Annotated in this window: 75 protein-coding genes and 1 riboswitch (1 of these 76 only partly in view); of the genes, 41 read left to right on the forward strand and 34 right to left on the reverse strand. The window is 60.4% G+C overall.

Annotated features, from left to right (window positions below):
• On the forward strand, positions 1-277 hold the 3' end of the coding sequence (locus C5L12_RS16960) for a protein-disulfide reductase DsbD domain-containing protein (protein WP_105373233.1). Its footprint begins 569 nt before the window's first position; only the last 277 of its 846 coding nucleotides appear in the window; its start codon lies off the left edge, out of view; the stop codon is at positions 275-277.
• Between the two features lie 93 nt (positions 278-370).
• The gene (locus C5L12_RS16965) at positions 371-856 is read left to right on the forward strand and encodes a peroxiredoxin (protein WP_105373234.1); all 486 of its coding nucleotides are present in this window, start codon (positions 371-373) and stop codon (positions 854-856) included.
• A 66-nt stretch (positions 857-922) separates the two neighbouring features.
• Here C5L12_RS16965 and C5L12_RS16970 read toward each other — a convergent pair whose 3' ends face one another.
• From C5L12_RS16970 to coxB, 14 genes are all read right to left on the reverse strand, one after another.
• Entirely contained in the window at positions 923-1,231 is a 309-nt protein-coding gene (locus tag C5L12_RS16970; protein ID WP_105373235.1) for a Dabb family protein, read from the reverse strand.
• Between the two features lie 67 nt (positions 1,232-1,298).
• The gene (locus tag C5L12_RS16975; RefSeq protein ID WP_105373236.1) at positions 1,299-2,108 is read right to left on the reverse strand and encodes an endonuclease/exonuclease/phosphatase family protein; all 810 of its coding nucleotides are present in this window, start codon (positions 2,106-2,108) and stop codon (positions 1,299-1,301) included.
• Between the two features lie 3 nt (positions 2,109-2,111).
• Positions 2,112-2,840: a class I SAM-dependent methyltransferase gene (locus C5L12_RS16980; protein ID WP_105373237.1), complete on the reverse strand. Its 729-nt coding sequence runs from the start codon at positions 2,838-2,840 to the stop codon at positions 2,112-2,114.
• A gap of 21 nt (positions 2,841-2,861) precedes the next feature.
• Positions 2,862-3,302 carry a ribonuclease HI gene (rnhA, locus tag C5L12_RS16985; protein ID WP_105373238.1) on the reverse strand — a complete coding sequence of 147 codons (441 nt, stop codon included), beginning with the start codon at positions 3,300-3,302 and terminating at the stop codon, positions 2,862-2,864.
• A complete protein-coding gene (locus C5L12_RS16990; RefSeq protein WP_105373305.1) occupies positions 3,299-4,279 on the reverse strand; it encodes a homoserine kinase in 981 nt (326 codons plus the stop codon). Before C5L12_RS16990 ends, rnhA begins: the two co-directional genes overlap by 4 nt.
• 128 nt (positions 4,280-4,407) lie before the next feature.
• Positions 4,408-5,436, reverse strand: a complete 1,029-nt coding sequence (ispH, locus tag C5L12_RS16995) for a 4-hydroxy-3-methylbut-2-enyl diphosphate reductase (RefSeq protein ID WP_105373239.1) — start codon at positions 5,434-5,436, stop codon at positions 4,408-4,410.
• 4 nt (positions 5,437-5,440) lie between these two features.
• A complete protein-coding gene (locus C5L12_RS17000) occupies positions 5,441-5,806 on the reverse strand; it encodes a DUF1304 domain-containing protein (RefSeq protein ID WP_105373240.1) in 366 nt (121 codons plus the stop codon).
• A gap of 60 nt (positions 5,807-5,866) precedes the next feature.
• Positions 5,867-6,634: an SURF1 family protein gene (locus C5L12_RS17005; RefSeq protein WP_105373241.1), complete on the reverse strand. Its 768-nt coding sequence runs from the start codon at positions 6,632-6,634 to the stop codon at positions 5,867-5,869.
• Positions 6,635-6,700: 66 nt separating this feature from the next.
• Positions 6,701-7,579, reverse strand: a complete 879-nt coding sequence (locus tag C5L12_RS17010) for a cytochrome c oxidase subunit 3 (RefSeq protein ID WP_105373242.1) — start codon at positions 7,577-7,579, stop codon at positions 6,701-6,703.
• Positions 7,580-7,628: 49 nt separating this feature from the next.
• Positions 7,629-8,234 (reverse strand): cytochrome c oxidase assembly protein, encoded by a 606-nt coding sequence (locus tag C5L12_RS17015; RefSeq protein ID WP_105373243.1) that lies wholly within the window; start codon positions 8,232-8,234, stop codon positions 7,629-7,631.
• A 9-nt stretch (positions 8,235-8,243) separates the two neighbouring features.
• Entirely contained in the window at positions 8,244-8,384 is a 141-nt protein-coding gene (locus C5L12_RS17020) for a hypothetical protein (protein ID WP_162712486.1), read from the reverse strand.
• Positions 8,381-9,337: a heme o synthase gene (cyoE, locus tag C5L12_RS17025; protein WP_105373244.1), complete on the reverse strand. Its 957-nt coding sequence runs from the start codon at positions 9,335-9,337 to the stop codon at positions 8,381-8,383. The genes C5L12_RS17020 and cyoE overlap by 4 nt, the downstream gene beginning before the upstream one ends.
• A gap of 68 nt (positions 9,338-9,405) precedes the next feature.
• Positions 9,406-11,109, reverse strand: coding sequence for a cytochrome c oxidase subunit I (gene ctaD, locus C5L12_RS17030; protein ID WP_105373245.1), 1,704 nt, complete (start codon positions 11,107-11,109; stop codon positions 9,406-9,408).
• Between the two features lie 17 nt (positions 11,110-11,126).
• A complete protein-coding gene (coxB, locus tag C5L12_RS17035) occupies positions 11,127-12,011 on the reverse strand; it encodes a cytochrome c oxidase subunit II (protein ID WP_105373246.1) in 885 nt (294 codons plus the stop codon).
• 408 nt (positions 12,012-12,419) lie between these two features.
• Here coxB and C5L12_RS17040 point away from each other — a divergent pair, with 408 nt between their 5' ends.
• The 3 genes from C5L12_RS17040 (at position 12,420) to C5L12_RS17050 (ending at position 14,992) form a co-directional block, all read left to right on the forward strand.
• Entirely contained in the window at positions 12,420-13,058 is a 639-nt protein-coding gene (locus tag C5L12_RS17040) for an invasion associated locus B family protein (protein WP_245422951.1), read from the forward strand.
• 75 nt (positions 13,059-13,133) lie between these two features.
• A complete protein-coding gene (gene tldD / locus C5L12_RS17045) occupies positions 13,134-14,549 on the forward strand; it encodes a metalloprotease TldD (RefSeq protein ID WP_105373247.1) in 1,416 nt (471 codons plus the stop codon).
• A complete protein-coding gene (locus C5L12_RS17050) occupies positions 14,546-14,992 on the forward strand; it encodes a bleomycin resistance protein (RefSeq protein ID WP_105373248.1) in 447 nt (148 codons plus the stop codon). Before tldD ends, C5L12_RS17050 begins: the two co-directional genes overlap by 4 nt.
• Here C5L12_RS17050 and C5L12_RS17055 read toward each other — a convergent pair.
• The gene (locus C5L12_RS17055; protein WP_105373249.1) at positions 14,973-15,281 is read right to left on the reverse strand and encodes a nucleoside triphosphate pyrophosphohydrolase family protein; all 309 of its coding nucleotides are present in this window, start codon (positions 15,279-15,281) and stop codon (positions 14,973-14,975) included. The genes C5L12_RS17050 and C5L12_RS17055 overlap by 20 nt on opposite strands.
• Before the next feature lie 124 nt (positions 15,282-15,405).
• Here C5L12_RS17055 and C5L12_RS17060 point away from each other — a divergent pair, with 124 nt between their 5' ends.
• Positions 15,406-16,197 carry a sulfite exporter TauE/SafE family protein gene (locus C5L12_RS17060; RefSeq protein WP_105373250.1) on the forward strand — a complete coding sequence of 264 codons (792 nt, stop codon included), beginning with the start codon at positions 15,406-15,408 and terminating at the stop codon, positions 16,195-16,197.
• 72 nt (positions 16,198-16,269) lie between these two features.
• A complete protein-coding gene (locus C5L12_RS17065; protein WP_105373251.1) occupies positions 16,270-17,346 on the forward strand; it encodes a polysaccharide deacetylase family protein in 1,077 nt (358 codons plus the stop codon).
• A 9-nt stretch (positions 17,347-17,355) separates the two neighbouring features.
• On the opposite strand, the gene pdxH is transcribed toward C5L12_RS17065, so the two are convergent.
• On the reverse strand, positions 17,356-17,976 hold the full coding sequence (gene pdxH, locus C5L12_RS17070; RefSeq protein WP_105373252.1) for a pyridoxamine 5'-phosphate oxidase: 621 nt from the start codon (positions 17,974-17,976) through the stop codon (positions 17,356-17,358).
• Between the two features lie 55 nt (positions 17,977-18,031).
• Between pdxH and C5L12_RS17075 the strand changes: the two genes are divergently transcribed.
• The 4 genes from C5L12_RS17075 to C5L12_RS17090 all read left to right on the forward strand — a co-directional run bounded on the left by C5L12_RS17075 (position 18,032) and on the right by C5L12_RS17090 (position 21,382).
• A complete protein-coding gene (locus C5L12_RS17075; RefSeq protein ID WP_105373253.1) occupies positions 18,032-18,490 on the forward strand; it encodes an RT0821/Lpp0805 family surface protein in 459 nt (152 codons plus the stop codon).
• A 237-nt stretch (positions 18,491-18,727) separates the two neighbouring features.
• Positions 18,728-19,807 carry a DnaJ C-terminal domain-containing protein gene (locus C5L12_RS17080; RefSeq protein ID WP_105373254.1) on the forward strand — a complete coding sequence of 360 codons (1,080 nt, stop codon included), beginning with the start codon at positions 18,728-18,730 and terminating at the stop codon, positions 19,805-19,807.
• Positions 19,808-19,953: 146 nt separating this feature from the next.
• On the forward strand, positions 19,954-20,772 hold the full coding sequence (gene fabI / locus C5L12_RS17085; protein ID WP_105373255.1) for an enoyl-ACP reductase FabI: 819 nt from the start codon (positions 19,954-19,956) through the stop codon (positions 20,770-20,772).
• Between the two features lie 22 nt (positions 20,773-20,794).
• Positions 20,795-21,382, forward strand: coding sequence for a histidine phosphatase family protein (locus C5L12_RS17090; RefSeq protein WP_105373256.1), 588 nt, complete (start codon positions 20,795-20,797; stop codon positions 21,380-21,382).
• A gap of 47 nt (positions 21,383-21,429) precedes the next feature.
• On the opposite strand, the gene C5L12_RS17095 is transcribed toward C5L12_RS17090, so the two are convergent.
• Positions 21,430-21,690 carry a DUF1344 domain-containing protein gene (locus C5L12_RS17095; protein WP_105373257.1) on the reverse strand — a complete coding sequence of 87 codons (261 nt, stop codon included), beginning with the start codon at positions 21,688-21,690 and terminating at the stop codon, positions 21,430-21,432.
• A gap of 302 nt (positions 21,691-21,992) precedes the next feature.
• Here C5L12_RS17095 and C5L12_RS17100 point away from each other — a divergent pair, with 302 nt between their 5' ends.
• From C5L12_RS17100 to ribB, 3 genes are all read left to right on the forward strand, one after another.
• Positions 21,993-24,794: a putative bifunctional diguanylate cyclase/phosphodiesterase gene (locus C5L12_RS17100; RefSeq protein WP_425350803.1), complete on the forward strand. Its 2,802-nt coding sequence runs from the start codon at positions 21,993-21,995 to the stop codon at positions 24,792-24,794.
• Between the two features lie 128 nt (positions 24,795-24,922).
• Positions 24,923-26,020 carry a chorismate synthase gene (gene aroC, locus C5L12_RS17105; RefSeq protein WP_105373259.1) on the forward strand — a complete coding sequence of 366 codons (1,098 nt, stop codon included), beginning with the start codon at positions 24,923-24,925 and terminating at the stop codon, positions 26,018-26,020.
• Positions 26,021-26,032: 12 nt separating this feature from the next.
• A complete protein-coding gene (gene ribB / locus C5L12_RS17110) occupies positions 26,033-27,133 on the forward strand; it encodes a 3,4-dihydroxy-2-butanone-4-phosphate synthase (protein ID WP_105373260.1) in 1,101 nt (366 codons plus the stop codon).
• 15 nt (positions 27,134-27,148) lie between these two features.
• Here ribB and C5L12_RS17115 read toward each other — a convergent pair whose 3' ends face one another.
• The gene (locus C5L12_RS17115; RefSeq protein ID WP_105373261.1) at positions 27,149-28,150 is read right to left on the reverse strand and encodes a Gfo/Idh/MocA family protein; all 1,002 of its coding nucleotides are present in this window, start codon (positions 28,148-28,150) and stop codon (positions 27,149-27,151) included.
• A 221-nt stretch (positions 28,151-28,371) separates the two neighbouring features.
• Here C5L12_RS17115 and C5L12_RS17120 point away from each other — a divergent pair, with 221 nt between their 5' ends.
• From C5L12_RS17120 to glgB, 3 genes are read left to right on the forward strand one after another with little or no spacing between them, the layout of a single operon-like run.
• Entirely contained in the window at positions 28,372-31,626 is a 3,255-nt protein-coding gene (locus tag C5L12_RS17120) for a maltotransferase domain-containing protein (protein WP_105373262.1), read from the forward strand.
• A gap of 15 nt (positions 31,627-31,641) precedes the next feature.
• Positions 31,642-34,947, forward strand: a complete 3,306-nt coding sequence (gene treS, locus C5L12_RS17125) for a maltose alpha-D-glucosyltransferase (RefSeq protein ID WP_105373263.1) — start codon at positions 31,642-31,644, stop codon at positions 34,945-34,947.
• Entirely contained in the window at positions 34,947-37,154 is a 2,208-nt protein-coding gene (glgB, locus tag C5L12_RS17130; protein WP_105373264.1) for a 1,4-alpha-glucan branching protein GlgB, read from the forward strand. Before treS ends, glgB begins: the two co-directional genes overlap by 1 nt.
• Before the next feature lie 16 nt (positions 37,155-37,170).
• Here the strand turns inward: glgB and C5L12_RS17135 are convergent, their stop codons facing one another.
• A complete protein-coding gene (locus C5L12_RS17135) occupies positions 37,171-38,361 on the reverse strand; it encodes a winged helix-turn-helix domain-containing protein (RefSeq protein ID WP_105373265.1) in 1,191 nt (396 codons plus the stop codon).
• A gap of 107 nt (positions 38,362-38,468) precedes the next feature.
• Here C5L12_RS17135 and C5L12_RS17140 point away from each other — a divergent pair, with 107 nt between their 5' ends.
• The 3 genes from C5L12_RS17140 to C5L12_RS17150 are packed head-to-tail and all read left to right on the forward strand — an operon-like array spanning position 38,469 to position 40,343.
• Positions 38,469-39,146 carry an energy-coupling factor ABC transporter ATP-binding protein gene (locus C5L12_RS17140; RefSeq protein WP_105373266.1) on the forward strand — a complete coding sequence of 226 codons (678 nt, stop codon included), beginning with the start codon at positions 38,469-38,471 and terminating at the stop codon, positions 39,144-39,146.
• Positions 39,143-39,748 carry an energy-coupling factor transporter transmembrane component T family protein gene (locus C5L12_RS17145; RefSeq protein ID WP_105373267.1) on the forward strand — a complete coding sequence of 202 codons (606 nt, stop codon included), beginning with the start codon at positions 39,143-39,145 and terminating at the stop codon, positions 39,746-39,748. The genes C5L12_RS17140 and C5L12_RS17145 overlap by 4 nt, the downstream gene beginning before the upstream one ends.
• A 31-nt stretch (positions 39,749-39,779) precedes the next feature.
• Entirely contained in the window at positions 39,780-40,343 is a 564-nt protein-coding gene (locus C5L12_RS17150) for a biotin transporter BioY (protein WP_105373268.1), read from the forward strand.
• Here the strand turns inward: C5L12_RS17150 and C5L12_RS17155 are convergent, their stop codons facing one another.
• On the reverse strand, positions 40,344-40,742 hold the full coding sequence (locus C5L12_RS17155) for an acyl-CoA thioesterase (protein ID WP_105373269.1): 399 nt from the start codon (positions 40,740-40,742) through the stop codon (positions 40,344-40,346). It lies immediately after the preceding gene.
• Positions 40,743-40,873: 131 nt separating this feature from the next.
• Between C5L12_RS17155 and C5L12_RS17160 the strand changes: the two genes are divergently transcribed.
• The 9 genes from C5L12_RS17160 (at position 40,874) to dxs (ending at position 50,715) form a co-directional block, all read left to right on the forward strand.
• Positions 40,874-41,806, forward strand: a complete 933-nt coding sequence (locus C5L12_RS17160; RefSeq protein WP_105373270.1) for a histone deacetylase family protein — start codon at positions 40,874-40,876, stop codon at positions 41,804-41,806.
• Positions 41,807-41,808: 2 nt separating this feature from the next.
• Positions 41,809-42,063, forward strand: coding sequence for an exodeoxyribonuclease VII small subunit (locus C5L12_RS17165; protein ID WP_105373271.1), 255 nt, complete (start codon positions 41,809-41,811; stop codon positions 42,061-42,063).
• Between the two features lie 15 nt (positions 42,064-42,078).
• Complete coding sequence (locus tag C5L12_RS17170) at positions 42,079-42,618, forward strand: GrpB family protein (RefSeq protein ID WP_105373272.1); 540 nt, start codon at positions 42,079-42,081, stop codon at positions 42,616-42,618.
• Positions 42,619-42,802: 184 nt separating this feature from the next.
• Complete coding sequence (locus C5L12_RS17175; protein ID WP_105373308.1) at positions 42,803-43,738, forward strand: TAXI family TRAP transporter solute-binding subunit; 936 nt, start codon at positions 42,803-42,805, stop codon at positions 43,736-43,738.
• 175 nt (positions 43,739-43,913) lie between these two features.
• Entirely contained in the window at positions 43,914-46,022 is a 2,109-nt protein-coding gene (locus C5L12_RS17180; RefSeq protein WP_105373273.1) for a TRAP transporter permease, read from the forward strand.
• Positions 46,019-46,378, forward strand: a complete 360-nt coding sequence (locus C5L12_RS17185; RefSeq protein WP_105373274.1) for a DUF1850 domain-containing protein — start codon at positions 46,019-46,021, stop codon at positions 46,376-46,378. Before C5L12_RS17180 ends, C5L12_RS17185 begins: the two co-directional genes overlap by 4 nt.
• A 175-nt stretch (positions 46,379-46,553) precedes the next feature.
• Positions 46,554-47,669, forward strand: a complete 1,116-nt coding sequence (locus C5L12_RS17190) for a GNAT family protein (protein ID WP_105373275.1) — start codon at positions 46,554-46,556, stop codon at positions 47,667-47,669.
• 101 nt (positions 47,670-47,770) lie between these two features.
• Entirely contained in the window at positions 47,771-48,694 is a 924-nt protein-coding gene (locus tag C5L12_RS17195) for a pirin family protein (protein ID WP_105373276.1), read from the forward strand.
• Positions 48,695-48,795: 101 nt separating this feature from the next.
• Positions 48,796-50,715 (forward strand): 1-deoxy-D-xylulose-5-phosphate synthase, encoded by a 1,920-nt coding sequence (dxs, locus tag C5L12_RS17200; protein WP_105373277.1) that lies wholly within the window; start codon positions 48,796-48,798, stop codon positions 50,713-50,715.
• A gap of 9 nt (positions 50,716-50,724) precedes the next feature.
• Here dxs and C5L12_RS17205 read toward each other — a convergent pair whose 3' ends face one another.
• Positions 50,725-51,720, reverse strand: a complete 996-nt coding sequence (locus C5L12_RS17205; protein WP_105373278.1) for a DUF4424 domain-containing protein — start codon at positions 51,718-51,720, stop codon at positions 50,725-50,727.
• Between the two features lie 107 nt (positions 51,721-51,827).
• The gene (locus C5L12_RS17210; RefSeq protein WP_105373279.1) at positions 51,828-53,768 is read right to left on the reverse strand and encodes a methyl-accepting chemotaxis protein; all 1,941 of its coding nucleotides are present in this window, start codon (positions 53,766-53,768) and stop codon (positions 51,828-51,830) included.
• 153 nt (positions 53,769-53,921) lie between these two features.
• Here C5L12_RS17210 and C5L12_RS17215 point away from each other — a divergent pair, with 153 nt between their 5' ends.
• Positions 53,922-54,677, forward strand: coding sequence for a TlyA family RNA methyltransferase (locus tag C5L12_RS17215; RefSeq protein WP_105373280.1), 756 nt, complete (start codon positions 53,922-53,924; stop codon positions 54,675-54,677).
• Positions 54,674-55,918, forward strand: a complete 1,245-nt coding sequence (locus C5L12_RS17220; RefSeq protein WP_105373281.1) for a class I SAM-dependent RNA methyltransferase — start codon at positions 54,674-54,676, stop codon at positions 55,916-55,918. The genes C5L12_RS17215 and C5L12_RS17220 overlap by 4 nt, the downstream gene beginning before the upstream one ends.
• A gap of 44 nt (positions 55,919-55,962) precedes the next feature.
• Here C5L12_RS17220 and mcpU read toward each other — a convergent pair whose 3' ends face one another.
• The 4 genes from mcpU to C5L12_RS17240 form a co-directional block, all read right to left on the reverse strand.
• Positions 55,963-58,053 (reverse strand): methyl-accepting chemotaxis protein McpU, encoded by a 2,091-nt coding sequence (gene mcpU / locus C5L12_RS17225; RefSeq protein ID WP_105373282.1) that lies wholly within the window; start codon positions 58,051-58,053, stop codon positions 55,963-55,965.
• Between the two features lie 82 nt (positions 58,054-58,135).
• The gene (locus tag C5L12_RS28175) at positions 58,136-58,435 is read right to left on the reverse strand and encodes a hypothetical protein (RefSeq protein WP_132408760.1); all 300 of its coding nucleotides are present in this window, start codon (positions 58,433-58,435) and stop codon (positions 58,136-58,138) included.
• Between the two features lie 80 nt (positions 58,436-58,515).
• Complete coding sequence (locus C5L12_RS17235; protein WP_105373284.1) at positions 58,516-59,274, reverse strand: crotonase/enoyl-CoA hydratase family protein; 759 nt, start codon at positions 59,272-59,274, stop codon at positions 58,516-58,518.
• A gap of 12 nt (positions 59,275-59,286) precedes the next feature.
• Positions 59,287-61,068 (reverse strand): acyl-CoA dehydrogenase, encoded by a 1,782-nt coding sequence (locus C5L12_RS17240; RefSeq protein ID WP_105373285.1) that lies wholly within the window; start codon positions 61,066-61,068, stop codon positions 59,287-59,289.
• Between the two features lie 209 nt (positions 61,069-61,277).
• Here C5L12_RS17240 and C5L12_RS17245 point away from each other — a divergent pair, with 209 nt between their 5' ends.
• The gene (locus tag C5L12_RS17245; RefSeq protein WP_105373309.1) at positions 61,278-62,270 is read left to right on the forward strand and encodes a transporter; all 993 of its coding nucleotides are present in this window, start codon (positions 61,278-61,280) and stop codon (positions 62,268-62,270) included.
• A gap of 23 nt (positions 62,271-62,293) precedes the next feature.
• On the opposite strand, the gene C5L12_RS17250 is transcribed toward C5L12_RS17245, so the two are convergent.
• From C5L12_RS17250 to C5L12_RS17260, 3 genes are all read right to left on the reverse strand, one after another.
• Positions 62,294-62,788, reverse strand: coding sequence for a BA14K family protein (locus C5L12_RS17250; RefSeq protein ID WP_105373286.1), 495 nt, complete (start codon positions 62,786-62,788; stop codon positions 62,294-62,296).
• 197 nt (positions 62,789-62,985) lie between these two features.
• Positions 62,986-63,408 (reverse strand): BA14K family protein, encoded by a 423-nt coding sequence (locus tag C5L12_RS17255; protein ID WP_105373310.1) that lies wholly within the window; start codon positions 63,406-63,408, stop codon positions 62,986-62,988.
• Positions 63,409-63,525: 117 nt separating this feature from the next.
• On the reverse strand, positions 63,526-64,770 hold the full coding sequence (locus C5L12_RS17260; RefSeq protein ID WP_105373287.1) for an aromatic ring-hydroxylating oxygenase subunit alpha: 1,245 nt from the start codon (positions 64,768-64,770) through the stop codon (positions 63,526-63,528).
• Positions 64,771-64,866: 96 nt separating this feature from the next.
• Positions 64,867-65,081, reverse strand: a riboswitch (cobalamin riboswitch).
• Positions 65,082-65,231: 150 nt separating this feature from the next.
• Between C5L12_RS17260 and C5L12_RS17265 the strand changes: the two genes are divergently transcribed.
• From C5L12_RS17265 to C5L12_RS17280, 4 genes are read left to right on the forward strand one after another with little or no spacing between them, the layout of a single operon-like run.
• The gene (locus tag C5L12_RS17265) at positions 65,232-65,846 is read left to right on the forward strand and encodes a DUF6656 family protein (protein ID WP_425350804.1); all 615 of its coding nucleotides are present in this window, start codon (positions 65,232-65,234) and stop codon (positions 65,844-65,846) included.
• Between the two features lie 34 nt (positions 65,847-65,880).
• Entirely contained in the window at positions 65,881-66,858 is a 978-nt protein-coding gene (locus C5L12_RS17270) for an L-threonylcarbamoyladenylate synthase (RefSeq protein ID WP_105373288.1), read from the forward strand.
• A gap of 15 nt (positions 66,859-66,873) precedes the next feature.
• Positions 66,874-68,319, forward strand: a complete 1,446-nt coding sequence (locus C5L12_RS17275; protein ID WP_105373289.1) for an FAD-binding oxidoreductase — start codon at positions 66,874-66,876, stop codon at positions 68,317-68,319.
• Positions 68,316-68,720: a winged helix-turn-helix domain-containing protein gene (locus tag C5L12_RS17280; protein WP_105373290.1), complete on the forward strand. Its 405-nt coding sequence runs from the start codon at positions 68,316-68,318 to the stop codon at positions 68,718-68,720. The genes C5L12_RS17275 and C5L12_RS17280 overlap by 4 nt, the downstream gene beginning before the upstream one ends.
• Here C5L12_RS17280 and C5L12_RS17285 read toward each other — a convergent pair.
• Positions 68,717-71,305: a DUF1217 domain-containing protein gene (locus C5L12_RS17285; protein WP_157949073.1), complete on the reverse strand. Its 2,589-nt coding sequence runs from the start codon at positions 71,303-71,305 to the stop codon at positions 68,717-68,719. The genes C5L12_RS17280 and C5L12_RS17285 overlap by 4 nt on opposite strands.
• A 292-nt stretch (positions 71,306-71,597) precedes the next feature.
• Here C5L12_RS17285 and C5L12_RS17290 point away from each other — a divergent pair, with 292 nt between their 5' ends.
• Positions 71,598-72,164 (forward strand): DUF6101 family protein, encoded by a 567-nt coding sequence (locus C5L12_RS17290; protein WP_105373292.1) that lies wholly within the window; start codon positions 71,598-71,600, stop codon positions 72,162-72,164.
• Between the two features lie 84 nt (positions 72,165-72,248).
• Here C5L12_RS17290 and ubiA read toward each other — a convergent pair whose 3' ends face one another.
• The 3 genes from ubiA to C5L12_RS17305 all read right to left on the reverse strand — a co-directional run bounded on the left by ubiA (position 72,249) and on the right by C5L12_RS17305 (position 76,979).
• On the reverse strand, positions 72,249-73,199 hold the full coding sequence (gene ubiA, locus C5L12_RS17295) for a 4-hydroxybenzoate octaprenyltransferase (protein WP_105373293.1): 951 nt from the start codon (positions 73,197-73,199) through the stop codon (positions 72,249-72,251).
• A 68-nt stretch (positions 73,200-73,267) separates the two neighbouring features.
• Positions 73,268-74,521 carry a cyclopropane fatty acid synthase gene (locus tag C5L12_RS17300; protein ID WP_105373294.1) on the reverse strand — a complete coding sequence of 418 codons (1,254 nt, stop codon included), beginning with the start codon at positions 74,519-74,521 and terminating at the stop codon, positions 73,268-73,270.
• Positions 74,522-74,681: 160 nt separating this feature from the next.
• The gene (locus tag C5L12_RS17305; protein ID WP_105373295.1) at positions 74,682-76,979 is read right to left on the reverse strand and encodes a Tex family protein; all 2,298 of its coding nucleotides are present in this window, start codon (positions 76,977-76,979) and stop codon (positions 74,682-74,684) included.
• Between the two features lie 224 nt (positions 76,980-77,203).
• Between C5L12_RS17305 and C5L12_RS17310 the strand changes: the two genes are divergently transcribed.
• The 4 genes from C5L12_RS17310 to C5L12_RS17325 all read left to right on the forward strand — a co-directional run bounded on the left by C5L12_RS17310 (position 77,204) and on the right by C5L12_RS17325 (position 81,454).
• Positions 77,204-77,413, forward strand: a complete 210-nt coding sequence (locus C5L12_RS17310) for a hypothetical protein (protein ID WP_105373296.1) — start codon at positions 77,204-77,206, stop codon at positions 77,411-77,413.
• A gap of 114 nt (positions 77,414-77,527) precedes the next feature.
• A complete protein-coding gene (gene purD / locus C5L12_RS17315; RefSeq protein ID WP_105373297.1) occupies positions 77,528-78,799 on the forward strand; it encodes a phosphoribosylamine--glycine ligase in 1,272 nt (423 codons plus the stop codon).
• A 102-nt stretch (positions 78,800-78,901) separates the two neighbouring features.
• A complete protein-coding gene (locus C5L12_RS29080; protein WP_105373298.1) occupies positions 78,902-79,405 on the forward strand; it encodes a plant virulence effector HPE1-like domain-containing protein in 504 nt (167 codons plus the stop codon).
• Between the two features lie 213 nt (positions 79,406-79,618).
• Positions 79,619-81,454, forward strand: a complete 1,836-nt coding sequence (locus tag C5L12_RS17325; protein ID WP_105373299.1) for a methyl-accepting chemotaxis protein — start codon at positions 79,619-79,621, stop codon at positions 81,452-81,454.
• Positions 81,455-81,511: 57 nt separating this feature from the next.
• On the opposite strand, the gene glyS is transcribed toward C5L12_RS17325, so the two are convergent.
• Positions 81,512-83,839, reverse strand: a complete 2,328-nt coding sequence (gene glyS / locus C5L12_RS17330) for a glycine--tRNA ligase subunit beta (RefSeq protein WP_105373300.1) — start codon at positions 83,837-83,839, stop codon at positions 81,512-81,514.
• Between the last annotated feature and the right edge of the window lie 116 nt (positions 83,840-83,955).

Consider the following 83,955-nt stretch of genomic DNA (forward strand, 5'->3'; position numbering starts at 1 on the left):
GAACGATTTCGCGGTTACCCAATATGTGATGACCCGCGACAGGCTGAGCCTCAAACTGAAACTGCCCGCCGGAACAACCGAACCGCAGGTGATCGTTACCGGTCCCCAGGGGCATGTACTTTTTGAGAGCGTAAACGGGCGGCGGGACGAAGACAGCTATCAACTCGACATGCCGATCGGCAAGCTGCCAAAGGGCTATGACATCAAGGGCAAGCGCTGGGGCATCCTCGTGATTGCCGGCAGCCGGGCCATGGAAACCTCCCTTGCCTTCGAGTAGACCAGCTCCTCACTTGTCTTGTGTCAAGTCGCCATTATAGTGCGCGGCAAATGGCGGGCTGAGGCAGCCCGATCCCAACCGAGGAGAGCTCCCGTGACCATTACCGTCGGCGATAAGCTGCCAGAAGCGACATTCAAGGAAAAGACCGCGGACGGTGCAGTGGAAATCACCACCCAGCAGCTTTTCAAAGGCAAGAAGGTCGTCCTGTTTGCCGTCCCCGGCGCCTTCACGCCCACCTGCTCGCTGAACCATCTCCCAGGGTATATCGAGAACCGCGATGCGATCCTTTCCAAGGGCGTGGATGACATTGCCGTCGTTGCAGTCAACGACTGGCATGTGATGGGCGCGTGGGCGCAGCAGTCCGGCGGCATGGGCAAGATCCACTTTCTTGCCGACTGGGATGGCGCGTTCACCAAATCGCTGGGACTGGAAGCCGACCTCTCCGCCGGAGGTCTCGGCGTGCGGTCCAAGCGCTATTCCATGCTTGTCGAGGATGGCGTGGTAAAGTCGCTCAACCTCGAGGAAACACCCGGCCAGGCGACAGTCTCCGGAGCCGCCGCAATGCTGGAGCAGCTCTGAACCTTTTGAATTGGGCCAGCAAGGGGGCGCCGCGCTTATCGCGCCCCTTCTGCTTTGCCGGCGGGCTCACACGGCGAGATCGAAAACCATCAGGCCCGACAATCCTCCGTCGGTAGATGCGACGATCCGCTCACCGACAGCCACGTGTTCCGGATGGACGAGATAGGCATCCCGCGCCTCAGGGTTTTCGAAGGTTACGACGAAGCCATCGAGAAATCCGCCGTTCAGCCCTTCGGGCGAGACGTTGGGACCGTATTTCAAGTCGAGGATGCCGGGGATGACGTTCTTCAAGTCGGCAATTGCATCATAGATGGCCTGCTTCTCGGCATGCTGGAGCGCCGCCTTGAAGCGAAGGAATACGCAGTGCAGGATCATTGGCCGGCCCTCCCGGATTTTCTTGTTTGCGGCAGAATAGTGGCTAAGGCGGCAAGCGCAACGGGGCTCAGGCGATTTCCAGCAGAAGTGCGCGGTGATCCGATACTTCGGGGTCGGCGACCACGTCGAAATTTTCGACTTTCACATCCGGCGTCACCAGCAGATAGTCCGCGTAACGTCCTTCCTTCGGATACCAGGAGGTGCGCGTATCGGTGAAGCCGCGCGTCGTGACGAGGTCGATGAGACCGAAGCTCCGCAGGATTGCGAAGGTCTCGCTGTCCGGCAGCAGGTTCAGGTCGCCGCAGAGGACGAGCGGTTCGCCGGGCTGCCAGACCTTTTCGATCAATGCGGAGAGAGCCTCAGCTTGCGCCAATCGGGCCGGAGTATCTCCCTTACCGGCGAGATCGCGAAGTCCGTGCATCTGGACGATCGTCACTGCAGAACCCGCATCGTAGCGGAACATGCGGATGCCATGCGCATTTCGCGAGCGCGGATGAGGCCCCCAACCATCGGCAGAGAATTGCGCATGCACGAAGCCGAGCCCTTGGCCGATGATCGGCAACGTGTTGCGGACGAAAGTGCCGAGACCGAATTCCGACGTCACCTCCCGCTCTCCTTCGAAAAGCGTGCCTCGCGCCACCGGCGCGAACATCGTCTCGTGACGAGGCAGGATCGCCTTCACATCCTCATAGAGGTTGGCGCGCTGCGGCAGTTCGAACGTGCCGTCGCGATAGATGAGCCAGTCCGATGCCGCATCCGGCGAACGGGTAACCTCCTGCAGGCAGAGTACGTCCGGATCGGCCTGCTGCAGATACCGCATCAAGGGCTCGTGTACCCGGCCACCCCAGGCATTGAGAGAAATCACCCTGAGCGACACCGATCAGCGCTCCGCCGAAATCATCAGGATCATCGGACGGTCCATTTCCTCTTGAAGATCGGAATTGGCCGCGATCTGGTCTGGTGTCGGGTGCCACTCAAGCAAACGGCGGATGACAAAGCCTTCGTCCATCAAGGTATTTACGGTCGTGCCAAGCGTCCGATGGTACTTAACAACGCCTTTGGCCAGCCAGTCGGTCATGCGCCGACCCTCGACGGAATAGTTGTCCACTGGCCAAAACCGATTGCCGTTCCCGTCCGTTCGCCACCCGGGACTGGAGGAGGCCATATAGATTGGATGCTCTATGGTGAAGACGAACTTGCCGCCCGGCACCAAAGTCCTGTGCACTTGCCGCACCAATCGGCCGAAATCTTCAAGGTAGTGAAAGGCAAGAGAGCTGTAAGCAAGGCCGAACCGTGCTTGCGGCAGTTCGACCTGCTCCAGATCAGCGCGATCATAGCTGATGACAGGATGGGCGTTTTCCGCCGTTGCGCGGGCAATCATGTTTTCGGAAAGATCGAGGCCCAGCACGGCAGCCGCGCCTTCATCCGCCGCAAAACGCGTAAACCAGCCGAAACCGCAGCCGAGATCGATAATCCGCAAGCCTTTCAATGGTGGAAGAAGAGCGCGTATGGCAGGCCATTCGGCGGCTCCGGCAAGACCATGCACCGAGCGGCCGAGCTGGCTGTAACCGGCAAAAAACTCGGACCTATCGTAGATGTTCTGAGCCACGGCCCCCTCCTGGGTCAGTCGCTATCTCTTCTTGAATGGCGCCATGCCGAGGCGGGCGAGTTCATCAGCCCGCTCGTTTTCCGGATGACCCGCATGGCCCTTGATCCAATGAAGGGTTACCTTGTGCTTGCTGCGTGCTTCCTCCAGCTGCTGCCAGAGTTCAGCGTTCTTGACCGGTTTTTTGTCAGCGGTCTTCCAGCCGTTTTTTTTCCAGCCGAAGATCCACTTGGAAATGCCATCCTTCACATAGGCGCTGTCGGTGTAGAGATCGACCTCGCACGGGGTTTTCAAGGCGTTCAGCGCCTGGATCGCCGCCATCAGCTCCATTCGGTTGTTGGTCGTGTCGGCCTCGCCGCCGAACATTTCCTTTTCCGTTTCGCCGTAACGCAGGATGGCGCCCCAACCGCCGGGTCCGGGATTTCCGGAGCACGCGCCGTCGGTGAAAATATCGACATGCTTCATGACAGTGCCGCTTCCGGTGCCAGCCCGTATTCAGCAGCCGAGCCGATCTGCCGGTGGAACCGCAGCTTGCGCAGGTATTCCAGCGGATCCTTTTTCACCACGAGCGCGCCGGCGGGCGTTGTCAGCCAGTCATAAAGCCTGGTCAGGAAGAAGCGCAGGGCGGAGCCGCGTGCCAGAACCGGCAGAGCCGCGATCTCGTCCTTCGACAGCGGACGGACGCTCTGATAACCCTCCAAAAGCGCCTTCCCTTTTGTGAGATTATAGGAATGATCCTTCTCGAAACACCAGGCGTTCAGGCAGATCGAGACGTCGTAGCAAAGCAGGTCGTTGCAGGCGAAATAGAAATCGATCAGACCGGAAAGCTCGTCGCCCAGGAAAAAGACGTTGTCCTGGAAAAGGTCGGCATGGATGACGCCGGCCGGCAGATCCTTCGGCCAATGGCCCGCCAGAAATTCAAGCTCCGAAGAAATCTCATCCTGCAGGCCCGTCTCCACCTCGTCGGCGCGGTCTGCGGATTTCGCCCAAAGGGTCTCCCAGCCTTCGAGCGACAGTGCATTCGGACGCGTCAGCGAAAAGCCAGCCGCCGCGAGATGCATCTGGGCAAGCGCCTTGCCGACTTCACGGCAATGCCTGGCTTCCGGCTTCCTCAGCCACATGCCCTCGAGAAAGGAGATCAGCGCGGCGGGACGGCCTGAGAGTTCGCCGAGCAACTGGCCGTCCCGCCGCGGCAGCGGAAGCGGGCAGGACAGACCACGTGCCGCAAGATGCTGCATCAGCCCCAGGAAAAACGGCAGGTCTGATTTTTCCACGCGCTTCTCATAAAGCGTCAGGATCAACGGATCGCGTGTCGTATGCAGCAGGAAGTTCGAGTTCTCGACGCCCTCGGCAATGCCCTTATAGGAGGTCAATTCACCGACATCATACTCGGTCAGGAAATGTTTCAGGTCGTCTTCGGTGATGTCGGTGTAAACGGCCAAGGGTCCATCCCGCGATGATTCTGCCGCTTCAATGCGGCGCATAGCCTCTTCCTAGCGTCTCACTTCGCCTACCGCTAGACCTCCGGTCGGCCCGAGCGAAAATCGATTCACAGATCTATTCCAGGCCGTTACGCCGGCACGCTTCTCGCGCCGTTCACCCAGGCCATATCCTCGACGGTCAGCGGCACGCCGCGAAGCTCGCGGTTGACAAGGAAGTTTTCCGTTTCCTCTGCGGTGATGGCGAGCTCGATTTTCGCGTCGAAACGCTCCTTGAAGGCTGCAATGATCTCATCGACGATCACTTCCGGAGCCGAGGCGCCGGCGGAAAGCCCGAGCGTGCGGATATCGCCGATCTCGTTCCAGTCCAGTTCGGAGGCCCGCTGCACCAGCAGAGAACGTTGGGCACCGGCACGCAGGGCGACTTCCACCAGACGCTTGGAATTGGAAGAATTCGGCGCTCCGACGACGAGGAAAAGATCGCAGCCGGGTGCGGCCTGTTTTACCGCCTCCTGGCGATTGGTCGTGGCATAACAGATGGAATCGGCGGCCGGTGCCGTGAGGCTTGGAAAGCGCTCCATCAGCCGCGCGATGACGCCCGCCGTGTCGTCGACCGAAAGCGTCGTCTGGGTGACGTAACCGAGGTTTTCGGTGTCGGCCGGTTCATAGCGGTCGGCATCTTCTATCGTCTCGATCAGGGAAACCGTGCCTGGCGGAAGCTGGCCCATCGTGCCGATCACTTCCGGGTGGCCGGCATGGCCAATCAGCACCACATGGCGGCCAAGCCGCTGGTGGCGCATGGCCTGTTTGTGGACCTTCGAAACGAGCGGGCAGGTCGCATCAAGATAGAACAGATTGCGCGCTTGCGCATCCTCCGGCACCGATTTGGGAACCCCATGGGCGGAAAAGACAACCGGCTGCTCCCTATGCTCGACCGGAATCTCTTCCAGTTCCTCGACAAAAACCGCGCCCTTTGCTTCCAGCCCTTCCACAACGTAGCGGTTATGGACGATCTCGTGGCGGACATAGACGGGTGCGCCATAGGCCTTCAGCGCCAGCACGACGATCTGGATGGCGCGGTCGACGCCGGCACAAAAACCGCGCGGGCCGCAGAGGCGGATCGAAAGCGGACTTTTTTTTGCGGGGAGTGAGGATGCCATCAAATCAGGACGCCAGGAATGTCAGCAACAGAGCGATAAGGGCCGGACCGCCCTGAACCAGCAGGATCCGCGGCTTGACCGACCACGCGCCATATATAGCGGCAATGACGACGCACACAAGGAAGAAGAGCTTTAGCTGGAACGCGAAAGCCGGATCCGGATGGAGCAATGACCAGAACAGCCCGGCCGCAAGGAAGCCGTTGTAGAGCCCTTGGTTGGCGGCCAGCACCTTCGTTGCCTGCGCCCGTTCCTCCGACATGCGGAACACCCTTCTTCCCGTCGGACCAGTCCAAAGGAACATCTCCAGGACCAGAAACCCCACATGCAGCAGCGCCGCCAGCGCGACGAAGAGATTTGCCAGCAGACTCATCCCAACCCCCGTTCAACCCGGTTGTAACATAATGCGGTTCAAGCACCGGAGCCAACCGCCTCAAGCATGCTTGCGCCGAAACCACATCCCGATCACGACCGCAACAAGCGCTGCAGCCAAGCCGTACCACGTCACCGCGTATTGCAGGTGGCTGTTCGGCAGGTCGAATTGCGTCACCCCACCTTTCGGCCAGCCGCCTGGATTGGCGACCGATGCATCGGCATCCACGAAGAACGGTACGGCCTTGGACGGGTCGAGGCCCGCAGTTGCGACCATGGCGTCGAGATCCTTCCAGTAGAAGATGTTCTTCGCGGTGTCGTTGTCCGGAACGATGGCTGACGGCTTTACGGGAAGTCGGCTGCGGGCATAACCCGTGACCGTCTGCTCCCCCGTCACCTCTCCGGCCGGTCGCGTTGCCGGTTCCTTCATCTCATAGGGCACGAAACCGCGATTGACGAAAAGGATGCGGCCATCGGTCAGCGTCATCGGCGTATAGACGTAGAAGCCGGTGCGGCCTTGGAATGTCGCGAAGAAATGCCGCTCCTTCCGGTGATCGAAGGTACCGGTTACCGAGATGCGGCGATATTCAATATCGCCGCCAGACCTCATGAGCGTCTCGATCTCGGAGAGTGCCACGGGTGACGCAGCCCGGCGCGCGGCGATATCGGCAAGCAGCCCCTCTTTCCATTGCAGCCGTCCCACCTGCCAGGTGCCGAGCGAGAGAAGCGTGGCGAGTGCTAGAAGAACGATGACGGCGCTGCCAATTCTCCAGCCGCGACTGCGCCGCGTAGGGGTAGGCGTGATCTCGGAAGAAGCCTTCATCGCCATGGAATTCCGATCCTTAAAAACAGAAGGGCGGCTTTCGCCGCCCTTACCAAGCCTATGTCCCGAGGATCAACCGTGGGAAAGCGGTGCGCCCCAGCCGCCCCAGATGTAGATCGAGAAGAACAGAAACAGCCAGACGACGTCGACGAAATGCCAATACCAGGCAGCAGCCTCGAAGCCGAAATGCTTCTGGGGTGTAAAGCCGCCGCGCATGGCGCGGACCAGGCAGACCAGCAGGAAGATCGTGCCGATCAGAACGTGGAAGCCATGGAAGCCGGTCGCCATGAAGAAGGTCGCGCCGTAGATCGAGTTGGAGAACGCGAACGGAGCGTGCATGTATTCGTAGGCCTGGACGAAGGAAAACAGGATGCCGAGCGCGACTGTCAGCGACAGGCCTGAGATAAGGCCCTTGCGATCATTGTGCAGCAGCGCATGGTGCGCCCAGGTCACGCAGGTCCCCGACAAGAGCAGGATGATCGTGTTGTAGAGCGGCAGGTGCCAGGGATCGAGAACCTCGATGCCCTTCGGCGGCCACTGGCCGCCCACGGCCTCGACGCGGCTCGCCTGGATAGCTTCGTTGGCAAACAGGCTGGCATCGAAAAAGGCCCAGAACCAGGCAACGAAGAACATCACTTCGGAGGCGATGAACATGATCATGCCGTAGCGCAGATGCAGCGACACGACGCGCGTATGGGCGCCCTCGCGGCCTTCCTTGATGGTGTCCGACCACCAGCCGATCATCGTGTAGACGACGATGGCGAGGCCGATGAAGAAGAGCCAGGGCGTCGCGAAATTCAGGCCGAAAAGCTTGAACTCGCCGCCATGCAGATAGCGCATGTAACCTACGCCGCCAAAGGTCAGGACGAAGGCGCCGAGCGAAGCCAGAATAGGCCACGGGCTCGGATCGATAATGTGGTAGTCGTGCTGTTTCTGATGCGCATCGGCCATGTCAGAATCCCCGGATGAATGCCTGCTTCGCCGAAACCGGCGAACCCTCTTAAAGTTTCTTGTCCACTGTCTTGCCGCCTTCCGGCAGAGCCGCGACCGGTTTGCCGGGCGCACTCGGATAGAAGGTGTAGGACAGTGTGATCGTCTTGATATTCTTGGTCTCTTCCGCCTTGGCAATCTCCGGATCGACGAAGAATACCACAGGCATCGTGACCGACTGGCCGGGCTGCAGCGTCTGCTCGGTGAAGCAGAAGCACTCGACCTTGTTGAAGTAGGCGCCAGCTTCCATCGGCGTGACATTGAAGACGGCGGTGCCGGTCGTCGCACTCGAGGAGCGATTGGTCGCCGTATATTCGATCTGCAGCGTCTCGCCGATCTTTGGATCCACCGCCTTGGCGGGCTTGAAGTCCCAGTTGAGGCCGGGCGAGATATTGGCGTCGAAGGTGACCTTGATCGTCTTGTCCAAGACCTTGTCGGAATACTGCTCGACCCGTTGCGTCGTGCCGTTGTAGCCTGTCACCTGGCAGAACAAGCGGTAAAGCGGCACCGACGCATAGGCCATGCCGACCATGCCGGCGACGAAAACGGCGCAGCCGGCGAAGATCGCGCCGTTGCTTACCCGTTTTGCCTGTGCATTCCGACCGGCTTCCGTCATCGCCCGCTCCTAGTTCCCAAGCCCGCCGATTTTGACCAGCGTGATGATGTAGAAGAGAATGACAAGACCGGCCAGCAGCACACCAAGCGCGATGTTGCGGTTGCGGCGTGACTTCTTCTGCGCCTCATTGAGCTTGACGGTCTCGATCACAGCAGGCCTCCAAGGATGGTGGGCAGCCCTTCGAACATCCGATCGGCCAACAGGGCCGAAAAGATAGCGAAAAGATAGAGGATCGAATAGGCGAACATCTTCTTCGCCGGGATCATCTTCTGGTCGCCGTCCGGCATCCGCCAGACGGCGATGGAACAGTAGACGAAAACCGCGCCGAGCAGCGATGAGAAGATGCCGTAACCGAAGCCGGCGAGGCCCGTAAAGGTCGGCGCAACGGCGATCGCTGCGGTCAACGCTGCGTAGACGACGATCTGTGTCTTCGTGGAAGCTTCTCCCGCCACATTCGGCATCATCGGTATGCCGACCGCGCCGTAGTCGCGCATCTTGAACAGAGCCAGCGCCCAGAAATGCGCCGGCGTCCACAGGAAGATGATGAGGAACAGAAGGATGCTGTCGAGCGACACGCCCCCGGTGACACAGGCCCAGCCGATCATCGGCGGGAAAGCGCCCGAGGCGCCGCCGATGACGATGTTCTGCGGCGTCGAACGCTTCAGCCACATCGTGTAGACGACGGCGTAAAAGAAAATGGTGAAGGCGAGCAGGCTGGCGGCAAACCAGTTGACCGCAAGCCCCAGGATGGCGACGGAAAAGACCGACATCGTCAGCCCGAATGCGAGAGCCTCCTGAGGCAGGACGCGGCCCGCCGGGATCGGTCGCTTCGCTGTGCGTGTCATGACGGCGTCGATGTCGGCGTCATACCACATGTTCAACGCACCCGAGGCGCCGGCACCGACAGCTATGCAGAGAATTGCGATCACGCCGAGCACGGGATTGATGTGGCCGGGCGCGAGGATCAGACCGGCAAATGCCGTGAACACCACGAGCGACATGACCCGCGGCTTCATGAGTTCGAAGAAATCGCGCGCACCCGCTTCCGAGAGGCGAACGCCTCCATCGGAGCCGAGAACATCGTGATTGCTCATAACCGTCATTGAACCGTCCTGCTTAACATCTCAGGGCATCGCGGGTGCCGCGATGCCCCATCTCATTCCTTGGCCGCTCAGCGAATGCGTGGCAGCTGCTCCCACTGGTGGTAGGGCGGCGGCGAGGAAAGCTGCCATTCGAGCGTGCTCGCGCCTTCACCCCAGGGATTGTCGCCGGCAACGCGCTTCTTGGCGAAAGCTTCCCAGACGCCGAAGAGGAAGATGATCACGCCGGCGAAGGAGATGTAGGAGCCGATCGAGGACACGTAGTTCCAGCCGGCAAAAGCATCCGGATAATCGATATAGCGACGCGGCATGCCGGCGAGACCCAGGAAGTGCTGCGGGAAGAATACCAGGTTCACGCCGATGAACATGACCCAGAAATGCAGCTTGCCGATGAACTCGTTGTACATGTAGCCGAACATCTTCGGGAACCAGTAATACCACGCCGCGAAGATCGCGAAAACGGCGCCGAGCGACAGAACGTAGTGGAAGTGAGCCACGACGTAATAAGTGTCATGCAGCGAGCGGTCGAGACCGGCATTGGCAAGCTGGACGCCGGTGACGCCACCGACGGTGAACAGGAAGATGAAGCCGATCGCCCAGACCATCGGCGTCGTGAAGGTGAGAGATCCACCCCACATCGTGGCGATCCAGGAGAAGATCTTGATGCCGGTCGGAATTGCGATGACCATTGTTGCGAAGACGAAGTAACGCTGCGCATCGAGCGACAGGCCGACCGTATACATGTGGTGGGCCCAGACGATGAAGCCGACGGCGCCGATCGCGACCATGGCATAGGCCATGCCGAGGTAACCGAAGACCGGCTTCCTGGAGAAGGTCGATACGATGTGGCTGACGATGCCGAAGCCGGGCAGGATCAGAATGTAGACTTCCGGGTGACCGAAGAACCAGAAGAGGTGCTGGTAGAGGATCGGATCACCGCCGCCTTCCGGCGCAAAGAAGGTCGTGCCGAAGTTGCGATCGGTCAGAAGCATGGTGATGCCACCTGCCAGAACCGGCAGAGAAAGCAGTAGCAGGAAAGCAGTGATCAAAACGGCCCAGGCAAAGAGCGGCATCTTGTGCAGCGTCATGCCGGGAGCGCGCATATTAAGAATGGTGGTGATGAAGTTGATCGCACCGAGGATCGAAGAGGCGCCGGCGACATGCAGCGAGAAGATCGCAAGATCGACGGCAGGACCCGGGTGACCCATGGTCGCGAGCGGCGGATAAAGCGTCCAGCCACCGCCAACGCCGAACGCGCCGGCAGGACCTTCGACGAACATCGACAGAACCAGCAGGAGGAAGGCCGGGACGATCAACCAGAAGGAAATGTTGTTCAGGCGCGGAAAGGCCATATCCGGCGCACCGATCATGATCGGCACCATCCAGTTGGCGAAACCGCCGATCATGGCCGGCATGACCATGAAGAAGATCATGATCAGCGCGTGGCCGGTGGTGAACACGTTGAACATGTGCTTGCCGCCGTCGATGGCCGCGTCACCCTGGAAACCATAGACCATGGAAGCCAGACCATGGAAGATCTGGATCCCGGGCTCCTGCAGCTCCATGCGCATGGCGACGGAGAGAAGACCGCCGACGATGCCTGCCATGATCGCAAAGATCAGGTAGAGCGTGCCGATGTCCTTATGGTTGGTCGAAAACAGCCAACGCTGAGCGAAAGTCGGCGTGTGCGAATGATCGTGATGATGGTCGTGACCATGCGCATCGTGAGAGGTGCGGGTATGGGCGTGATCGTCGTGAGCGGAATGTCCAGCCATTATCCTCACTCCTCTAATTACTTGGATAGGTTTTCGGCGACGGCAAAATTGCCGACCGGCTTGTCGACCGCAGCGACGAGCGCCTTGTAGGCGCCCGGCAGGTCCGAAGCCGCCTGCGCAAGCCAGGCCTGGTATTTGTCTTCCGAGACGACGCGGATGGCGATCGGCATATAGGCGTGATCCTTGCCGCAAAGCTCGGAGCACTGACCGTAATAGAGGCCTTCGCGCTCGGCCTTGAACCAGGTTTCGTTGAGGCGACCGGGCACCGCATCGATCTTCAGGCCGAAAGCCGGCATCGCAAAGGCGTGAATGACATCCGACGGAGCAGCCGTCACGAGCATACGGACGGTCTTGTTGACGGGGACGACCATTTCGTTATCGACCGCCAGCAGGCGCGGATAGGCGCCGATATCGGTCTTGCCGGCAGCTTCGCGGTCCTGTTCCTTCAGCATGAAGCTGTCGAAGGCGACAGGAGCCTGCCCGCCTTCATATTCGTAATTCCACTGCCACTGCGTTGCAGTCGCCTTCACCGTCATGTCCGACTGCGGAATCTGCAGCTGGGCATTCAGGAGATTGAAGGAGGGAATGGCGAGGAAAAACAGAATGAGAACAGGGCCAAGCGTCCAGATGATTTCGATCATCGTGTTGTGGCTGGTGCGCGACGGCACCGGATTGGCGCTCGCGCGGAACTTCACGACCACGATGACAAGGAGCACCAGGACCAGAAGTGTGACCGGCACGATGAACCAGAGCGTATAATGCTCGAACCACCGGATCTGGTGCATGATCGGCGTGGCGGGCGCCTGAAGGTCAAGCTGCCAGGGACGCGGCTGATCCGCAAAACCGGCAGAAGCAAAGAGCAGACAGATGAGCGCCGTCATCACTGCAAAAGCTCTGTTCATCACTAATTTCTCCCCATGCGTTTGATCCAGAACAAACCCAACGCAGAATCCAAGCTATATGGTGTGCTTCAATCACAGTTTGCCTGCCGCCGCAATATCTGGCAGGAAAAGCCCATGCGGCATTTTTGCGCCTCGCGGGGAGCGCTGAATCATGTCACGATTGCAGGCTCGTGCGACTGAAACTCCCCCATCGAACGGCGATCGAGCCGGCCTCCCGCCCCTTTTTTATGCATCATAGCTTATATTCCGCGCAACGCCGCAGATTAATGAAGCTGTGAATCAATATGGGGAGGGCATCGCACGCGGAGTCCCATTTTCGCCGTACTCCACTGGAAAGAGGGCGGGGCTTTTCATTTGGTTCGGCCAGCGACAAGAATAGCCGCACTGATTCGTCTTACCGAGGTTTCCATGGGCCGTCCCTCCCTGATCCGCGCCAGTTTTGCAGCAATGCTCGCGACGGCCGTATCTCTTCCGGCATTCGCGCAGCAGCAACCTGGCCCGCGCCCGACGCCCCAACCAAGCCAAGGCACGACCTCGCCAGCGGCTCCCCAGCCCCCCGGACCGGCCCAGTCGGTGCCGGGAGTTCAGCCGCAACCGGCCCAGAAGCCGCAGCCGCCCGGCAATGTCCGCGAAAATCACGGCGCCTGGTCGATCATCTGCGACAGGCCGGCGGGCGCTTCTGCCGAACAATGTGCGCTGATGCAGAACGTGATTGCCGAAGACCGGCCGGAAGTGGGACTGTCGGTCGTCGTCCTGAAAACCGCCGACCGCAAGGCGAAGATCCTGCGCATCCTCGCGCCGCTCGGTGTTCTCCTGAAGGACGGCATGGAGCTCTACGTCGATAACAACAATATCGGCCGCGCTTATTTCACCCGCTGCTTCTCCGAAGGCTGTTATGTGGAGGTGGAGATCGACGACGAGCTGATGCGCATCCTTCGTGCCGGCAAAAACGCCGTCTTTGCACTGCGCGAATCGGCCGACCAGGATCGCGTCGGCATTCCGATCGAGCTTTCCGGCTTCGCTCCGGGTTACGACGCCCTCCCCTGACACTTGCCTCCGGCGTCCCGGGGACCTACATCGGACCGAACAAAGTTCGGGCCCGACCCGGCGAAGGAGCCTGCCATGAATACCGATCTTCTCAACCTTTTCGACTGCGACGAGGTCAAGTTGCGTTCGATCCTGTCCGAGACGCTGGCCGGGGCCGACGACGGCGAGTTGTTCGTGGAGCATGCCCAGGCGGAATCGCTGACCTTCGACAACGGACGGCTGAAGGGCGGCTCCTTTAATACAGATCAAGGATTCGGGCTGCGCGCGGTGGCCGGCGAAGCGGTCGGTTATGCGCATGCGGGGGAGCTTTCCGCCGCAGCACTATCGCGCGCCGCCGATGCCGTGCGGGCCGTCACGGCCGGCTATTCCGGCTCCTATGCGGCCGCTCCGCAGCGCACCAACAAGAAATATTACGGAGACGAAAACCCGATCGGATCCCCGAGCTTCGAGGAAAAGGTCAAGCTCTTGACCGACATCGACGCCTACCTGCGCAACAAGGACGATAAGGTCCGACAGGTGACGGCCACCGTTTCGGCAAGCTGGCAGGTGGTCGATATCCTGCGTGCCGACGGCCACCGGGTGCAGGACATCCGGCCGATGACCCGCATCAACATCTCCGTCGTCGTCGGCGAAGGCGACCGGCAGGAATCAGGTTCCTTCGGCACCGGCGGCCGCATCGGGTTCGGTGATTTCGTAACGGAAGGCAATTGGCAGACCGGCGCCGACGAGGCGCTTCGCCAGGCGCTGGTCAACCTGGCCGCCATCGACGCGCCGGCCGGTACCATGGACGTCGTACTCGGCTCAGGCTGGCCGGGCGTGATGCTGCATGAAGCCGTCGGTCACGGGCTCGAGGGTGATTTCAACCGCAAAAAGACATCCGCCTTTGCCGGACTTCTGGGAGAAATGGTTGCAGCTCCGGGTGTTACGGTTGTCGACGACGGCACGATCGACAACCGCCGCGGCTCGATCACCATCGACGATGAAGGCACGCCGTCCAGCTACAATGTGCTCATCGAGAACGGCAAACTGGTCGGCTACATGCAGGACCGGCAGAATGCTCGGCTGATGGGCGTTCAGCCGACCGGCAACGGTCGCCGTCAAGGTTATGCCTATACCCCGATGCCGCGCATGACCAATACCTACATGCTCGGCGGCGACAAGAGCCCGGACGAGATCATCGCCTCGGTCAAGAAGGGCATTTATGCCGTTTCCTTCGGCGGCGGCCAGGTCGACATCACCTCCGGCAAGTTCGTGTTCGGTTGCACGGAAGCCTACATGATCGAAAACGGCAAGATCGGACCTGCCATCAAGGGCGCCATGCTAATCGGCAACGGTCCCGACGCGATGCGAAGGGTGACCATGGTCGGCAACGACATGAAGCTCGACACCGGCATCGGCAATTGCGGCAAGGGCGGCCAATGGGTGCCGGTCGGCGTCGGCCAGCCGCATCTGAGAATGGACCAGATCACCGTCGGTGGCACCAAGGCTTGAATCTACATCGCTTCAATGCGCTGATTCCCGAGCTCTCCGTCAGTGATTGGCGGAAAAGCCGAGATTTCTACTGTGACTTGATCGGTTTTTCGGTCGTCTACGATCGGCGGGAAGAAGGTTTCGCCTTCTTGGCGCTCGGGGAGGCGCAACTGATGATCGACCAGATTGGCCTTGGCCGCGATTTTGACCTTCCCGAAGCTCCACGCGAACATCCGTTCGGGCGAGGCATCAACCTCCAGATCGAAGTGCCGGCGCTCCGACCGGTTCTCGTCCGGCTCGCTGCGGCGAATATCCCACTCTATTTGGCGCCGGAAGAGAAATGGTATCGCCGGGACGATAAGGAAGTCGGTAATCGACAGTTCATCGTCGCCGATCCCGATGGTTACCTTCTACGATTCTTCGAGGATCTTGGCGAGCGGCCGCTCAATGGGCATCCGGCCTAAAAAGCCACTTCCGTTCGATCGCCGCAGCGAGATCGATCTGATTCTTGCGGGCGAAAAGCAGGACATGACCCAAAAGATCAGCGGTTTCGTCCGCCAGGTCGCGGCTTAACTCTTCTCTGCTCCGTCCCTTCGTGCGCCCACGGCCGGTCAATCGGTTCCAGGCCTGGGTCAGTTCGCCCATCTCCTCCTGAAGCTTCAGGAGGAACCAATCGGAATCGCGCTTGATGGCATGGGTTTCGGCATAGCCGGCAGAGGCGGCTTCGAACTGACCGGCGAGTTTGTCCAGCATGACGTTCTCCATTTGTACCGATAAGTGACACTGATTCTACCTTCAGGTCCAGGCCATTGCTTGACACCCGGGCGCCAATTCCGGCAGGTGCGGCCATCGTTCAAATCCCTGTCACGGCCTCCCCATGGAATCTCGAGATCTGTTTGCCGCCTTTCTGGAATCATGGCTTCCGGGTCATTCGTCTTGTCAACTCGCCTTTGTTTTCCTGGCGGCGATGGTCGCGGGGCTGGCGCGCGGTTTTTCCGGCTTCGGCGGGGCCCTGATTTTCGTGCCGCTGGCCGGCGCGGCGATGGGGCCGAAGATCGCCTCCGGACTGCTCCTCGTGATCGACGGCATCATGACGCTCGGCATGGTGCCGGACAGCTGGCGGCGGGCCAACCGGCGAGAAGTGGCAACCATGCTTGCAGGTGCCGTGGTAGGCGTGCCGACAGGCACAGCCTTGCTTGCCCTTCTACCTTCTGTCACGCTGCGCTGGATCATCTCGATCGTCGTGCTCTGCCTGCTGGCCTTCCTGATCTCCGGTTGGCGCTACCATGGTCGGCCGAAGACCTACCTGACAATCGGAGTGGGAGGCCTCGCCGGCCTTTTCGGCGGCGCAGCGCAGATGTCGGGACCGCCGGTCGTCGCCTATTGGCTCGGCGGCGCAATTCCCCCGACAATCGTGCGGGCCAACCTTGTCCTCTATTTCGCGCTCTCGACCATCATCTCGGCCACATCCTATTTGATCGGCGGGATTCTCACTGTCGAGGTGCTTCTGATCGCACTTTTCGCCGGTCCCGGTTACGGCCTCGGTCTGTTTATGGGCTCCAGGCTTTTCGGCATCGCCAGCGAAGCGACGTTCCGGCGGATATGCTTCGTCCTGATTGCGACCGCCGCCCTCATCGGCCTTCCGCTCTTCGACACCTTGCGCCCCTGACGGGATTCTTGCCTGCCTTTCTTCAGCAAGGTTTAACCCGGAACACAGTAGGGTCACGCTTTCAGAAGTGACGTGAGCGTGATCACCGTGCGGAATACGAGGGAGAGGCTGAAGGCGCTCTGGCGCCGGGACGTCAAGCGGCGCCTTGTGGCCGGAGGCCTCGACATGGCCGCTGCCCTTGCGCGGGCCGGAATGTTTCCCAATGCACGGGGCCGCGGCGCCATCTTCACCCTCCATCATGTCCGGCCGAAAAAAAACCGCCCGCTCCAACCGAGCGGCCATCTGGAAGTGACCCCCGATTTCCTCAGCGAGGCTATCGAAAGGCTCTCGGCGGAAGGTTATGAATTCATACCGCTCGCGGACGTGCCGGGCCGCCTTACCGCGCCGGCGAAGCAACCCTTTGCGGCCTTCACACTCGATGACGGCTACAAGAACAACGCTGAATATGCCCTTCCCGTCTTTGCCCGCCACGGTGTGCCGTTCACCGTCTTCGTCACGCGAGGCTTTGCGGAACGTACGCATTCCATGTGGTGGGAAACGCTTGCCGAACTGCTGGGCAGGGAGCGGGAAGTCACATTCGATTTCGGGGAAGGAGCGGAGGCGATGGACCTTACCTCCGAAGCGCGCAAATTCGATGCCTTCGATCGCTTTTCAGCTTATGTCGCTGGTGTCGACGAGGCGGCGGCCGTTGCGAGGATCGATGCGCTGGCGAGGAAACATGGCATCGATCCGCTGGAGATCACCAGCGACTTGACGATGGAGCCCAAGGAATTACGCTTGCTTGGCGCGCATCCGCTGGCGTCGCTTGGAGCACATACGATCAGCCACCGGGCAGTCGGCCGCCTTTCCCCGCAGGATGCTCGCGACGAAATGCGGCAATCGGCGGACTATGTGGAGCAACTGACCGGCAGGCGGCCCGACACGATCGCTTATCCCTACGGCACACGGCATGCCGTTTCCGAGCGCGATCACCTGATTGCAAGCGAACTGGGCTTCTCGGTTGCGGTGACCACACAGCCCGGCACGCTGTGCGATAAAAGCAGGCATCGCCTCACGGGGCTACCGCGCATTTCGCTCAACGGCTATTATCAGGAGCCGCGCTACGTTTCCGCGCTGGCTTCGGGAATCCCGTTCGCCTTGGCACGCTGACCGTCCGGGTCAGGGATACATTCGCACCTTCTCCCAGGGACCGTCCGCCACCCCACGCCGAAACTCGACCCGGTCGTGAAGGCGGAACTGCCGGTCGTGCCAGAATTCGATCGAGACGGGCTTGATTCGGAAACCGGACCAATAAGGCGGTCGCGGGATGTCGCCTATGGCATATCTGGCCGTATATTCGGCAACAGCCTTTTCCAGGGCGAAACGGCCCTCCAGCGGTCGAGACTGTTTCGATGCCCAAGCGCCGATCCGGCTGCCGCGCGCCCGCGTCGCATAATAGGCATCGGCCTCGGCGTCGCTCACCACGTCCACCTCCCCCCGCAGCCGGACCTGGCGACGCAACGACTTCCAATGAAAGCACATCGCCGCCTTCTTCTGAGCGAGGATTTCACGTCCCTTCTGGCTCTCGAAATTGGTGTAGAAGACGAAGCCGTCCTCGTCGAAACCCTTGAGAAGCACCATGCGGACATTCGGCATGCCGTGTTCGTCGACGGTGGCAAGGGCGACGGCATTCGGATCATTGGGTTCCGATTTTTCCGCATCCTTCAGCCAGGAGCCGAAGAGTGCAAAAGGTTCGTTCTCCTCGGTGAAGTCACCGGTTGTTAACCCGCTTTCAGACATATTGAATAAAATACTCCCTAAAGTGCCCCGAGTTTTTGGCCGTACAGGACGCAAGGTGGTAGTGATAGCAAAGTCGAAGAGCCGCACAAAGAGGTCCATCGCGCTTGGTCGAGGTGCAGCCGTCATCTGTCTCGCCGGATTGTCTCTTACCGGATGCACCAGCAGCCTGGACCTCTTCGGCAGTTCCTCCAAGGTAGACCGCAGCATCTCAACCGGAACCGTTCCCGGTCCGAAGCAGGAATCCGGCGAGAACCTTTCCGACGAGGCGACTGTCCGCAATGCCGTCACGTCTGCCGATCTTGCAAAACTCGGCGCTGCCTCGGTCCCGTGGGCGAATGCCGTAACCGGCAGCGCAGGCGTCGTTTCGAAAATCCGCGAGGCTCGCAACGAAGGCCATCTCTGCCGCGACTTCACGACCACGAGACATTCCTACGAAGGAATTGCCATGTTTTCCGGCCAGGCCTGCATGACCGGCAGCGGTGACTGGATGCTGACCGCCTTCGACCGACAGTAAGGCCCTCTTCAGCACATCACCTACCCTACGACCGGGCAGAAACGATTCGTTTACCTTAACGAATACGAATTTTGGCCTGTAACCTCTGATTCATGAGTTCCGACCTAAATTTCCTCGAACAGGCACGCCGTACGCAGTGACGCGAGGAACTGACGAAAGCTGTCGGAGTTGTGACGAGTATCGGGGGGTCCAAGGATTTTGGCGGGCCCGCCGCTTCAGGTAACCGGTGGTCCCACAATGCGTGATCCCTATTCTCTGCTTGGTGTGAAGCGCAGCGCCGACGCTGACGAAATCAAGGCAGCATGGCGCGCCAAGGCAAAGACCGTCCATCCCGACGCCAACCAGGACGATCCGTCCGCCGCCAGCCGTTTTGCCGAAATCGGCCAGGCTTATGAGGTGTTGAAGGATCCCGACCGCCGCAAACGCTACGATCGAGCAGCCGAGATGCACCAGACCATCATGCAACAACGTCAGGCCGCGCGCGAAGCAGCCGAGCGGGCCAAGGCGGCCAAGGCCAATGCCGAAAAGGTCATGGAAGAGCTTGCCCGCGCCAATGCCCAGCGCACGCAGAGCCAGGCGGAAAATCCTCAAGGCGCGACGGGCGAGACCCCCGAAGACATGATCGAGCGCATATTCGGCGCGGCGGCTGCCGAGCAGGTGAAGGCGCAGAACCAGGCTCGAACCTCAGAGGATGCATCCGAGGGTGTGAAGGCCGAGCAGTCCGGTGAAAGAGCCCCCCTGCCCGTCATGGCGGTCGATCTTATCGCCTCGCTCGTCCGGCGCTTTCGCGGGACTGCCCCTTTACCTGAAAAAGCTCCGGATCTTTCCGTCGATGCCGCTGTTACCGTTGCCGATCTGCTGAAGCAGGCCTCGGTCACCGTAAAGCTCGCGGACGAACGAGAGGTCCGGTTTACACTCGAAAGAGGTATGACAGACGGGCATGTGGTGCGGCTGAAAGGCCAGGGCCTGAAAGTGGCCGGGATGAAACAGGGCGATCTCCTCGTCGCGCTCAAGGTCGCGCGCGACCCGCATTTCCACATCGAAGGTTTCGACCTCCATACCACCCTGCCGATCTCGCTCGAGGATGCGGTTTTGGGTACTGAGGCTACGGTGGAAACGCTCGAGGGCAGCCGCAGTCTTTCCGTTCCGGCCTGGTCAGGCTCGGACCAGACGATACGGATGAGCGGGCTTGGGCTGTATGACGGCGCCGGCGGACGCGGCGACCTCGTGGTCGAATTGCGGATCATGCTGTGGGAAAAGCCGAACGAGAAGGTCACCGACCTGATGCGGCACATGCGCCACGGGCTATACGTCTAATTGCGTCCAGTATGACAGTTTTGCGTCGGTTTTCACCGGTGCGCACCCTTGATTACGACCTTTAACATGAGATGATCCAAGTCAGCTTGAACCCTTGGGCTGCCTATGTCATAGGCAGCATTCGTCAAAGTTTCAGGGGACTATGTATGGTTCAGGCTTCCGGCCTCATGGCAGGCAAACGTGGCATCATCATGGGTGTTGCCAACAATCGTTCCATCGCTTGGGGCATTGCCAAAGCCATTCACAGCCAAGGCGGCGAGGTGGCATTCACCTACCAGGGTGATGCGCTGAAGAAGCGCGTCGAGCCGCTTGCGGCAGAACTCGGCGCCTTCATGGCCGGCCACTGCGATGTCAGCGACGAGGCCTCCGTCGATGAGGTTTTCGCCAATCTCGAAAAACATTGGGGCAAGATCGACTTCCTCGTGCATGCAATCGGCTTTTCCGACAAGGACGAGCTGACGGGCCGCTATGTCGACACGACGCCAGAGAATTTCGCCAAGACCATGCAGATCTCGGTCTATTCTTTCACCTCGGTGGCACGCCGGGCGGAAAAACTGATGACCGACGGCGGCTCCATGCTGACGCTCACCTATTACGGTGCAGAGAAGGTCATGCCGAACTACAATGTCATGGGTGTCGCCAAGGCTGCGCTCGAAGCGAGCGTAAAATATCTTGCGGTCGACCTCGGCCCGAAGAATATCCGTGTGAATGCGATTTCTGCTGGCCCGATCAAGACGCTGGCGGCCTCCGGCATCGGCGATTTCCGCTACATCCTCAAATGGAACGAATACAACGCGCCGTTGCGCCGCACCGTCACCATTGAGGAAGTCGGCGATGTCGGGCTCTACATGCTTTCGGACCTGTCGCGCTCGGTGACCGGCGAAACCCATCATGCAGACAGCGGTTATCATGTCGTCGGCATGAAGGCCGTCGATGCCCCGGACATCTCGGTCATCAAGGACTGATCGACACCAGGAAACGTCTGCCGTGCTTATCTACATGATCCGCCACGGGCAGACGGACTGGAACGCCGAAGGGCGTCTGCAGGGACAGCGGGATATTCCGCTCAACGCGCTTGGCCGGGCGCAAGCCAGCCGGAATGGCGAAAAGCTTCGGGAACTGATCGGGAGAGCGGAAGATTTCGCTTTCATCGCCAGCCCTTTGTCGCGAACACGCGAAACCATGGAGCGGCTTCGCGCCGCCATGGGCCTTGATCCGAACGCTTATCTGATCGACGAGCGGCTGAAGGAACTCTCCTTCGGCGATTGGGAGGGCCATACGCTGGCGGAAATCAGCCTGATGTCGCCGGACCGCCTGATGGCCCGGGCACAGGAAAAGTGGAGCTTTATTCCGCCGGGGGAATTCGCCGAAAGCTACGAAATCCTCTGCTGGCGCATCGGCGCCTGGCTGCAGGCGGTTGAAAGACCGACGGTATGCATTAGCCATGGCGGCGTCATCCGCTCGCTCTTCCGCCTGATCGGCAATCTTTCCGAAGACGACGCGGCAGCCGCGCCGACGCCGCAGGATCGCATTCTCAGGATCGACAGGGATTGCGGCCGCCTGGAATGGCTTTGACCAGCAAGCGGCGGCATGGGCTCAGATCACCCGAAAGGGTTTAGGAACTACTGGACGATCTCAAGATCGTCCACGATCCGGTGACCGTCGACTTCGGTAAAGAAGACAAGGACTTTGACGCCGGCTTTGAGACCTTCGAAATTGAATTCCTCGGGCACCTTGTAGGTCTTTCCATCATCCAACGTGAGGCTCAGCGCCTTCACATCCACCGTCTTGATCGTCGCCTCGACATCAGCGCTCTGCGCCCAGCCATTCAGGGGCGAAAAGATGCTTGCAGTGGCAAGCAGAGCAGCAATCAGGATACGCATGGGCTTAGGCCTTGATGGGGTCGACGTTGTTTCGTTACGACGCACAGATAGCCTCCCGATTGTGGCGAAAATCGCCCGCTACCATGACATTTTCGGTATAAGTAATGACTTGATTGTTAACGCTTTTCAAGAGCTCCAGGCCGCTTGAAGGCGGCGCAGCCGTATCGCCCGGATTTGGCCCGCGTGCTCAACCTGGCCAATAGCTTCCAAATTTGTGGGCAGCCGGGGGCAATCGGAAATTAACTCCCATCCGTTAGGCTTTTCCCGCAAGTCATAAAAGTTAACGAAAAGGGTTCGGGCGATTGAAATTCCGGCGTTCCTCCGCTTCTCAAACTCTACACCTTTTTCGGCATCCGAAGGCTCCCGCTGCAATCGCACTTGTCATTGCCCTGATGGTGATTGCGATCGCAATCATCATAGATGGGCGCCATACCGAAAGTTACCGCACCGAACTGCGAGGGACGACCGAAAGGACAGCGGCGCTGCTGGCCCAGCGTTTTTCATCCCAGGCCGAGACCGACATCCTGGCCGCCGATCACCTGGTCCATGTCCTGCAAGAGGATGCGCAAGGCTCGATCGAACGGTTCCAGCACTACATCGACAACGCTTTCAAAAAGGGGCAGCACTTTTTTGCGGTCGCGGTCGCGCCTAATTTCGAACTGACCCAGGTCATTACCCGCGACGGGATCGTCAACGGCGCATCGGGAAAAATCGGTAGCGTCGATCTTTCGCGTCTTGCAAGCAGCCTGAAATCGGTGGACGGCCGCGGCCGTCTGTCTTTCCTGAGCGGAACACAGGACGACCACCTGACGCTGGTCATGCCTGTGCCGAAAAGCGAAGACGGAGGGGGATTGTGGGGCGCAATTGCCATTTTGATAGAGGAAAGAGGCTTCATCGAAGCCTCCGGCGTGACCTTTTCACCAAATCCGATTGCTAGAACGAACCTCCTCAATCTGGATTGGCTGAACGTCGTTCTTCGCGATGCCGACAGGCCCGAATATTTCGCCTTCTACGGCGACGATTCCATCGAGGGTCAATCCCCGATGGAATGGGCGATCCCCCTCAAGGGTGCCAATTGGACCATGCTTGCCAGCCCGCATTCCGGCTGGGACATAACACCGCCGAACCAGTCGCGCTTCCGCCTTGGGATTGCTCTGGCGGTAGGCATGGTCATCGTGCCGATATTCATCGCTGCGTCGCTCATTTCGGAGCGCAATCGCCACATCGCCATACTGAAAGCGCGCGAACTCAACCTCACGGAGCTGTCGCAGCGCTTGAGGAGCGCCAAGGAAAATACTGACATCAAGAATGCGGAGCTGGAACTCGCGCTCGATGAACTTTCGAACCGCGAGCAGGAGCTCGAGGAGCTCTCCACCAGGTTCGATCTCGCCCTCGCCTCCTACAACTGCGGCATCTGGGAGTCCGATCCGGTCACGCAAACGGAAATATGGGATGCCCGTATGTGTCAGTTGCACAGCATTCCCTATACCGACGGGATCATCCATCGCGATCAATGGATCAACCTCCTCCACCCGGACGATCGGGAACTTGCCAAACAGGAATCGCATCATTTGAGCGAGGGGTTGCAGCCCCCGCCGCTCGTCGCCCGCGTTCTGCAGCCCGACGGATCCTCTCGCTACATCCGGTCCATCGGGAAATTGCATGTCACCCGCGACGGGGCGCGGAAGATGGTCGGCATCGCCTTCGACGTAACCCAGGACGCGATCCTCACCCAGCAGCTCAAAGCCGCCAAGGATGAAGCCGACGCCAAGAACGCCGAACTCGAGCTTGCCAAGAGCCGTATCGAGCACAATTCGCTGCACGATCCGCTGACGCTGCTTGCAAACCGCCGCAAGCTTGACATGGAGCTGGACCGGCTCTCCCGTGCGAGCCAGACCGAGCGGCAGAAATTCTCGCTCCTGCATCTCGATCTCGACCGTTTCAAGCAGATCAACGATACGCTCGGCCATGCGGCAGGAGACGCCATGCTCGTGCATGCTTCACGCGTCCTGTCGCGCAACGTCCGCGGCACCGATATCGTCGCTCGCATCGGCGGCGACGAATTCGTCATCCTGGCGGTCGACAATGCGAGCGCCGAGGAGATGGCACAGCTTGCACAGCGGATCATTGTCGAATTTCATCAGCCAATCGATTTCGAGGGCTTTTCCTGCCGCTGCGGCGTTTCGATCGGCATTGCGCAGGCAAACGGCATGAATGTCGACGCCCGCCGCACTCTCGTAAACGCAGACCTCGCGCTCTATCGGGCGAAGGGCCTGGGCCGCAACCGGTACGAATTCTTCACTCAGAACCTTCAGGCCGAGATCGTCAGCCACAAGCGCACCGCCGACGAGGTTCTTGCCGGTATCGACAACGACGAGTTCACAAGCTGGTATCAGCCGCAGTTCGACGCGCAAACCAACGAGCTTGTCGGCGTCGAGGCGCTGATCCGGTGGAACCATCCCCATCACGGGGTCCTTGCTCCGGACAAATTCTTAAAGATCGCAGAGGATCTGAACGTCTCGGCAACGCTCGACCAGATCGTGCTCGAGACCGCCATGAGGGACAAGCTGCGCTGGATTGCCCGCGGCCTCAAGATTCCCAAGGTCTCGGTGAACGTCTCTTCCAAGCGCCTGCACGACGAGAGGTTGATCGACAGATTGAAGCCGTTGGAGATCATTCCCGGCGAGATTTCCTTCGAACTGGTGGAATCGATCTTCCTCGACGAAAGCGAGGACGTCGTCATCGACAACCTGAAGCGCATCAAGGAGCTCGGGATCGACATTGAAATCGATGATTTCGGAACCGGTCATACGTCCATCGTCAGCCTTTTGAAGCTGAAGCCGAAGCGCCTGAAGATCGACCGGCAGCTCGTCATGCCGATCCTCGATTCCCCGCAGGAACGCGCGCTCGTCCGTTCGATCATCGATATCGCACGGTCGCTCGGGGTCGAGACGGTGGCGGAAGGCATCGAAACGATGCAGCACGCCGCGCTGCTGCGCGAGCTGGGCTGCGATCTCCTGCAGGGTTATGCCTTCTCGCGACCGCTCTCCTTTAACGATTTCACTCAGGCAGCGCTCACGAATTGGCGCAAAGCGGCGGCATAAACCTCGCCCAGCCCGGCTGGCTAACCGTTTAAACAAGAAAGGCTTGTCGCCTGACGCCCTTTTCCATATGACAACCGCGTCAGAAGTCGGCGGGAGGCCTACTCCGCCACAAACGGTTCCGCATTGCCATGTCGCACAATACGTTCGGTCACCTCTTCCGCGTCACCACCTGGGGCGAAAGCCACGGCCCGGCGCTCGGTTGCGTCGTGGACGGCTGCCCGCCCGGTCTCCGCTTCACCCATGCCGAAATCCAGGCCTGGATGGACAAGCGCAAGCCCGGCCAGTCGCGTTTCGTCACACAGCGACGCGAAGATGACATCGTCAAAGTGCTCTCCGGTGTGATGATGGATGCCGACGGCGAGACCATGATCTCGACCGGCACACCGATCTCCATGCTGATCGAGAACACCGACCAACGCTCCAAGGATTATGGCGAGATCGCCCAGCGCTATCGCCCCGGGCACGCAGACTATACCTATGACGTCAAATACGGCATCCGCGACTATCGTGGCGGCGGCCGCTCCTCCGCCCGCGAAACTGCGGCTCGCGTTGCCGCGGGCGCACTGGCGCGCAAGGTGGTGCCGGGCGCCAACGTCCGCGCCGCGCTCGTCCAGATCGGCAAGCACAAGATCAACCGGGCGAACTGGGATTGGGACCAGGTCGGCCGCAATCCCTTCTTTTCTCCGGACGCGGAGATCGTGCCCGTATGGGAAGAATATCTCGATGCGGTTCGCAAGGCCGGCTCATCGATCGGTGCCGTTGTGGAAGTCGTCGCCGAAGGCGTCCCAGCTGGTCTCGGTGCCCCGGTCTACGGCAAGCTCGACCAGGACATTGCAAGCTACCTGATGTCCATCAACGCCGTGAAGGGCGTCGAAATCGGCGAGGGTTTCGCTTCGGCCGAACTCTCCGGCGAAGAAAATGCCGACGAAATGCGCATGGGCAACGACGGAAACCCGATATTTCTCTCCAACCATGCGGGCGGAATTTTAGGGGGAATCTCGACCGGACAGCCCCTGATCGCCCGGTTTGCCATCAAGCCAACTTCCTCGATCCTCACCGAAAGACGATCAATCGATGCCGACGGCAACAATGTCGAAGTACGCACCAAGGGACGGCACGATCCGTGTGTCGGCATTCGTGCAGTACCGATCGGCGAAGCGATGGTTGCCTGCGCGATCGCCGATCATTACCTCCGCCATCGGGCCCAGACCGGGCAGACCCTTTAGGAACAATCACCCATGGCCTATGACCAGAAACGCGTTGTTGATGCCATCCGAGCCTTCGAGGCTGGGGAAATCGTCGTGGTTACGGATGACGACGATCGCGAGAACGAAGGCGACCTGATCGTCGCGGCCGTGCATTGCACGCCGGAGAAAATGGCCTTCATCGTGCGCCACACCTCCGGTATCGTCTGCGCCCCCATGCCGCGCGAGGAGGCCAAGCGCCTGAACCTCAACGCGATGGTGGCGGAAAACGACAGCGCCCATACGACCGCATTTACCGTCACCGTCGACTTCAAGCACGGCACGACAACCGGCATTTCCGCCGACGACAGGACACTCACCGTCCGCAACCTCGCCAACCCGAATGCCGGCCCTTCGGATTTCGTGCGGCCCGGCCATATCTTCCCCCTCATCTCCCGGGAGGGCGGCGTCCTGATGCGTTCGGGCCATACGGAAGCGGCTGTCGATCTCTGCCGACTCGCGGGCCTGCCGCCGGTCGGTGTGATTTCAGAACTGGTCAACGACGACGGTACCGTGATGCGCGGCCAGCAGGTTGCCGATTTCGCTGTCAAGAACGGCATCAAGCAGGTCTCGGTGGCGGATCTGATCGCCTACCGCCAGCGCAAGGAAACGCTGATCGAGCTGCAGTCCAAGTTCGACATCGACACGCCTCACGGCAAGGCGAAGGCGCATGCCTATTCGCTTCCCTGGGACCCGATGCAGCATGTCGCCATCATCTTCGGCGACATCCGTGACGGCGAGGAAATTCCGGTCCGCCTGCATCTCGAAAATGTCGCCAGCGACGTATTCGGTGCCCAGCGACCGCTCGACGCCTATATGGCGAAGATCGCAGAAGAAGGCCGCGGCGTGATCATCTATCTCCGGGAAGGTTCGGTCGGCGTCGGCCAGAAGGACCACGGCCGCAAGCTCCGGCAGGATCAGGAGGGCCATGCGGAAGCTCAAGCGCGTGAAAGCGAATGGCTGGAAATCGGCCTGGGAGCGCAGATTCTCAAGGACCTCGGCGTCACCTCGATCAAGCTTCTGACCCGCAGCGAGCGCCATTACGTCGGTCTCGAGGGGTTCGGAATCAAGATCGCCGAGACTATCATCTGCTGAACGGAGAGCTTGCCGCTATCGCCCGGCGGCCAAGATCGCCTCGATAAAGCGATGAGCGTTCAGTGCGTCCTCGCCTGTGACGCGCAGGCGGGCTCCATCACGGATCGCGTCGCAAAAATTTTCGATGAGGGCGCGATGCAATTCGTGCCCGAAGGCCATTGGGTTGGCCCCTGCACCGCTGCCGGAATTGTCTCCGCCAGCAGCAATCTGCGTACCATCCATGAAGGCTGCCTGAAGCGTGTCTCCTGAAAAGACGGCCGTTCCCTTGGTGCCGATCAGTTCGATGCGATCCGGCAGACCGGGATAGGCGCAGGTCGTGGCGTTCAACGTGCCGATCGCCCCGCCCTGAAATGAGAAGGTGGCAGCAACCAGATCTTCGGTTTCCATGGAATGAATAGGGCTGGTCCTCACAAAGGATGCGACCTCCTGGGGAAGGCCGGCAAAGCTCAACAGCAAATCGATGGTATGAATGCCCTGCGTCAGCAAGACACCGCCCCCGTCTCGCGCCCGCGTACCTCGCCCTTCCACATCGTAGTAGCTTTGGGGTCGCCAGTTGCGGATCGCGGCAGACGCTTCGACCAAATGTCCGAGCCGCCCGCTCTTGACGATCTCGTCGAGCGCCAGCACCGCTGCACGGAACCGGTTCTGCAGCACCACGCCAAACAGGACGCCGGCCTGTTTGGCAATGTGAACGATCGTTTCGGATCTTTCGAATGTGATATCGAGCGGCTTTTCGAGAAGAATATGCTTCTTTGCGGCAGCGGCACGCCGGACAAGTTCGAGATGGGTGTTCGGCGGCGTCAGGATCAGCACAGCTTCGATTTTTGCATCCTCGAAGATCGCATCGAGATCACCGCTGGTCGGGATGGGGTACTGGGCAGCAAAAGCCTCCCGCCTTGCTGCGGTAGGGCTATAGGCCGCGACACATTCGATCCTGTCGGAGAGGTCGAGCAGGCTGCGGGCATGATGGCCTGCTGCCATTCCAAGCCCGATCATCGCTACTTTCAGCTTTGCCATCCCGTGCCTCCCAGCGCGCTTCCTCCGGACCTGTTTATCGAGGCGGGCGGCTTTTGCGAAGCAGGAACATCGCAAGTTTTCTGGCGGCCTGCGTCTATCCCGACGAAGCGACATACGGACATGCAAAAGCTTGCAAGTTGGCAATCGCGCCAACTTTAGCGGAACAAGCCGCCCTGCCTTGCAGTTAGACCCCGCAAACCCTTCACGGCGAGGTCCCACCGATGAATACGCGTCCCCAATTCGCTTCGCGAATCTCGCTCTCGCAGTTGCCGCCCCAGATCTACTACGTCCACCCATTGATGCTAAAGGGGCTTGATGCGTGGCGCGAAGTCTTCGCCCATGCGCAAGATCTGGGCTTTGACACGGTGCTGACGGCGCCTTTATTCGAACGGGGCGCGAATACAAGCGTCTTCGTGACGAAGGATTTCGGTCGCCTGGATACTCGTCTGGGCCTCGGACAATCACCGGAAGACGGCTTCAAGGCTCTCATTGCCGCCGCACGCGAAAACAACATTAAGCTGATGCTTGACGTCGTGATCGATCGCGTGGCTGTCGGTGCCGACGAGGCGAGGCCGGTCATCGCAGACCCGCGCCTCGCGCCGCAGGAAAGCTGCAGCCGCCGCATCGATTTTTTGAGCGAAGTCCGGCATATCGAAGACTGGCGGAGCCGGCTTGCCTGGCTGGCGGAAATCGGGATTGCAGGCTTCCGCTGCCTTGGCATCGGCCGGATCGCTCCGGAAGCCTGGTATGATCTCATCTTCTCAACGCGCAAGACCGCGCCGGAAACCACCTTCCTCGCCTGGACGCCCGGCAGTGCATTCGAGGACCGCAAGGCTCTGCAGGGAACCGGTTTCGACGGCAGCTTCTCCTCGTTTGCGTGGTGGAATTTGGAAGAGCGCTGGATCATGGACGAATACCAAATCCAGCGGGAGCTCGGTTATCAGATCACCTTCCCCGAGGCTCCGTTCGCCAAGCGCATGGCGCACGGGACGGACAGCTGCGAGGTACTCCAGCGCAAGGCAATCCGGGCGCTGAAGCTGGCATCGACCTTCGCCAGCGGCCTGATGATCCCCATGGGTTTCGAATACGGCGCGGCGGTTCCTTTGGATCCCATGCACGGCGACGGGCTCGGCCTGCGGGGGCTGCGGGAACGAGGGTCCTTCGATCTCTCGAGCGAGATCCGCGCGACCAACGCAAGCACAAACAAGACCGCCGCCGGTTTTGCCCGCCAGCCGCTCAGGCTCATTTCAACCAGCCAGGCGCCTGCCGTCGCGCTGCTGCAGACCGACAGCGAGGATCCGCGTACCTCCGAGAGGATCAGGGTCGTGGTTCTGAACCGGGACCTGCGTCGGGTCACGAACGCGCCATACAACGTGTTGCGAGAGGCAGCCGCACCCTTCCTGCCGCTGACATCGCGCGAGAACGAGAACGAAATCTTCGCCCCTCAGCTCAAGCTGAAGCCGGGAGAATTGCGGGTCTTCGAAGGACGGGCGTCCATACCCATCATCGATGCAGTCCCCGTACCGGATGTCAACACGGCGGCGGCGTCCCCAAGACTTGCTATTGAGAAAATTACGCCATGCGTCGACGAGGGCCGCTTTGTGGTGAAGCGGGTGGTCGGCGAAACGGTCAAGGTGGAAGCCGATATTTTCGGCGATGGACACGATCCGCTTTCAGCGGCGCTGCTCTGGCGAGCCGCGGACGATACGGCATGGCAACAGGTCCCTATGCAACTGGTGCTCAACGACCGCTGGCAAGCGGAATTCCCCTTAAAGCGCGTTGGGCGGCACGAATTTGCGATCGAGGGATGGCGCAATCCTTTCGCCATCTTCCGCTACGAGTTCACCAAGAAACATGAGGCGCGACTGGATCTCCGGCTGGAAATCCAGGAAGGAATCAATCTCGTTCTGGACGCGCTCGACTATGCAGAGGGCAAGGTCAAATCCCGCCTGCAGGCCCTCTTCGACAAGCTGACGGCGGCTCAGGACCAGCAGCGGACCGAAATCCTGCTCGCGCCGGAAACCGCCGAGCTAATGGCCGAGGCGGACCGCCGGCCTCATCGCGTCCGCTCGCAGGTGATCCCCATCGATGCGGAACGGACCGCTGCAGCCTTTGCCAGCTGGTATCAGGTTTTCCCACGCTCCCAGAGCGGCGATCCGAACCGGCACGGTACTTTCGACGATGTCATCCGCCGCCTGCCGGCAATCCGGGCGATGGGCTTCGATGTTCTCTATTTTCCGCCGATCCACCCGATTGGCAAGACCAACCGCAAAGGGAAGAACAACAGCTTGAACGCCGGGCCGGATGATCCCGGCAGCCCCTATGCGATCGGTTCGGATGCCGGCGGCCACGACGCAATACACCCCGAGCTTGGTACATTCGACGATTTCCGCCGCCTGGTCGAGGCCGCCGAGGGCGAAGGCTTAGAGATCGCGCTCGATCTGGCTATCCAGTGCTCGCCCGATCATCCCTGGCTGAAGCAGCATCCCGGGTGGTTCGATTGGAGGCCGGACGGCACGATCCGATATGCCGAAAACCCGCCCAAGAAATACGAAGACATCGTCAATGTCGATTTCTACGCCAGCAATGCGATCCCTTCCCTGTGGGTCGAACTGCGCGATGTCGTGCAGAAGTGGGTCGACAATGGCGTCAAGCTGTTCCGGGTCGACAATCCTCACACCAAACCCTTCCCCTTCTGGGAGTGGCTGATCGCCGACATACGCTCGCGGCGTCCCGATGTCGTGTTTCTCTCGGAAGCCTTTACCAAGCCGAAAGTCATGTACCGGCTGGCGAAGATCGGCTTCTCGCAATCCTACACCTACTTCACCTGGCGGAACGCGAAATGGGAACTCGAGCAGTACATGCGCGAGATCACCACAGAAGAGCCGAAGGATTTCTTCCGGCCGCACTTCTTCGTCAACACCCACGACATCAACCCGGACTTCCTGCAGAACGCCCCGCGCCCTGCCTATCTGATCCGGGCAGCGCTCGCCGCGACGCTTTCGGGGCTCTGGGGTGTCTATAACGGTTTCGAACTCTGCGAAGGCCGGCCGGATGCCAAACGCAAGGAATACGCGGACTCTGAAAAGTACGAAATCCGCGCCTGGGACTATGACCGTCCGGGCAATATCAAGTCCGAAATTACCATGCTGAACCGGATCAGAAGCGAGAACCCTGCGCTCCATTCGCATCTCGGTCTGCAACTTCTCACCGCCTGGAACGACAACATCATGTTCTATGAGAAGACGAGCCCCGGGCGCGAGAACGCTTTGCTCATCGCCGTCAACCTCGATCCTCATAACGCCCAGGAGGCAGATGTCGAAATTCCGCTCTGGTCATGGAACCTCCCGGACCATGGCGCACTTGATGTCGAAGATCTGATTACCGGCCAGAAATTCACATTGACCGGGAAGGTCCAGCGCATCCGGCTCGATCCGCATCACGGCCTGCCGTTTTCGATCTGGCGCGTGAGGTAAGGGAGGAACGAAAAGATGGATATGACGGGCAGCCGCGGCCAATCGCAGAACCAGCTTCATCCTCATGAGGCCGATCCACTGTGGTACAAGGACGCGATCATCTACCAGCTTCACATCAAATCGTTCTTCGACGCCAACGGCGACGGCATCGGCGATTTCAAGGGGCTGCACGAAAAGCTCGATCATATAGCATCGCTCGGCGCCAACACGATCTGGCTTCTACCCTTCTTCCCCTCGCCACGCCGAGACGACGGCTACGATATCGCGGACTACACCAATGTCAGCCCCGACTACGGCACGATAGAGGAGTTCACGGCGTTCGTGGAAGCCGCCCATCAACGGGGCCTTAGGGTCGTCATCGAACTCGTCATCAACCACACCTCAGATCAGCACCCGTGGTTCCAGCGGGCGCGGCATTCGCCGCCCGGATCGCCGGAACGGGATTTCTACGTATGGTCGGACACCGATCATAAATTCCCGGAAACCCGGATCATCTTTCTCGATACCGAAAAGTCGAACTGGACCTGGGACCCCGTCGCCGGCGCCTATTATTGGCATCGCTTTTATTCGCATCAGCCGGATCTGAACTTCGACAACCCGCTGGTGCTGGAGGAACTGCTGGGCGTGATGCGCTTCTGGCTCGAGACCGGCATCGACGGCTTCCGACTGGATGCTATTCCCTATCTCGTCGAGCGCGAAGGCACGATCAACGAGAACCTCCCGGAGACCCACACGATCCTGAAAAAGATCCGCGCGGCGCTCGATTCCACCCATCCGGGCCGAATGCTGCTCGCCGAGGCCAACCAATGGCCGGAGGATACGCGGGAATATTTCGGCGACGGCGACGAATGCCACATGGCCTTTCATTTTCCGCTGATGCCCCGCATGTACATGGCGATCGCCAAGGAAGACCGCTTCCCGATCACCGACATCATGCGGCAGACGCCGGAAATTCCGGAGAACTGCCAGTGGGCCATCTTCCTTCGAAACCATGACGAGCTGACGCTGGAAATGGTGACGGACGAAGAACGCGACTACCTCTGGAATATCTATGCCGCGGACCGACGTGCCCGCATCAACCTCGGTATCCGACGCCGGCTCTCGCCGCTGATGGAACGGGACCGCCGTCGCGTGGAACTGATGAACGGGCTGCTGCTGTCGATGCCCGGCACACCGGTCGTCTATTATGGCGACGAGATAGGCATGGGCGACAATATCTATCTGGGAGACCGCGACGGCGTTCGCACTCCGATGCAATGGTCGCCGGACCGCAACGGCGGCTTCTCCAAGGCAGATCCCGCCCGGCTCGTCCTGCCGCCGATCATGGACCCGCTTTACGGTTATGAAGCGGTGAATGTCGAGGCGCAGGGAGCCGATGCCCATTCGCTTCTCAATTGGACGCGACGGATGCTGGCGCTGCGTAACAAGCACATGGCTTTTGGCCGCGGCTCCTTAAGGTTCCTGGCACCCGGCAACCGCAAAATCCTTGCTTACCTTCGCGAACACGACGGCGAGACGATCCTCTGCGTCGCCAACCTCTCGCGGCTGCCGCAGGCGGTCGAGCTCGACCTCGCCCAATTTGCAGGCCGCGTGCCGATCGAGCTGACCGGCATGTCGCCGTTTCCTCCGATCGGCCAGCTGACCTACCTGCTGACACTGCCGCCCTATGGCTTCTTCTGGTTCCAGCTCGCCACCGAGGCTGACGGGCCGGTGTGGCGAACGGAGCCACCCGAGCAGATGCAGGACATGGTAACGATGGTGATCCGTCGCGACCTGCAAGAGCTGATGGACGAACCAAGGCTGACAAACACGCTGTCGCAGGACGTGTTGCCGCCCTATCTCGGCAAGCGCCGCTGGTTCGGCTCGAAGGGTGAGATCCTGCACTCCGCTAGGTTGACGACCGCAACTCCGATCGCCTTCGCCAACAATATCCTGCTCGGAGAACTCGAGGTCGATCTCGGAGGGCGCAAGGATACCTATCTTTTGCCGCTGGCCGTCTCCTGGGACGACAACCAGCCCAGCGCACTTGCGCAGCAACTCGCCCTTGCCCGCATTCGCCAGGGCCGCCGCGTCGGCTTCCTGACAGACGGTTTTGCCATGGAGACCCTGGCTCGCGGCGTGATACGGGGGCTTTGCGAGCGAGCGGTGATATCCGGCCGGGGCGGCACGCTCGAGTTCCTCGGGACCGACCATCTCGACTGCGTGAATGTCAACGACGATATGCAAGTCCATTGGCTTTCAGCGGAGCAGTCCAACAGTTCGCTCATCCTCGGCGACATGGCGATGGTGAAACTCATCCGCCACATCTTCCCCGGCATTCACCCGGAGGTGGAGATGACGCGATATCTCACGCTCGCGGGCTACAAAAACACTGCCCAACTGCTTGGCGAGGTGGCGCGGATCGCGCCGGACGGCAACCGGTACACGCTGATCATCGTTCAAGCCGCGATCCGCAACCAAGGTGATGCCTGGAACTGGATGCTGAGCAATCTTCGCCGGGTGATAGACGAGATTGTCGTCACCGGTCTCGATGGCGAGGCCACCGACGACTATTTCAAGCCGCTCATCGATTTCGTGATCATGATCGGCAAACGGCTTGGCGAGCTGCATGTGGTCCTGGCCCAGCAGACCGATGACGAAGCGTTTACGCCGGTGAGAGCCACGGATGAGGACGTGCTGCAATGGCGCGAGGCGGCAACACGCCAGATTTCTCAAAGCCTGGAGCTGCTCGAAGCAAAGGCAGAGCTGCTCGAGGGCGAGGCACAGCGGGAAGCCAAGATGTTGCTCGAACGCAAGGACGAGCTGCTGAACCTGGCGGCAAACTTGGCGGAAGCGGCCAAGGACACGGTGATGACGCGCAATCACGGAGATTTCCATCTAGGGCAGATCCTTGTGGCGGAAGGCGACGCCTACATCATCGACTTCGAAGGCGAACCGACGCGGGACCTTGCCGGCCGCCGCGCGAAGACCAACCCGCTGCGCGACGTCGCCGGCCTGCTGCGCTCGCTGAGCTATCTGGCCGCTTCCGCCGTTCTCCACCGGGAAGTGGTGAACGAAGTGGACCACCACCGCCACAATGCGCTCGTCACCCGTTTTATGGAGAAGGCAGAACCGGCCTTCCTGCAGGCATATTTCGACGCCACCGAAGCATCTGATGCATTGCGGATTCCCGATGAGGCCCGCAACAGCATTCTCAACCTCTTCCTGCTCGAAAAGGCGGCCTATGAAATTGCCTACGAGGTGCGCAGCCGCCCGCACTGGCTGCCTCTTCCCCTTGCCGGCTTCTCGGCGATCGCGTCTAGACTTCTGGAGAAACCCTGATGAGATACGAGCGAACGGACCTGATGATCGGCACTGTCCGCGAGGGTTTGCAGGCCCTGGTGGAAGGGCGGCATGGCGACCCGTTCTCCATTCTGGGCCGCCACCAATATGGCGATCTGACGATTGTCCGGGTCCTGCTCCCCGGCGCCGTGGCAGTGGAGGTTGTAGAAGCGGCAACCGGCAAAATACTGGCGCAGCTCGAATCCATTCATGAAGGTGGATTGTTTGCCGGCGTCACCGGCAGCACAGCCCCGTATTTCTTTCGCATTACCTGGCCCGACACGGTCCAGGAAACGGAAGACCCCTATTCTTTTCCCCTGCTGCTCGGCGATCTCGACCTGCATCTGATCGGCCAGGGCACGCATTACGACCTTGGGCGAACGCTCGGCGCAATCCCGATGGAGATCGAGGGTACAGCGGGCGTGCGGTTTTCGGTCTGGGCTCCCAACGCCCAGCGCGTCTCCGTGGTGGGCGACTTCAATACCTGGGACGGGCGCCGTCACCCGATGCGGCTTCGCGCCCAAGCTGGCCTCTGGGAGCTTTTCATCCCGCGCCTGACCCACGGCGAACGGTATAAATTCGAGCTTATTGACGCGCATGGCAATTTGCTGCCTCAAAAGGCAGATCCGGTCGCGCGCGCCAGCGAGGCGGCACCTTCCACCGCCTCCATCGTGGCGTCCTCCAAGCCTTTCCGCTGGACCGACGATGAGTGGATGAGGGCACGCCGCGCCGACCGTTCCGGTGAAGGCGCAATGTCCGTCTACGAGGTCCATCTCGGTTCGTGGGTAAGGGTCAGCGAAGAGGGCAACCGGGTGCTGGACTGGGTCGAACTCAGCCAACGGCTGGTTCCCTATGTGCAAAACCTCGGTTTCACCCATATCGAAATGCTGCCAATCATGGAGCATCCGTTCGGAGGCTCGTGGGGATATCAGCCGCTTGGGCTCTTCGCCCCGACCGGCCGTTACGGGACTCCGGAAGATTTCGCCTATTTCATCGACCGTTGCCACGAAGCCGGCATCGGGGTCATCCTCGATTGGGTTCCGGCGCATTTCCCTACCGATGTCTGGGGACTCGCACGCTTCGACGGCACTGCGCTTTACGAGCACGCGGATCCGCGCGAGGGCTTCCACAAGGACTGGAATACCCTCATCTACAATCTCGGCCGCAACGAAGTGAAGGGCTTCCTGATCGCCTCGGCACTTGAGTGGCTCGAACACTATCACGTGGACGGGCTGCGCGTGGATGCCGTGGCATCCATGCTCTACCGCGACTACAGCCGCAACGAAGGCGAATGGATACCCAACAAATACGGCGGCCGGGAAAACTTGGAATCGGTGGAATTCTTCAAGCACCTGAACAGCATCATCCATGATCGCTGCCCGCATGCCTTCACCGTAGCGGAAGAATCGACAGCCTGGCCGGGCGTCACGAAGAAGCCGGAAGACGGCGGCCTCGGCTTCGACTTCAAGTGGAACATGGGATGGATGCACGACACTCTGCATTACATGCAGGATGATCCGGTCTATCGCAAATATCATTACGGCGCGATGACCTTCGGGATGATTTACGCCTATTCCGAACGCTTCATGCTTCCCATTTCCCACGACGAAGTGGTGCATGGCAAAGGTTCGCTGCTTGGAAAGATGCCGGGCGACCATTGGCAGAAGTTTGCGAATCTTCGCGCCTACTACGGTTTCATGTGGGGGCATCCCGGAAAGAAGCTGCTGTTCATGGGATGCGAGATCGCCCAGGAAACAGAGTGGAACCATGACGGCTCGGTCCATTGGGACCTGCTCGATCAACCCGAACATGCGGGCGTTCAGAAATTGATCGCCGACCTGAACCGGCTTTATGCGCAGGAACCGGCTTTGCAGTACAGCGACCTGCACCACGAAGGCTTCGAATGGGCCGTTGCGGACGATTCGGAAAACTCGATCTACGGCATGCTGCGCAGCGCCGCGGACAGGTCTTCTTATATTCTGGTGATGTCGAACATGACGCCGGTGCCTCGGCATGGCTACCGGGTCGGCGTACCAGCGGAGGGGCGTTGGGAAGTCATCCTCAACACGGATGCCGGCCTCTACGGCGGCGCCAATCTGGGACAGACGGAAGTCTGGACAGAGAGGCAGTCTTCACACGGAAAGGAATTTTCGATTCCTCTGACGCTCCCGCCGCTCGCTACCGTCTTCTTGCGATGGAAAGGCTGACGCGCCGCCCTGAAAGCTAGCCGCGCCAGCCATGCTGATATGAAATCTTCTCCACGCCGGCAAAGCGCGCGACCCGGAGAAGCTCGGCCTCGAGCTTTTCCAGACGGCCGGCAGACGGGCGAACGCCTTTTTCCAGCCAAAGGCGCTTCACGTCCAGCATATTCGATTTTCGGTCGGCCTTCATGTCGATCCGGCCAATCATCCGCTCGCCCTCAAGCAGCGGGAAGACATAATAGCCGTATTGCCGTTTCGGCTCGGGCACAAAAACCTCTATGCGGTAGAAGAAGTCAAAAAGGCGTTCTGCGCGGTCCCGGTTCCGCAGCAGCGGGTCAAATGGGCTGAGCACGCGCACCCGGGCAGGCGGCTCGGGAAGATCACCCAGATTTTCGGGAAACCCTGCAAATGCAAAGGAGGCGCGCGGCTTGCCGCCGTCGGCAGGTTCCACCAGAACTTCCGTCAATTCGTCGCGATGGCCCGTGACCCATTCCTTGGCTTCCTGGGGCGTGACGATATCCCAGAACGCGGCAATCTCGCCCGATGTTGCAAAGCCGAGCTTCTCAAGCGCGCTGCGGCAAGCCCAGTCGATAAATTCCTCGTGGCTCACCTCCGGCTCATGGTGATGCGGCGGAATGACCCTTTCAGCGAGGTCGTAGATCTTCTGGAAATTCACCCGACCCGCAATCGCGAGCTTTCCGATATGCCAGTAATATTCCAGTGCCGTCTTATTCGGATGCCAATTCCACCAACCGCCGGATTTGTGATCCTCGACCTTCATGTCCCGCGACATGATTGCGCCGTTTTCCGCGATATGCCGGAAAGTCTCCTCGAAAGCGGAATCGAACCCATCGCCGTGCCACTTCCTCCAGCGTTCCGCAAGGATCGGCTCGCGACGGCGGAAGCGATGCTTCCAGTAACGGAACATCCGCGACGGAATGATCGAAGCGTCGTGGGTCCAGTGCTCGAAAAGTTCGCGGTCCTTCTCCAGTAGCGCTGTCAGATGGTCGCGCTTGTAGGTCTGATTGCGCGAGAAGAGGATCATGTGATGGGCGCGCTCGACCGTCGCGATGCTATCGACCTGAACGAAGCCAAGATCATCGATGAGCTGCAGGAGCCCCGCCTTGGTAAGAGCGCGGCCGGGCGGCTGGGAAAGCCGCTGCCGCTCGAGGAATATCTTTCGGGCTAGATCGTTCGGAATGAGAATCGCCATGAAAGGCAGAGTAGACCGCGCTCGCCGCCGTTTCAATGTTCACGTTCGGTTCTGCATTCCCCTCCCTCATTTTCCGGTCTATAGACGGCTCAAAGCGAGGGACCGGCTTGGATATTCGTTTCGAGGAAGCAGAAGCGCGTTTCGATGGGCGTATCGTCCTCCATCCCCTTACCCTTTCGCTGAGCGAGCGGCGCATCGGGATCATCGGTCTTAATGGTTCAGGCAAGACGACCTTTGCGCGGATGATCAACGGGCTTGTCATCCCCTCCTCAGGTCACGTCGTCGTCAACAGCTTCGACACGAGCAAGGATGGTGAAAAGGTCCGCGCCGAAACGGGCTTCATCTTTCAGAACCCTCAGAACCAGATCATCCTGCCGATCCTGAAGGAAGACATCGCGTTAGGTCTCAAAAATCGAAAGCTTTCCAGACAGGAGACCGACGTCGCCGTGGCCAGAGTGCTCCAACGGTTCGGCATCAGTCATCTGGCTGGCCGCCGGGCTCACGAGCTTTCGGGCGGCGAATTGCAGCTTGCGGCGCTGGCCTCGGTTCTGGTGACGGAGCCGGACATCCTGATCATGGATGAACCCACCAATCAGCTCGATCTGAAAAACCGCGAGCTGGTAAAGCGGACTATCGAAGGCCTGGACGAGAACATCATGGTGATCAGCCATGATCTGGAGCTGATCGAAGATTTCGACCGCGTCCTGCTGTTTCACGAGGGCCGGCTTGCCGCCGATGGCCGGCCTGCCGATACGATCAGGCGCTACCGGGAGCTTACCCGATGAAGACGCTTTACGTCGAAGGCGACAGCCTGCTGCATCGGCTTGCGCCGCGCACCAAACTTCTCGGCCTCGCTGCCGCCGGCATTGCTCTGTTCTTGTTCAGGTCGATCCCGCCGCTGGCGCTGGCCGCCGTGATAAGTGTCGCGATATATGCATCGCTCGGGATCGGCCTACGTCAGTCGCTCGCCCGTCTCCGCCCGATCTTCCTGACCATTGCCGTCGTTGCCCTGTTCACGCTGCTCGTCGGCTCTGTCGAAGAGGCTGCAACCGTGCTGCTTCGGCTGACGAGCCTGATGCTGCTCGCGGCAGCGGTGACGGCTACGACCGGGATTGGCGAGTTTATCGACGAAATCACGCTCGCCGCCTGGCCTTTGGAGCGTCTCGGCCTCGTCAAGGCAGCCGACATCGGCCTGTCGATCGGCCTCGTCATTCGTTTCGTGCCGGAAATACTGGACCGCTACCATGCCATTCAGGATGCTCATCGAGCCCGCGGGCTGAAGCCTCGCGTCTTGACGCTCGCGGTTCCGCTGATCATTCTGACGCTCAAGAATGCCGACGAGATCGCCGCAGCCATTGACGCACGGGGTATTCGTGCGCAGAGATGACCCGTTATCCGGTATTAAGGAATCACAAAGCATGACCACGCGGGATCTCGTCCTGGCCGCCTTGTTCGCCGCAATCATCGTATCGCTCGGCTTGCTGCCGCCGATCACGCTCGGTTTCATTCCGGTACCGATCACCGCCCAATCGCTCGGCGTCATGCTTGCGGGCGTGGTTCTGGGTTCCAAGCGCGGTACCTTCGCCGTCCTCCTGGTTCTTCTGCTTGCCGCAATCGGCCTGCCCGTGCTCTCCGGCGGCCGCGGCGGTCTTGCAGTCTTTGCGGCGCCAACCACCGGCTATCTCATCGGCTGGGTCTTCGCGGCGTTCGTGACGGGCTACATCGCCGAACATTTCGTGGACCGGGGCCAGACCGGCCTCGTCCAGGGCGTGAATTTCTTCCTGGCTGCGCTGATCGGCGGCGTCGTCGTGCTCTATGCTTTCGGGATCACCTATCTGGCGCTCGTCACCGGGCTTGGTTTTTCCAAGGCCTTCCTCGGATCGCTTGCCTTCATCCCGGGCGATTGCTTCAAGGCGCTGATCGCAGCACTTGCAGGCCGCGCGGTAATGGTCGGTTATCCGCTGCTGCCGCAGAGGGCCTGATCAATCCAGGAAACCGTAGAGCCAGTCGCGCAGGTCTTCCGGAAGCGCGATCGGCTCCTTGCTTTCCCGATCGCAGGCGATCCAGACGACTTCAGCCTCCGCCACGGCTTCATCGCCACGCAACATATGCACCAGGAAGCCGGCCGATTTTCCGCCGATCTTGCTGACCCCCACATGGGTATGCACAAGATCACCGAACTTCAGGGCAGCGTGGAACGTACAGGTAATCTTGCCGATCGCGAAGAATGGATCGTCCTTCTGCGGCTTACGCCGCCGCCAGAACTCGGTGAGCGCTTCCTCGGCGCGAACGACATAGGCCGCACGGAACATCTCCCCATTCATGTCCACATCGCGAAAGGGCACCCGGAATTCCTGCGATTTTACTGTGTCCTTGGCCACCTTACTTCCTCGCTTGTATTCCCATGTAAGACCATTCTTTCATTCGAAACAAGCTCCGAGACAAAAGGAGCATGCTTGAAAAATCACGCCATCTGCGCCATGTCGGGCAGACAACCTCATGAGGCCGCCGCATGACCACGCGCCTTTACGAACACGACATCTTCCTCGAACACCGCACGCCCGAAGGGCATCCGGAACGTGCAGACCGGCTGCGGTCGCTGGCGATCGCCCTGCAGCACCCGAATTTCGAAAAGCTGGATCGCAAGCAGGCCCCTCAGGCGGACGAGGATACGGTGCTGCTCGCCCATCCCGAAAGCTACCTGCGCGCCGTGATGCGGGAAATTCCCGAGGAAGACACCATTCGCCAGATCGAGGCGGACACCTATGTGGGGCCGAAGAGCCTGCAGGTGGCACTGACCGGCATCGGCGGAGCCATGGCGGCCGTGGACGACGTGCTCACCGGCAAGGTGGACAATGCCTTCGTCGCGGCTCGTCCGCCGGGCCATCATGCCGAAAAAGACAAATATATGGGCTTCTGCCTGTTCAACAACGTCGCGATCGCCGCGCGTCATGCGCAGCGAAAATATGGGCTGGAACGCGTCGCGATCGTTGACTGGGACGTGCATCACGGCAACGGCACTCAGGACATCTTCTGGGACGACCCGTCGGTATTGTTCTGCTCCACGCACCAGATGCCGCTTTATCCCGGCACCGGCGCCAAGGACGAAAGCGGCAAGGACGGCAATATCGTCAACGCTCCGCTTTCGCCCGACACCGGCAGCGAGCACTTTCGCGAAGCCTTCAAGAGCCGGGTGCTGCCGGCACTCGAAAACTTCCGCCCGGATTTCATTCTGATCTCGGCGGGGTTCGATGCCCACCACCGCGATCCGCTGGCGCAGATCAACCTCGTCGGCGACGATTTCGACTGGGCGACGGGACGGCTGATGGAGATCGCCGGCAAATACGCAAACAACCGGGTCGTAAGCCTGCTGGAGGGCGGCTATGATCTGGAAGGACTGGCCGAATCGGCCGGCATGCATATCTGCAGACTGATGAGGGGATAGAAATGACCGAGAGCAACGAGACCGTCGATGTGAGCGGCTATTCCTTCGAAAAGGCGGTGGCCGAGCTCGAAAGCATCGTCGCGCGGCTCGAGCGCGGCGATGTGGCGCTCGATGAATCGATCGCCATCTACGAGCGCGGCGAAGCCTTGAAAAAGCATTGCGAAAAGCTGCTGGCCGCTGCCGAGAACCGGATTGAAAAGATCCGCCTGGACCGCGCCGGCAAGCCGCAGGGCGTCGAGCCGCTTGACGGCGAATAATTGCGGAGAGAGGACATGGTGCTTGGCCTCAAGCACAACACGAACGTCCTCGTCGATTACGATCCGCAATGGCCGGTGGAATTCGCGGCGGAACATCAGCGAATTTCTGTTGCACTGGGCGGTTTGGCGAAGGAGATAGAGCATTACGGTTCGACCTCCGTACCCGGCATGCGCGCCAAACCGATCCTCGACATCATCATCGGCCTGGCCCCCCTTTCAGACTGGCAAGCCTGCTATGACCCGCTTCTGGCGCTCGGATACGATTATGCGGCGCATGCCGGCGTGCCGGGCCATCATATCTTCGGGCGGGGACGGGACCACACCGAGCGGACGCACCTCGTCCATCTTGTGCAACTCGGCGGATATTCGTGGGTTTCGAACCTGGCGCTCAGGGATGCGTTGCGCAGCGATCAAAATCTGCGTGAAAGCTATATCGCCATCAAGGAAAATGCTGTTGCCAGCGCCCCCGACAGCCGGGCGCGTTACAATGAGCTCAAAAGCGCGTTCATCGACCGGGTAAAGACCGGGCTTGGTCCGGGTTTTGGATATCCTTGAGGTGGCTGCGTGCCTCGGAAACGACCACGCACTCTAAAACCAAAGTCTTACGACCATCGCCGCGATCACGTCATAAAGCGATTGACGCCCCGTGGCCGCCTCCCCATGATAGCCGTCATCTGAAGGGTTGCTTTGGGAGGAGACAATCGTGACGTTTGGCGTGAAATCCAACAAAATCAATTTGATGTTTGCCGCAACGATGGCCATGTCGACGGTGCTTTCGGCTTCCGGCGCGAGGGCTGCCGAATTCATCAACGTGCTGACCGGCGGGACGTCGGGTGTATATTATCCGCTCGGCGTCGCGCTTTCGGAGATTTACGGCCAGAACATCAAGGATGTCCGCACGCAGGTGCAGGCCACCAAGGCATCGGTCGAAAACTTGAACCTGCTGCAGGCCGGACGCGGCGAGATCGCATTCTCGCTTGGAGATTCGGTGCAGGAAGCTTGGAAGGGCAACAAGGAAGCAGGCTTTCCCGGCAAGCTCGACAAGCTGCGCGGCATCGCCGCCATCTACCCCAACTATATCCAGGTGGTTGCCAGCGCCGACTCCGGGGTGAAGACGCTTGCCGATCTTAAGGGCAAGAGCCTGTCCGTCGGTGCGGCGAAATCCGGTACCGAGCTCAATGCGCGGGCGATCTTCGAGGCAGCGGGAATGTCCTACAAGGATCTCGGCAAGACCGAATACTTGCCCTTCGCCGAATCTGTCGAGCTTATCAAGAACCGGCAGTTGGACGCGACATTGCAGTCGGCGGGCCTTGGCGTAGCTTCCATCCGCGACCTCGCCACCTCACTCAAGATCAATGTCGTGGCGATCCCGAAGGCAGAAGTCGAGAAAATCGGCGCGCCCTATCTTTCCGCCATCATTCCGGCGGGCACCTATGAAGGCCAGACTGCTGACGTGGAAACCGCAGCGGTCGGAAACTTCCTGATCACCCATTCCGGCGTCTCCGACGAAACGGTCTACCAGATGACCAAGCTTCTCTTCGAAAACCTGCCAAAGCTTACCGCGGCACATGCCGCCGCCAAGGCGATCGATGCGAAGAAGGCGCTAGACGGCATGCCGGTGCCGCTGCATCCGGGCGCTGAGCGCTACTACAAGGAAGCCGGCCTGTTGAAATAAGAGGCGGCGCGCCTGCCTTCTCCTCGATGCGGAGGAGGCAGTCCGAAGGACGATGAGAAGCCAAACAGCGACTAAGGCGTTTTCCTGGCTCCCTTATTGTCTTTGCATTTGCTCCCACCTCTCTCCGCAAGGGAGACGTGGGAGTTCGCCATAAGCGGCCGATTCCGGAGAGACGATGTCCCAATCCGCAATGCATCAATCAATGGCACCGCAGAGCGCGGAAGAAGCAATCGAGGGCCTGCCGGCAGGCTTCGGCGAAGGTTGGGCAGGACGCGCAGCCTTCTGGATCGCCTTCACCTTTAGCCTGTTCCAGCTCTGGACAGCCGCCTACGGCACGCTCGCCAGCCAGATCGTCCGCGCCATGCATGTGGGTTTCCTGCTGCTGCTAGGCTTCGTGCTTTTCGGCAATCTCGTCGCCAAGACCAAGGCCGGTAAAATCTGGTTCTGGGCTCTGGGTGTTCTCGGCTTCCTTACAGGGGTCTACAACTGGGTCTTCTACGAGGATCTAATACAAAGGGCCGGGTTCCTGACGACGCCGGACCTCATCGTCGGAACTGCACTCGTCATCCTCGTGTTCGAAGCCGCGCGAAGGCTGATGGGCCTGCCGTTGACGATCATCGCCGGCATCTTCCTTGCCTACTGTTTCCTCGGTCAATACGCGCCGGGACCTTTCGTCCACCGCGGCTACGATTTCGAGCAGATCGTCGAAAACTTCGCCTACGGCACCGAAGGCATCTACGGTACGCCGATCTACGTTTCGGCCGCCTATATCTTCATCTTCGTCGTGTTTGCCGCCTTTCTCGAGAGAGCCGGCATGCTGGCGCTGTTCAACGACTTTGCGCTGGGCCTGGTCGGCACCTGGCGCGGCGGACCGGCACAGGTCTGCGTCATGTCGTCAGCGCTAATGGGCACGATCTCCGGCTCCGGCGTCGCCAACGTGGTGGCGTCAGGGCAGTTTACCATCCCGCTGATGAAGCGTTTCGGCTTCCGCTCCGCCTTTGCGGGCGGTGTCGAGGCAACTTCCTCGATGGGCGGGCAGATCATGCCGCCTGTCATGGGCGCGGTTGCCTTTATCATGGCCGAAACCCTGAACGTTTCCTATGCGGAAGTCGTCAAGGCGGCGATCATCCCGGCGATCCTCTATTTCGGCGTCTGCTTCTGGATGGTTTTCCTGGAAGCCGGCAAAGCCGGGCTGAAAGGGATGAGCAGAGCAGATCTCCCGAACCCTTGGGCGGCAGTCAGGGAACATTGGCCGCTCATTCTTCCGCTTGCCGCACTCGTCTATCTGCTTTTTGCGGGATATACGCCCATCTTCGCCGGAACCATGGGGCTGGCGCTGGTCATCGTGCTCATCCTTGGAATGCCGCTGGCTGCGAGTATCGGTCCACTGGCCTTCCGGATCGTCTTCTGGATTGTTCTCGGCCTCGCCGCCGCGTCCTTCCTGCGCTACGGGGTCGATTTTCTGGCGATCGTCATCCTGGCGCTGATCGCAGGCTGTCTTTTCGTGAAAGGCGGCAAGGAAACGCTTGCCATCTGCCGGGATGCCATGGCGGAAGGCGCAAAGAATGCGCTTCCCGTCGGCATTGCCTGCGCCATCGTCGGCATCGTCATCGGTACACTGACGCTCACCGGCATCGCGTCGACTTTCGTCGGCGCCATCATCCGTGTCGGGGAGCACAGCATGTTCCTGTCGTTGGTGCTGACGATGATCACCTGCCTGATCCTCGGCATGGGCATTCCGACGATCCCGAACTACATCATCACCTCGTCGCTTGCCGGTCCGGCGCTCCTGGAACTCGGAGTGCCCCTGATCGTCAGCCACATGTTCGTCTTCTATTTCGGCATCATGGCTGACCTGACACCGCCGGTGGCACTTGCGTGCTTTGCTGCAGCCCCCATGGCAAAAACCTCCGGCTTCAAGATCTCGATCGAAGCGACAAAACTCGCTACGTCAGGCTTTGTCGTACCCTTCATGGCTGTCTATACCCCGGCTTTGATGCTGCAGGATCCCGGGACGATAGCAGCCACCTGGGGGTATCCGGTAGAGGTGATCTACGTCTTCCTGAAGGCGTGCTTCGGCATCGCGTTGTGGGGCACGGCGGTGGTCGGCTTTCTTTTCGCGCGCATGGCGATCTGGGAGCGGCTGCTTGCCTTTGTCGCAGGCGCGAGCCTCGTCATGGCTCTGCCCTGGACAGACGAACTGGGTTGGGCGCTCGGCATCATCGTGGTCGCTCAGCACTGGTGGCGCAATCGCGGAGCGCCCGCCGCACCAGCGCTTACATGAGCCTCTGCATCCTTGCCGGCGGCAAACTGGCTACCGTCGCCGCTATGCTTTTTACATTGTCCTGGAGCCATTCGGTCCAGAAGACCGAATGGCGTGAGACTTGGGCTGTGACGCCCGACGGATTAGAGATTCGCGAAGCAGCCATCAAAGGTTCCGGTGCCGGGATGGAACCAGGACCGGATGCCAGACTGCAGGACGGCTGGTGGGTGTGGCATCCGACGCTACCGCCTCAGCCGCGCCTTATGCTCGCCGCATCCGGAGCGACGGGCGGCGGATGGTTGCTGTGCCATGAGCGCGGCTGCCTGACGATCGGTGCGACGTCTGGAGAGGCGGCGGTTCTTTCGCCCTGTCCATGATGGATGATCTGAGGCCGCTCTGAAAAGAACCAGTTCCTTAAAGGTTTAGCCTCCCGCTTGAACCTCTTTTCACCGGATGTCGCTATCACCGGCCTTATGAATATGCTGAGGACGTGCCGGCTGCCCATAACGGGCCTGCGGCCGATCGGATGCCGGCGCAGGCGTGAGAAACAGGATGGGTCATATACGCCCGCTGACGGGCACCGATATTCCAGTCGTGGCTGCGCTGTTCCAGCGCATATTCCGCCAGTCTGGCCATGACCCCTCACCGGAGTTGATCGGATACCTCCAGGAACTTTACATCGAGGATGAAGCCTGTGCAGCCGACCTTCCCTCTCTCGTCCACGTTGCCGAGGGCGGCGAGATTTCCGGGTTTGTAGGACGGCATGTTCTACCCATGCGGTTCGGAGATCGGCCTGTCAGAGCCGCGCTCCTGACCTCCATCATGGTGGACGAGCGCTCCGGCGATCCCCTCGCTGGAGCAAAGATGCTCAGAGCAGCCTTGAACGGCCCGCAGGATTTCTCTTTCAGTGAAACCGCCAGCGAAGTTTCGATGCGGATGTGGAAACATCTCGGCGGAATTGCCTTGCCGTCCTACAGTCTCGACTGGGTCCGCGTCATCCGGCCCGCCGCCTTCGCGCTGGAGAATGCCGAGCGCCGTTACCCGAGGCTCGGCCTTTTCAAGCAGATCGCGTCGCGCACGGACAATCTCTTCCAGCGCCGTACGTCGCCCGACCGGCTGCGTTGGCTTGGTGTCTCAGCCACGCTTTCCACAAAGGGCGGGATTTCCATCCGGGAAATCGACCAGGAGGCTTTTGCAGACCTTTTTGCAATGATGACGGAACGCTTTCTCCTGAGGCCCGGCTGGTCTCACGAGGAGGTTTTGCGGGTGATTTCGAAGACGTTGGAGAAACCTGAGTTCGGGCACCCGGCGTTTTGCGCCGTTCTCAATCGCGTGGAGGAGCCTATCGGAGGCTTCTTTTACCATTGGCGCCCACAGATCACCGCCCGGATCGTCCAGATGCTTGCCGCCCCTTCGCAGGAGGAGACAGTTGTGGATGCGGTAATCGCCCATGCAGCAACCAAGGGCGCAAATGCGGTGCGCGGGCGAACGCAGCCTTTCCTGATGGAAGCGATGCTCGGCAAGCGGATCGCTTTCATCAACAGCGCGTCAAGCGTGCTTCATTGCCGAGACCCCCACATCCGGCAGGCCATCCAGTCCGGGAACGGTTTTCTGAACGGATTGGCAGGCGAACAATGGAGCCGCCTGATCGGCGGGCATTTCGGGTAAACCAGACCCTCGGATGAGAAACACACTGTTTCTCCGGTTTCGGTTGTTCGAATACTCAATCTCGGGCTAGCTTCTCCATCAATCGAGACGGAGATCAGCCCATGTCCTTCTTTCCCGGAACAGACCCGGTTGCCGGTGATGCTTTCGCCTGCGATGCGATCGAGAACCTGATCATTCCACGGACCAGCGATATTGGCGGCTTTGCCGTCAGGCGCGCCCTGCCGACCCGGCAGCGGCGACTTGTCGGGCCGTTCATCTTCTTCGACCGGATGGGGCCTGCACTGCTGCGCGCCGACGAGGCTCTGGATGTCAAGCCGCACCCGCATATCGGGCTTTCGACCGTCACCTACCTTTTCGACGGCGAGATCAAGCACCGCGACAGCCTTGGCACCGAACTCGTCATCCGTCCCGGCGACATCAACCTGATGACGGCCGGCCGCGGCATCGTCCATTCGGAACGCACGCCGGAAAACCTGCGCGGCCATCCGCTTTCGGTGTCCGGCCTGCAGACCTGGCTGGCACTGCCGGATGACAAGGAGGAGATCGCCCCGGCCTTTGCTCACACCGGCAAAGAAGCCATGCCCGTGATCGATGCGGACGGCGCCAGGGGACGGGTGGTGATCGGTTCGTTTGAAGGACTTGGTTCTCCGGTCCCGATGTTTACAGATACGCTCTATGTCGACCTGCGGCTGGAAGCCGGGCGTCGCTTTCCCTTCGCCGCTCAGCACGAGGAAAGAGCCATCTACATCCTGTCCGGCGAACTTGTCGTCGCCGGCGACCGGTTCGCTGCCGATCAGCTTCTGGTCTTCCGCCCCGGCGATCCGATCACGCTCGACGGCGGGCCTCAGGGCTGCCACCTCATGTTGTTCGGCGGTGCAGCTCTCAATTCCAAACGCTATATCTGGTGGAACTTCGTTTCCTCCTCGAAAGAGCGAATCGAAAAGGCAAAGGAGGAATGGCGTACGGGCCGTTTTGATATCGTGCCGGGCGACGAGGAGGAGTTTGTCCCCTTGCCGATGGGTTAAAATCGGTTAGAACCGGGGTTTGGACAACTTGAAAAAGCCTGTTTTCTTCTCATCTTGTGGAAGGACAGACTTCCGGACAAGAGCAGAAAAGGCCAGCCCCTGTGACATCAACGCCTATCACGCCGTTGCTCGACAAGGTCATGCTTCCCGCTGATCTTCGCGAGATCGATGACCGCGACCTGCCGCAGCTTGCCCGTGAAGTGCGCGATGAGATGATCGATGCGGTGTCGCGGACCGGGGGGCACCTCGGTGCGGGTCTCGGCGTCGTGGAGCTGACAATCGCCATCCACAAGGTGTTCAACACGCCCGACGACCGGCTGATTTTTGATGTCGGCCACCAATGTTATCCGCACAAGATCCTCACCGGCCGACGCGACCGTATCCGGACACTCCGCCAGGAAGGCGGGCTTTCGGGCTTCACGCGGCGGGCCGAGAGCGAATACGACCCGTTTGGAGCCGCGCACTCTTCCACCTCGATTTCCGCCGGCCTCGGCATGGCGGTGGCAGCCGATCTTTCGAAGTCAAAGCGCAACGTGATTTCGGTGATCGGCGATGGCGCGATGTCTGCGGGCATGGCCTATGAAGCTCTCAACAACGCCGGCGCGCTCGATGCCCGGCTGATCGTCATCCTCAACGACAACGACATGTCGATCGCTCCGCCGACGGGCGCGATGAGCGCCTACCTGGCGCGGCTTGCCTCGGGCCGCACCTATATGGGCTTCCGCGACCTCGGCAAGAAACTGACCGCCTATCTCGGCCGCGGGATCGACCGGGCGATAACCCGCGCCGTTGAGCATGCTCGCGGTTATGTAACGGGCGGCACCATGTTCGAGGAGATGGGCTTTTATCATATCGGCCCGATCGACGGCCATTCCTTCGACCACCTCCTTCCCGTGCTGCGCAATGTCCGCGACAATGCCCGGGGCCCTGTCCTGATCCATGTCTGCACGCAGAAGGGCAAGGGGTATGCCCCGGCGGAAGCCGCAGCCGACAAATACCACGGCGTCAACAAGTTCGATGTCATTACCGGCGCGCAGGCAAAATCGAAGCCGAATGCGCCGAGCTATACCAGCGTCTTCGGCGCAGCACTGGTGCAGGAAGCAGGTTTCGATGAGAAGATCGTCGGAATCACCGCCGCCATGCCGAACGGCACCGGCATCGACAAATTTGCTGACGCTTTTCCCTCGCGTACCTTCGATGTCGGCATCGCCGAGCAGCATGCGGTGACCTTCGCGGCCGGTCTGGCCGCGGAAGGCTACAAGCCGTTCTGTGCCCTTTATTCGACCTTCCTGCAGCGCGGCTACGACCAGGTCGTACATGACGTGGCAATCCAGGGCCTTCCCGTCCGCTTCCCGATCGACCGTGCCGGCTTCGTCGGCGCCGACGGGCCGACCCATGCGGGATCGTTCGACACGACCTTCCTCGCCACCCTGCCTGGCATGGTGGTGATGGCTGCCGCCGATGAAGCCGAGTTGAAGCACATGGTGCGCACTGCCGCAGCCTATGACCAAGGCCCGATCTCGTTTCGCTATCCGCGCGGCGAAGGCGTCGGTGTCGAACTGCCGGAGCGCGGTGAGATCCTCGAAATCGGCAAGGGCCGCGTCGTGAAGCAGGGAGCAAAGGTTGCGATCCTCTCCTTCGGCACAAGGCTCAAGGACTGTTTGCTGGCGGCAGAAGATCTCGACGCAGCCGGACTTTCAACAACCGTCGCGAATGCCCGTTTCGCCAAGCCGCTCGACCACGACATGATCCGTCAGCTCGTCCGCCATCACGAGGTGCTGATCACCATCGAGGAAGGCGCCGTCGGCGGCTTCGGCAGTCACGTGCTGCAATTCCTCGCCTCCGAGGGATTGCTCGACAACGGGTTGAAGATCCGCTCCATGGTCCTGCCGGATATCTGGATGGAACAGGCGAGCCCGGATGCCATGTATGCCAAGGCCGGCCTCGACCGCGCCGGCATCGTCTCCACCGTCTTCAACGCGCTCGGCCAAACCCGGATCGGCGTCGGTTTCGCGGGGTGACGGATCTACTCAGTTGTCGGCCGTCGTCAGAAACAGGATGTGCAAATCCTTTTCCGGATAGAAATCCGTCGCCGTCATCTCGAAGGTCGTGGGACCGACCTTCTTCACGCCATTGCCGCAAAAGCTGACGTAGTTTTGCGGACGCCCTTTGTCGACGGTCAGCTTGAATTTGCCGATCGGTCCGTTCCAGTTGGCGCCGGTGGTGAGGATGTATGACACCCATTGCTCGGTATAGTGCGGCCCGGATTTGCCTGCGGCCGCTTCCAGCTTGGCGGCGGTCTTCATGAAGCCGGTATCAAGACAATAGCGATCCACGTAGGTGTCGTAGTTGAAACCCGGCTTGCCATCCTCGATGAAGCTCATGGCAACCGTGCCGCCGACGCTCGGCTTGTAGCGGTGGCTGACGCGTACTGGTTTCCCGGCGGGAAACGTGGTTTTCCACCAATAGACGGAACGCAACGTCCAGACCGGCCGCAGATCCTCCTGCCAGCCCTTTCCGGCATCGTAGCGATCGACATAGACCAAGCCCTCGGAGATCCAACGCTTCTTGACGTCCTCGGGCAGGTTCTTGAGCGCCTCGCCAGTCTTTTCACTATAGGGCAGAAGCGGAACTTGCTGAGCCAGCAATTCCTCCGTGCGATCGATGCCCATCGCGATCACCCGCTGCTGCAGCTGCGGCGTGATCTGTCTGCCGTCCTGAATGACCGAAAACCCAAGGAAGTTGTCGCTTTCCGGATCACCGTAAGCAATGTCGCTTTGCGAACCGCCGACGACATCCGGCATGGGAAAAGCGATGATGCTTTCAAAATCGCTCTTGCCGCTATTCCTGAAGACATAGTCCACCAGAACCTCGTCCTGGGAAATGTAGAGGTTTTCCTCTTCCATGGTCACTTCGGAGGTCTGGGAGTAGATGAGACCGCCGGTCGTCAGTTCGGCGGTCGTATCATTGGCCAAGGCCGAATTGGAGGCCAATAAAAGCCCGCCCAACAAAAAGGTCCACCGCATTTCCATCCCTCCAGCCTGGTTGGGCCGGACGATAGACCGGAACCTTTAAACAGAAAAGGCAGGCCAAAAAGCATTCCGGCCTGCCTTGGCATTTTATTGTTCGGGGATCAGAATTCCGACCAGTCTTCCCTCACCGCGGCTGCGGTTGCCGTCTTGCCGGAGAAGGCACGGGCGACCGTCGAGCGCAATGCATTGACGGGCGATGCTGCGGGGCGGGCTTCGGCAGGAGCGGCCATCGGTCGTGCGATGCGGCCAGTGGAAGGTCCTCCGAGATTGAACTGCTTCAGGAGCGCATCCAATGCCTCGGCTTCATGGGCGAGCTTGTGGCTCGCGGCAGTCTGCTCTTCCACCATGGCCGCGTTCTGCTGCGTGCCCTGATCCATGGTGTTGACGGAGGTGTTGATCTCCTGCAACCCGGTGGACTGCTCGCGGGTGGAAATGACGATCGCACTCAGATGCTCGTTGATCTGCTGCACCTCGCCGACGATCGCTTCCAGCGCCTGACCGGTTTCCCCGACCAGAGCCACCCCGGCATCGACCTGCTGGCTGGAGGTCGTGATGAGCGACTTGATCTCCTTTGCCGCGTTGGCCGAACGTTGGGCGAGTTCGCGAACTTCCTGCGCGACGACGGCAAAGCCCTTGCCCGCATCCCCCGCACGGGCGGCTTCGACGCCGGCGTTCAGGGCAAGCAGGTTCGTCTGGAACGCGATGTCGTCGATGACGCTGATGATATTGATGATCTCGCCGGAGGACTTTGAGATCTGCTCCATGGCGGAGACGGCGCGACGAACCACTTCGCCCGATTTCTCGGCACCGATCCGGGCGCGCTGCACACGCTGGCCGACATCTTCGGCGCGACGGGCCGATTCCCTGACGGTCGTCGTCACCTCTTCGAGTGCGGCCGCGGTCTCCTCGACAGAAGCCGCCTGCTGTTCGGTACGGCGGCCGAGGTCGTCGGCAGCGGCACGGATTTCGACGGCGCCCGCGCTGATTGCGGATGCGTTATCGCCAACTGCGCGGAGGGCTGCCTGGAGCTTCTCGAGCGCCTGGTTGAAATCGGTCCGTAGCCGGTCCAGACGGCCGGAGAACGGCTTTTCAAGCCGATAGGCGACATCGCCATTGGCAAGGCTTGCGAGGCCCGAAGCGAGCGAGTCCATGGCGAATTCAATCTCGGCGGCTTCCTTGGCTTTCTGCGCATCGTTGGAGAGACGTTCGCGCTCATTGGTCTCACGCAGCGCGTCGGCGTCATGGGCAAGCCGCTGCTTTTCGATCGCGGCATCCTTGAAGACCGCAACGGCCTTGGCCATCAGGCCCACCTCGTCACCGCGATCGAGAGCGGGAACATCAATGTTATGGTTGCCGCCGGCGAGAGAGGTCATGGCCTCCGTCATGCCGATGATCGGGGTGACGATCGCCCGCGACAAAGCCCAGACCAGGCCCGCTGCGATCGCGCCGGCGAGGCCGCCACCCAGGAGGAGCGCCATCAGCAAGTCACCAAACGCGTCGGCCTGCTCGATGCGCGTACCCGTCGTCAGGTCCATCGCCTGCTTCTTGATTCTAGCCGCGGCGTCGCGGAAGCCGTCGAGCTGGCCCTTGGCCTGGTTGCGGCCGATTTCGATCACCTGATCGATCGGCAAGTCGGTGTTCTTGCGTGCGGCAAGCTGGGGTTCGGTCAGCTGGGTGTGGAAGACGTCGGCGGCTACGCGCATGGCGTCCAGCGAAGCGATGAGGTCCGGCATGCCTGCGGCTGCCTTCTTGGCAGCGTCGATGGCGGCAATCATCTTGTCGCGGTTGACGAACACATCCTTGTAAGTGCTGTCGCTCTTGAAGAGCAGGAAACCACGCTGATTGACGGCCTGCTCCAGCATCGCTTCGAGCGCCGCATCGACGTTCATCATGATTTCCTGCGCAGTGATCTGCTGCACGGAGGCGCGGTTAGACCTCAAGGACTGCCAATAGACGCCCGCCGAAGCGAGCAGGCAGACCGACATCAGAGCCACGAAGGTAATGATCAGTTTTTTATTGAGGGAGAGATTTTTTAGTGACATGACGACTTTCGCTTTTTCCGGATGACACAGCCTGGGCGTCTCCTCCATCCGCAGAAAACCGCAAGTCGATTAAAATTACGTTGAACCGTCTCCCAAGTTTTCATAGGCGATGGCCTTGCCAGCAACATGCGGGGCGGGCATTGACATAATATCATGTCCAAAACCGCAGAAAACCAACGCCTCGACCAACTCCTGGTGTCCCTTCGACTGTTCGACAGCCGCTCCCGGGCGCGCGACGCAATTGCACGCGGCACGGTTACGGTGAACGGCCAGGTGGTGACCAAACCGGGCCAGCTGCTCTCACCGGATGTGAGGATTGCTGTCGATGACCCCGCAAAGGGTTACGTGTCCCGGGCGGCCCTCAAGCTCGTCGCGGCGCTCGATCATTTCTCGCTTGACCCACGCGGCACGAATTGCCTCGACGTGGGCGCCTCCACCGGCGGCTTCACGCAGGTGCTGCTCGAACGTGGCGCGTTCCATGTCACCGCGCTCGACGTCGGTCACGGGCAGATGCACGAGAAGATTGCCGACGATCAGCGCGTGACGAATATAGAGGGATTGAACGCCCGCAATCTCACCGCGGACGATATCGGCGGCCGTGCGATCGATTTCGTTGTCTCGGACGTGTCTTTCATTTCGCTGAAGCTTGCCTTGCCGCCGGCGTTGAACCTCGCAACGCCAGGGGCCATATGCGTGCTTCTTGTCAAGCCGCAATTCGAAGCCGGCCGTGAGGCGATCGGCAAGGGAGGTCTGCTGCGGGAGCCTGAGACGGCGCCCCAGGTTGCGGCCGAACTGGAACGCTGGCTGACGGAAGATATGGGCTGGACGAGCCTTGGCCTGATCCCTTCCCCAATAGCGGGCGGCGATGGCAATCAGGAATTCCTGCTCGCAGGAAAGAAACCGGAATGAGCACAGAAACAGTCAAGATCACGCGGCTCGGTGCGCAGGGCCATGGCATTGCGGAAAGCGATCAAGGCCCGGTCTACGTGCCGCATACGCTGCCAGGCGAGACGGTGGCAATCGCCCGCAACGGCAACCATGGTTCACTGATGTCGATCGCGCAGGTTTCGCCGGACCGCATCACGCCGCTCTGTCGCCATTTCGACCCTGACCGGGACGCCTGCGGCGGCTGTTCGCTTCAGCATCTGGCCGAGACCCCTTATCGCGATTTCAAACGTGAATTGGTGGTCGAGGCGCTGAAATCCAAGGGTCTTGCGCCGGAGGTGGGCGAGCTTGTCGTCGCGCAGCCCGGCGAGCGGCGGCGGACGGTCTTTTCGGCCCGCAAGACAGAAAAGGATTTTCTGCTCGGCTTCAACCGTGCCGAGACCAACCATATCGTCTCGATCGAGGAATGTCCGATCGCCTCACCCGGCATCACGGCGCGGCTCGAAGCTATCCGGGCGGTCGGACAAGCGTTGGCGGTCGGCTCCGATACCTTCCACATTACGGTGCTGGAAACGCTTTCCGGACTCGATCTCGCCGCCCATGACCTGAAGCCGCTTTCCGACAAGCAGCGTCGCGCCGCGACTGAAACCGTCCTGGGCCTCAAGGGGATCGCTCGTGTCTCGGTCAATGGCGAGGTCCTCATCGAGCCACAAAAACCGCTGATCGACTTCGGCGGCGTCAAGGTCTCGCCGCCGCCGGGAGCCTTTACCCAAGCGACCAAACCCGCCGAAGACGCCATGGCCGATCTGGTGCTTTCTCATCTGGCAAAGGCCAAACGCGTGCTCGATCTCTTCGCGGGCTCCGGAACCTTTGCCCTGAGGCTTGCCCGCATGGCCAAGGTGCATGCGGTTGAAGGCGAGGAAAAATCGCTGAAGGCCCTCGATCATGCCGCTCGAAACACACAAGGCCTGAAGCCGGTAAGCGTGGAAAAACGCGATCTCTTCCGCCGGCCGATGACGCTCCTGGAATTGAAGAACTACGACGCGGTGGTCTTCGATCCGCCGCGCGCCGGAGCCGAGGCGCAGGTCAAGGAACTTGCCCGCTCCGGCATCAAGAGCATAGCCGCCGTCAGCTGCAATCCGGGCACGCTTGCCCGCGATCTTCGGATCCTCGTCGATGGGGGCTACCGCATCACCTCAGTGACTCCGATCGATCAGTTCCTCTGGTCTCCGCATGTCGAAACGGTGGCGCTACTTCGGAAATGAAAATGCCCGCCTCACCGGGCGGGCACCAATCTCAAAATCGGCAATCACGCCGCGTGGCGGCTGCCATGTGACCTTTCTGTGGCCCCTTCGCTGCCGCCAAGATTGAATTGCGAGAGCAATTCCATCAGCTTTGCCGCTTCCGCCGCCAGGCCATGGCTTGCCGCCGTCTGTTCTTCGACCATTGCGGCATTCTGCTGCGTACCCTGGTCCATGGCATTGACCGCATGATTGATCTCGTTGAGGCCGGTGGATTGTTCGCGCGTCGCCGTGACGATCGCGCCGACATGCCGGCTGATCTCCTGAACCTGGGTCATGATGCTCTTCAACGCAGTGCCGGTATCGGCGACCAGTGTCACGCCGGAACGGACCTGCATATTGGATGCGCTGATCAGTGCCTCGATTTCCTTGGCGGCCTGAGCCGAGCGCTGTGCAAGTTCGCGCACTTCCTGGGCGACAACGGCAAAACCCTTGCCGGCCTCTCCCGCGCGGGCAGCTTCGACGCCGGCGTTCAACGCCAGAAGGTTCGTCTGGAAGGCGATATCGTCGATCACTCCGATGATATTGGAAATCTTGCCGGACGATTCCTCTATCTCGTTCATCGCAGAGACTGCCTTGGCAACGATATTGCCGGATTGCTCGGCGCCGTCGCGGGCTCGCGTCACCAGCGCACCGACCTCTTCGGCTCGATGAGCGGTATCACGGACGGTGGTGGTGATTTCCTCCAGCGCGGCGGCGGTCTCCTCGACGGAGGCCGCTTGCTGCTCCGTGCGGTGAGCAAGCCCATCGGCCGCATGGCGAATTTCCGCCGCACCTGCATCGATCGTACGGGCATTTGCTCCGACCGTCTGAAGAGCCGAGCGCAACTGGGCAACAGAGGTATTGTAATCGTCCCTGAGGCGATCGAGATGCTGCGGGAACGGCTTTTCGATCCGATAGGCAAGATCGCCCGCAGAAAGCGCCTTCAACGCCTCGGCCAGGCCTTCGACGACAGCACATATCTCGGCTTCCTCGCGGGCCTTCTGCGCTTCCCGTTCACGCCGTTCGCTTTCGGTCAGACGGCGGCCGGTTTCGGCCTCGCCTTCCAGCCGCTCGCGTTCCATCGCGTTAGCCTTGAAGACTGCGACGGCGGCCGCCATGGCGCCGATTTGGTCACGACGCTCTTCGCCGGGAACGGCAATCGAGAGCTGCCCGGCGGCAAGCTTTTCCATGGCTCTCGTCATGTCGGTCACGGGGCGAACGACGAACCGGTTCAGGACCCAAGCCATCGCGGCCATCATCAAGGCGACCGCCAGAACGGTCGCGACAATCGCGCTGTTTCTGAAATCGCGCAACGACGCATAGGCAGCGTCGCTGTCGACCGCAAAGCCGAGGGACCATTCGACGCTCGGCAGGCCGGCGACGGGGACAAAGCTCACCAGCACGTCCTTGCCCGCAAGGCGGGTATCGACGAGATCGGCCCCAAGCTTCGGCGTATCCTGCGGGAACATGTCGGCAAGCGTCTTTCCAATCAGCTTGCTGTCGGGATGAATAAGGATGGTGCCGTTCTTGTTGACCAGGAAGGCTGTGGCCTCAACCCCGACATCGACGGACTTGATGAGATTGACGATGGCGTCGAGCGCAAAATCGCTTCCGACGACACCTGCCAGTTTTCCACCCGCGTTGACCGGCACTGCAGCGCTCACGATCAGATCGCCGCTCGAGGCGTCCACATAAGGCTCGGTCAACACCGGTCCGTTTGCTGAGACCGCGTCCTTGTACCACGGGCGCTTGCGCGGATCGTAACCCTCCGGCATCGGCAGTTTCGGCCACATGGTGAATACGCCCGCTTCGTCGCCGAAATAGGTACTCACGAACTGCTTCGTCAGCACCTGATTGTCGAGGACCTTAAGAACGTCTGCGGAATTTGCCGCAATGGCATCGGCCACCATGCTTGTCAGCACGATGCGGCCATTCATCCAGTTTGCAAGACTTTCCGCCGCCTGCCGGCCCGAAGAGCTCATGTTGTCATGGACGGCCCTTGTCGTCGCAGTTTGCTGAACCCAATAGATATGCGCCGAAAAAGCTGCCAACGCGACCATTACAACAACCGATGCCGCAATGAGGATGCGGGTCATCAGATTCGTTCTCTTACGCATGCACGTCCCCGATTCTTGTACTACAGCAAGAGTTAGGGATGGCTTATTAAGATTTAATTGAATTTAGAAAACCGACACTTGCTCAATAGTCGAGATCAAGACGCCCATTGCCGACAACATTCGGGCAGCGGCAGCGTCCACCCACCCGTCCAGCGTCGGCGCGGCAAACATACGGCCGGTCGCGATCATCGCTCTGTGGCGGCGGGACCACGCAGACGTAGCGCTGAGGTCGTTGAGGCCGGTCATCAGTCCGGGTATGGGTGTCACCCTGATACTGGGCGAAGCTCCATGGCGTCTGAGAGCCTGCAAGCGGCGACGTCCCGGCAGAGGTCGTTGAACAGGCAGCCGACAGGATCATCAGACCAAGCAAGATAGTGCGCATGAGTTCTCTCCTTGCGACACAATCTATTCCCGGCCGTGCCCCAAAAGAAGTCGGGACGCCCGCTCTCTTGATTGTCAGCGTTAACGCCGCATGAAGGCTTCGAAGGCGGCGCGCGCCTCGGCACTCTTCAACTGTGCTGAGAAATGCACCAGTTCCTCGTCCATGCGCGCAAGAATAGCCTCCCGCGGCCCGCGCACCAGATCGCGGGCGATCTTCAAAGCCTGCGGCGGTTTTTTTGCAAGGCTTGCGGCGAGTGACAGCGTCTCCGTTTCCACTGCATCGTGCTCGACAATCTTCCAGATCAGTCCGGCGTCGAGCGCTGCCCGGGCAGAAAAGCCCTCTCCTGCCACCAGCATGGCGAAAGCGCGCTGATGTCCGATCACTTTCGGAGCGAGCAGGCTCGAAGCTGCTTCCGGCACCAATGCCAGATCGACGAAAGGCGTCTTGAACAGGCTGCGGGAGGAGGCGATCGTCATGTCGCAGTGGAGGTTGAGCGTGGTACCGATGCCGATCGCCAACCCATCAACGCCTGACACCAACGGCTTTTCCGCAACCGCCAGCGCCTTGATGAAGACGGCGGCGGCAGGTGGTTCCTTCGAACCGGACATGGCATAGGCGAGGAAGTCGCCCATGTCATTGCCGGCAGAAAAGCACCCCTCCGTGCCGAGGAATGCAACGGCTCTCACCGCTTCGTCCTCGTTTGCCTCGTTCAGCGCTGCGGTCATGCGGTTATACATGGCCGAAGTAATGGCGTTCTTCTTTTCCGGCCGGTTAAACCGGATGACCATCACGCCCGGCTGGGCTTCCGGACGCTCGACGAGGATATGGTTGTCGCTCACGGAAAAGCTCCTTCAGGCGAGGATTGCGCGGGCAGCTTGGAGACTTGCAGCGCCGGAAACGACGCGGTCCTTCAAGGCCGATGTTTCGGCGAGGAGGTTCTCCGCCATGAAGCGGCATAGCGCGACGCGCTTTTCAGCTCCGCCGTCCCCGGTATTGGCAAGCGCGCCCTTGGCGAGATAGCAGCTGGTCAAAGTCAGGCCGAAAAGGCGCTGATAGGGGGTCGCGCCAGCCAGAGCGTCAGCCGCATTTCCGGCAGCCTGCGTCTCCAGCAGCCAATGGGTCGTGGTTTCAAGAGCCGCAATCGCGGCACGCAGCCGGTCGCCGGTCTCACCGAAAGCCGTGTCGTTCGAAGCCGAAATCCTCTCGGCGATCTGCTTCAATTCGCCGATGAAGCCTTGCACCTGTTGACCCGAAGAGAGCGGCAGCTTGCGTGTCACCAGATCGATCGCCTGGATGCCGTTGGTGCCTTCGTAGATCGGAGCGATACGAGAATCGCGCAGGTAGCGGGCAGCTCCGGTTTCCTCAATGAAGCCCATGCCGCCATGTACCTGGATGCCGAGCGAAGCGACTTCGACCCCGATGTCGGTCGCAAAGGACTTGGCAATCGGCGTCAGAAGTGCTGCCCGCTCGGCCCAATGGCGGGCCTCATCACCATCGGTGTGGTGCGACATATCGGTCGCATGGGCGCAGGCATAGCAGATGGCGCGCGCGCCTTGCGTCAGCGCCTTCATGGTGATCAGGGTCCGGGCGATGTCGGGATGTTCAATGATCGGGCTCATGCCGGAACCGGACCAGCCGGGAGCCTTGCCCTGGGTACGCTCATGGGCATAGGAGAGCGCCTTCTGGGTTGCGGCTTCGGCGATGGCAACACCCTGCATGCCGACCGCTAGGCGGGCATTGTTCATCATCGTGAACATGCAGGCGAGCCCCTTGTTCTCCTCGCCGACGATCCAGCCGATGGCTCCCTTCTCGTCACCGAACTTGCCATCACCGTAGATCATCGTGCAGGTCGGCGAGCCGTGGATGCCGAGCTTGTGTTCGATCGAGTGGCAGAAGACGTCGTTTCGGGATCCAAGTGAACCGTCCTCGTTCACCAGGAATTTCGGGACGAGGAAAAGCGAGATGCCGCGCGTGCCCGCCGGTGCGTCGGGAAGCCGCGCCAGGACCAGATGAATGATGTTGTCGGCCACATCATGCTCACCCCAGGTGATGAAGATCTTCTGGCCGAAAATGCGGTAGGTGCCGTCGTCGCGACGCTCGGCGCGCGTTTTCAGGACGCCGAGGTCCGAGCCCGCATGCGGTTCGGTCAGGTTCATCGAGCCGGTCCATTCGCCGGACACCATCTTTGCGAGATATTTTTCCTTCAACGCGTCGCTGCCGTGCGTGACGAGCGCCTCGATCGCGCCCATGGTCAGCGTCGGGGCAAGCGCGAAAGCCATGGAAGCGGAATTCCACATTTCGAGCGCCGCCACGTTCAGCATATGCGGCAGGTTCTGACCGCCGAAGGCTTCCGGCGCCGTCAGCCCGTTCCAGCCCCCTTCCCGCCAGTGGCGGTAGAGTTCCGGCCACCCGTCCGGCGTTTTAATTTTCCCGTCGGTCAACCGCGCGCCCTGCCTGTCGCCGATCTCTCCCAGCGGCGCCATTTCGTTGCCAGCAAAACGGCCTGCTTCTTCGAGGATGGCTTCGACGAGATCGGCGCTGAGATCGCCAAATCTGCCCATCTCCACCGCCTCCGCCAGGCCTGCTACGTGATTCAATGTGAAAGCGATCTCTTCGACCGGTGCCTTATACATGATGCTCTCCTCCCACGGCAGCTCCGCCTGCCTGATGCTACCCGATTCCAACACGGCCGCATGTCTGTTTGCTTTTTACGTAAACGTAAATGTGATTGTCAATTGCTGCTAGGTTCCTGCTTGTGCGAAGGCGCTTCAGAAAGTTTTGTTGAACTGGCGTTACAAAAGGAACCTATGGAGTGATTTTCATGCTTCCGGATGCCACGCCGATGTCTCTTATAGCGCCCGTCGTACCCGGTCTCGTCTGGGCTTACCATTTCCGGCCTGGTGCGCCATGCACCCGACTGCCGCTTGATGCGGGCCGCAGCGATCTTGAAGTAACCGACGGTTTCCTTTGGCTCCACCTGAACCTCGCCGACTCGCGGGTCGCTGCCTTCCTGGAAAGTTTTCCCGACCTCCCGCCGCCCGCGGTCGCCGCACTCACGACCCATGACACGCATGCGGCCGTCACTCTCGACGAACAGGTCGTCTACGGAACCCTCGTCGATTTCCAGCGCGAGTTCGACAGCGAGACGCGCGACATCGGCTGGCTGCATTTCTTCGCGTCCGGCAAAGTGATCATCACCACGCGTCTCCAACCGCTGCGATCGGTGGACCGGGTGCGGGCGGCGATCGAGAAGAACGCGTCGCGTTACCAGAAGCCTATTGACGTGTTCGAGACGCTCCTCGCCGAGTTCCAACGGACGATGATCAGCCTGGTGATGGAGCTGACGGAAGAGCTGAACCTGATCGAGGACTTCGTCTACGACAATGCGCCACGCGACGAGCGCCGCAGACTGGCACCGGTGCGGCGGACGGTCGTTAGGCTGCATCGCCATCTGAGGACCGTGCTGACGCTGATGCGACGAGCAGCGGCTGTCGATGACGACGAGATGCCGCCGGGTTTCGACGATGCGGCCTCACGGCTCATCTCGCGGCTCGAGGCCGTGGATCACGACGTTTATGCACTGCAGGAGCGTGCGCGGCTGCTGCATGAGGAAATCGACTCGAAGCTGTCGTCGGAAACGAACAGGCACCTCTACATCCTGTCACTGATGACGGCATTCCTGTTGCCGCCATCGCTGGTCACCGGCTTCTTCGGAATGAACACCTCGTCGCTTCCTTTTGCAGAAGGAAGCGACGGTACGGTCTACGCATTCAGCTTGATGGGCGTCTCAGTTTTCGCCGCCTGGTGGCTGTTGAGACGGGCAGGCATTCTCTGATCGCCCGCAGAAAAAGCTGCCTATCAGTAGTAGGGCGACAAGCAGGTCCGGCGGGGGCCGTAGTTCGGCTGGAACGTGTTGGAATAGCTGTCATAGGACCGGTAGCGGTCGGCGCACCATTCGTAGTGGCGAGGATTGATGTCGCCGCGCTCGACATAGGTCGGAGCAGGTTCGACATATCGCGGCGCGGGTTCTACATAACGGGGCTGAGCGGCAATCGCCCCGCCGATGATGGCGCCTGCGCCAAAAGCGGCCAAGGGGAACCAGTAACCGTTATAATAACGATGGCCGTGTCGGCGTTCCCGGTAGCCACGGTGGCCGTTGTAATAGCCGTCGCGATAGGCATCACGGCGCCACTCGCGACGTTCCCACCGATCGCGCTCCCAGTATTGGACCTCGGTGACGGCAGAATTTGCCACCGTCGGCCGGGCCGGAAGGGGCATGGCATGGGCCGGCGTCAGCGACACTATGAGTACCACGGCGGAGATTCCCGCAAGCGCCATCTTCTTGAACGTCATATTGGAGCCCCCATTCCTCAATCGATGCATCGAATTCTTTGCCGCAGCCGATGATTTCCATATCGGACAGACCGGATGTTCTACACTCCTTTAGGAAATTGATCCTGAATAGGCGATTAACGTTTCAGGCATGAAAAACCTGCTCTCGGGCGTCATGCCCGAGACCAGGTCGCGACCGATAACTTGATGCTACCGGGTCAGTAAGGTGAGCGGCAGATCCGACGCACACCGGCACTGGCAACGTAAGTGTTGTCCGATGCACGGTAGGTGCGATAACGGCTTTCGCACCAGGCATAATGACGGCTGCTATAACCGCCCCGATCGGCCGTTATAGCACCACCGATGATCGCGCCCGCGCCAAAGGCGGCAAGCGGGAACCAGAAGCCGTTGTAGTAACGATATCCGGGCCGGCGTTCACGATAGCCGCGATGTCCCCTGTACCAGCCGTAACGATCACGGCGCCAATCGCGGCGGTCGCGATACTGGACATCCGTGACGGCGGAATGCGCCGAAAAGGCGGGTGCCGAAGGCATCTGGAGTGCCTGGGCAGGGGCAAAGCTGGTCAACGTGGAAGCAAGGGCAACGGCCATTGCAGTCAGGCGAAGACGGTACTTCATCATGGTGTTTCCTTTGTCGTTGTTGAGCAAAGCAACGCCAGATCGAGGATTTTGTTCCTAGAATCCCCGGCCATGATGTGACACAGCCGATCACGAAGAGGAGATCGGCCGCTCCATGAGCTAGGCGACGATCGAGAATTTTGCCTGATCCCCCTGCAAGCGATTGACCATGAAGTTCGAATACCATTCGACGAACTGCATGACGCCGCCCTCGTGCTCGGCCGAATACGGTCCCGGCTCGTAGGCCGGAGAGCGAATGCCAAAGGCGTTTTCCTCGACGATCTGGCGGTCCTGGTCGTTGGTCATGTTCCAGACATGCGTCAGATCTTCGAGATTGTAATCGACGCCCTCGACCGCGTCCTTGTGGACCAGCCATTTGGTGGTAACGGCGGTCTCCTCCGGCCCGAGCGGCGTGACGCGGAAGGAAATCGCGTGGTCGCCCAGCATATGATTCCAGGTGGTCGGATAATGGAAGAGCAGCATGGTGCCGATGCCGTCGATTTTCACGTCGTCGGAAAGCCTCCGCTGCACGGCATTCCTGCCGGACATGGTGTAGCTCTCCGCTCCCTCGATCAGCGGCATGCGGGCAACGCGAAACTGCCCGTCGGGTGAGATCCGGAACTCGCTCGGCAGATTGGCCGCCTCGCACCGCTGCCAGTGCTCAATGATGACGGGATCATCGATCGCGCCGGCAACGCCGGTGACCGTCGGCGCCTCCGGAAAGGTGCGGCAGAGCTCCGGATGATTTCCGGCACAATGATAACATTCCCGGTTATTTTCCCAGACGAGCTTCCAATTGCCCTTCTCGATAATCGTCGACTGATGCGCAACCTTAGCTTCCGACAAGCGGTGCGGAGCCATATAGGGCTCGATCGCGGCGCGGACCGGTGCGAAATCCGGCGCTTCCTGAGCCAGGCAGATAAAGATGTAGCCGGCGACGCTTTCGCAATGCACCTTCTTCATTCCGAACTGGCTTTTGTCGAATTCCTTGCCCATATGGCGCCCGATCAACAGCGAGCCGTCGAGTTCGTAAGTCCATTGATGATAGGGACAGACCAGGCGTACCGCCGAACCGCTTTCCTTGGTACAGACGCGGCTGCCGCGATGGCGGCAGGTATTGTGAAGGGCGCGAATCTGGCCATCGCGGCCGCGCACCACGACAACCGGATAATCGCCGATCTGAAGGGTGAAATAGCTGCCGTTCTTCGGCAGCTCGCAATCATGGCCGACAAACAGCCAGTCGCGATACCAGATCATCTCGAGATCGAGCTTGTAATAGTTGGGATCGGTATAAAACGCCTGTTCGAGACTGAAGCCTTCGCGGCGGTTCTTGAGCTGTCGCAGCGCCTGGTTGCGAATGTCCATCTTGCCTTCCTTGTCTTGCGGGCATGCGGAAGGACATGGAAAAACCGGCCGGCTCAGGCCTGCCAGGTTCCTGCCCCGAACGCCCGCCGCGATCGGTAACGTTTCTTCCCCAAGGCTGGTTTCCGGGCTCAGGAGTTGCCCCTTTCGGGGCTGGTCCGGCGCCTTCCCGGGCGGCCCTTGCGGCTCTTTCCCAGTGGCTCTAGCCAAACCTTTAAACTCCACCACCGTTGCGGGGGCAGCGCCGGGCTTCGACCGGCTTCCCAATTCTCCGCCCTCCCTAGCCGGGCGGCACCTTGAGCTTGATGCGGATATAAGCATCCGCCCCGGCTGTCGCATAGGCGACATTGCGACATCGACAACCGCATTGACGACGACGCCAAAAGCCCTTCCAGCCTCGCATAAGGGAAACCTGTCATTAACGGCTAAATTCTAAAATACCGGCATCAACCGGAGCGGAGCCAGTGCAGGCCAAAGAAAAAATCCGCTATTTCGAAGCTCCCCCGCCAAGCCCTCCCGTGCCGGCGGCAACGAAATCCGCTGCTCATTCTGAATTTCTGAGAACCGGACGGATCGTCCGCCACAAACCCATCTGGCTGCCGCAGGAACGCCGCTATATCAGCCATGAGGAAGTCGCCGAGCGAACCGGCAAGCGGCTTGAAGCCGCCGGCGAAAAAAGCCACGAGCGCATCAACGCCTTTCACCGTTCCATTCAGTTTCCAAAGATCGTTTTCCATCGAACGCTCGAAGGAAGCCCGCATCTCGGTTATTGCCACGTGACGGCCGCGCGGACCCTTCTGGCACGCCGCGTGCCTGTCAGCTGGTCTTTCTATATCGCGAACTTCTTTTCCGAAATCGGGGAAGAGGAGAGATTCTTCGAGCGCATCCACACCTCCTATTCGCGCATGTATTTCGCCGTCGCGATCGAAGGTGAGCCAGGCCAACCATTTCAGGTCAGCCGAACGATCCGCAAGAATGGGCTGCTTTTCCAGACCAGCGACCCGATGGAGGCCATCAAGAACGTGCTTCTGCTCGGCGCGTCGAACGATGCGCTTCGCGAGATCATCAAAAAGCTTTGAAGCGGGTCGCTGTCCGCGCTATTGACGAGCGGACATGACGGCAGAGATCATCGACATCACCGCGGACCACGAGAACGCCATAGCGCGCGCCTGCGCGGTGCTGGCGGACGGCTTTCCCGTAGCGATCCCGACCGAGACGGTCTATGGGCTCGCAGCGGATGCCACCAATCCCGCCGCCATCGCGCGCATCTATGAAACCAAGGGCCGGCCTCGCTTCAACCCGCTTATCTGCCATATGGCCGATGTCGCCATGGCGGAGCGCTACGCCGTTTTCGATCCCATCTCGCGAAAGCTCGCAGCTGCATTCTGGCCGGGGCCGCTGACCTTGATCCTGCCACTGAAGCCGCAGAGCGGCATTCATTCACTGGCGACGGCGGGGCTCGACACAGTGGGCATCCGCCTTCCTAAAGGCTTTGCCGCCGACCTCATCAGCGCCTTTGGAAAACCGCTTGCAGCCCCCAGCGCCAATACATCCGGGAAGGTCAGCCCGACCAGTGCGAAGCACGTGGCCGAAGATCTGGGCGGCAAGTTGCAGCTGATCATCGATGGCGGGGCAGCTCCCGTCGGGGTGGAATCGACCATCGTGCGGGTCGAGGACGGCATGATCCGCCTCTTGAGGCCCGGCGGGGTTGCAGCCGAAGAGATCGAGAAGGCAACCGGCCTTGCCGTGACGCGGGCGGACGGCCCGTCAGCGATCATCGAGGCGCCTGGCATGCTCGCCTCCCACTACGCTCCGGGAGCCGCAGTGCGGCTGAATGCCGAGCATGTGGAAAGCGGAGAAGCCTTGATCCGGCTGGGTTCCGCCCCGATAAAAGGCATCGAGCTTGCAAAGGAAGTCTTTGATCTTAGCCCCTCCGGCGATCTTGCGCAGGCGGCGGCAAATCTGTTCGACTATCTGAAGCGCGCCGACGCAACCGGTGCGATACGCATTGCTGTCACCCCGATACCCGATCACGGGCTTGGCGAAGCGATCAACGACCGGCTGGCCCGCGCAGCGGCACCGCGGGACTAGAAGGAGGAGACGCCGATGGATATTTCCGGGCCAAAGCCAGAGCTTCTCGACCGGTTCGCGGCCATCGTCGGCGATAACCACGTCCTGCGGGACCAGAAGGACCTCGCTCCGCACCTCGTCGAAGGCCGGGGGCTCTATGTCGGTTCGTCGCCGATGCTGTTGAAGCCGGGAACGACGCAGGAGGTTTCGGCAATCCTCAAGCTTGCGAGCGAGACGGGCACGCCGGTCGTGCCGCAGACCGGCAATACAGGGCTTGTCGGCGGCCAGACGCCGCGCAGCGGCGGCAGCGATCTGATCGTCTCGCTGGAGCGCATGAACCGCATCCGGGACGTCGATCCGGTTGCCAACGTCCTCGTCGCGGATGGCGGTGCGATCCTCGCCGACGTTCAAAGGGCCGCCGAAGCCGTGGGCCGCTTGTTCCCGCTGTCTCTCGGTTCGGAAGGATCCTGCCGCATCGGCGGCAATCTCTCCACCAATGCCGGCGGCACCGCGGTGCTTGCCTATGGCAATATGCGCCAGCTCTGCCTCGGCCTCGAAGTCGTGCTGCCGACCGGCGAAATATGGGACGGCCTCAGGCGTCTCAAGAAAGACAATACCGGCTATGACCTGCGCGATCTCTTCATCGGCGCTGAAGGCACGCTCGGCATCATCACCGGGGCCGTGTTGAAGCTTTTCCCTCAGCCGGTCGGGCATCAGGTCGCGCTTGCAGGCATCAATTCGCCGCAGGATGCGCTGAAGCTCTTCGAACGGGCCTCCAACCTCTGCGGCACGGCATTGACCGGTTTCGAGCTGATGCCCCGCATCGGCGTCGAGTTCGCCACCCGCCATATCGAAGGCGTTCGCGACCCGCTCTCCGCACCGCATCCGTGGTATGCGCTGATCGACATCTCCACCTCAGATTCGGCAGAAACCGCGCAGTCGATGGTGCAATCGCTGCTGGAACAGGGTTTTGAGGCAGGTCTCATCCGTGATGCGGTCATCGCCTCGTCCGTCGCCCAGCAGAAGGCGCTCTGGCATATGCGCGAAAGCCTCTCGGATGCACAGAAGCCGGAGGGCGGCTCGATCAAACATGACGTTTCCGTACCCGTTTCCAGAATTCCGGCCTTCATGGAAGAAGCGGGCAAGGCTGTACTGGCAGCTATTCCGGGCGCACGCATCTGCGCCTTCGGCCATCTGGGCGACGGCAATATCCACTACAACATCTCGCAGCCGATCAGTGCCAACATGGGCGCCGACAAGGCTGCCTTCATCGGCCGCTGGCGCGAGATCAACGAGATCGTCCACGGCATTGTACTGGCAGCGGGCGGATCGATTTCGGCCGAACACGGTATCGGCCAGTTGAAGAGGGACGAGCTCGCTCACGTCCGTTCCCCGATCGAACTCGATCTGATGCGGCGGATCAAGAAGGCTTTCGATCCGGCCGGCATCATGAACCCCGACAAGGTGGTTGCAATCCCTTGAGCCCGAAACCGAAAATCACGATCCGCATCGATCTCGACAACGGCGTGCGGCTGGGGCCAGGCAAGGCGCAGCTACTCGAGCTCATTGCCGCGCATGGATCGATCCGCGCCGCCGGAGCCGCGATCGGCATGTCCTACAGACGCGCCTGGCTGCTTGGCGATGAGATCAACCGAATGTTTCGCGAGCCTTCGATCTTCACCCGCCACGGCGGCAAGAGCGGCGGCGGCGCCGGCCTTACGGACTTCGGACAGGAACTGCTTTCACGCTACCGACGGATGGAAGAGGAAAGCCGGAACAGCATCCAGAAGGACCTCGACTGGTTGGCCGCCAATACCGATCCGGATTTCGAAGCCCTGGGAACAAACGTGGATGCGCAAAGCGTCGCTGAGAACTCGGATTAACCCATCCTGATCTGGGATAGCGCCCAAAGCGTGTCTGCGCTGATTCCACCTGAGCCGCCGCCGAGAATACTCGCCGCCGATGCTGTTGCCGATGTATCGTTCTCTATGTCGTACATGATTGTGAAGCGCTTGACCAACTTCTCCAGCTTTTCTGGATCCGCCAGATCTTTCAGGTCGAGCTTCTTTTCGATCAGCTTTGCCTGCTGATCGACCTCCATGTTGCCTATCTCCGAAGGAAGACTGAAGGTGATGCGGAAGAACTCCATCAGCGCCTCGTCGCCGAGGATCACGTAGGGGTCGGTGATGGTGTCGGCCATGCGCTGGAAATAGAGCGCCAGGCGGACGCCGGCATTTTCCTCGCCCTGCTGGGTCTCCAGGAGCTGTCGCACATAGAGGCTTTGGGTTGCCGCGACCTCGCCGCCGTTCTGAGCCCGTCCGGCCGTGCTGCGATCGACATCGCCCTTCGCGTCGAAATTAAAGGTGCCGACGATCTGGGCCAACCGTTTGTCCGGCTGGCTGTTGACGAAGCTGTTCGGATCGCTGAGGTCGGAATTGAAGGCCTTATTGAGGACATCGTTGGTGATCGTGGCAGGATCGATGCCCTTGGAGATGAGGAGGATATCGAGAAGCTTGCGGTCGGCAAGCAGCTCATCGCGGCTGTCGATGCGCTGTATCGTGTCGGTGTAGTACTTGGCTTCCTCCTGGGCCTTCTTCTTCTTGGCCTCCAGCTCATCGCCTTCCAGGAAGCGGGTCTGGCGAAGGATGTAATCCTTGGCCACATTGGTGATTGCCGAATTCGATTGGGCCAGAACAGGTGCCGTGACCTCGCCGTCCTTGCTGAAGTTGAACAGTCTTGCCAGCGTCAGGAACCGTTCGTCCTTCAACTTGTAAATATAGCTGTTGGGATCGGACAGGTCGCTCTTCAGCGCGTTCTTCACAGTCAGCTTGGAGACCGACGACGGGTCTATGCCGACTGCGGTCAGTGCGAATTCATAGCTCGTCTGGGCATCGCTGCTCAGGAAGTCATTGAGGGATTTGACGGCCGCCAGATCCAGTTTGTAGAACCTGACCGCCTTCTCGTAGTCGCTTTCCTGCTTGTCGTCCCAACGGCTCATGTAGTAGTCGCGCGTGCGGCTGCTCTGCAGCGTCGTCTGCGCATCTCCAGCTGCGACCGTGCCGTCGGTATTGAAGTTGAAGGCCTTGGCGAGCTCCAGATATTGCGGGTTATTTGCTCCGAACTTGTTCGCGTAGCTGTTCGGATCATCCAGATCGCTCGTGAGGATCTGCTCGATCGTGGATTTGACGACCGTCGCCTTGTCGAGGTTGAATGCGACTTTGATATATTTCAGAAGACGCGGATCGCTGGTGATGTCGGTGACATTCGTTGCGGTCGCGATTTTCTCTTCGAACAGTTGCTGATTGAACATGGCTTCGGCATGAGTCACCCGCGTCTGTTTGTTGAAGAAACCCGCTATGATCGCTTCAAGCTTGTCCTCCGTGACGGCGCCCCCGACCGGCACCGTGCCGTCGGCATTGAAGTTGAAATCTTCCGCCAACGCCTTCATGACACCGAGATAGGCTGCGTCGGCCTTGGTACCATTGATGATTTCAGCAAGCTCTGCACGACGCTGGGCCGTCTGATCGACAGGGACGAGCCTCGCATTCAGTTCATCGAGCCGTGTCTGCTGCGTCGTGAGCTTGTTCTGATCCTCCTGCAGAAGGTTGTTGGTGGCAGTCAGTTGCGTCTGCAGGTCATTTATCTGGGGCTGTAGTACCGCGGCGTCGCCGCCATTATCGAGCTCCGCCTGCTTGGCCGCTATCTGACTTTCCAGATCGGCCTTTTTTTCCTGACCGAGCGTTATGGAGTTTTGCAGCTGGGGAACCGTCCCGTTCAGGCTTAGCCGTTCCGTCAGCTCGGTGTCTTCCGTCTTGGCCGCATTGTATTGATCAAGATTACCGCCATAGGCGGTGTTGTAGTAGCTCGCGGGATCGTTCGGATCGCTGACGAGAACTCCTCGAATAGCTGTGTAGTTGTAGTATCTTCCGTCTATGCCATAGGCGGTGAAGAGATAATTGCGCAGGCGTTCGTTGCGGAGAAATTCGTCGACGTTCTTGATGTTGCCCGTCTCGCTCAGCATGACCTTAAAGTAGCGGGTGTCGTCCTCGATCTGCTCTTCCTGAGCCGCGATCGTCTGATCGTAGGTTTCGAAAAGCTCGTCCATCTGGCCGCCCGACTGGGCAACGGCGGTATCCGACGCGGACGAAGCGAAATTGAAGGATGCCGCGAAATTCTTATAGCGGTCATCGGTCAGGCGGTTTGCGAAGCTGTTTTCGTCGCCGAGATCGCTTTCCAGCACCTGCTTCATGAAAGCCTTGGCATAGATCATCTCGTCAAGCCCGTGGGCCGTCATCGCATAGGAATAGAGCCGGTAGTTGTCCAGGAACTCGTCGACGGTTTTCACCTTGCCGATATTGTCCTGGTAATACTTGGTATCGTTTGCGACCGTCGTCTGCCCGGAGATCTGCTTCAGGCTCTTCAGGATATCGCGATTGACGAGATCGAAGGTGAGATAGGTCGATACCATGGGCTGGCCCCGCAAGTCGGAATGATGCTCGTGCAATCATCCCCGACTTGCCTTGCACGGGGCTTTTCCTTCGCCCCCCGTTTCTTGTCCCGCCTCCGCACAGTTTTGCCGATTCACATTCCGGAAACCCAAAGCGGTTCGTTTTCGCTAACCATCAGGTCAGGCAAACCTTCTTTAACCGCAATTTTTAAGCAGTCTCGAACAGGCCCGCCCTATGCTTTGGCTATCAGAGGACAAAAGTCCCGTGGAGAAACCGGCAACGGCTCTCAGGTAAAACAAGGGTAGCATATCGATGAACAATACAGTTCTGAAGCCCGTATGGGCAGGGTCGACACTGAGGCTCGATCCGTCTCGTTTCCCGCAGCAGGTTACCTATGCGCTGCGCGAGGCATCAGGAGATGTCACCATTACCATCGACAAGCGCGGTGCCGTTCTCCGCAAAATACTTCCGGCCAGCGGCCTGCCGCTGTCCGTCGCACTTCCCGCTCGGGCTTTCAAAGGCGTCGCCGCAAGAGCCATCGATCACGGAGATGGAGAAGTGACCGTTACGCTGGAATTGCATCATGAAGACCCTGATCTTTGCATCCCGCTTCTGGTCGCCCACGACCTCTGCGACATCGCCGCAGACTGGCGCAGCTGGGCGAATGCCTTCCGCATACCCATGCTGATGGTGGAGGCCGACGGCGTCGCCCGACCGCTGGAAACCCACCTTGGCGACATTCGCTCCGAAGGAGCCAAGCCGCGCCGCCGCCACTCCTATTTCGCAGCCCGCCGGCCGCGCTTCCTGGTTCGCAGGACGACCGGCAGCCTGGGCATCTCGATGAAGATCGAAGGCAAGGAAATTATCGCGCGCCGCTAGGGCTTTGTTTGTCCCTTTGTCCACCGCTTCTCGCGATAACGAAGAAGCCCGATCGTCAGCCGATCGGGCTTCTTGCTTTTTGAGCTATAGGACTATCGAGAGGGTGAGCCCAAGGAACAGGATGGCGCCGATGCGGGTGTTGAACTTGAAAAGCCTCAGGCACTGGTCGGCATTGTCGATATCGAGGATTACCACCTGCCAGGCGAACATCACGGCCGCCGCCAGAAGGCCGGCATAAGCGAAAAATCCGACGCCTGCGGCGGCGAAAGCAAACAACAGGAAGACGAGAGTGAAGCCATAAAGGCCGACGAGCCAGGCCCTGGTGTTCTCGGCAAAGAGGCGGGCCGTGGACCGTACTCCGATCAGCTCATCGTCCTCCTTGTCCTGATGGGCATAGATCGTATCGTAACCGATCGTCCAGGCGATCGCGGCGAGATAGAGCCAGATCGACGCCGCCGAAAGGCTGCCGAATACCGCGGCCCATCCCATCAAAGCCCCCCATGAGAAGGCGAGGCCAAGGAAAAACTGCGGCCAATCCGTAAAGCGCTTGGCAAACGGGTAAACCGCAACGACTGCCAGAGACAGGATACCGAGCACGATCGTGAAGGTGTTGAACTGAATCAGGACAAGAAGACCCACCAGGGCCTGCACGGCCAGAAATGTCTTCGCTTCGAAGCGGGACACGCGGCCGGACGGCAAAGGTCGCGAACGGGTGCGCGCCACTTCCATATCGATGTCGTGGTCGACGAGGTCATTATATGTGCAGCCGGCTCCACGCATCGCAACCGCACCGATGAAAAACACGATCAGGTGGAACAGGAAAAGCGAGGCCGAAAACACGCCCTCGTCATGCGCGGCATTGGCGGCAAGCGCTGCAGACCAGAAACAGGGCCACATCAGGAGTTGCCAGCCGATCGGGCGATCCCAGCGAGCGAGCTGCGCATATGGCCAGGCCGACCGCGGCAACACGCGGTAGACCCAATTGTCCGAAGGAGCATCGGCCACGCGGCCGCTGAAATTGTCGGCGTTCGTCATGGCCGAGGTTCTAGCTCTCGACCAAGCCGGCGGTCAAGCAGGACAACCCCGGCCGGCTCCTTGTTTCCCTAACCCGCGATCTGGTCCAGCGGCATGCGGCTCGCTTCGAAAGCCTTCAACTCGGCCTCCCGTTCCTGGATATAGTTACGGTTGTCCGGGACCGCCGTCCGCTTTTTGACGATCTGCATCTGGAAGATGAAGAAGTTTTCGTGGGTAAAGGCCATTTCCGAGCCTGCGAGGTAGAATTCCCACATCCGAACGAAGCGCTCGTCATAAAGGGCAGCAGCTTCCGCCTTGTGAGCCATGAAGCGCTCGCGCCAATGGCGGAGCGTGTAGGCATAATGCATCGGCAGGATTTCGATGTCGGAGACGAGCAGGCCCGCCTTTTCGACCGCCGGCATGACTTCGGCGATGGAGGGAATGTAGCCGCCCGGGAAAATGTACTTCTCGATCCACGGGTTGTTGATCAGCGCCGGATAGGGCTGGCCGATCGAATGCAGCACCATGACGCCGTCATCGGCCAGCACGTCATTCACCTTGTTGAAGAACTTGCGGTAGTTCTGCCGCCCGACATGCTCAAACATGCCGACGGAGACGATACGGTCATATTTGCGCGGCGGCAGGTAATAATAGTCCTGCAGCTCGAACCGGACGCTGCCGGCGAGGCCACGCTTGGCCGCCCGTTCGCGCGATACCTTGAGCTGCTCTTCACTCAGCGTGATGCCAGTGACGTCGACCCCGCAGAACTCGGACAGATACATCGCCATGCCGCCCCAGCCGGAGCCGATTTCCAGAGCCCGCTGGCCAGGCTCGGCCCGCAGTTTCGCCACGATGTGGCGCTTCTTGGCGACCTGTGCCTCGTCAAGAGAAATTCCAGGCGGGTTGAAATAGGCGCAGGAATACTGCCAGTCCTCATCGAGGAACATGGAAAAGAGCTTGGCGTTGAGATCGTAGTGGTGGGCGACGTTGCGCCGGTTATGGTTGATCGGCACGCGATTGCGAAACTGCGTTATTGCGATCCGCGCCAAAGAGCGCAACAGGATGCCGAAGGTCAGCCCTTCCTTCAGGGTGTTGTCCTTGACGAGCGCCAGGAACTCGTAGATGTCGCCTTCTTCGATAAGAAGCCGACCATCCATATAGAGCTCTCCGAGCTTCAGCTGCGGGTCGGCGACAAGCTCCCGCTCGGCTGCCTCGTCTGTAAACCGGATGGTGACGGACCGCCCCCCTCCTCCGCCATAACGCTGCTCACCGCCTGAGCCTCTGACGACAAGCGTTCCTATCCTGATGATCTTGCTGAAGAGATTGTGAAGGGACGAGGCCATAGACTCACCTCCAAAGATACTAAGGCTGCCTTATGATTTTTGAAAAATAGTACTTTCCTCGCAACATGCAAGCACATTGGAACCTCAAAAATGCCACAAAAAGACAGGCCGTCAAATCTTGTTTGACGGCCTGAATCTGGCTGCAGGCATCTGGCGATTTCTATTTGCGTTTCAACGCTTCCGCGAGAGCCGCCCCGAATGCACCTTGAGAGGCCGGTTTTTCAGTCTTCGCGTACTTGGAATTAACCGGCTTGTCGCGAGCGCCGCTACCGGAAACGGGGGGCGCCTCGCCGCCGTCCTTCCGCATGGTCAGCCCAATGCGCTTGCGCTTCACGTCGACCTCGACCACGCGAACCTTCACGACATCGCCGGCCTTGACCACCTCATGCGGATCCTTGACGAAACGATCTGCGAGCTGCGAGACATGCACGAGCCCATCCTGATGCACGCCGATATCGACGAAGGCGCCGAAGGCGGCGACATTGGTAACCGTGCCTTCCAGCAACATGCCGGGTTTCAAATCGCCAATCTCATCGATTCCTTCCGCAAAAGTCGCCGTCTTGAAGCCTGGACGCGGGTCGCGGCCCGGCTTCTCAAGTTCGGCAATGATGTCCTTGACCGTTGGAAGGCCGAACTGCTCGTCGATGAATTTGCGTGGGTCGAGACCTTTCAGCGTCGCGCTGTCACCCATCAAGGTCCGCAGATCGCGACCGCATGCGGCGACGATCTTCTTGGCGACGCCATAGGCTTCTGGATGGACGGCAGAGGCGTCCAGCGGCTCCTTGCCGTTCGGAATGCGCAGGAAACCTGCGGCCTGCTCAAATGTGCGGTTGCCGAGCCGGGCGACCTTGAGGAGCTCCTTGCGGCTCTCGAACGCGCCGTTCTGATCCCGATGCAGGACGATCGCCTCGGCAATCGACCGGCTGAGGCCGGCAACACGTGAAAGCAGCGGGGCCGAGGCCGTATTGAGGTCGACGCCGACCGCATTCACCGCGTCTTCGACAACTGCGTCCAGGGAGCGCGATAGCTTCGTCTGGTCGACATCGTGCTGATATTGGCCAACACCGATGGATTTCGGCTCGATCTTGACGAGTTCGGCAAGCGGATCCTGCAGGCGGCGGGCAATCGAAACTGCGCCGCGCAACGACACGTCGAGGTTCGGAAATTCGGCCGAGGCGGTTTCCGAGGCGGAATAGACCGATGCGCCCGCTTCCGAGACGATCACCTTTGTCGGCTTTGGCGCCGGCAGGCTGGCGAGCATATCCGCCACCAGTTTCTCCGTTTCGCGGCTGCCGGTGCCGTTGCCGATGGCGATCAATTCCACCTTGTGCTTGCGGACAAGGGAAGCAAGCTCGGCCTGAGTGCCACGGATGTCGTTCTTCGGCGGGAAAGGATAGACCGTCGTCGTTTCGAGCAGCTTGCCCGTGCCATCGACCACGGCAACCTTGACGCCGGTGCGGATGCCGGGATCAAGCCCCATCGTTGCACGTGAACCGGCGGGAGCCGCCAGCAGCAGATCCTTTAGGTTGCGGGCGAAGACATGGATTGCGTCCTCCTCGGAACGCTCGCGCAATTCCCGCATCAGGTCCAGCGACAGCGATACGGAGAGTTTGACGCGCCACGTCCAGCCGGCGGCTTCCATCAGCCAACGGTCCGCAGCACCCCGGTCGCGGATATCGAAAGCCAGGGCAATGATGCGCTGGGCAGGTTTCACCGGCGACGGATCGTCCTGATCCACTTCGATCGAAAGCGTCAGAACCTCCTCGTTCCAGCCGCGCAACATGGCAAGCGCGCGATGGCTGGGAACCGTTGCCCAGCGTTCGGAATGATCGAAATAATCGGAAAACTTGGCGCCGGCCTCCTGCTTGCCGTCGACCACCTTGGCCTTCAACGTCGCGCCATTGCGCATATGCTGCCGCAGCTTTCCGAGCAGGTCCGCATTTTCGGAAATCGTTTCGGCAACGATGTCGCGCGCACCGTCGAGCGCCGTCTTGAGATCCGGCACCTCACCCTTTATGTAGGCTTCCGCCAGTTTTGCGGGATCGGCGGTCCGATCGGCCCATATCGCATCGGCGAGCGGCCCCAGACCACGCTCACGGGCGATTTCGGCGCGGGTGCGGCGCTTCGGCTTGTAGGGAAGATAGAGGTCTTCGAGCTCGGCCTTGGTCGCGGCTTTCGCAATCTTCGCGCCAAGCTCTTCCGTCATCTTGCCCTGCGACGTGATCGATTCGACGATCGATGATCGGCGCGCTTCCAGCTCACGCAGGTAGACCAGACGCTCGGAGAGCGTCCGCAGCTGCGAATCATCGAGCCCCCCGGTCACTTCCTTGCGGTACCGCGCGATGAAGGGCACGGTTGCGCCATCGTCAATCAACCCGATTGCGGCGGCGGCCTGCTCGGGGCGGGCGTTTATCTCCGCAGCGATCGCGGCGGCAAGGAATCGGATATCGGCGGCCATGAACGTCCTCTTTGAAAACTGGAGGCGTGACCATAGTGAAAGTTTGTGGCAAGGCAACGTGGGCCGCGACAGGTCCACAAGTTGCCGAGGATGTGCCAAAGCGGGACGGGCGTTGGAAGACCGCTAACCATGGACCTGTGGAAAAGAACGGGGACTCTCTCACCCGCCGCAATCAGCACCTAAATTCCAGCCGCCGCATGATGCGGCCAGGAATGGAGGTATGAATGCCCAAGAAAGCTGCCAGAGTGCTGGCGTTCGACACGGCGGTTGCGGATGAAGAGCTCGAGGCCGCCATTTCCTATTTGGACGAAAAACTCGCCAATGCGTCCTCAAGAGACGAGCCGGTACCCTTCCTTGCGTACCGAAACCGAATGATCTTCCAGACGACGTTGAACATTCGGCGAGGCAAGGCCTCGACACCGTCGCGCCGTTAGAGGCTTGATCGCAGCGGCCGGGCCACGAGATGATAGAGCATCTCGTGGCCCGGCACTTGACCTTTGCCGTCCCGCCCCTTAACCGCCGGTCAGGTTAGAAAACGAGGGCGAGACATGAAGGTTCTCTTGATCGGTTCCGGTGGACGCGAGCACGCGCTGGCCTGGAAGCTTGCCCAATCCTCGAAACTTACCCAACTTTATGCCGCTCCCGGCAATCCCGGCATTGCGGAACATGCTACCATCGTGGCGGTCGATATCGACGATCACCAAGCCGTGACAGCCTTCTGTCACGAAAAGAAGATAGATCTTGTCGTGGTCGGTCCTGAGGCACCGCTCGTCGCCGGCCTTGCCGATGCCCTCCGCGCCGAGAACATCATGGTTTTCGGTCCATCGGCTGCTGCCGCCCAGTTGGAAGGCTCGAAAGGCTTCACCAAGGATCTTTGCGCGCGCTACGACATTCCTACAGGCGCCTATCGCCGCTTTTCACATGCCGCCGAGGCCAAGGCCTACGTGCAGCAGCAAGGCGCGCCGATCGTGGTCAAGGCGGACGGCCTTGCGGCGGGCAAAGGTGTCACCGTTGCCATGACGGTCGATGAAGCACTTGCCGCAATCGACGACTGTTTCGATGGCGCGTTCGGCGCAGCCGGCGCGGAAGTCGTGGTCGAAGCCTTTCTCGATGGCGAAGAGGCAAGCTTCTTCTGCCTCTCCGACGGCAGGACGGCGTTGGCGCTTGCAACCGCGCAGGATCACAAGCGCGTTGGCGACGGCGATACGGGGCCGAATACCGGCGGCATGGGCGCCTATTCGCCGGCGCCGGTGATGACGCCTGAGATGGTGTCCCGCACGATGAAGGAGATCATCGAGCCGACCATCCGCGGCATGGCGGAAAGCGGCTACCCGTTCGCGGGCGTCTTTTTCGCCGGACTGATGATTACGGCAAAGGGTCCGGAACTGATCGAATACAACGTGCGGTTCGGAGACCCGGAATGCCAGGTGCTGATGATGCGGCTGAAAAGCGACCTGCTTGAGCTCCTTTATGCCGCTGCCACCGGAACGCTCGATCAGGTCTCCGCCGAGTGGAGCGATGACGTCGCTCTGACTGTGGTCATGGCGTCGAAGGGCTATCCCGGAGCCTACGAAAAAAACACACCGATCAGCCGGCTGCCGCAGACATCTACCGGTGAAAAAGTCTTCCATGCGGGCACGGCTCTGAAGGACGGCGCGCTGGTTGCGACCGGCGGACGGGTTCTCAATGTGACGGCCATGGGCAAAACAGTCGCCGAAGCCAAGGCGCGAGCCTATGCGCTGGTCGACCGAACTGAATGGCAAAACGGCTTCTGCCGTCGCGATATCGGCTGGCAGGCGGTGGCGCGCGAAGAGAGTTAAGCCCGCCCCCTCCCCGGGATTCAGTCAAAATTTACCGATTGTCCTGACGGGATCGAAAGGAAACCGCGCTACCCTCCCGCCGATCAGGGAAGGATTCCGGTTATGCGTTTCGTTCTGACTACGGCTCTCGTGTTTGCAAGCAGTGCAACTTTTGCATCTTCTATTACGCCCGTCGGCGGTGTGCATCCATCCAGCCCCAGCATTATCCAGAAACGCTGTGCCGACTGCCCGGACGTTACGCGGAAAGCGAAAGAGCCCACCTACAAGGTGCCTGAGCTCGCGCAGGGGACCCAAAAGATGGAAATCGTCGATATCAACGGCGAGAAGAAGCTCGTTCGCACCGAAGCCTGGTTGGGCGGCTCGCCGGTCATCCATGTCAGCAAACTTCCAGAATGGATGACCGAAGATAGGGCCGTCGCCACGCTCCAGACCACATCCCAGGTTTCGACGGAAACCCAGCTCGCCACGATCGAAGCTTCCAAGGATGGCATCGATAGCGAGGCGACAACCGGGGCGGTTATCGGTCCAGATCAACAGAAAGTCGATCAGGCAGCCATGGCTTCCGTTCCCCTATCTTTTGATGGGTTTGAACTTCGGCTTCGCTGATTGCAGGCAAGACCGCCTTCCGCGAGTCGAATGCAGCGGCCATCTACCAGTGCCATATCCTGGCCTGATAATTAAAATTTATTCAATCATTTAGACGCATGGTCGCTTCGTGCAATGCGAGCACGCGACCAGCGCAGGAAGCGCAATTCCCCTCCGACCATCTACTCCGCCCCGGCTCCGTCAGGAGATCCGGCCGGGTGAAAGCGCGCGAACATGAAGAACCTAAAAATTTCTCATCAGTTATTGACCGTCGTGGCGGTCCTTATGGTGGCCTTCGCCACTGTGACCTATTACCAGATCCGCACCTCGATCGCCTCGATCTACGCCGAGCGCTACGACATGCTGCGCACGCAGGTGGAATCGGCGATCTCCATTCTTCAGAGCTACTACGAACTGGAAAAGGCGGGCAAGCTGACCCGCGAACAGGCACAGACCCAGGCTTACGCCACTGTCGCCGCCATCAAGTTCGAGCCGGCAGGTTATATTTTCGGCATGACGAAAGACATCGTCATGACCTTCCACTTCAATTCCAAGAACGTCGGCACCGCCCAAAAGGGTCAACCCGACAAGATGGGCAAGCTCTTCCGGGAGGAAATCGTCGCGAATGCACAGGCAGGCGGCGGCATCACGGAATATCACTGGGAAAAGCCGGGCCTGTCGAGCGATCAGGTCTACAAGAAGGCCGTCTACTCCAACATGTTCCAGCCTTGGGACGTGGTGGTCGCTACTGGCGTCTACGTGGACGATCTCGAAGCCAAGATCCAGCAGACGATCATGGAGGTCGTCTCTTTCGGTCTCGTTGCATTCCTCGCGGCGCTCGGGGTCGCAGTCCTCGTCATCCGCAATATCACCAAGCCTCTGGCGGCGGTGCATTCCGCGCTGGAAGCCGTTGCCGACGAGAATGTCAGCATCACCATTCCGCACACGGAAATGGCCAACGAAGTCGGGTTGATGGCGCGTGCCACACAGGCGCTGCAGGAGAAAATCCGCGAGCGCCACGCCATGGCGGAGCGGGAACAGACGCAAAAGCTGGCCCTGGACCGCGAGCGCCAGCAGAACATCGACATGCAGCAGCAGGACGCGGCGGCTCAGGCTCAGGTCGTATCTACGATCGGTCAGGCGCTGGAAGCTCTCGCCACCGGCGATCTGACCATCCGCTGCGGCGATCTCGGGCCGCGTTACGAAGCGCTGCGCCACAACTTCAACGAAGCCCTCGGGCAGCTCGAAGCCGCGATGGCGAAAGTCAATGCGAAGGGCATCGACATCAGCGGCTCGAAGGAAGAGATCCGCCGCGCCTCAAACGAGCTCTCGCAGCGTACCGAGCGCCAGGCGGCAAACCTTGAAGAGACCTCCGCAGCCCTCGACGAACTGACGGTTGCCGTGCGTCATACGGCGGAAGGTGCCCATGAAGCGGCGCAGCGTGTCGGCTCGGTCAGCACGGAGGCCACCCGCTCCGACCAGATCGTTGCCCAGGCGATCGAAGCCATGGGCGGCATCGAGCATTCGTCGGGCGAGATTTCAAAGATCATCGGCGTGATCGACGAGATTGCCTTCCAGACCAACCTCCTGGCGCTCAACGCCGGCGTCGAAGCCGCCCGTGCAGGTGAATCCGGCAAGGGCTTTGCCGTTGTCGCCCAGGAAGTGCGCGAGCTTGCACAGCGCTCCGCAGCGGCCGCGAAGGAGATCAAGGACCAGATCTCCCGCTCTTCCGGTCAGGTGCAGAACGGCGTCCGGCTCGTGGGCGAAGCCGGCGAGGCACTGAAACGCATCTCCAGTCAGGTCAAGGACGCGAGCGAAATCGTCGGCAAGATCGCCCATTCGGCATCCGAACAGGATACGACGCTCCGGTCGATTTCATCCTCGCTGAACCAGCTCGACGCGGCGACCCAGCACAATGCGGCAATGGCGGAAGAGACAACCGCTTCCGCCGAGGCGCTGGCAACCGATACGGACGAGCTGCTCAGCCTGATCCGCAGCTTCCGCGTCGGGCATGACGGCGGCACAAGCGCGCTTCGTCACACTGCGCAGAAGATGCGCAAGGCAAGCTAACGGACCCTCAGGACTGGGGGCCGCAGGCCGGCGGGCGAAAGCCTGGCGGCCTTTTTGTTACGAGACGATCTTGGAGAAGTCGGCGACCGTCGCCGTTGCTTCGCGGATGGCCTTCAGAAGCGCCAGGCGGTTGGCGCGGATCGCCGCATCTTCGTCGTTGACCAGCACCTCTTCGAAGAACCGGTCGACTGGCGCACGGAGCTTCGAGAGCGCCTCCATGGCCGAGCGGAAATCTTCCTGGGCAATAGCTTCCGACGCTCCCCGCGATGCCGACTGGATCGCCGACCAAAGCGCCTTTTCCGCATCGAGCCGCAGCAGTTCGTCTGCCACGCCATCGGCAACCACAGTGCCCTTCTTCTCCTCGGCGGCGAGCAGCTGCACGGAGCGCTTGGTGCCGGCCAGCAGATTCTTGCCGTCTTCCGAGGTGATGAAGGCCGTCAACGCCTCGGCGCGGCGCGCGACCATCAGGAGATCGTCAGCGTCAGGCGTCAGCACCGCATCTATGATGTCGTGCCGGGCACCCTGGTCGCGGAGGTAGACTTTGAGGCGGTCGTGGAAGAAGGAGAGGAGGTCGAGTACATCTCGATAAATCCACTGGCCTTTAACATCTAAAACTTGGCCATACTCGCCTCTGGCTGGCGCGCTCCCTATGTCTTCTGCTCCCTGAACACCAAGTTGAACCAATTCCTTCGTGAGTTCTTGTTGCTTTTTCGATTCATCCACGATTTTGGCGTAAAAGAACTGCTGCTTTACAAATTGGCATGGCTCAAGGAGAGCGAGCCTCACCTTCCGCTCCAACAGAATGCGCACCACGCCCAACGCCGCACGCCGTAGAGCAAACGGGTCTTTCGAACCCGTCGGCTTTTCGTCGATCGCCCAGAAGCCGACGAGCGTGTCGAGCTTGTCGGCGAGCGCCACGGTGATTGCCACCTTGTCGTCCGGCACGCGGTCGGACGGGCCCTGCGGCTTGTAGTGATCCTCGATCGCAGCCGCGACGGACGCGTTTTCGCCTTGGAGCAGCGCATAACGGCGGCCCATCAGGCCCTGCAGTTCGGGGAACTCGCCGACCGCTTCGGTGCGAAGATCAGCTTTTGCGAGTACAGCGGCGCGATCCACCAATGCCGGATCGGCGCCCGTGACCCTAGCCAATTCCTTAGCCAGCGCCCGGATGCGGGCCACGCGCTCACCCTGGGTGCCGAGCTTGGCATGGAACGTAACGTTCAGCGCGTCGAGCTTCGCCATGCGCTGGTCCAGCGGCTTGTCGAGCTTGAGGCCAAACTTCTCGGCCGAGTCCTTCAGCGTCTCGAGGTCCGGCAGGTCGCCCTGGTCTCGGGTCCAGAAATGCTTGGCGTCCGACAGACGCGCGCGCACCACCTTGCCGTTGCCGTGGATGATCTCCTTGCCGCCGTCCTTCGCCTCGATATTCGAGACGAGGATGAAGCGGTTCGACAGCCCCTCCCCGCCTTGCGGCCGCGTGACGAAACATTTCTGGTTCGTCTTGATGGTGAGGCGGATGATTTCGGCGGGGATTTCGAGGTAATCCTGCTCGAACTCACCCATCAGCACATGCGGCCACTCGACAAGGCCGGAGACCTCTTCCAGCAGACCCTCGTCCTCGACCAGATCGAGGCCGTTGGCGAAGGCGAGGTCGCGCGCATCATGAAGGATCACATCCTTCCGGCGATCGGCATCCAGCATGACCTTCGCTTTTTCGAGGCTCGCCACATAGTCCTCGAAGCGGCGCACCATGATCGGCTCGGGCGCATGGAAACGGTGGCCGTAGGTGATATTGCCGGCGACCAATCCATCGATCTCGAAGGGAATGACCTGCGTCTCTTCGTGTTCCGGGCCGAACATGCAGACGATCGACTGCAGCGGGCGCACCCAGCGCAGGCTTTCCGACCCCTTGCCCTCGACGCCGGAGAACCGCGCGCCTTTCGGCATGGAAGCCGCGCCCCAGCGCATGGATTTCGGCCAGGGGAAATTGCGGATGATGCCGGGCATCACCTCGGCGATGATCTGTTCCGCCGGACGGCCCGGCTTGGAGACGACCGCGACGTAGAAATCACCCTTCTTCGGATCGTTGATGACTTGCGCCTCGGAAACGGCAGAAAGACCCGCCTTGCGCAGGAAGCCCTGAACGGCCTGCTCCGGCGCCTTGGTCGACGGTCCTTTGATCTCCTCGCGCTGATCGGCGGAACGCGCCGTCAGGCCCCGGATATCGAGGGTGAGCCGACGCGGTGTCCAGTATTCGCGTGCACCTTCATAGGTCAGCCCCGCTTCCACCAGCGCGTCGGTGACGAGCTTTTTGAGATCCCCCGCCGCCTTGCGCTGCATGCGGGCCGGGATTTCCTCCGAGCGGAGTTCGAGAAGCAGATCGGGCATCGATAATCAACTTTTTGATGATTGTTCAACAGGGTGTGGCCTTAGCAAGCCCACCGCAAAAAGTCATCAGGGGTATTGGGGAAAGTGGCCTACCACCCGTCTCTTATACACAACTG

Origin of the sequence: Neorhizobium huautlense (assembly GCF_002968575.1) — a bacterium.
GTDB classification, from domain to species: Bacteria; Pseudomonadota; Alphaproteobacteria; order Rhizobiales; family Rhizobiaceae; genus Neorhizobium; species Neorhizobium huautlense.

Coding starts and splice junctions, on each gene's coding strand:
- C5L12_RS17115 (WP_105373261.1), bottom strand. CDS start 28,150: ATGGCAAAGCTGAAAGTAGCGATGATCGGGCTTGGAATGGCAGCAGGC.
- purD (WP_105373297.1), top strand. CDS start 77,528: ATGAAGGTTCTCTTGATCGGTTCCGGTGGACGCGAGCACGCGCTGGCC.
- C5L12_RS17060 (WP_105373250.1), top strand. CDS start 15,406: ATGGAATCTCGAGATCTGTTTGCCGCCTTTCTGGAATCATGGCTTCCG.
- glyS (WP_105373300.1), bottom strand. CDS start 83,839: ATGCCCGATCTGCTTCTCGAACTCCGCTCGGAGGAAATCCCGGCCCGC.
- C5L12_RS17015 (WP_105373243.1), bottom strand. CDS start 8,234: ATGACGGAAGCCGGTCGGAATGCACAGGCAAAACGGGTAAGCAACGGC.
- ctaD (WP_105373245.1), bottom strand. CDS start 11,109: ATGGCTGGACATTCCGCTCACGACGATCACGCCCATACCCGCACCTCT.
- ubiA (WP_105373293.1), bottom strand. CDS start 73,199: ATGACGAACGCCGACAATTTCAGCGGCCGCGTGGCCGATGCTCCTTCG.
- C5L12_RS17145 (WP_105373267.1), top strand. CDS start 39,143: ATGAAGACGCTTTACGTCGAAGGCGACAGCCTGCTGCATCGGCTTGCG.
- fabI (WP_105373255.1), top strand. CDS start 19,954: ATGGTTCAGGCTTCCGGCCTCATGGCAGGCAAACGTGGCATCATCATG.
- aroC (WP_105373259.1), top strand. CDS start 24,923: ATGTCGCACAATACGTTCGGTCACCTCTTCCGCGTCACCACCTGGGGC.
- glgB (WP_105373264.1), top strand. CDS start 34,947: ATGAGATACGAGCGAACGGACCTGATGATCGGCACTGTCCGCGAGGGT.
- tldD (WP_105373247.1), top strand. CDS start 13,134: ATGAATACCGATCTTCTCAACCTTTTCGACTGCGACGAGGTCAAGTTG.
- C5L12_RS17055 (WP_105373249.1), bottom strand. CDS start 15,281: ATGCTGGACAAACTCGCCGGTCAGTTCGAAGCCGCCTCTGCCGGCTAT.
- C5L12_RS17185 (WP_105373274.1), top strand. CDS start 46,019: ATGAGCCTCTGCATCCTTGCCGGCGGCAAACTGGCTACCGTCGCCGCT.
- C5L12_RS17310 (WP_105373296.1), top strand. CDS start 77,204: ATGCCCAAGAAAGCTGCCAGAGTGCTGGCGTTCGACACGGCGGTTGCG.
- C5L12_RS17245 (WP_105373309.1), top strand. CDS start 61,278: ATGTCTCTTATAGCGCCCGTCGTACCCGGTCTCGTCTGGGCTTACCAT.
- C5L12_RS17205 (WP_105373278.1), bottom strand. CDS start 51,720: ATGCGGTGGACCTTTTTGTTGGGCGGGCTTTTATTGGCCTCCAATTCG.
- C5L12_RS17170 (WP_105373272.1), top strand. CDS start 42,079: ATGGTGCTTGGCCTCAAGCACAACACGAACGTCCTCGTCGATTACGAT.
- C5L12_RS17120 (WP_105373262.1), top strand. CDS start 28,372: ATGAATACGCGTCCCCAATTCGCTTCGCGAATCTCGCTCTCGCAGTTG.
- C5L12_RS17305 (WP_105373295.1), bottom strand. CDS start 76,979: ATGGCCGCCGATATCCGATTCCTTGCCGCCGCGATCGCTGCGGAGATA.
- C5L12_RS28175 (WP_132408760.1), bottom strand. CDS start 58,435: ATGCGCACTATCTTGCTTGGTCTGATGATCCTGTCGGCTGCCTGTTCA.
- C5L12_RS17275 (WP_105373289.1), top strand. CDS start 66,874: ATGGATATTTCCGGGCCAAAGCCAGAGCTTCTCGACCGGTTCGCGGCC.
- C5L12_RS17150 (WP_105373268.1), top strand. CDS start 39,780: ATGACCACGCGGGATCTCGTCCTGGCCGCCTTGTTCGCCGCAATCATC.
- C5L12_RS17250 (WP_105373286.1), bottom strand. CDS start 62,788: ATGACGTTCAAGAAGATGGCGCTTGCGGGAATCTCCGCCGTGGTACTC.
- C5L12_RS17165 (WP_105373271.1), top strand. CDS start 41,809: ATGACCGAGAGCAACGAGACCGTCGATGTGAGCGGCTATTCCTTCGAA.
- C5L12_RS17005 (WP_105373241.1), bottom strand. CDS start 6,634: ATGGCGATGAAGGCTTCTTCCGAGATCACGCCTACCCCTACGCGGCGC.
- C5L12_RS17000 (WP_105373240.1), bottom strand. CDS start 5,806: ATGAGTCTGCTGGCAAATCTCTTCGTCGCGCTGGCGGCGCTGCTGCAT.
- C5L12_RS17255 (WP_105373310.1), bottom strand. CDS start 63,408: ATGATGAAGTACCGTCTTCGCCTGACTGCAATGGCCGTTGCCCTTGCT.
- mcpU (WP_105373282.1), bottom strand. CDS start 58,053: ATGCGTAAGAGAACGAATCTGATGACCCGCATCCTCATTGCGGCATCG.
- C5L12_RS17040 (WP_245422951.1), top strand. CDS start 12,420: ATGGGCCGTCCCTCCCTGATCCGCGCCAGTTTTGCAGCAATGCTCGCG.
- C5L12_RS17270 (WP_105373288.1), top strand. CDS start 65,881: ATGACGGCAGAGATCATCGACATCACCGCGGACCACGAGAACGCCATA.
- C5L12_RS17210 (WP_105373279.1), bottom strand. CDS start 53,768: ATGTCACTAAAAAATCTCTCCCTCAATAAAAAACTGATCATTACCTTC.
- C5L12_RS17290 (WP_105373292.1), top strand. CDS start 71,598: ATGAACAATACAGTTCTGAAGCCCGTATGGGCAGGGTCGACACTGAGG.
- C5L12_RS17300 (WP_105373294.1), bottom strand. CDS start 74,521: ATGGCCTCGTCCCTTCACAATCTCTTCAGCAAGATCATCAGGATAGGA.
- C5L12_RS17220 (WP_105373281.1), top strand. CDS start 54,674: ATGAGCACAGAAACAGTCAAGATCACGCGGCTCGGTGCGCAGGGCCAT.
- rnhA (WP_105373238.1), bottom strand. CDS start 3,302: ATGAAGCATGTCGATATTTTCACCGACGGCGCGTGCTCCGGAAATCCC.
- C5L12_RS17095 (WP_105373257.1), bottom strand. CDS start 21,690: ATGCGTATCCTGATTGCTGCTCTGCTTGCCACTGCAAGCATCTTTTCG.
- cyoE (WP_105373244.1), bottom strand. CDS start 9,337: ATGACGGTTATGAGCAATCACGATGTTCTCGGCTCCGATGGAGGCGTT.
- treS (WP_105373263.1), top strand. CDS start 31,642: ATGGATATGACGGGCAGCCGCGGCCAATCGCAGAACCAGCTTCATCCT.
- C5L12_RS29080 (WP_105373298.1), top strand. CDS start 78,902: ATGCGTTTCGTTCTGACTACGGCTCTCGTGTTTGCAAGCAGTGCAACT.
- pdxH (WP_105373252.1), bottom strand. CDS start 17,976: ATGTCTGAAAGCGGGTTAACAACCGGTGACTTCACCGAGGAGAACGAA.
- ribB (WP_105373260.1), top strand. CDS start 26,033: ATGGCCTATGACCAGAAACGCGTTGTTGATGCCATCCGAGCCTTCGAG.
- C5L12_RS17190 (WP_105373275.1), top strand. CDS start 46,554: ATGGGTCATATACGCCCGCTGACGGGCACCGATATTCCAGTCGTGGCT.
- C5L12_RS17180 (WP_105373273.1), top strand. CDS start 43,914: ATGTCCCAATCCGCAATGCATCAATCAATGGCACCGCAGAGCGCGGAA.
- coxB (WP_105373246.1), bottom strand. CDS start 12,011: ATGAACAGAGCTTTTGCAGTGATGACGGCGCTCATCTGTCTGCTCTTT.
- C5L12_RS17160 (WP_105373270.1), top strand. CDS start 40,874: ATGACCACGCGCCTTTACGAACACGACATCTTCCTCGAACACCGCACG.
- C5L12_RS17240 (WP_105373285.1), bottom strand. CDS start 61,068: ATGTATAAGGCACCGGTCGAAGAGATCGCTTTCACATTGAATCACGTA.
- C5L12_RS16970 (WP_105373235.1), bottom strand. CDS start 1,231: ATGATCCTGCACTGCGTATTCCTTCGCTTCAAGGCGGCGCTCCAGCAT.
- ispH (WP_105373239.1), bottom strand. CDS start 5,436: ATGGCATCCTCACTCCCCGCAAAAAAAAGTCCGCTTTCGATCCGCCTC.
- C5L12_RS17080 (WP_105373254.1), top strand. CDS start 18,728: ATGCGTGATCCCTATTCTCTGCTTGGTGTGAAGCGCAGCGCCGACGCT.
- C5L12_RS17325 (WP_105373299.1), top strand. CDS start 79,619: ATGAAGAACCTAAAAATTTCTCATCAGTTATTGACCGTCGTGGCGGTC.
- C5L12_RS17135 (WP_105373265.1), bottom strand. CDS start 38,361: ATGGCGATTCTCATTCCGAACGATCTAGCCCGAAAGATATTCCTCGAG.
- C5L12_RS17175 (WP_105373308.1), top strand. CDS start 42,803: ATGTTTGCCGCAACGATGGCCATGTCGACGGTGCTTTCGGCTTCCGGC.
- C5L12_RS17285 (WP_157949073.1), bottom strand. CDS start 71,305: ATGGTATCGACCTATCTCACCTTCGATCTCGTCAATCGCGATATCCTG.
- C5L12_RS17215 (WP_105373280.1), top strand. CDS start 53,922: ATGTCCAAAACCGCAGAAAACCAACGCCTCGACCAACTCCTGGTGTCC.
- C5L12_RS17010 (WP_105373242.1), bottom strand. CDS start 7,579: ATGGCCGATGCGCATCAGAAACAGCACGACTACCACATTATCGATCCG.
- C5L12_RS17260 (WP_105373287.1), bottom strand. CDS start 64,770: ATGGACATTCGCAACCAGGCGCTGCGACAGCTCAAGAACCGCCGCGAA.
- C5L12_RS17195 (WP_105373276.1), top strand. CDS start 47,771: ATGTCCTTCTTTCCCGGAACAGACCCGGTTGCCGGTGATGCTTTCGCC.